Source organism: Leptospira perolatii, from assembly GCF_002811875.1.
GTDB classification, from domain to species: domain Bacteria; phylum Spirochaetota; class Leptospiria; order Leptospirales; family Leptospiraceae; genus Leptospira_B; species Leptospira_B perolatii.
Map to the genome: position 1 here is coordinate 57672 of NZ_NPDZ01000007.1, position 115343 is coordinate 173014.

At 41.6% G+C, this 115343-nt stretch carries 105 protein-coding genes and 1 tRNA gene (2 of these 106 cut by a window edge); 91 read left to right on the forward strand and 15 right to left on the reverse strand.

The genetic code is table 11. From position 1 onward, the window contains the following. The 5 genes from CH373_RS11965 to CH373_RS11985 all read right to left on the reverse strand — a co-directional run. Positions 1 to 1282 carry the 5' portion of a NarK family nitrate/nitrite MFS transporter gene (locus tag CH373_RS11965; protein WP_207761454.1) on the reverse strand. 47 nt of this gene lie to the left of the window's left edge, so the window shows 1282 of its 1329 coding nt (coding positions 1–1282); the start codon lies at positions 1280 to 1282; its stop codon lies beyond the left edge, outside the window. 315 nt (positions 1283 to 1597) lie between these two features. Beyond that, positions 1598 to 2767: an iron-containing alcohol dehydrogenase gene (locus CH373_RS11970; RefSeq protein WP_100713295.1), complete on the reverse strand. Its 1170-nt coding sequence runs from the start codon at positions 2765 to 2767 to the stop codon at positions 1598 to 1600. A gap of 83 nt (positions 2768 to 2850) precedes the next feature. Further along, entirely contained in the window at positions 2851 to 3174 is a 324-nt protein-coding gene (locus CH373_RS11975; protein ID WP_100713294.1) for a flagellar biosynthesis anti-sigma factor FlgM, read from the reverse strand. Then, positions 3164 to 3931, reverse strand: coding sequence for a 16S rRNA (cytidine(1402)-2'-O)-methyltransferase (gene rsmI, locus CH373_RS11980; RefSeq protein WP_100713293.1), 768 nt, complete (start codon positions 3929 to 3931; stop codon positions 3164 to 3166). The genes CH373_RS11975 and rsmI overlap by 11 nt, the downstream gene beginning before the upstream one ends. Further along, a complete protein-coding gene (locus tag CH373_RS11985) occupies positions 3928 to 4656 on the reverse strand; it encodes an LIC11073 family putative lipoprotein (RefSeq protein WP_100713292.1) in 729 nt (242 codons plus the stop codon). The genes rsmI and CH373_RS11985 overlap by 4 nt, the downstream gene beginning before the upstream one ends. Before the next feature lie 115 nt (positions 4657 to 4771). On the opposite strand from CH373_RS11985, the gene CH373_RS11990 reads away from it, so the two are divergent. Continuing rightward, positions 4772 to 5473, forward strand: a complete 702-nt coding sequence (locus CH373_RS11990) for an LIC_20245 family lipoprotein (protein ID WP_100713352.1) — start codon at positions 4772 to 4774, stop codon at positions 5471 to 5473. Here CH373_RS11990 and nadE read toward each other — a convergent pair. Continuing rightward, entirely contained in the window at positions 5470 to 7362 is a 1893-nt protein-coding gene (gene nadE / locus CH373_RS11995) for an NAD(+) synthase (protein WP_100713291.1), read from the reverse strand. The genes CH373_RS11990 and nadE overlap by 4 nt on opposite strands. Before the next feature lie 44 nt (positions 7363 to 7406). Continuing rightward, the gene (locus CH373_RS12000) at positions 7407 to 8642 is read right to left on the reverse strand and encodes a 3-deoxy-D-manno-octulosonic acid transferase (RefSeq protein WP_100713290.1); all 1236 of its coding nucleotides are present in this window, start codon (positions 8640 to 8642) and stop codon (positions 7407 to 7409) included. A 6-nt stretch (positions 8643 to 8648) separates the two neighbouring features. Here CH373_RS12000 and CH373_RS12005 point away from each other — a divergent pair, with 6 nt between their 5' ends. Further along, the gene (locus tag CH373_RS12005) at positions 8649 to 9266 is read left to right on the forward strand and encodes an HAD family hydrolase (protein ID WP_100713289.1); all 618 of its coding nucleotides are present in this window, start codon (positions 8649 to 8651) and stop codon (positions 9264 to 9266) included. On the opposite strand, the gene CH373_RS12010 is transcribed toward CH373_RS12005, so the two are convergent. After that, positions 9238 to 9957 carry a flagellar filament outer layer protein FlaA gene (locus CH373_RS12010; RefSeq protein WP_100713351.1) on the reverse strand — a complete coding sequence of 240 codons (720 nt, stop codon included), beginning with the start codon at positions 9955 to 9957 and terminating at the stop codon, positions 9238 to 9240. The genes CH373_RS12005 and CH373_RS12010 overlap by 29 nt on opposite strands. A 138-nt stretch (positions 9958 to 10095) precedes the next feature. Between CH373_RS12010 and CH373_RS12015 the strand changes: the two genes are divergently transcribed. The 3 genes from CH373_RS12015 to proC are packed head-to-tail and all read left to right on the forward strand — an operon-like array spanning position 10096 to position 12350. Then, a complete protein-coding gene (locus CH373_RS12015) occupies positions 10096 to 10872 on the forward strand; it encodes a hypothetical protein (protein ID WP_100713288.1) in 777 nt (258 codons plus the stop codon). A gap of 39 nt (positions 10873 to 10911) precedes the next feature. After that, positions 10912 to 11577, forward strand: coding sequence for a YggS family pyridoxal phosphate-dependent enzyme (locus CH373_RS12020; RefSeq protein WP_100713287.1), 666 nt, complete (start codon positions 10912 to 10914; stop codon positions 11575 to 11577). Further along, the gene (gene proC, locus CH373_RS12025; protein WP_100713286.1) at positions 11574 to 12350 is read left to right on the forward strand and encodes a pyrroline-5-carboxylate reductase; all 777 of its coding nucleotides are present in this window, start codon (positions 11574 to 11576) and stop codon (positions 12348 to 12350) included. The genes CH373_RS12020 and proC overlap by 4 nt, the downstream gene beginning before the upstream one ends. Positions 12351 to 12631: 281 nt before the next feature. Here the strand turns inward: proC and CH373_RS12035 are convergent. Further along, positions 12632 to 12704, reverse strand: a tRNA-Met gene (locus CH373_RS12035). 199 nt (positions 12705 to 12903) lie between these two features. Here CH373_RS12035 and CH373_RS12040 point away from each other — a divergent pair. From CH373_RS12040 to nhaC, 8 genes are all read left to right on the forward strand, one after another. Continuing rightward, positions 12904 to 13968, forward strand: a complete 1065-nt coding sequence (locus CH373_RS12040) for a sensor domain-containing diguanylate cyclase (RefSeq protein ID WP_100713350.1) — start codon at positions 12904 to 12906, stop codon at positions 13966 to 13968. Between the two features lie 32 nt (positions 13969 to 14000). Then, positions 14001 to 14231 carry a hypothetical protein gene (locus tag CH373_RS12045; protein WP_100713284.1) on the forward strand — a complete coding sequence of 77 codons (231 nt, stop codon included), beginning with the start codon at positions 14001 to 14003 and terminating at the stop codon, positions 14229 to 14231. A gap of 173 nt (positions 14232 to 14404) precedes the next feature. Beyond that, positions 14405 to 15253: a pepsin/retropepsin-like aspartic protease family protein gene (locus CH373_RS12050; protein WP_243393374.1), complete on the forward strand. Its 849-nt coding sequence runs from the start codon at positions 14405 to 14407 to the stop codon at positions 15251 to 15253. Next, positions 15250 to 16392 carry a tRNA 2-thiouridine(34) synthase MnmA gene (mnmA, locus tag CH373_RS12055; RefSeq protein ID WP_100713283.1) on the forward strand — a complete coding sequence of 381 codons (1143 nt, stop codon included), beginning with the start codon at positions 15250 to 15252 and terminating at the stop codon, positions 16390 to 16392. Before CH373_RS12050 ends, mnmA begins: the two co-directional genes overlap by 4 nt. A 15-nt stretch (positions 16393 to 16407) precedes the next feature. Next, positions 16408 to 18702 carry an alpha-hydroxy-acid oxidizing protein gene (locus tag CH373_RS12060; protein WP_100713282.1) on the forward strand — a complete coding sequence of 765 codons (2295 nt, stop codon included), beginning with the start codon at positions 16408 to 16410 and terminating at the stop codon, positions 18700 to 18702. A 271-nt stretch (positions 18703 to 18973) separates the two neighbouring features. Further along, positions 18974 to 20230 carry a PilZ domain-containing protein gene (locus CH373_RS12070; RefSeq protein ID WP_100713280.1) on the forward strand — a complete coding sequence of 419 codons (1257 nt, stop codon included), beginning with the start codon at positions 18974 to 18976 and terminating at the stop codon, positions 20228 to 20230. Between the two features lie 11 nt (positions 20231 to 20241). Then, positions 20242 to 21210: a pseudouridine synthase gene (locus tag CH373_RS12075; protein ID WP_165778822.1), complete on the forward strand. Its 969-nt coding sequence runs from the start codon at positions 20242 to 20244 to the stop codon at positions 21208 to 21210. After that, positions 21207 to 22637: a Na+/H+ antiporter NhaC gene (gene nhaC / locus CH373_RS12080; RefSeq protein ID WP_100713279.1), complete on the forward strand. Its 1431-nt coding sequence runs from the start codon at positions 21207 to 21209 to the stop codon at positions 22635 to 22637. The genes CH373_RS12075 and nhaC overlap by 4 nt, the downstream gene beginning before the upstream one ends. A 62-nt stretch (positions 22638 to 22699) precedes the next feature. Here nhaC and CH373_RS12085 read toward each other — a convergent pair whose 3' ends face one another. Next, positions 22700 to 23920, reverse strand: coding sequence for an acyltransferase family protein (locus CH373_RS12085; RefSeq protein WP_100713278.1), 1221 nt, complete (start codon positions 23918 to 23920; stop codon positions 22700 to 22702). A gap of 285 nt (positions 23921 to 24205) precedes the next feature. Between CH373_RS12085 and CH373_RS12090 the strand changes: the two genes are divergently transcribed. From CH373_RS12090 to CH373_RS12105, 4 genes are all read left to right on the forward strand, one after another. Then, positions 24206 to 26227 (forward strand): right-handed parallel beta-helix repeat-containing protein, encoded by a 2022-nt coding sequence (locus CH373_RS12090; protein WP_100713277.1) that lies wholly within the window; start codon positions 24206 to 24208, stop codon positions 26225 to 26227. 87 nt (positions 26228 to 26314) lie between these two features. Further along, positions 26315 to 26623: a phospholipase gene (locus CH373_RS12095; protein ID WP_100713276.1), complete on the forward strand. Its 309-nt coding sequence runs from the start codon at positions 26315 to 26317 to the stop codon at positions 26621 to 26623. A 68-nt stretch (positions 26624 to 26691) separates the two neighbouring features. Continuing rightward, complete coding sequence (locus CH373_RS12100) at positions 26692 to 27687, forward strand: multicopper oxidase domain-containing protein (protein WP_100713275.1); 996 nt, start codon at positions 26692 to 26694, stop codon at positions 27685 to 27687. Beyond that, positions 27684 to 28292 (forward strand): SCO family protein, encoded by a 609-nt coding sequence (locus tag CH373_RS12105; RefSeq protein ID WP_243393375.1) that lies wholly within the window; start codon positions 27684 to 27686, stop codon positions 28290 to 28292. Before CH373_RS12100 ends, CH373_RS12105 begins: the two co-directional genes overlap by 4 nt. A gap of 61 nt (positions 28293 to 28353) precedes the next feature. Here the strand turns inward: CH373_RS12105 and CH373_RS12110 are convergent, their stop codons facing one another. From CH373_RS12110 to CH373_RS12120, 3 genes are all read right to left on the reverse strand, one after another. Further along, positions 28354 to 28695, reverse strand: a complete 342-nt coding sequence (locus CH373_RS12110) for a DMT family protein (protein WP_100713274.1) — start codon at positions 28693 to 28695, stop codon at positions 28354 to 28356. Between the two features lie 134 nt (positions 28696 to 28829). Further along, on the reverse strand, positions 28830 to 29249 hold the full coding sequence (locus CH373_RS12115; RefSeq protein WP_100713273.1) for an Hsp20/alpha crystallin family protein: 420 nt from the start codon (positions 29247 to 29249) through the stop codon (positions 28830 to 28832). Between the two features lie 10 nt (positions 29250 to 29259). Then, complete coding sequence (locus CH373_RS12120; protein WP_100713272.1) at positions 29260 to 29679, reverse strand: Hsp20/alpha crystallin family protein; 420 nt, start codon at positions 29677 to 29679, stop codon at positions 29260 to 29262. Between the two features lie 386 nt (positions 29680 to 30065). Here CH373_RS12120 and CH373_RS12125 point away from each other — a divergent pair, with 386 nt between their 5' ends. From CH373_RS12125 to CH373_RS12505, 73 genes are all read left to right on the forward strand, one after another. Beyond that, on the forward strand, positions 30066 to 31058 hold the full coding sequence (locus tag CH373_RS12125) for a phosphoglycerate dehydrogenase (protein WP_100713347.1): 993 nt from the start codon (positions 30066 to 30068) through the stop codon (positions 31056 to 31058). A gap of 76 nt (positions 31059 to 31134) precedes the next feature. After that, entirely contained in the window at positions 31135 to 31827 is a 693-nt protein-coding gene (locus CH373_RS12130) for a cyclase family protein (protein WP_100713271.1), read from the forward strand. 11 nt (positions 31828 to 31838) lie between these two features. Next, positions 31839 to 32867, forward strand: a complete 1029-nt coding sequence (locus CH373_RS12135) for a Gfo/Idh/MocA family protein (protein WP_100713270.1) — start codon at positions 31839 to 31841, stop codon at positions 32865 to 32867. Beyond that, on the forward strand, positions 32864 to 33613 hold the full coding sequence (locus tag CH373_RS12140; protein ID WP_100713269.1) for an SDR family NAD(P)-dependent oxidoreductase: 750 nt from the start codon (positions 32864 to 32866) through the stop codon (positions 33611 to 33613). The genes CH373_RS12135 and CH373_RS12140 overlap by 4 nt, the downstream gene beginning before the upstream one ends. Then, complete coding sequence (locus tag CH373_RS12145; RefSeq protein WP_100713268.1) at positions 33606 to 34682, forward strand: 3-dehydroquinate synthase family protein; 1077 nt, start codon at positions 33606 to 33608, stop codon at positions 34680 to 34682. Before CH373_RS12140 ends, CH373_RS12145 begins: the two co-directional genes overlap by 8 nt. A 29-nt stretch (positions 34683 to 34711) precedes the next feature. Then, on the forward strand, positions 34712 to 35311 hold the full coding sequence (locus CH373_RS12150; RefSeq protein ID WP_100713267.1) for a D-sedoheptulose-7-phosphate isomerase: 600 nt from the start codon (positions 34712 to 34714) through the stop codon (positions 35309 to 35311). A gap of 7 nt (positions 35312 to 35318) precedes the next feature. Next, the gene (locus CH373_RS12155; RefSeq protein ID WP_100713266.1) at positions 35319 to 36086 is read left to right on the forward strand and encodes an HpcH/HpaI aldolase family protein; all 768 of its coding nucleotides are present in this window, start codon (positions 35319 to 35321) and stop codon (positions 36084 to 36086) included. Then, a complete protein-coding gene (locus tag CH373_RS12160; RefSeq protein ID WP_100713265.1) occupies positions 36083 to 36853 on the forward strand; it encodes a 3-deoxy-manno-octulosonate cytidylyltransferase in 771 nt (256 codons plus the stop codon). Before CH373_RS12155 ends, CH373_RS12160 begins: the two co-directional genes overlap by 4 nt. A 544-nt stretch (positions 36854 to 37397) precedes the next feature. Further along, on the forward strand, positions 37398 to 37730 hold the full coding sequence (locus tag CH373_RS12165) for a MarR family EPS-associated transcriptional regulator (protein ID WP_100713264.1): 333 nt from the start codon (positions 37398 to 37400) through the stop codon (positions 37728 to 37730). Positions 37731 to 37972: 242 nt separating this feature from the next. After that, a complete protein-coding gene (locus CH373_RS12170) occupies positions 37973 to 38929 on the forward strand; it encodes a GDP-L-fucose synthase family protein (protein WP_100713263.1) in 957 nt (318 codons plus the stop codon). Positions 38930 to 38935: 6 nt separating this feature from the next. Further along, on the forward strand, positions 38936 to 39796 hold the full coding sequence (locus CH373_RS12175) for an ABC transporter permease (protein ID WP_100713262.1): 861 nt from the start codon (positions 38936 to 38938) through the stop codon (positions 39794 to 39796). A 5-nt stretch (positions 39797 to 39801) separates the two neighbouring features. Next, on the forward strand, positions 39802 to 41097 hold the full coding sequence (locus CH373_RS12180; protein WP_100713261.1) for an ABC transporter ATP-binding protein: 1296 nt from the start codon (positions 39802 to 39804) through the stop codon (positions 41095 to 41097). Between the two features lie 44 nt (positions 41098 to 41141). Continuing rightward, positions 41142 to 42014: a hypothetical protein gene (locus CH373_RS12185; protein WP_100713260.1), complete on the forward strand. Its 873-nt coding sequence runs from the start codon at positions 41142 to 41144 to the stop codon at positions 42012 to 42014. A 30-nt stretch (positions 42015 to 42044) separates the two neighbouring features. Next, positions 42045 to 43049 (forward strand): NAD-dependent 4,6-dehydratase LegB, encoded by a 1005-nt coding sequence (locus CH373_RS12190; protein ID WP_100713259.1) that lies wholly within the window; start codon positions 42045 to 42047, stop codon positions 43047 to 43049. Next, positions 43049 to 44230, forward strand: coding sequence for a LegC family aminotransferase (locus CH373_RS12195; RefSeq protein WP_100713258.1), 1182 nt, complete (start codon positions 43049 to 43051; stop codon positions 44228 to 44230). Before CH373_RS12190 ends, CH373_RS12195 begins: the two co-directional genes overlap by 1 nt. 159 nt (positions 44231 to 44389) lie before the next feature. Further along, positions 44390 to 45391, forward strand: coding sequence for an N-acetylneuraminate synthase (gene neuB / locus CH373_RS12200; RefSeq protein ID WP_100713257.1), 1002 nt, complete (start codon positions 44390 to 44392; stop codon positions 45389 to 45391). A gap of 30 nt (positions 45392 to 45421) precedes the next feature. Further along, on the forward strand, positions 45422 to 46228 hold the full coding sequence (locus CH373_RS12205; RefSeq protein WP_165778824.1) for a GNAT family N-acetyltransferase: 807 nt from the start codon (positions 45422 to 45424) through the stop codon (positions 46226 to 46228). After that, positions 46228 to 47379, forward strand: a complete 1152-nt coding sequence (gene neuC / locus CH373_RS12210; RefSeq protein WP_100713255.1) for a UDP-N-acetylglucosamine 2-epimerase — start codon at positions 46228 to 46230, stop codon at positions 47377 to 47379. Before CH373_RS12205 ends, neuC begins: the two co-directional genes overlap by 1 nt. Before the next feature lie 35 nt (positions 47380 to 47414). Further along, on the forward strand, positions 47415 to 48104 hold the full coding sequence (locus CH373_RS12215; protein ID WP_207761452.1) for a PIG-L deacetylase family protein: 690 nt from the start codon (positions 47415 to 47417) through the stop codon (positions 48102 to 48104). Between the two features lie 30 nt (positions 48105 to 48134). Continuing rightward, entirely contained in the window at positions 48135 to 49181 is a 1047-nt protein-coding gene (locus CH373_RS12220; protein ID WP_100713254.1) for a nucleotidyltransferase family protein, read from the forward strand. 62 nt (positions 49182 to 49243) lie between these two features. Beyond that, positions 49244 to 50191, forward strand: coding sequence for a Gfo/Idh/MocA family protein (locus CH373_RS12225; RefSeq protein WP_100713253.1), 948 nt, complete (start codon positions 49244 to 49246; stop codon positions 50189 to 50191). Then, on the forward strand, positions 50173 to 50880 hold the full coding sequence (locus tag CH373_RS12230) for an acylneuraminate cytidylyltransferase family protein (RefSeq protein ID WP_100713252.1): 708 nt from the start codon (positions 50173 to 50175) through the stop codon (positions 50878 to 50880). The genes CH373_RS12225 and CH373_RS12230 overlap by 19 nt, the downstream gene beginning before the upstream one ends. Further along, on the forward strand, positions 50881 to 51708 hold the full coding sequence (locus CH373_RS12235; RefSeq protein ID WP_100713251.1) for an SDR family oxidoreductase: 828 nt from the start codon (positions 50881 to 50883) through the stop codon (positions 51706 to 51708). A 118-nt stretch (positions 51709 to 51826) separates the two neighbouring features. Continuing rightward, the gene (locus CH373_RS12240) at positions 51827 to 52684 is read left to right on the forward strand and encodes a class I SAM-dependent methyltransferase (RefSeq protein WP_100713250.1); all 858 of its coding nucleotides are present in this window, start codon (positions 51827 to 51829) and stop codon (positions 52682 to 52684) included. Positions 52685 to 52810: 126 nt separating this feature from the next. Beyond that, the gene (locus CH373_RS12245; RefSeq protein WP_100713249.1) at positions 52811 to 53359 is read left to right on the forward strand and encodes a D-glycero-alpha-D-manno-heptose-1,7-bisphosphate 7-phosphatase; all 549 of its coding nucleotides are present in this window, start codon (positions 52811 to 52813) and stop codon (positions 53357 to 53359) included. A gap of 20 nt (positions 53360 to 53379) precedes the next feature. Beyond that, a complete protein-coding gene (locus CH373_RS12250) occupies positions 53380 to 54099 on the forward strand; it encodes a sugar phosphate nucleotidyltransferase (protein WP_100713248.1) in 720 nt (239 codons plus the stop codon). Then, complete coding sequence (locus tag CH373_RS12255) at positions 54096 to 55484, forward strand: GHMP family kinase ATP-binding protein (protein ID WP_100713247.1); 1389 nt, start codon at positions 54096 to 54098, stop codon at positions 55482 to 55484. Before CH373_RS12250 ends, CH373_RS12255 begins: the two co-directional genes overlap by 4 nt. After that, positions 55481 to 57373: an N-acetylneuraminate synthase family protein gene (locus CH373_RS12260; protein WP_100713246.1), complete on the forward strand. Its 1893-nt coding sequence runs from the start codon at positions 55481 to 55483 to the stop codon at positions 57371 to 57373. Before CH373_RS12255 ends, CH373_RS12260 begins: the two co-directional genes overlap by 4 nt. After that, on the forward strand, positions 57370 to 57951 hold the full coding sequence (locus CH373_RS12265; protein WP_100713245.1) for a D-sedoheptulose-7-phosphate isomerase: 582 nt from the start codon (positions 57370 to 57372) through the stop codon (positions 57949 to 57951). Before CH373_RS12260 ends, CH373_RS12265 begins: the two co-directional genes overlap by 4 nt. A gap of 3 nt (positions 57952 to 57954) precedes the next feature. Then, complete coding sequence (locus CH373_RS12270; RefSeq protein ID WP_207761451.1) at positions 57955 to 58806, forward strand: sugar phosphate isomerase/epimerase family protein; 852 nt, start codon at positions 57955 to 57957, stop codon at positions 58804 to 58806. Next, positions 58803 to 59492 carry an acylneuraminate cytidylyltransferase family protein gene (locus CH373_RS12275; RefSeq protein WP_100713244.1) on the forward strand — a complete coding sequence of 230 codons (690 nt, stop codon included), beginning with the start codon at positions 58803 to 58805 and terminating at the stop codon, positions 59490 to 59492. Before CH373_RS12270 ends, CH373_RS12275 begins: the two co-directional genes overlap by 4 nt. Before the next feature lie 19 nt (positions 59493 to 59511). After that, the gene (locus CH373_RS12280; RefSeq protein ID WP_100713243.1) at positions 59512 to 60495 is read left to right on the forward strand and encodes an aminotransferase class IV; all 984 of its coding nucleotides are present in this window, start codon (positions 59512 to 59514) and stop codon (positions 60493 to 60495) included. Between the two features lie 16 nt (positions 60496 to 60511). Then, positions 60512 to 61285, forward strand: coding sequence for an SDR family NAD(P)-dependent oxidoreductase (locus CH373_RS12285; RefSeq protein WP_100713344.1), 774 nt, complete (start codon positions 60512 to 60514; stop codon positions 61283 to 61285). Next, a complete protein-coding gene (locus CH373_RS12290) occupies positions 61286 to 62113 on the forward strand; it encodes an SDR family oxidoreductase (protein ID WP_100713242.1) in 828 nt (275 codons plus the stop codon). 140 nt (positions 62114 to 62253) lie between these two features. After that, positions 62254 to 63093: an FkbM family methyltransferase gene (locus CH373_RS12295; RefSeq protein WP_423789764.1), complete on the forward strand. Its 840-nt coding sequence runs from the start codon at positions 62254 to 62256 to the stop codon at positions 63091 to 63093. Between the two features lie 279 nt (positions 63094 to 63372). Continuing rightward, a complete protein-coding gene (locus CH373_RS12300) occupies positions 63373 to 64356 on the forward strand; it encodes a Gfo/Idh/MocA family oxidoreductase (protein ID WP_100713240.1) in 984 nt (327 codons plus the stop codon). Then, on the forward strand, positions 64341 to 65306 hold the full coding sequence (locus tag CH373_RS12305; RefSeq protein ID WP_207761450.1) for a Gfo/Idh/MocA family protein: 966 nt from the start codon (positions 64341 to 64343) through the stop codon (positions 65304 to 65306). The genes CH373_RS12300 and CH373_RS12305 overlap by 16 nt, the downstream gene beginning before the upstream one ends. Then, complete coding sequence (locus CH373_RS12310; RefSeq protein ID WP_100713239.1) at positions 65303 to 66001, forward strand: hypothetical protein; 699 nt, start codon at positions 65303 to 65305, stop codon at positions 65999 to 66001. The genes CH373_RS12305 and CH373_RS12310 overlap by 4 nt, the downstream gene beginning before the upstream one ends. Continuing rightward, complete coding sequence (locus CH373_RS12315; RefSeq protein WP_100713238.1) at positions 65998 to 66879, forward strand: 6-hydroxymethylpterin diphosphokinase MptE-like protein; 882 nt, start codon at positions 65998 to 66000, stop codon at positions 66877 to 66879. The genes CH373_RS12310 and CH373_RS12315 overlap by 4 nt, the downstream gene beginning before the upstream one ends. Position 66880: 1 nt before the next feature. Continuing rightward, positions 66881 to 68068 (forward strand): glycosyltransferase family 9 protein, encoded by a 1188-nt coding sequence (locus CH373_RS12320; RefSeq protein ID WP_100713237.1) that lies wholly within the window; start codon positions 66881 to 66883, stop codon positions 68066 to 68068. A gap of 176 nt (positions 68069 to 68244) precedes the next feature. Continuing rightward, positions 68245 to 70017, forward strand: coding sequence for a hypothetical protein (locus CH373_RS12325; RefSeq protein ID WP_125169940.1), 1773 nt, complete (start codon positions 68245 to 68247; stop codon positions 70015 to 70017). 118 nt (positions 70018 to 70135) lie between these two features. Continuing rightward, complete coding sequence (locus tag CH373_RS12330; protein ID WP_100713235.1) at positions 70136 to 70981, forward strand: SDR family oxidoreductase; 846 nt, start codon at positions 70136 to 70138, stop codon at positions 70979 to 70981. Positions 70982 to 70996: 15 nt separating this feature from the next. Then, positions 70997 to 72016 carry a glycosyltransferase family 2 protein gene (locus CH373_RS12335; RefSeq protein ID WP_100713234.1) on the forward strand — a complete coding sequence of 340 codons (1020 nt, stop codon included), beginning with the start codon at positions 70997 to 70999 and terminating at the stop codon, positions 72014 to 72016. Between the two features lie 39 nt (positions 72017 to 72055). Further along, on the forward strand, positions 72056 to 72484 hold the full coding sequence (locus CH373_RS12340; protein ID WP_100713233.1) for a cupin domain-containing protein: 429 nt from the start codon (positions 72056 to 72058) through the stop codon (positions 72482 to 72484). Continuing rightward, positions 72481 to 73638 carry a DegT/DnrJ/EryC1/StrS family aminotransferase gene (locus CH373_RS12345; RefSeq protein WP_100713232.1) on the forward strand — a complete coding sequence of 386 codons (1158 nt, stop codon included), beginning with the start codon at positions 72481 to 72483 and terminating at the stop codon, positions 73636 to 73638. The genes CH373_RS12340 and CH373_RS12345 overlap by 4 nt, the downstream gene beginning before the upstream one ends. Positions 73639 to 73644: 6 nt before the next feature. Beyond that, the gene (locus CH373_RS12350) at positions 73645 to 74448 is read left to right on the forward strand and encodes a class I SAM-dependent DNA methyltransferase (protein WP_100713231.1); all 804 of its coding nucleotides are present in this window, start codon (positions 73645 to 73647) and stop codon (positions 74446 to 74448) included. 107 nt (positions 74449 to 74555) lie between these two features. Further along, the gene (locus tag CH373_RS12355; protein ID WP_125169938.1) at positions 74556 to 75677 is read left to right on the forward strand and encodes a glycosyltransferase family protein; all 1122 of its coding nucleotides are present in this window, start codon (positions 74556 to 74558) and stop codon (positions 75675 to 75677) included. Between the two features lie 40 nt (positions 75678 to 75717). Further along, positions 75718 to 76515, forward strand: a complete 798-nt coding sequence (locus CH373_RS12360; protein ID WP_100713229.1) for a class I SAM-dependent methyltransferase — start codon at positions 75718 to 75720, stop codon at positions 76513 to 76515. A 16-nt stretch (positions 76516 to 76531) separates the two neighbouring features. Beyond that, positions 76532 to 77776, forward strand: a complete 1245-nt coding sequence (locus CH373_RS12365) for a glycosyltransferase family 4 protein (RefSeq protein WP_100713228.1) — start codon at positions 76532 to 76534, stop codon at positions 77774 to 77776. Between the two features lie 41 nt (positions 77777 to 77817). Then, positions 77818 to 78741, forward strand: a complete 924-nt coding sequence (locus tag CH373_RS12370; RefSeq protein WP_100713227.1) for a glycosyltransferase — start codon at positions 77818 to 77820, stop codon at positions 78739 to 78741. 86 nt (positions 78742 to 78827) lie between these two features. Continuing rightward, positions 78828 to 80924, forward strand: coding sequence for a hypothetical protein (locus tag CH373_RS12375; protein ID WP_100713226.1), 2097 nt, complete (start codon positions 78828 to 78830; stop codon positions 80922 to 80924). Next, positions 80917 to 82053 carry a UDP-galactopyranose mutase gene (gene glf, locus CH373_RS12380; RefSeq protein ID WP_243393376.1) on the forward strand — a complete coding sequence of 379 codons (1137 nt, stop codon included), beginning with the start codon at positions 80917 to 80919 and terminating at the stop codon, positions 82051 to 82053. Before CH373_RS12375 ends, glf begins: the two co-directional genes overlap by 8 nt. Next, a complete protein-coding gene (locus CH373_RS12385; protein WP_165778826.1) occupies positions 82050 to 83258 on the forward strand; it encodes an acyltransferase family protein in 1209 nt (402 codons plus the stop codon). The genes glf and CH373_RS12385 overlap by 4 nt, the downstream gene beginning before the upstream one ends. A gap of 29 nt (positions 83259 to 83287) precedes the next feature. Continuing rightward, positions 83288 to 84160 carry a glycosyltransferase gene (locus CH373_RS12390; protein ID WP_165778827.1) on the forward strand — a complete coding sequence of 291 codons (873 nt, stop codon included), beginning with the start codon at positions 83288 to 83290 and terminating at the stop codon, positions 84158 to 84160. After that, positions 84160 to 84876: a class I SAM-dependent methyltransferase gene (locus tag CH373_RS12395; protein WP_165778828.1), complete on the forward strand. Its 717-nt coding sequence runs from the start codon at positions 84160 to 84162 to the stop codon at positions 84874 to 84876. The genes CH373_RS12390 and CH373_RS12395 overlap by 1 nt, the downstream gene beginning before the upstream one ends. 3 nt (positions 84877 to 84879) lie before the next feature. Continuing rightward, a complete protein-coding gene (locus CH373_RS12400; RefSeq protein WP_100713221.1) occupies positions 84880 to 86007 on the forward strand; it encodes a glycosyltransferase family 4 protein in 1128 nt (375 codons plus the stop codon). 128 nt (positions 86008 to 86135) lie between these two features. Beyond that, positions 86136 to 87524, forward strand: a complete 1389-nt coding sequence (locus CH373_RS12405; protein ID WP_423789763.1) for an SLC13 family permease — start codon at positions 86136 to 86138, stop codon at positions 87522 to 87524. Positions 87525 to 87530: 6 nt separating this feature from the next. Then, positions 87531 to 88439, forward strand: coding sequence for an NAD-dependent epimerase/dehydratase family protein (locus CH373_RS12410; protein ID WP_100713219.1), 909 nt, complete (start codon positions 87531 to 87533; stop codon positions 88437 to 88439). Positions 88440 to 88823: 384 nt separating this feature from the next. After that, positions 88824 to 90203: a CapA family protein gene (locus tag CH373_RS12420; protein WP_100713217.1), complete on the forward strand. Its 1380-nt coding sequence runs from the start codon at positions 88824 to 88826 to the stop codon at positions 90201 to 90203. A 496-nt stretch (positions 90204 to 90699) separates the two neighbouring features. Further along, complete coding sequence (locus CH373_RS12425; protein ID WP_243393378.1) at positions 90700 to 94971, forward strand: LIC12048 family lipoprotein; 4272 nt, start codon at positions 90700 to 90702, stop codon at positions 94969 to 94971. A gap of 23 nt (positions 94972 to 94994) precedes the next feature. Further along, positions 94995 to 102428 carry a SpvB/TcaC N-terminal domain-containing protein gene (locus CH373_RS12430; protein WP_100713216.1) on the forward strand — a complete coding sequence of 2478 codons (7434 nt, stop codon included), beginning with the start codon at positions 94995 to 94997 and terminating at the stop codon, positions 102426 to 102428. 1204 nt (positions 102429 to 103632) lie between these two features. Next, positions 103633 to 104472: an RHS repeat-associated core domain-containing protein gene (locus tag CH373_RS18825; RefSeq protein WP_243393379.1), complete on the forward strand. Its 840-nt coding sequence runs from the start codon at positions 103633 to 103635 to the stop codon at positions 104470 to 104472. Further along, positions 104432 to 104893 (forward strand): hypothetical protein, encoded by a 462-nt coding sequence (locus CH373_RS12445; protein WP_100713214.1) that lies wholly within the window; start codon positions 104432 to 104434, stop codon positions 104891 to 104893. Before CH373_RS18825 ends, CH373_RS12445 begins: the two co-directional genes overlap by 41 nt. Before the next feature lie 770 nt (positions 104894 to 105663). Beyond that, positions 105664 to 105924, forward strand: coding sequence for a type II toxin-antitoxin system RelB/DinJ family antitoxin (locus CH373_RS12455; protein ID WP_100713212.1), 261 nt, complete (start codon positions 105664 to 105666; stop codon positions 105922 to 105924). Further along, the gene (locus CH373_RS12460) at positions 105921 to 106193 is read left to right on the forward strand and encodes a type II toxin-antitoxin system YafQ family toxin (RefSeq protein ID WP_100713211.1); all 273 of its coding nucleotides are present in this window, start codon (positions 105921 to 105923) and stop codon (positions 106191 to 106193) included. Before CH373_RS12455 ends, CH373_RS12460 begins: the two co-directional genes overlap by 4 nt. 244 nt (positions 106194 to 106437) lie before the next feature. After that, positions 106438 to 107142 carry an Lcl C-terminal domain-containing protein gene (locus CH373_RS12465; RefSeq protein ID WP_100713210.1) on the forward strand — a complete coding sequence of 235 codons (705 nt, stop codon included), beginning with the start codon at positions 106438 to 106440 and terminating at the stop codon, positions 107140 to 107142. Positions 107143 to 107433: 291 nt separating this feature from the next. Further along, positions 107434 to 107790: a hypothetical protein gene (locus CH373_RS12475; RefSeq protein WP_100713208.1), complete on the forward strand. Its 357-nt coding sequence runs from the start codon at positions 107434 to 107436 to the stop codon at positions 107788 to 107790. Positions 107791 to 107868: 78 nt separating this feature from the next. Next, complete coding sequence (locus CH373_RS12480) at positions 107869 to 109875, forward strand: chitobiase/beta-hexosaminidase C-terminal domain-containing protein (RefSeq protein WP_100713207.1); 2007 nt, start codon at positions 107869 to 107871, stop codon at positions 109873 to 109875. Positions 109876 to 110028: 153 nt separating this feature from the next. Continuing rightward, positions 110029 to 110403, forward strand: coding sequence for a hypothetical protein (locus tag CH373_RS12485; protein WP_100713206.1), 375 nt, complete (start codon positions 110029 to 110031; stop codon positions 110401 to 110403). A gap of 6 nt (positions 110404 to 110409) precedes the next feature. Next, entirely contained in the window at positions 110410 to 111063 is a 654-nt protein-coding gene (locus CH373_RS12490; protein ID WP_100713205.1) for a formyltransferase family protein, read from the forward strand. 74 nt (positions 111064 to 111137) lie between these two features. Then, on the forward strand, positions 111138 to 111440 hold the full coding sequence (locus tag CH373_RS12495) for a hypothetical protein (protein WP_100713204.1): 303 nt from the start codon (positions 111138 to 111140) through the stop codon (positions 111438 to 111440). A 120-nt stretch (positions 111441 to 111560) separates the two neighbouring features. Continuing rightward, positions 111561 to 112436, forward strand: coding sequence for a sterol desaturase family protein (locus CH373_RS12500; protein ID WP_100713203.1), 876 nt, complete (start codon positions 111561 to 111563; stop codon positions 112434 to 112436). A 369-nt stretch (positions 112437 to 112805) separates the two neighbouring features. Beyond that, positions 112806 to 113369 (forward strand): acyl-CoA thioesterase, encoded by a 564-nt coding sequence (locus CH373_RS12505; protein WP_100713202.1) that lies wholly within the window; start codon positions 112806 to 112808, stop codon positions 113367 to 113369. Between the two features lie 106 nt (positions 113370 to 113475). Here the strand turns inward: CH373_RS12505 and CH373_RS12510 are convergent, their stop codons facing one another. After that, the gene (locus tag CH373_RS12510; RefSeq protein ID WP_100713201.1) at positions 113476 to 113907 is read right to left on the reverse strand and encodes a universal stress protein; all 432 of its coding nucleotides are present in this window, start codon (positions 113905 to 113907) and stop codon (positions 113476 to 113478) included. Between the two features lie 204 nt (positions 113908 to 114111). Beyond that, a complete protein-coding gene (locus CH373_RS12515; RefSeq protein WP_207761449.1) occupies positions 114112 to 114969 on the reverse strand; it encodes an amidohydrolase family protein in 858 nt (285 codons plus the stop codon). Positions 114970 to 115090: 121 nt separating this feature from the next. Between CH373_RS12515 and CH373_RS12520 the strand changes: the two genes are divergently transcribed. Continuing rightward, on the forward strand, positions 115091 to 115343 hold the 5' portion of the coding sequence (locus tag CH373_RS12520; protein WP_125169936.1) for a hypothetical protein. It continues 155 nt past the right edge of the window; 253 of the gene's 408 nt are visible here — the first part of the coding sequence; it begins with the start codon at positions 115091 to 115093; the stop codon falls past the right edge of the window.

A 115343-nucleotide genomic window follows, 5' to 3' on the forward strand; every position in this document is an offset into this window, starting at 1 on the left:
CTTCTTCTTCCGCAGAGAATCGCACTAACAGAGTAGTTGCCGCAGAAAGAAGGACAGCGATTCCGATAATGAAGAAGACCTCGTGGTAGGTGAGGGAGCCCCTAAATAAGAATCCTGCCGATACTGCTCCAGCGTTTCCGCCAGCTCCTACAATCCCGGAAACCGCTCCGACTGCTCTACGGTTCACAAAAGGAACCACCGAAAAAGTAGCTCCTTCCGACATCTGAACGAATAGGCTAAACAGTACCAAGGTCCCGATGGAAAGTGCAAGTACGCTCATTTGCGAAAACAGGAGTAGAAAGACTCCTTCTCCAGCTAAAGCCATTCCTAACCACATGACTCTACCTTTTAGTCCTCGCTTGATACCAAACTTATCCCCGAAGACTCCTCCTAAGGTTCTCGCAAATATATTCATTAAACCGAATAGACCTGCAATGAATCCTGCGGTAGCTGCATCCAATTTAAATTCATCAACGTAATAGAGGGCAGCAATATTATTAATAGTTAATTCGATTCCGAAGCAAGCTCCATACATTAAGAACAATGCCCAGACTCTTGGATCCTTCAGTGCTTCCAAGAAATGTTCCCAAGTGTTCTTTTTGGCGCCTTGGAACTTTGGATGTGATTCCACGATGTCTTTAAAGTTACCGCCGGGAGTGTCTTGAGTAAAAAAGAAATAGATTGCCGACATGAGCAAGAGGGCGATCCCTGGAGCGATCATAGCGTATCTCCAAGAAACAGAATTGCTGTATCCGAGCGCGACAAAGAAGCCGAAAACAGCCGGCATCACCATCTGGGTAACCCCTCCACCGAGGTTTCCCCATCCTGCAGTAGTCGCGTTTGCGGTTCCTACTATGTTTGAAGCAAACATTAAGGAAGTGTGATATTGAGTAATCACGAAAGACGCACCGATGATTCCGATTGCAAGACGGAAAATGATAAAACTAACGTAATTTTGTGCTAAACCAATTCCGATAACCGGGAGAGATCCGATCAGCAAAAGTACAGTATAGGTCAACCTTGGTCCGAACTTATCGCAAAGCCATCCTACGAATAATCTCGCAAAGATCGTAATTGCAACGGATGCAATGATGATATTTCCAATTTGTTCTTTTGTAAGCTTAAACTCTTCTCTGACGAATGGCATTAATGGTGCGATCCCGAACCAGCCGAAAAAACATAAAAAGAAAGCGATCCAAGTAATATGAAATGCTCTCATTTGAGGGCTAGAGATCGAAAATAGCTTTATTTGTGTCGCCTTGGAGCCCGGCGTGATGGTCATGATGTATCCTCTCTTTAGTTCTAATGAATACATTGCAATGTACGTGCCAAGATTCGTTTTTTAAGTAAATCTCTTCGAAAATAATCTAAAATTGGCCCTCAAGGATTAAAAATGCATACTTTTTTAACCTGAGAAATAGTTTGGCCCGCTTTGATTTGCAGCTATTCTAAATTTTTCAGAGTGATTTCAGGCAAAATGTACAGTCTTTATGCAATTTTAAGAGACAAAATCTATAGTGTTTGAGTTGGCACGAACCTTGCCTTGGTTGAGAAAGGATAGAAAATTCAGTGCAAAAATGCTTTTTGCAGAAGGTATTCAGAAAGCAGCTACTAAAATAGTCTCAATCTCATTCTTTGGAAGCTCTCTCGGCAGACAGTCTAAAAACGGGAAGGAAGAGGCGAGGCTAGCGATTCCGGGTAGATCAATTTTTCTAACTTCGTATTCCGAAAGCCGTTGAGGGATTTTTAGTTCGATATAAATCTTCCGAATCCCTTCCACAGCTTTAATAGCGGCTTCAATCACCGAAATATTCGTGATGTCCTCGTCCAAGGCCTTGGCGATCAATACGTATTTTCCTGCGGATGAAGTGAGATTATATTCCATTACGTGAGGTAAAAGAATCGCCATCGCCTGGAAAATATCTAGACCAGTAAGGTTGGCACACGCTAAAGAAAGTGCATAACATAAACCTAATGAACTCGATGCATGAGACATTCCGACTAAGAGACTTGCTCCGAAAATTGCATTTCTGAACTGTAGGTTTTTTGGATCCCTGATAGCAGGAACTAGGTTTTTATAAATAATTTCGATCGACCTGAGTGCAGAGGAGTTAGTGATTTCGTTCGAATATCTGGAAAGGATAGAATCGACTGCAGCTGCCAGAATCCCGACTCCAATTTTAGCAACATCTGCAGAAGTCATGAAGGATCCAATTTTTGCATCTGCAATGACCAGTTGTGGAAACAAAAACTCGTGGGTAAAATATTTCACCAATCTATCTTCGTCGGTATAAATCGTAGAAACAGGAGAGCACTCGAGGCCCATGACTGGATGAGTAGGGATAAGGACCAGTGGAATCGGGGATTTTAATTTTTGAATCTTTTTATGTACGAAAACATCTTCTGCAAAATGGTCATTGGCTGCCAAAAGAGAAACTAATTTTGCAGCGTTTAGACTTTCAAAAGAGCCGTACCCAATTACACAATTTGCATTGGAAACCCTAGTGAAGTAAGCAGCGGTATCCAGTTCTTTTAGAGTTGGTTCGTTTGCGATATTATCGTAGAGAATGACTCCGTCGATGTACTTCTCTAAAGAAGTTTTTATGACGGAAAATTCGTCCATATTCTCCAGCTCGCTTTGGGTGGAGAGTATTACGGCTCTAGATCCGATGTTCTTAACGAAGTTTCCCATTTTGAAACCGCAATCGACTTCAAAATGGATTTTTGTTGGAAAGTGGAAGTTGACCCAGTCGGGGAGTATCGGCACTGTGTCGTCTCCCTTTTGTTAGTACTTAATATCTTTGAGAGGGCCCGGAACGAAATTTAGTACGGTCCAGGGTTTCTTACGAATCAGCGGCCTAAAAAGGACTCAGCAATCCGATCTGCGACGGCTTGTAGAATTTCAGGGCTTAGATTATCGTATTCCCCATTCTTCAGCTTTTCCTTGACTTCTTTCAGTTTTGCCGATCTTTCGGGCTCAACTGGACTAGAAACGATTTTTTGCGCAATCGTCTGTACTTCTGCCTGTAGCTTGGCTTCGGAAGCCTTCTGTTTAGCAGTATCCGAGATGGATATATTATCAAAACTTTCTTTGGAGTCGCTCTTTCGTACGGAGGATGGCTTACGCGGCTCGTACGAACCTCCACTGATTCCGCCGATTTTGTCAATGGTCATAGGTCTTTCCCTCTCCATCCAAAGTATCGGCTTCCCCGTCACAACCGTTAAGCATTTTTTTCCCGCCGAGACGGATTAATACAGCAAATTCACCTTTTTCTGCGAATTTTAGGGTTTCCAGAGGGGTATTTGGCAAAACTAAGAGAATTTCCTCGTGAATCTTGGTTAATTCTCTCCCAATTAAGATTTCGGCCGAAGGGAAGATTTCCCGAATCGCAGAGAGAGTATCTCTCATCCGATGGACGGATTCGAAAATTGCAATTACTCCCTGGAAGGAACTCCATTCCAGTAATTGGTTTCTTTTCTTCCCTTTTTTTTCGGAAAGGAATCCTAAGAACAGGCAAGGTTGGACCTGCCAGCCTGAAACAGATAGAAGTGCAGTCAGCGCGCTGGGGCCGGGGATCGGAATTACCGGGACACGATTTTCCCTTAATGTCCGTACTAACTGGGAACCCGGGTCAGATACGCCAGGAGTTCCTGCATCCGAAACCAAGGCTAAGGTTCCACCGGATTGCAACTCCTCTATAATTTTTTCAAAAGGCCTTTCGGAGAAATCTTTGTAAAGGGTCCTCGATTTTGTTTGGATCTCGTACGTTTGAAAGAGTCTTCTACTGTGAGAAGAATTTTCGCAGTACACGACATCTACATTTTTTAAAATTTCCAAGGCACGAATCGTGATATCACCTAGATTTCCGATAGGGGTCGAAACGATATAAGCACTGCCTTGTTGTACTGCGGATTTCGAGACCTGACTCATAGATTACAGCCCGGAGGAGTCGAGCCCACAGCGCAAGGGCAACCGAAATCTCTGGTGGAAGGGTTCGAGCAAGGATTGCAAACAGTTCCGAGCGGACAGGAAGTCAGAGCATCCGTAGGACAGGTGGATGCACTGGAACAAGCAACAGGGTTGCAGCTACTTCCGACGGTGCACAGATCCGGACGAATAGAAGCACATTGGCTGATTGCAGTAGAAGGAATCGAAGTAATTCCGGTGTTTAACACTGCACGTAAAGTGAATGTATAAATTTCGCACTTATTGAACGGAGTGATTCCGGGAGGTGGAATCAGGTTCCGAATTCTGTGTGTCACAAGTCTAGAAGTGGATGCGTCTATCGCGAGATGCGCGAAGGAAGGTTGCACTCCGTTTTCCAGATATATATTTCCCCCCGCGAAGGTTTCTGCTGGGGAAGGGAAAGCGGTTGTGATGTACAAATTGTATCCTACAAACTGAGGTTCCAAATTCGTAATATAGTATCGCAGGAAAAATTCAGGCTTCAGATTGTTCGGTTCTTGATAATATAATCCGTCAGCCGTACTAGCTTGAGTAAATGTACCAGTAATTCCATCATTCGTAGGAATCATGCTGTAAACTTGAGGAACTCCTACAGGGGTCAAAAAAACGAATGGAGATTGAGCGACCTCAGTATTGACGCCACAGGATACGATCAGAAAAATGAATGGCAGAGCGAATCTAGAGAACATAAAACGGTTTTTTCGATTCTTAGGCGGATTCGGGCTAGGAATCGAAAAAGTTTGGCTCACAGGGATAAGATTCCCCTTTCAAGCGGTCTTACAACTAAAAAAAGGAGAGGGACATTTGGGCAGTATTCGTAATCTTCTATTTATCGGCGGTTTTGTCGCAATTTTCTCAGTGTTACTAGTGGTCCTATTTTGGACGGATGATCCAGCTGATTCCAAAGCGGACAAAAGAGGGGAGGCAGATGCTGTCGCCACACTCTTAGGCGGCGGATCTTCCAGATCTTCCGGTGGGAACGGTTCCGTCGGTCCAGCTGGATCCGTTTTTGACTCCGATTTCTATAAGGCCGGAAAAGGTGAATACATAGAACAGGAAGCTAAGGACGGGCAAAACCAAGATAAGGGAGACCAAACCGATGCAGATAATCCGGTCAATCCTCAGACTGGAAAGCCGTACACCAACGAGGAAATGGATCGTTTTCATCAGTTAAAAGAAAGATTTCCGACGAACTCATTGATTCCGGTAAAAATGAATTCTGCGGAAAAGGAAAAGAAAAAACAGCTAGAGCTAAAAGTATCAGAAGCTACTAGAGCCGTACTTTCTAGAACTGCATCCAAAGAACAGGTTTCTACATATTACGATTACATGGAAAAGCAATCTATGGATCGTTTGGAAATTGTTGCTTACTTAGTGGACCTGCAAAAGGGCTCCGGAGATGAAGAGCAAGAAAAGAAACTGGATGCAATCAAATCTAGTCTCGAAAAACAACTAGAGCAAGTCCAGAAAGACAAACAGAAAGCGATGGAACAGGGCGGAAATTAGAAAGTAATTTCGGATAGAATCGGAAATCTAAAACTAGATTTAGGATCTAGCCCGTAAGAATCTAAATGAAAAGAAGGAGGGAGCCTTTCTCTTTTCCATTGGCTCAGTGGAAACAGTTTGAGGAATTTTTTCTCTCCTTCGGAAGCCTGGTCTCCGTTTGTCCAATGAATCCCAGTATTTAGAGCTCCGGGCTTTCTTCCTAGAACGACAAAGGAATGTTCAAGTTTTTGTAATAGAGGATATGGCATGAGATCCTTTTCGTCTTCTTGCTTTTCGGAGAGAGGCTTTAGTTCCGCGGTTGGCTTGGATTCCAAAATTCCTTTGAGCGCCTTGTAGGAGGGTAGAATCGAATCCTTGCCCTCGTACACATTACGCAACCATTTCAGGAGGAATTCCTTACTGACCCCGGTAAGAGGTGCGACGGATCCCGAGGAATCTCCATCCATCGTGGTATAACCTACGCTTGCCTCGCTTCTATTTCCCGTAGATAATAACAGGTGCCCATTTAGATTCGCCAATAGCCAAATGAAAGGTGAGCGGGCCCTAGCCTGGATATTTTGGAGTGCCAGGTTGTGTTCTTTCCAGTTCGGAGTGAAGCCTAACACTTTTCCGATTTTTTCTACCATGGCGCCCACTTCTGAATCTATTTCGATAGAAGCAAACGGAACCTGAAGCTCCTCTGATAGTTCTTTTGCAACCTGTTGCGTATGCTCTGAATTGTTCTTGGTGCCTTGGTATAAAGTGAAAAGATAATTCTTCGGATCCAAGGAGGTGCTTTGCCAGAAAGATTCCCCGAGCTCTTTTTCTGCACAAATCATTCCGGCTTTTACTAACAACGCGCAGGCTGCGCTATCCGCTCCACCGGAAAGTGAAAGGGTAAATCCTTTTGTCTTGGATTTTAAAAGATAATCGAAAAGTCCAAGTGCAACCGCTCTCGTAAAATCAGAATAATTGTCTGAGTGTTTTTCTGGTTCTGTGAGTGTCTCTTCCTGTTTTATTGGGATTAAATTCGGAATCCGAATTCGGAATAAATCCTTTCCTCTTTTTCTGAATTCCTTTGTGCCAGAGGATCTAAAGCTTCTCGCTCTGAGTGCGCGCAAGTCTTTAGAGTTTAGATCCCAATGAGCAAATTCAAATTCCGTAAAGTGCAATCTGGAAGATTCTGACACAAGATTTCCGTCCAAAAAGCACATGGATCCGCCTTCGAAAATCAACCTTCCGGATTCGTTTCCATTCAGATTCGCGTATAAGATCCCAGCTGCACCGTTCCTAGAAGATTCTCCGAACATTCTCTTTCGAATTTCTTGTTTTCCTAACGCAAAGTGAGAAGCTCCCGGAGATAAAAGCAGATCCGCTCCTGCTTCTACCAAGTACTGTCCCGGCCTTGTCAAAACCCAAGAGTCTTCGCAAATCTCGATTCCAAAATTCAGATCTTCCGTTTCAAATAACAGTGATCCAAAGGGAATTTCTTCCCCGTCCGGAGTGACAGCGATTCCTCTGGCTTCTTCTCCTTTGGCAAACCAGCGATTTTCATAATGTACTCCAGTCTGCGCCAAATTTTGCTTTGGTACGAGACCTACGATTTTTCCAGCTCTGAGTACGGCAGAAACATTAAATAGATAAGGGCTTTGGTAATAAGGAAGTCCTACGATGACAGTCCGGTCTCCGGTTTCTGCCGCGATCAACTTCAGACTTTTCCAGGAGGATTCCCATACCCAAGGAAAATAAAATGCGTCTTCGCAACCATAGCCGGAGATGCAGAGTTCCGGAAAAACCACCAAAGAAGAAGATTCGCATTTTTTTAATGCTCTTAGGATTCTTTCTCGGTTCCCCTTAAAATCAAGAGCGGTTGTTTTCAAGCTGACGGTACTGCAACGATAGATCGCCATTTGCTTACTAGTATCTACTTCTCAATTCGGAGGGAAAACGTTTTTTATTTTCTGAGTTCCAAATAGGTTCTCTCTCCGGCCCCTCTCCCAGATTCCAAAAAGGCTCGATTGGTCCGGGAAATCCTTTTGAGTTCCACTTCATTTAACAGTAAAACCTTCTTTGCGTCTTCCAGGGATCGAATCGTAAACAGCCCACCAGTTCTTTTTAGCTCTTTTGCCTCGGAAGAATGGTCGATTTTTGGTCCGGTCAAAATCGGTAATCCGAAATAGGCAGGCTCGAGCACATTGTGTACTCGATTGTGCAGGCCACCTCCCACATAGGCGAAGTCCGCGGACTTGTACGCGAATGCCAAAAGCCCCAGAACATCAAAAACTATGATCCTCGAATTTTGTTTTTCAAAAGGAAGCGAAGTATAACGACTGGAAACTTTTCCGAGCGAAGTTACTTTCGATTCTATGAATTGGATCCTGTCCGGAGAAGTTTTGTGAGGGAAAATCCAGAATGCGAAGTCTTTGAAATTATCATCCTGTATTAAAGGAAGAAGTAGAGATTCGCAAGGCTCGTAGGTAGAAGCCAAAACCAAAATCTTGGAAAAAGGATAGGAATTCGGCCGAGAAAATTCTTTTGTATTCGACTCCACTTTTTGGACGACAGTATCTATTCTGCAATCCCCCAAAGTTTTGAGCCTTGCCTTGGCTCCTAAAAGATTTTTGAATTCCTGTTCAGAAGAAGCATGAGCCGGAAAGATTTGAGTAAACAAAGCAAAAACCGAACGATCCATTTTTCTGCCCAGCCAACCTTTTTGAGAAGGAGGCACTGCGGAAGATAGATAGGACCTAGTTCCGAATTTTCTTGCTGCCAAAAGTAAGTTGGGCCAGCGATCCCAAGACATGAGTACCAAAATCTCCGGGCGGAACTTTATAAAAATTGCATTATACGACCAGGGAAAATCCATCGGGAGTCGAAACTTGATATCGGCATCGAAGGCTTCCAACTGGGAATCTCGTACCGAAGAAGAAGTCACGCTTTGCAGAAGGAGAGTTTTCGGTTCCTTTTGCCGGAAAACTTTCGCTAAAGCTCGACACTGATCCAGCTCTCCGACAGAGGCCGCGTGTAACCAAACCACCTTTGTATCCTGACTTGGGTTGGGAGCTGATAAAATTCTTTTTAAATCATTCTTTCGAATCCGTAGGAACTCCCGCAGCGCAGAAACAAAAAGGGAGAAAACATTTACGAACGGCCAAAGAAGGATCGTCAAAATCCGGTAAATCAAAACCATGGAGGAGTGAGACCTGTTCTCTTTGTGTTTGATCTGATGGATACTCTGATCGGGGATCCTTTCCACGGAGCCCTGACCAAGATATTATCTTCTGATCAAAGGGAAGCATTCCTGAAAGGCCGAGAAAGGCAAGCTTTCTTAGAATTCGAAAAAGGGGAAATCACCGAAGAGGAATTTTTTACGAGATTCTACCTCCCGGAATTCAGGGATAAGAATCTTCCCGATCCCAGAAAAATCAAAGAAGAAATGTTTTCGAATGTGGTTCCAATCTCTGAATCGATCCAGATCGCGTCGGCTCTCAAGAAGAAAGGGTTCCAAGTCATACTAGCGAGTAATTACTCCGTTTGGTACAGAGAAGTTCTCAAAGCTCCTGTGATCGGGGAGCTATTACATTCAATGGACAGGCTCTATTTTTCCTGCGAGATGGGAGTCAGAAAGCCTGCCCAAGAATATTTCCAGTGGATAGAAGTAGATTTTCCGGAAAGGGAATACGTATTTATAGATGATAATGCAACCAATGTAGAAGTCGCGGGTTACATGCATTGGAATACTTTTCAGTTCAATCCTAAAAAGCCGGGGGAATTGAAGGAGTTCCTTATAGATCAGTACCCCAATTGTCTTTGATCTCTGCGCCAGGGTAAGATTCTTCTCTTTTATCAATCAGAATTCCCATTCGATCCAAGTAGACGATGAATTCACCCTTCGGTTGGAACGGATTCGGTTTGATTCGGATTGCCATTACTTCGATCGGAAAACTTAGGGACTGATTGAGTTTAATATTCTTAGCTGGAATATCCAATCGTTTCTCGATTCTTTTCCAACCGTCAAACTTAAGGTCTGCGACTTCTAGAATGATCTCTTTGGATTTTCTCTGTTTGAGTACCAATTCGATCACCGCGTTATGATTGAAGGAATACGCCCAGAAAAATAAACGAGTTGGAATTCCGAGAGGGAGTCGGATCGGTTCCTTGGGCCTGAGCTCAATATGTTCGTGCTTAGGATTTTCAAAAAAGGTATGGATCAATAAGGATCTGTATTCTTCCTGGGGAGCATCCTTGTACAATTCCTTTTCTTTTTGAAAATGTGCTGACTTCGGAACCTGAGACGTTAGTTCCACATGATTCAGAAAGGAATATCCCCGATATACTTCCCAGAGGTTGTTCCCTTCGAAGGAATCTACTAGAAACAGATTGTAATGTTTCCAATCTTGTAATACTTTTTCCAATTGCAAAACCTTGCTTGCTTCATCCTGTTCTCTTAACACGGGAGCAGGGAAAGTGCTATTACTCACGAAAAGGACTATTGTAAGTAGGATTGCACGATAAAAACCGTTTGGAAAGGCACACAAAGTCACAGTACTTGTTTCGGAAGAAAAGAAAGATCTCCTTATAGTACTGCTTTTTTTCCAGAATTCGAGGGTTTTCTTGGCCGATACTTTACAATGGACGTTCACATGAGCCGGGACCATCTTAAGATCCTTTTAACTGCCTTACTTTTTTTGATTCTAACCTGCATGATCGTATTTGTCGTGAGGGATCCGGATTCGGTGATGAGCTGGATCAAAGGAAAGCAAACCGCGGCCGAGGAACAGAACCCCGGAGAGAGGGTGATCCTGGACATGGACCAGGTGACTCCCGGAAAGGAAATGAACCCGCCCGCAAGTTTTGATTCGGAACCTACGAGCAGCGGATCCGAGAAAACAGCTACATCCGAAAAAGAGGCAGACTCAGGACGAAAAACAAATCCAAAGCTGGATTACGAGGTCCCCGGACTTGGCCCGGAGAAAGAGAGGGAGAGCTCTGTTTCCAAAAAGACCGAGTCGAAATCGGAAGGTGTTCCTTCCAAAAAATCCTCCGAGAGAGAAGTCGAATCTTCTGAACTAGATTCCGCGACTTCTCGCACATCGGAAGAGAGAAAGAAATCCGATTCTAAGTCGATCGTATCAGAAGAAAAAAAAACCAAGTACAGGGAGAGAACCCAAGACGATTTGGAAGAGAAAGATTCAGGTTCGGATCGCTATTCCGAAATCCAATCTGAGCCAACTTCCAAAAAATGGAACCGAAGACTGAATTCGTTGGAGAATCGAGTAAATCGTTTGGAAAAAAGACTCGGAATCAAGACAAAGAAAGTGCGGCATCATAAAAAACAAAAAAGAATGAGCTTGGAAAGGAGAGTGGAAAGATTGGAAAATCAAATTCGTACTCTCAAAAGAAGATCGAAAAGGAATTAGCTACCTTGGTCGTACTTCCAGCGGATTTTCGGTAAAAAATTGGCAATCAAGGAAAATTACGAAAAAATCAAAAGCGAAGTGGAAGCACTTCGGCCCGATCATCCTCCTAGAATCATCTCTGTTTCAAAATACCAACCTCTAGAAAAAGTAGAAGAAGCCTTGGCGGCCGGGATTGTACATTTCGGAGAAAATCGGATCGTAGAGGGCTTCGAAAAATTCCACGGAATCGGAAGAGCAAGTATAGACTTTGTACTCCACCATATCGGCCCAGTCCAAACAGGAACGATCCGGAAATACAACGGATTGTATTCTTATGCGCATGGAGTCGGTTCTGCGAGTGTGTTAGACGAGTTAAAGAAGCGCTTAGATAAAGATCGCTGGAAAATGAAGGTGTTCCTACAAGTCAATCTCACGGACGAAGATAGCAAGTCTGGTTTTTCTAGAGAGGAAATCAAATCGCTTCTGCGAAGAGCATCTTCAATATCTACTGAATATTGTACCTTGGAAGGATTGATGACCATGGGACCGAGTTCCGGAGATCCGGTCTTGACTAGAAAAGTATTTAAAGAATTGCACTCTCTTAGAATGGAATACGCCCCGAATGCAAAGCTATCCATGGGAATGTCGGGAGATTATAGAATTGCAGTGGAAGAGGGAAGTGATTATCTAAGAATCGGGACCTCTATTTTTGGAGAAAGAAAATGAGTGAATCGATCGGAATTATCGGCTGTGGAAATATGGGTGGTGCGATTTATAACTCCTTGCAGGAGAGAAAAGAAAAAGTATTCGGATATGATCCGTATCTTTCCCAGTCCAAACAAGCCAAAATAGATTTGGAATCAGATTGGAATGAGTTCCTGAAAAAATCAGAAATTCTAATACTCGCGGTCAAACCGAACGAAGTCTCCAAAATCTTGAAAAGCTTGAATTCATCTAAAAAGATACTTTCCGTCGCAGCTGGAATCGATACCCACACTCTGAGAAATGCTTCCCCTCCTGGTTCTCAGGTAGTTCGGATCATGCCGAATCTGCCTCTTCTAGTCGGAGCAGGGGCACTCGGATATTTTGGCGAGAAAGAGCTCTACGAACTAGTACAAAAAATCTTCTCTCCGATCTCTTATTGTTTAGAAGTCTCTAAGGAAGAATTACTAGATGCGGTCACTGGGCTTTCAGGATCCGGCCCTGCTTATGTGCTAAAATTTATCCAATCTCTAGCGGAAGGCGGAGTTTCAGTCGGACTAACGTATGCACAATCCTTGGAGCTGTCTCTTCAAACTGTATTAGGCACAACAAAACTGTTCCTTCGGGAAAGAGAAGCTAATCCGGATTCTCATCCAGAAGCTCTAAAAAATAGAGTTACCTCTCCTGGAGGCACTACAATCGCAGGATTAGAAGCTTTGGAACAAGGAGCCTTCTCTCATTCTGTAATTTCCGCGGTAAAGAGAGCAACGGAAAGATCCAAAGAACTAGGTCGCTAAATCTACCGAAAAGTTCTGTTACCTACCGAAGTCATGCTTGGATTCGAAACTTGAGATCCAAGCGCTGAGTGATCCAAAGGGTCATCTTGTCTAACACCTTGGATCTAATCTTTCTATTCTTTATATTTAGTAGATTGCGTAAATTGAGATTGATTCTGAAAAATCCGAATTTGGAATTTCCGTTGCAAAAACTTTGATTCAGTGAGAAAAGAAAAACGGAAAAATCAAATTTTTCACGTCGCATCTCTTGTTTTGTAGGATAAGAGGAATGAAAGACACTCTAGCGCGGACAGGATTCGAACCTGTGACCTTTGGGTTATGAGCCCAACGAGCTACCGGCTGCTCCACCGCGCGGCGTCTAAAACCATCTTTCCTACACATAGGCTAAAAGTCAATCTAAAAAGTAAAAAGAGTTTGATTTCCCATAGGAAGAGGATTTTATTCAACTCTGCCGGAAGCAGATGACTTCCTTTTTGGGATCTTGAATGCCCGTTATGTAACGGGTAGAGCGAAACAGAGCAAAAGATTCAAATTGAGATTCGGAGATTCTATTTTGATCGGAAAAGATAACGATCCTCTAATGATAGAGTATTACGAGAAGAAGATTTACGATCAGAAACAACTTCTCGAAATCAGCAAAGCGCTCAATTCCACACTTGATTATAAATATCTTATTGACGCAATTTTAAATATTTGTCTAGCCCAATTACAAACTTTGAGCGCGGCAATCTTTCTCGCGCCCGAAGCGGATTCGGATCACTTTGAACTAGAGCCTAGTTTCAAGGGGTTTGATGTCGCGGACGAAGATTATCAGTTTTGCATTAAGACGGATGCACCATTGGTTGCATTCTTGGAAACGAAACTAAAAGCAGTAACAGTGGATCAGGTCGAAGAATCGATCGGAATTTCTCCGGATTCATCCTTCTTACGGAGAATCGGCGGTGATTTGATCATTCCTCTAAATGCTAAGGGAAAAGTGAACGGTCTTTTATTGCTCGGTGAAAAAATCACCCTGGGCGAATGGATGGAGGAAGACCGAGACTTTTTGACCACCTTGGCTACGTTAGCCGGAATTGCTGTCGAGAATTCTAGATTGTATGAACTGGCTACGGTGGATATGATGACCGGCTTGAAAGTTCACCATTACTTTCAGACAAAACTGAAAGAAGAAATGGAAAGATGCCGTAAAAAAAGATCTCACCTTGCACTTCTGTTTACGGACGTGGATAACTTTAAGAAATTCAACGATACTCATGGCCACCAAGCCGGAGACTTGGTATTGATCGAGGTGGCAAAAAAACTTTTGGAAGCAGCTGGAAAACACGATCTCGCGGCAAGATACGGCGGAGAGGAATTCTGTTTGGTAATGCCTGGTGCCGATCTCCAAAAAGGATTCGAGATGGGAGAAAAGGTAAGAAAGGCTGTAGAGGCTGCTTCTATCCAGAATCCTAACGGTGGACCAGACTTTCACGTCACTCTGTCGATCGGAGTTTCGGAATTTTGGACATCTGATCGAAATAACAAAGATCTAATCGAGCGGGCGGACAAAGCCCTCTATGAGGCGAAACATTCCGGCAAAAATCAGACGGTTACCTTCAAACAAGCTGTAAAAACCTAATCGAAAGAGTCTGATTTGCCGATGCGTCTAGCATGGAAAGACAGCTCGCTCTGGACCATTTTTACCTCACCCAAATCGAAGAGGCGGAACTAGGAAGAAGAATTCGAAACCGCGCTCTAGGAAGGGAAGAATTCGATTTTTCACCGTATTCATGTTTTATCGAGTACAAGTCCAAAGACCCGAAGACCGGAATCGAATACCGCGATTGTGTGATAGATTACACTCGTTGTCCAAATACTCGTTGCGTTAAGAAATTAATGTGAAATTCTTTTGAAGTAGATTTTACCGCAAGCAGGGACCGATTCTGATTCGACACATTCTGCGAATTCAAGTTTTCTTTTTCGCAATTACTTTATGTGCTGGTTCCCTTCTTGGGTGTTTGCCCGAATACGCCCGTTTAGAATTTGTCGACGGCGGGAGCTGGTTGAGAATCCCAGTGAAAAAGGTTCAGGATTTGCCAGTCTTAGAATTGTCCCTGGATCCGCAAAAACCTCCGATTCGATTTTTAATCGATACCGGCGCCTATGTTTCCTTTATAGATTCCGAATATGTTCCAGAGAATTCTTCCGAAAGAGCCTTGAGTTTAAGCTTTCCCGGAGGAGGGCAAAGAATCAGACGCAAGGTCTGCGTGTTGGAACTATTTCATAGAGGATTCAAGGTAATCAAAGAAACGGAGTTTTATTCTCATACTTTCCCATCCGAACTACTGCCTGTCCAAGGAATTCTAGGAATGAATGCTTTTTTGGGGGAAGTGTTTTTACTCGAATTACCGGATCGGATCTCTATTTGGAACTCGCCGACTTCTTCTATTCCGCCAGGGTTTGATGAAAATAATTTATTTCCAATCGCGTACCGTCATGGTCAGCCCATATTCTTATTTCGGCGAGCAGAAGGAACCGGCCAAGAAGCTTGGATCGCAGATACCGGCGCCGAGTTTACCGCAATGGACTGGGAAGGATTTGATGAAGAGGAGCTGCCTAAGTATCAACCGGGTCGCTCCGCGAGAGTCTTTAATTTTGGCGGAGGGATTTTGAGTGCCGTCACGAAAATCCTAAATCCCTTTTGCACAGAATTCCAAAATACTGCCGGAATTTCTAGTATGTTTTGCCTGCCAAAACTAGAGGTATTTCCGGGTGGAATTCCTACACAAATCGTATCTAAAGATCCTAACAAGGGAATTCGGGGAATTCTAGGTAGGAATTGGCTGGAAAACTTTCGAATTCTTTTGGACACCAAACGGAACCTTCTTGGTATAGTAGGAAAGGGAACAAAGGAACAGCAATGAGCCTAGGAAAGATCATCGTTGCCATGAGCGGGGGGGTGGACAGTGCTGTGACCGCCGGCCTTTTGATGGAAGAAGGCTACGAGGTCATAGGCGTCAATCTTCGTACTTGGGAATACGAGGCACCTTCCTGCGATACCACAAAAAAATCCTGTTGTTCTCCGGAAGATATTCGAGACGCGAGGGATGTAGGTCTTTCTTTAAATATACCGTTCTATGTGATCAAGATGGAGAAATTGTTCCAAGAGAAAGTGATCGATCGATTTGTGAACGATTACAAAGACGGAAAAACTCCAAATCCTTGTGTAGAGTGCAATACTTTCGTAAAGTTCGGTTCTTTGTTCGAAAAAGCAAAAGCTTTGGGAATAGACAAGATCGCTACCGGCCATTATTCGCGGGTCATCGAACATAACGGTCGTTATGCGATTGCAGACGCTGTGGATAAAAAGAAAAACCAGGCGTACTATTTGTATGGTCTGTCCCAAGAAAATCTAAAGAATGTAGTTTTTCCCCTCGGTGGAATGACCAAACCTCAAGTCAGAGAAATCGCAAAAAAGATGGGACTTCCTGTCGCAGAAAAGCCCGAATCCCAAGAGATCTGTTTTATCCCAGAAAACGATTATCGCAAATTTCTAAATAAGAAAAATGTGGAGTTTACTCCTGGCTTTTTCCGTTTGAGAGACGGACGAATCATAGGCAAGCACTCCGGCAAGGAAAACTTCACCATAGGCCAGAGAAAAGGTTTGGGAATCGCCTGGAAAAAGCCTCTATACGTAGTTTCGATTCAGGATGATGGTACTGTAGTCTTGGGAGAAGACGGAGAAACCTTGGTACGTTCTTTTGTAGTAGAGGACGTGAATCTACAAGCATGGGAACCTTTGAAAGATGGAAAGGAGATAGAATGTAGAGTCCAAGTCAGATATCGTTCCACTCCAATACGTGCAAAAGTTCTAATACAAGAAAATTCTCTTTTAGTGCGTCCTTTGGAAGATGTCAAGGGCGTCGCTCCGGGCCAATCCGCGGTCTTTTATCCATCGGACGGAGACTATCTTTTGGCCGGAGGAATCATCCAAAAAGGAAGTGTTCAACTTTTCCAAAAAGAAGCAAGCGAGGAAGAAGCGCTTCAGCTTTCTCGTAGCTGAATCATTCGGGGTTTTGTGAGTAAAAAAGTCTCTGGAAAAACCATTCTGATTGTGGGTGGTGGACTGCTTCAAGTTCCCATTATCCAAACCGCAAAGACGATGCAGTTGCGAACCGTGGTAGCAGATATGAATCCGGAAGCTCCCGGTTTAAAAATCTGTGATATTCCACTTGTGATGTCTACCAAGGATATAGAAGGAATGGTCAGGGAGACTAAGAAGCTTTCTTCGACGATCAAGATCCACGGAGTCATTACCGCAGGCACCGACGCAAGCATGACAGTCGCTGCTGTTTCGAATGCACTCGATCTTCCTGGAATTCGTTTTGTGGATGCGGAAGCTGCATCTAACAAAGTGAAGATGAGGGAAAGATTGAAAAAGGCTGGGGTTCCGATTCCGGGATTTGCCGCGGTTTGGAGCATACAAGATACTCGAGATGCGCTGGAGTTCCTAAAATTTCCGCTGGTTATGAAGCCAGCAGACAATATGGGAGCACGCGGAGTTGTAAAGGTCGGAAATAGAGAAGAGCTACAGGCAGCGTTCAAGCACGCAAAAAAATATTCTCCGACCGGAGAGATGATTCTGGAAGAATACATGCCAGGACCCGAAGTGTCAGTGGATGCTTTGACCTGGGACGGCAACTATGCGATTACCGGAATCGCAGATAGAATCATAGAAAGAGAACCGTATTTTATCGAAATGGGTCACAATATGCCTTCTGCCTTGCCGCTTTCGGTCTTGAAAGAGGTCGAAGAGGTGATGTTTCGAGGAATGAAAGCCCTTGGAATTACGAGAGGTGCAGGAAAAGGAGACATCAAGGTAACTCCTGACGGAGTCAAGGTGGGCGAAATCGCAGCCAGACTTTCTGGCGGATTCATGTCTGCTTGCACTTTTCCTTTATCCAGTGGGATCAACCTAAACCGAGCTGCCATATTGATTGCGTTAGGCGAGGATCCGGACAATCTTACGCCGCTTCATACCAGAGTTTCTATCGAAAGGGCGTTACTCGCGCCAAAGGGTAAATTGCTCGAGATCAGGGGGGTGGAGGAAGCCAAAAAAATCGAGGGCGTGAACGATATATTCATTTTAAATAAAGTAGGAGATGTCATCCCCGAACCTACCAATAATATCGAAAAGACCGGCCATGTGATCATTACCGCTGAGAATCTTTCCCACGCGGAATCTATTTTTGAAAAAGTAAAATCGAAAGTAGTGTTTCAATCCGACGAATTGTATTCCATTTCGGACAAAGAAATTGCGCAGAATGCAAGACAGAGATTCGGAAAAGAAATTTGTTGGGTCTGTAAAGTTTGCGACGGTACTGATTGCGCTTCCGGTGTTCCTGGAATGGGAGGAGTGGGCAGAATGCTCACCTTCCAAGACAATATCAAAGCTCTGGAAGAATATGCAATTCTACCTAGATACATTCGGGAATACGTCGCTTCCAGTACCGAATCTGAGTTTTTGGGAAACCGGATCCAATCCTCTATTATGGGAGCTCCTATGACCGGAGCAATCACCAATATGAACGGTGCGATGGACGAGTTCACTCTCGCTGTCACTTTGTTGGAAGGATGTATCGCCTCAGGAACCATTGCGTGGTTAGGCGATGGAGCCAGTCCCGAAAAATATCTAGTCATGCTCGATGCTTTGAAAAAAGTCGATGGCCAAGGGATTCTCATTTGTAAGCCCAGAGCGGACGAAGGTATGCTGAGAGAAAGATTCCAGGAAGCGGAATCACAAGGAATCTTGGCACTTGGAATGGATGTAGATGCTGTAAATTTCAAGACTATGATCCAAAAGAAAATTCCATCCGTCACTAGAACCGTCGACGAACTTGCGAGGATTCGTTCCTTCACCAAACTTCCGTTTATCGTAAAAGGAGTAATGACTCCGGAAGATGCACTTCTCGCGGTTCAAGCAGGCGCGGATGCTATCGTAGTTTCGAATCACGGAGGACGGGTCTTAGACGATATGCCCGGGACAGCTAGGGTTTTGTCCGCAATCAAAGAATCCGTTCAGGGAAAGGTGCATGTATGCGTGGACGGAGGTATCCGTAGCGGCGCTGATGTGTTTAAGATGCATGCGCTTGGTGCAGATACTGTGCTTGTGGGACGTCCGATGGCAATCGCTGCCGTTGGAGGTGGCGTTGCCGGCGTAAGGTACTTGATCGGTCAGTATACGGAAGGACTCAAGCAAACGATGAATACTGTGGGTCTGGAAAATCTAAAATCCATTCGAAAAGAACATATTATTCGAAAAAAGGAAATGGAAGAGCAACAACCGGAGCCTCAACCCTTCTTGTCAAATTGATATAGATACTTTCTATTAATGCGTCTTCATTACTGAAAAATAATGCACTTCTCGTGCTTCCAAGCGAAGAATTTCCGAAACAAAACCAACTAAAATCTGAAAGGAATTCATTTGTGATTTGGAATTTTCTTTCCAACTCGAAAAGTTGGTGTAAACTCGGGTTTTTAGAATTAATAAAAATAGAAATAGATTCGCAGGGATTCGAAAGAAGAACAGGATTTCTGCCTCGGTCGGTGCTATAACCTTAGGATTTGTGTGAGGTTTCTGAAATTTGGATCAAATTGTAAAAGAGACAGAAGCGCTAGGTAAAATACTTCAGACACTATTTACTCGCCTTCCTGTTTACGTAGAAATAAAAGGCAGATCCTATCCTGTAAAAATTGTAGGTGCAAAGGAGAATGTCTATTTATTGGCCCATATTCCGGGAGCAGCTAACCCAGAGAAAATCAGAACTTTATTTCTGACTCACAACCAACATTTTTTTCATGCTGTGTTTACGGTCGCAGGCAGGAATGAATCCACAAATCTTGAATTGCTTCGGATCCAAGCTATAAAGATCACTGCGGCAAAGCGTGCGCAAGGGCGTTTGGAGTTGGAGAGTGGCGGAGAAAAAATCACCCTTACCAACATTATCAATCAGCTACATTTGCGCAGGTCCTTGGGATTCGTGCCTAAGGCGATCGACGAGATCGTGCAAAAGCACGCGAAAAAACTTCAGGAAGTGTATCCGGATTCATTGGTGTATTTTTCAGACCGCATGGACAATCGACTCAGAGTCATGTACAACTTTGAACAGTCGATTTTTGTAACGGATCGAAGAGAAAAAGAATCCGGGGGAGCGGGACCGAAATTTGTTCCGATAGAAGAATACACCAAGCTGGTTTCTTTGAACAAGTTAGAATCTAGATTTGTCTCCGAGATCGCAGTACTCATTAGATATAAAAACTATACTCCTTTAGGATATGTTCAGGTACTTTCCGAAAAACCTATGAATACCGAAGACTACAACAAGATCAGCCTGGTGTCGGCGGGGATTTCTAAGGAAATAATCGGATCCGGATTCTTTCAAGAATCAAAGGAAAAGTGTATGGTCGAGGACATCAGCAGGAGCGGTCTCGGTTTCTTTCATCCTCAATCTATCTTTTTTTCTAGAAGCTTTGCCAGCGGGGAGACATTGCTCTTCGACTTATATTTTAATAAAGAACTGAAGGGAACATTCAGAGCCGTAATTCGAAATATCACGAATACGGATAAATTGTTCCGAGTCGGATGCCAGTTTTTCAACCTAAACCAGAGAGAGTCCGATGTCCTGAAACAATACATAGATACGAATCTAGGACCGGGTGAAGGCGAGCAGGCACCTGAAGCCGAAATGAAAGAAGGTGCAACGGAAATGTCTTCTAACGATGGATCGAACATGGACCTGTCAATGTCGAGCCAAATGGATTCTATGGATCTGATGGGAGAGAGCGGCACGAACAGCCAAATCGATGAAAGTTTAGACTCGATTCCGGAGGAACCGATCTGATCTCTGAAAATTTGCAAAGTGCGCCTCGGGAAGTACTTCGATCCATAGTAAAAAAAGAAGAGGCCGGAGTTCGGCTTGATCAGTTTCTCGCGAGTCGTTTTACCTATTATTCTAGATCCGGATGGAAAAAAATTATAGATCAAAACAAGATCTCGGTGGATCAAAAAATCGAAAAGGCTTCTTGCCTAGTAAAGGAAGGAGATATCGTAGAATACTATTCAGAAATCTCCGAAGAACCTCCTGTCAGATCAGATTTTATTTTGATCTATGAAAATCCCGAATTCTTTGCAATAGATAAGCCCGGAGATCTTCCTGTGCACGCTTCAGGACGATACCGAAAGAATAATTTAGTAGATTTGTTAGCTACAATTTCTGATAGACCTTACTTAGTAAACCGACTGGATCGAGAAACTTCGGGGATCGTGCTCTTTGGAAAAAATCCCAAGATTTCCTCGGAGCTTTCTGACTACTTCGCAAATAGAAAAGTGAAGAAAATCTATTTAGCATTGGTCTGGGGAGAATTTCCGATTTCTTTCAGATCCTACGGATTCATTGGTCCGGATCCTTCTTCCTCGGTAAGAAAGAAAAGGAAATTCTATTCTGCCTCGGATCCAAATTTGGAGATGGAAAAGGTCGGTCGTTCCAATGGAGAATGGGAGACTTGCGAAACTAAATTTCGTAGGATCAAAACCGGAATTCACCAGGGAAAAATATATTCGAAAGTATTATGTTTGCCGAAAACAGGTAGACTGCACCAGATCCGCGCAACTCTGTATTCGAGCGGCTACCCGTTGTTAGGTGACAAACTTTATGGAGTCGATGATAGAATTTTCTTAGAGTTCATAGAAGGCAAGAATCCGGATTTGTTTGAATCTTTGGGAATGGAAAGGCAGGCCTTGCATTCTTTGGGTCTTTCGTTTTCGCATAAAGGAAATAGAATTCGGATCAGGTCAAATCCACCTTCGGATTTTCCGATATGAAGAATTCCACCCCCAGCTTATTCGTATCAGTGCTTCCTTTACTTTTTCTGGTAATTTCTCTTTCGTTTGCAGGATTCGTATTCGGAAAAGGAATCACTGACGGACCGGCACAAATTCTTCTTTTTACTGCGGGTACAATTTCCGCTGGGATATCCAAAATCCGGGGAATTCCTTGGGAAGAAATAGAAAATTCCATTGTGGAATCGATGAGAAATATTATCTCTCCGATTCTGATCCTTTTACTGATCGGTGCTTTGATCGGGATCTGGATTCGTTCCGGAATCGTTCCCGCGCTCATCGTGTGGGGGCTTGAATTAATGAGACCTGAAGTATTTTTGCCCTCTGTGTTGATTCTGACTTCAGTGGTCTCACTAGCGACCGGAAGCTCTTGGTCTACCGCCGGAACTGTGGGAGTTGCTTTAGTGGGAGTAGGTGCCGGGATGGGAATCCCTTTGGGAATTGTCGCCGGAGCGATCGTGTCCGGTTCTTATTTTGGAGATAAACTATCTCCCTTTTCGGAGACTACGAACCTAGCTTCTTCCATTACGGAAGTGCCTTTGCTTTCTCATATTAGAAATATGGCAATTACAACCTTGCCCGCGTTTTTGATAAGCTTGGTGCTATTTATTATACTTGGATTCGGCCAGAGAACGGTGGATGGCTCCGGTACGATTCAACCTGTGATTTCTTCTTTAAGGACTTCCTTTCAGATCGGATGGTATTTGTTAATACCTCCGTTTCTTACTTTTTTCTTAATATACTTAAGGGTCCCAGCGATTCCGGCGCTAATTTTCGGAATCGTCTCCGGGTCTGCTCTTGCAGTAATTACGCAGGATGGAATTTATAAAAGTGATTTGAGTTTTTGGGAAAACTCCCAAGAGGCGTTTCGATCGGTTTTGATTTCTGCATCAATGGGAACCAAGGTCAAGACCGGCCAGGAAATTCTGGATAATCTTTTGTCCAGAGGCGGGATGTCTTCCATGCTTCCCACTGTATGGTTGATCATTTCTGCGATGTTCTATGCCGGAACCATGGAAGGAGGGGGAATGACCCGAAAGTTCGCGGATTCTATTTTGAGAATTGCAAAGTCTCGAAGAAGCATTCTGACTAGCACTGTCATGACTGGTCTTGGTGTAAACCTGCTCTGCGCCGACCAATACCTTGCGATCGTGGTTCCAGCGAAGATGTACAAAGAAGCTTATTCTAGAAAGGAAATAGACCCTAGAAATCTTTCTCGGGCTCTGGAAGATTCCGGAACCATGACATCTGCTTTAGTTCCTTGGAATTCTTGTGGCTCCTTTATGGCGTTGGCTTTAGGAGTTCCTACAGTTGCGTATTTGCCATACGCATTTTTGAATCTGCTTTCTCCAGTCTTATCTTTGTTTACCGCTTGGACAGGAATCGGGATTGCGGGTAAGAAAAAATAATCTCACCCACATTCTTGAGCATTTCTTCGTATCTCGTTTTTCCTAGTTTCGCAACATCTCTTTTAGGTAGCGGCTTCCTTCGGAATGGAAGATAGTTTCTTTTTTTCTAATATATAATCTTTCAGCATCAAAAAAGGCCTTTCAGTCAATAGGTGGAAGAAATATGCGAAAAAGAAAACTACCAAGCCTGTCGGGATAAACCAAGCCATTATTTCCCACATCTGAATCGGTCTTGTAGTCCCGAAGATTTTTGTGCAAAAAGGCATCATGATTACCAAGTGAATGATATACGCGCAGTAAGAAAGTTTTGCGAACGGTCGGAAGACTTTCCACGAAAGCACTTTATGAAGCACAGTGTTTTCTTTTAAACTCAAGATTAAAAGAATTCCCCAAGCCCATGAAAATGCCGCAAATCTCAGGATCATTCCTCCTACTCGATCAAAATACTCGTTGAATAGGAAAGTCCAACTGATGATCAATCCGAGAGAAAGAGTCAGAAATCCTCTGTACCATTTCGGATCGGTCAGCACTTTTTGAACCCATTGCGGCTTGTTGAAATAAATATGCGCGATCGTTACCCCGATCAAAATCGAATCCAAATGTCCTTCTAAAGGATAATAAATTCTGGTCGTGTAGAGAAGAGTTCCTTCATTCGGGGTCACCGCAGAAATTACTGTGGCCACATAAATAAGCCGATAGAGCAAAGGCCCGAGTACCAAGGAAAGTAGCAGTGCTAACCTGTATTTTTCGGACACCTTCCGATACACCAATAATAGAAAGGCAGGTAACATTAGATAAAACTGTTCTTCGAAAGAAAGAGACCAGCCGTGAACGATCAATTTCGGAAAATAATTACTCACATAAAAGAAATCGGCCCATACGAAGTTTTTTACGGTTTCAATGTTTGCAGCAACAACAGGCGAAGACTTAGCGATTGCTGGCAGAACCAGAAAATATTGAATCGCCAAAAAAGCATAATAGGGCGGAAAAATCCTAAGCGTCCTTTTTAGGTAAAATGATTTCAGGTCGATCGTATCTTTTCTAGAGAGTTCTCTTAACAACGGACCCGCGATCAAAAAGCCGCTCAAAACAAAGAACATATCTATGGATGAGGAACCGTTTTCCAGAAAATTTGCAAACAGCCAATTGTCGTGAGAGACTCTGTGACGCAGTGACACGAACATATGGACATACATCAGCATAAAAATCGCAATGCCACGGATCCCGTTTAAGGAGGGCATTTCCTTGGGATCGGCTTGGAAAACAGCAGTGAAATAATTCATTGAAAACCGTTCTTTTTTAAGTTCGTGGGACAGTGCAGCACGAGCCTGGTTCCAAGCAAGGGATTTTCCTAGGTTAGAAAAAGGATTGCTTCCAAGTGGAGAAAAAGGAATAAGATTGACCGGTCTGTATTTTGTCCGCGCGTTTCATAACGATAATTCGAAATTCCGAATTGGAAAATGGATTGCCGGCGATTCGCATTTCCTTAAAATTTGAAAAGTGAGCAAAAGCTCATAAAAGAGTAGTTCGGAAGTTTTCTTCCAATTTTCGTACAATGAGGAGAATTAATGAAGATTAGCTGGTGGAACCTTCGCCTTGTATCCTGGTCTTTGTTCTTTGTTTTCGGAATCCTAGCTGGCGGAATCGTAGCCGCCTGCGGTGGAAAAGAAGGGGAAAAGAGTCCGGACGGATTTGCACATATCCTGATGACCGACAATACATTTGCTCCTCCGGTACTCAGAGTGCCTATCGGTGGGACGATCGAATTTGTGAACGCGGGGGGAAATCCGCATAACGCGATTGCAGTCGATAAATCCTGGTCCACTGAAAAGGAATTCGGCCAATTAGCGATGGCTCGAGGAACCAAGGTAAAAGTAACTTATCCAAAAGAAGGAATTTTTCCCTACTATTGTTCCTTCCACGCATCTCCAGATGGCAAAAGCGGAATGGTGGGAGATATTATCGTCGGAGATGTTGCCTATAATTCTGCTGCACGATTCGGAAAAACTTGGAAGTCCGTGGAGAAATACTCAGGCACTACTCGAAGAGTTCCGGGACAGTATCCGACGATTCAAAATGCTGTAGATGCTTCTCAACCAGGGGATATGGTTCTGGTGGAACCGGGCGTTTACTACGAGGAAGTCGTAGTTACTACTCCTTCGATTACGATCCGAGGAACAGACAGAAATAAAGTGATCATAGACGGACAGTTTCAAAGAGGAAACGGTGTCATGGTTGTGGGAGCTGACGGAGTTGCCGTAGAGAACATGACTGCGCGTAACGCTACTCTCAACGGATTTTTTTGGACCGGGGTCACTGGCTATCGAGCTTCTTATTTGACCGCTTACAATAACGGCGACTACGGAATTTATGCATTCGATTCTCATAATGGAGTCTTTGAACATTCTTATGCATCTGGTTCTCCGGATTCCGGGATTTACGTCGGACAATGTTATCCTTGCCACGCGATTTTGTATGATGTTGTTTCGGAGAATAACGCTCTAGGTTATTCCGGAACGAATTCCGGCGGGGAACTTTATATTATAGGTTCAGTTTGGAAGAATAATATCGTAGGAATTGCTCCGAATACTTTGGATAGGGAACTCCTTCCTCCGGAGAGAGAAACGACTGTTATAGGTAACTTGGTATATAGCAACAATAACCCGAAGGCGCCTATCTCCGCGCTGGAATATCCTTCGTTCGGAAATGGAATCTTGCTCGCGGGCGGACTCAGAAATATCGTTAAGAACAATGTGGTAGTAGATCACGTAAATAATGGTATTGTAATATTACCGAATTTGGATGAAAACATTTGGTTATCTCACGAAAATAAGATTGAGAATAACGTAGTCTACAATTCAGGAAAAGCTGACATTTTGCTCGCGGGACCGATTAGCATAGGCAATTGCTTTCAGGGAAATAAATACCAAACGATCCTTCCTGCTTTACTCGAGCAGTTGAACGGATGTAATTCGGCGCTTCGAATTCCGCTAGGCGGTGATCTTTCGTTTATGATCGGTGCATTCTCTATGATGGTGGATGCCGCAGATGGAACCTATCCGAGTGGAAATTACAAGGAGCAGCCGATTCCAGGTCCGATGGAAAATATGCCTGGAGGAGCCGGTGCACCTGTAAAAGTCGCGGTGCATCCATTCCAAGATTTTAAATTAGATTTAGAGAATATAAAACTTCCTGCAGAAACGGATAAGGTGCTCGCTTCAGTTCGGAGGACTTCTTCTGCATCGACTGGCCCGATCGGTTTGATCAAGCCGCTTACTTTTATCGGACTTGTCTTTCATATCGTAGCGTATCTGTTGCCTTTCATGATGTATGTTTGTTGGACTTCCATATCCCTGTTCGATTTGTTAGGTCGAAAGGATTTGGTTTCCCAGAAATATTTTGGTTGGATAGCCGGAATCGCCTTTGTTCCGTACATAGGAGCAGGTGCTTACCTACTCGCAGGAAAATCCCAGCTTCCGAAATGGTTCCGTCTGACTTTGGTTTGGTCTGGAATCGGGGCGATTTTCTTACTCGGAATTTACTCCGGAATTTCACTTATGAATGGGGTTGGACCGAAGACAATCGGATAGAGTTACGGATAGGAAAATATTCAATATTCAAACATTACGAATTTTAGGTACAGTAGAAGTACCAAAGGAATTAAGAGGAGAAATTCAATGGCAGAAGTAAGCACACCCGGTTTTTTTGCGCTACTGTTTAACTTTTACGGATACTATGTTCCGTTTATATTATTCACTTTATGGGCACCACTTGCGTTGTTAGATCTTTCCAAGAGAGAAGATATTACTCCGAAACAAGGGAGCTTATGGACTGTCGCAATCCTGCTTCTGCCATTACTCGGCGCAGGAGCTTATCATGCTGCGGGCGGTTCCAAGATTCCGAGCTGGGCGAAGAATGTTTTGGTATACGGCGGATTTGGACTATTAGTATTGATCATTCTCATTACTTCTATCGCAAAATTTTAATATACTGAGGCGTTCGGAGTCGGGCAAACCAGGTAACTAAAGTGAATCGAAAGCAATTTCTACGGTGGATGGGAATCGGTGGAGCCGGAATTGTTGCCGGTGCGGGCATTTCCCGCGCCACAGGGGACGGAAAGGAAGGTGCACTTTGTGAACTGCGACCGACTGGAACCGTAGGAATCAGCGCAAGTACTCGCGCCCCCGGACAGCCCGGAGGGAATTCCTACGGTAGTATGGTGCATCCTCCCATGCAACTGGATCCGAGTTTCTTATCCAGAATGGAATTGCATTCTTCTCTCCCGAAACCGGTATCCGGTTCTTTAGTCAAATCTGATATCAGTATTCTAGAAATGCCGCTTACAGTGGCGCATAACACTGTAGTAGACGCTTGGACTTTTAATGGGTTGGTCCCGGGGCCTGTGCTTCGAGCTAGAGAAGGCCAAATGATGGAAGTGACTTTTCGGAATCTCTCTGTCCATCCGCACTCCATCCATTTCCATGGAAGTCACGATCCTGGGGAAGACGGTTGGGAGCCGGTTGTACCGGGGGACCAAAAAGTATATAAAATCCAAGCCGGTCCTGCTGGTTTTCATCCTTACCATTGTCATGTTCCCCCGCTTAGCAGTCATATGGCGAAAGGATTGTATGGAGGCTTCATCGTGGACCCTCCAGGAGGGCGATCTCCTGCTTATGAGTTTATGCTGATCCTTTCCGGCTGGGATCTGAAAGAAAAAGGTAAAAACGATATCTATTGTTGGAACGGAATCGCAGGATTCTACGATCGATATCCGATCAAGGTACCGGTTGGAAAGAAAATAAGATTATATATTGCTAATATGACTGAATATGACCCGGTCGCTTCTTTTCATTTGCATTCTCAGACATTTGATGTTTTTAGGACCGGCACTAGAAAAGTTCCCGACGATCATACTGACGTAGTCACCTTGGGCCAAACCGAGAGAGTCGTAGTGGAATTCACTTTAAAGAAGCGGGGTCGATATATGTTCCATCCGCATCAAACTCATATGGCCGATAGTGGAGCAATGGGTTGGATCGTAGGAATTTGAGGCAAATATTTCAACCGAAGCTATTGGCGACAGCTAGCTTGCTGCTCTTCGGCTTTGCAATCGGTTGGTTCGGAGTCAATTACTTCAAGAAGAGCAGTGATTCGTCCGAGGTTTTCGTTCCGGAATGGAGCAGTGTAAAACTTACGGATCAAGAAGGCAAGGACCTGGTTCCGAGCAGCTTGAACGGCGAGTTGTTCGTAGTGTATTTTGGATTTTCGCACTGTCCTGATATGTGCCCGTTGGCTTTAAGCGACATCACGATCGCTTACCAAAATTTGAATCCACAAGAACAAAGTAAAGTACGTCCGGTGTTTATCAGTGTCGATCCGGAAAGAGACACTCCGGAAGTCATGAAAAAGTACGTGGAGAGGTTTCCTGGAAAAGCACTTGTAGCAATGACTGGAAAGAAGCAGCTCCTGGAAACAATGCAGATTGGTTTTGGGGCTCGCTCCAAGAAAGTTTCTGCGCCAAGTTTAGAGGGAGGTTATAGCGTGGATCATACTGTTCTTATCTATCTGGTTTCAAAGCAGGGGAAGATTCTTGCTGCATACCCGAGTGGTACGAGCCCGGAAGAGTTAAGAAAAGGGATTATTAGTCTATTGTAATATTCTTGGACCGAGGTGAGTCAGTTCGCCTTTAACCTTAGCCCTTCGGTTCGAAGAAGAATTACTTCTTATCATAAAAAGCGAATACAACTGCAAGTAGAATGAGTATAAAGCTAACTGCGTGATTCCATTTTAGTTTCTCTCTTAATACCAATATCGCAAATCCTATGAAAATCGTTATCGTAATCACTTCTTGTAGGATCTTTAACTGAAACCCGGAGAAACCGTCTTCCGTGTATCCGATCCGATTGGCAGGAACCATGAGGCAGTATTCAAAGAATGCAATTCCCCAAGCTAGAATTACCGTTTTCCAAAGTGGGAGTTCCTGGAAAAACCTCAAATGTCCGTACCAGGCGAAGGTCATGAATAAGTTTGAGAGAAACAATAGTCCGGTGGTTTTCATGATTCAAAGGAAAGGGGAGTAAACTTAAGGTAAAGACAAAAAAAAACCGGAGACCCTTAAGATCTCCGGTATCTGCATAGTGAAAGCTTTACCAATTTCTTACAGAAACAAACTTTTATCCGGACCGGCTTTTTTTAGTCCGTAGTTTTAATCTCTACTTTTCGAGGCTGTGACTTCTTCCTTTGCAAAGAGATGTTCAAGACTCCATTCTTCAAAACTGCGGAGATGTTTTCTTCCTCTACTGGTTCAGAAAGAATGAAAGATCTTCGGAAATTTCCCGGTCTGTATTCGGAGTATCTTAACTCTCCAGTTGTTTCCGGAAGAGTCGTTTTCCCGTAAATGAGTAGTTCGTCTTTGTCCAAGGTAATTTCCAGATCACCTTCCTTTACTCCCGGCAGATCCAAGACTAAGAGATGTCTGTCATCATTAGAATAGATATCTACTGAAGGTGTATAAGTCGGTTTGTTTCCGGTCGTTTCCCTGGTAACCTCCGACTTTGTTTCGGAAATGTTCTGGGCTTTGGTTTCTTGTTTCTTTAAATCTGATGTGCTCATTTCTTCCTCCTTAAGCCTTTGCTTCGATGCGAATTTTTCTAGGTTTTTCGCTTTCGAGCACTGGAAGCACCAGGGTTAGAATTCCCTTTTTTACGTTTGCCTGCACTTTTTCGGAATCCACAGCAAGTGGAAGTTCGAGAGTCCGTTTAAACTTTCCTCTCGATCTCTCTAGTTTGCGGGCTTTTAGTCCATCGTCTTCGTCCCTTTCTTTGATTTCTCCTGCGATGGTAAGTACATTGTGGGCGACCGTGATATCCAGATCCTCTGGAGCCAGACCAGGAAGTTCTGCGGTAACAGTGATTTTATCTTGGTCCGAATATACATTGAGAGCTGGGTAGGCTCGACCTACTTCCCAGGTCGGATCGAATAGATTATGAAACTGGTTTTGTATTCTGCGAAATTCGTTGAATAAATCTAATTGTGGTTTCATTATGAGTTTCTCCTTTTGGCACTCAGATAATTAGAGTGCCAAATTTGAAAAAAGTTTCAACCTTTTTCGGAAAAATTTGGCAGTTGGTGGGTGCAAGTGCTTGGTGTGAACGTGGAATTGGCCCCACCCTGTAGTGGGCGGGGGGCTGGAGGCGGGTACCGCCGCGCCGGTTTTTGGCCTTTATCTGAAAAATCTAAGTTTTACAAGCAGAAATTCGGGTTTGGCCCCGTAGGAGCTCCTACCAGATTCATTCTTGCGGGGTGATTTTTTATCCCGCATGGGATATTTTTCATTCGTTCAACTCTTGAACGAAATTCTTGACACATCTTCGGACTAGAATTTTCATGAACTCGTTTCAAACGATATGGGACTCAGGGGGCGAAGCTATGCCCAGAGTATTGGAATTTACGCCCCGAACTAAGGAATTGGAAAAGTATAGAAAAATCTCAGTTACCTCTGCTACTTTTTCTCGGCATGCTCAATTAGTGTCCGAGTTGAGAGCGACATTCCCTTCTGCAATTATACAGCTAAATTCGGAAGGAAGGCAGCTTTCAGGAGTGGATCTTTATGAATTCCTAAGTGATTCTGATGCAGCGATCGTTGGCCTAGAGCGGATTTCAAGAGAGTTATTGGATTCTTTGGATAAATTGAAATCTATCTCCAAATTCGGCGTTGGTTTAGATAATATTGATACCGGTCGCTGCAGCGAATTGGGCATTCATTTAGGTTGGACTGGCGGAGTAAATCGTCGCTCGGTTTCCGAACTTTCCTTGGCTTTTCTTTTGGGCTTATCTCGAAACGTTTTTTTTTCGGGATATTCTCTGAAATCGGGCACTTGGAATAAGAATGGCGGGAGAACTCTTTCGGGTAGAACTGTCGGGATTGTAGGATTTGGCTTTATCGGGGAAGATTTGGCCAGATTATTACAGCCATTTCATTGTAAGTTGCTCGTTGCTGACATAGTGGATAAATCTTTTGTTGCCCCTCTATATGGAGGAAAGCAAGTTTCTCTGGAGGAGCTCCTACGAGGATCTGATTTTGTAACTCTTCACGTGCCGTTAACGGAACTTACTCGTACAATAATAAATTCGCATACGCTTTCTTTAATGAGGTCAGATGCATTTCTAATCAATACGGCTCGGGGACCGCTTGTGAACGAAGAGGATCTTAAGAATGCATTAAAAATCGGTGCAGGTCTCGCAGAAGGTAAGGGGATTGCAGGAGCTGCATTGGATGTTTTTAATATGGAGCCGCCCGAGGATGCTGAGTTGTTGGCATTACCAAACCTAATGGTCACTCCACATATCGGCGGAAATGCTGCGGAGGCAGTTTTGGCAATGGGACAGTCTGCGATTTTTGGATTAAGTAAAATTGCATGATACTTTATTCTGAATTTCTTCTATTTGGTTTAGCTCCAATAAATAGATAATTTCTGCTTTTATCGAAATTCATTCTATGGAACTTCTATCTTATTCTTTATCTTCTTTTACGCCTGCATATGGCGAAGGTATTCCGCCTTCGATTTCCCTGGATCGCTCCATAGCGAGAGGTGACTCATCGAATTCGCTGTTCTTGAAGCTATCGAATCACTCCGGGACTCATATTGACGCTCCTTTCCATTTCGATGAATTTGGTAAGAAATTGACTGATTACAATCCAGATTTTTGGACTTGCTCTAATGGTTTATTAATAAAATTTAATAAACTGCCCCAGCCTGGTCAATGGATTGATAAACAAACAGTCCTTGAATATCTGCAAGGATTGCCTGAGGACTTAGCATTTTCAGCCGAAGAGATTGAAATTTTGCTTCTAAGTACCGGCTGGTCCTCCCGTAGGGGGTCCGTAGAATACTCCAAGAATTCTCCCGGGATTTCGGAAGATGTTGCCGATTTCCTAAGAGAACGGTTTCCTATGGTGCGCTTTTTGGGTTTTGATTTGATTTCAATCTCCAGTTTTTCTGATCGGCCGAGAGGCAGAATCGCTCATAAAGCTTTCTTAATGAACGAAAAACCTATCCTGCCGATTGAAGATATGGATTTATCAAGATTCGATAGTTCAACTTTATTTGATCGAGTTTTAATTTCACCTTGGTTTATAGAAGGTGCCGACGGCGCACCTGTAACTGTATGGGCTGACAGGCGCATTTAGGTAGGAAGCAAATGAATAGTAAATTGAAAGTTGGTATAGCCGGGTATGGGATTGTAGGCAAAAGGCGTAGAGAATGGATCGATCGAAATCAGAATTTTCTGACTGTAGCTGTCTGCGACAGAAATAAAGAGCAGTTGGCAAATCTTTCCGGTAATACTGCAGTCTATTCTGATTATGTGGATATGATCAATAAAGAAGATCTCGACGTCTTGTTTGTGGCCTTAACTAACGATGCAGCAGCTCATGCAACGGAGTTGGGTTTAGGCAAAGGAATGCATGTATTCTGTGAAAAACCTCCAGCCAGAAGCCCGGAAGAGCTTTGTAATATTGAAAAAATTTTAGATGCGTCACCTAATTTAAAATTAAAATACGGATTCAATCATAGGTATCATGACTCTGTAAAGGAAGCGTTGCAAATAGTTCAAAGTGGCCGACTTGGAAAAGTGCTGAGTATGCGCGGTGTTTATGGTAAGTCTGTTTTGGTGCGATTTGCGAACGAATGGCGAAGCGATAGGTCAGTTGCCGGCGGTGGAATACTTCTTGATCAAGGGATCCATATGGCCGATTTGATGCGTTTATTTGGAGGAAACATTCAGGAAGTTAAAAGTTTTGTTTCGAATTCTTATTGGAATTTCGATGTTGAGGACAATGCATTTGCACTTATTCTTTTTCAAAGCGGTGTGATTGGGCAACTTCATTCAAGTGCTACCGAATGGCGTCATCAATTTAATCTTCAGATCAATTTGACTGGAGGAGCTCTGGTTTTAGAGGGTATCCTCTCAGGTACTAAATCCTACGGACAGGAAATATTAAGAATATTTGATAGTAAAACTGAAGCTTTTGGGAACCCACGAGAAGAAAGAGTGAATTATCTGGAAGATAATTCGTGGCGAGACGAAATTAATGAGTTTGCAGATTGCATCGTTAATGACAGGGTAATCACAACTGGGTCTATCGCAGATGGTCGCAAGACTTTGGAGCTTGTATATTCAATATACAAGGCAGATTCCTCTTGGGCGAGCCGCTACGGAATAGTATGAAGATTGAATTTGGTGGAAAGGTCTGTTTGGTTACTGGGGGAACTCGTGGAATTGGTTTGAAGATTGCTCAGGATTTACTCAATTCGGGGGCAACGGTGTTTGTAACTGGAACCTCAGGTCAAAAACCGAATTTTAGCAATTTGGGAATCTCTGCTTCTTTGCATAATTGTCTTACGTATTTACCACTTGATTTAAGCTCTGAATTATCTACTAATGAGTTTTTAGAAACCATTTCAGATATGACTATCGATATTTTGGTTAATAACGCTGGTATTAATCGAATTAATAAAGTTGAAGACGTAATTTTTAAAGACTGGCAAGACATGCTAAAGGTGAACCTGGAAGGTCCATTTAGATTGCTTCAATTAGTCTTACCTGGAATGAGGAGAAGAAATTTTGGTCGTGTGGTCAACATTTCTTCCATATTTGGGAAAATCAGTCGCGAGAAAAGATCTGCGTACACGATCACAAAATACGGAATCCACGGTCTGACAGTTACTTCTTCTATCGAGTTTGCAAAATACAATGTTCTTATTAACACCGTTTCACCTGGGTTCATTCTGACTGACCTAACTAAGAAAAATCTTTCTAAAGAGGAAATAGAAGAATTGGCATCCAGGATTCCTGCTGGTCGCTTAGGCGAGGTCGGTGATATTTCCAGCGCTGTTCTTTATTTATGTAGTGAAGCAAATACTTACATATCAGGGCAAAATTTGATTGTAGATGGTGGCTTTGTAAATGTCTGAGGAAATCTCGGTCTCATCTAGCAAAGGAATTTACCATGTTCAGTTTGGAAACTCCCCTACGCAATTTCTTCATACAAAGTTGGAAAATCGTGCTATAGTTGTAGTTGATCGGAAAATTTTAGAACTTTATCCAAATATTTTATCGCATAGCTTGTTCGAGAAACGCCTGGTTTTAATTGAAGCAATTGAGGAGAATAAAACTTTTAAGGCTGCTGGTGATCTATTGGAGCACCTGCTTTTCCTAGGATTGAAGCGCAACGATTTGTTAGTTGCCTTAGGAGGAGGCATTATTCAAGACTTGGTCTCCTTCACTGCTTCTGTATATATGAGAGGAATTGAGTGGCATTATGTTCCAACTACTTTGCTCTCTATTGCAGATAGTTGTATTGGCGGCAAAACATCTATTAACCTTTCGTTTTCTAAAAATACAGTTGGCACTTTTCATCCACCCTCTTCAGTGTATGTAGACTTAAATTTCTTAAAAACTCTTGGAAGAGATGAAATCCAATCTGGAATCGGTGAAATGCTTCACTATTTTGTTTACTCTGGTTCACCCTATTTGAAAAAAATTCTCGAAGAGTATGACTCATTATTTACCAATTTTGAACTCCTAAAGAGCTATGTAAAAGAAAGCTTAGCGATTAAAAAAACTGTAATAGAGAAGGATGAATTTGATCAGGGTGAACGGAGAAAATTTAATTATGGGCACACCTTTGGACATGCTCTAGAAGTTGCCTCAGGGTTTACCATTCAACATGGGCAAGCCGTCACTATTGGGATGGCAATTGCAAATAGAATCTCTGAGCATTTGGATTTGTTAAGTAAGCCTAAAGCGGAACGGCTGAATGGTATTCTTAGAAAGAATTTCCCTGCTATTGACGGCAACAAATTGAGCATTACGGAATTTATTGATAATTTACGAAAGGATAAGAAGAATACTGGAAGCAAGGTTACTTGCATTCTTTGTCGCGATTTTGGCAAACTAGAAATAAAAGAAATCGAAATAGATCAAAACATAAAATCATGCATTGAAGAAACGCTTCAATCGGCAGGGTTTAGTCTTTTTTAGTCAACGAATCTTATTGGAAATACTAAGTTATGAACCAGCTCGATAAAATTTTTGAGAATTCTGCCGGACCAAAGGAGTTCGCGGAAGGCTACCTACAACATCTTTCTGATTTACTCGGAAAGCTTAATACTTTGGAGATAAGTAACACAATCAATGAATTTCTAAAGGTTAGGGAAAATGGAAAAAAAATTCTCTTTTTAGGAAATGGAGGTAGTGCAGCAACAGCTTCGCATTTCGTAAACGATATCGCCGTGGGGACTCGTAAAAAGGAGAAGCCGTTTAAGGCGATTGGTTTGACAGATAATATCGCTGCCGTCACGGCTATTGCAAACGATGATGGTTATGAGAATATCTTTGTTAAGCAATTGGAATACCTGCTAGAACCTGGTGATTTGGTAGTGGCGATTTCAGCCTCAGGCAATTCTCCTAACGTGATCAAGGCGGTTGAATATGCCAAGGGAAAAGGAAATCGAATTGTAGGCTTGACTGGCTTTGATGGCGGGAAACTAGGTCAGTTGTCTGATATACTAGTGCATGTTGAAACAGCGAAGGGTGAATATGGCCCGGTCGAAGATATTCATATGGTCATGGATCACTTGATCGGATCCTATTTAAATAGAGTGCCTTGATAATCGAATGAAATCTAAAGAAATTCGCCAAAAATTGGCGGAAGGTGAGGTTACTTACGGAACTTGGATGCAGATTCCTCATCCAGCCGTAGCAGAAATTTTGTCGGCTTCCGGTTTTGAGTGGGTGGCAATCGACTTAGAGCATGGGCAAGTTTCTCCAGGTTTATTGCCGGATTTGTTTCGCGCGATTGAATTGAGCGGGGCTTGCCCGTTTGCTCGAGTGGCAAGGAATCATCCCAAGGATATTAAGCAAGCCCTCGATGCAGGAGCTAAGGGGATCATAGTCCCTATGGTAGAGACTAAGGAGGATGCCAACAATATGATCATATGGTCTCAATATCCTCCTGATGGGAAAAGAGGGGTTGGATTTTCGAGGGCAAATGTATTTGGATTAAATTTTCCAGAATATTCTAACTTGATAAATAAGGAAATCGTAATGGTCGCTCAGATCGAGCATATTAACGCGGTGAAGAATTTAAAGGATATCTTATCTACCGGTCGCCTGGACGCGATAATGATAGGACCGTACGACTTGTCAGGTTCTATGGGTTTGACAGGCAAGTTTGAACATCCAGATTTCTTAAAGGTTATAAGCACTATTCTCGCGGAGACAAAGCGTCAAAATGTAGCATGCGGGTTTCATATAATACATCCAAATGAAGATTCAATCGGTAAAGTAGTTTCGGACGGTTATCGATTTATAGCACTTGGAACTGACGCCGTATATCTCTGGAGTTCAGCTACTGATACTATGCAGAAAGCAAAGAAAAAATGAATACAGTCGCAATTATTCCAGCAAGGATGGCTAGCACTCGATTTCCGGGAAAACCGTTAGCCGACATTCATGGTGTTCCGATGATCGGGCATCTATTTCATCGTTGTAAAAAATCAACTTTGATAAATGAGGTGTATGTCGCCACCTGTGATTTGGAAATCAAATCCTATATCGAATCGCAGGGTGGCATAGCCATTATGACTTCCGACAAACATGAGCGCGCGAGTGACCGAACTGCTGAAGCCATGTTTGCTATAGAAAAGCTTACTGGCAGAACAATCGATGTTGTTGCTATGGTGCAAGGTGATGAACCTATGATTACGCCGGAAATCTTAAATCGAATGGTGCAACCATTCATTGACGATTCAAATGTAAGCGTGGTGAATCTGATGGCCGATCTCTTGAATAAAAAAGAGCAAGAAGATGCGAACGAGGTAAAAGTTGTAACTGATTTGGCGGACAACGCACTCTATTTTTCTAGGGAGCCCATTCCCTCCTGGAAGAAAGGGGGTGAGAACTTACGAATGCTAAAGCAGCTCGGCTTGATTAGTTTCAAAAAGGAATATTTACTGAAATTCAATTCCTTGCCCCAGACTCCTCTAGAAATAGCCGAATCGGTTGACATGCTTCGTTTTTTAGAGCATGGAGTTCCAATCCGAATGATTCATTCGAATGCAGTCACTTATTCCGTAGATACTCCTGCTGATCTCGAGGTGGTGAGGGAAAAAATGAAGTCAGATACACTGCGCTTGCTTTATTCTTCATGAAAGATTGGAGATTTGGCCGAGGGACTTTCTGGAGGCGGAATACCTACTACTAAGTGCCCAGGACGCTTCTCTTTTGAATCGGAATAATTTTGTATCGATCTCTTTACGAGTATGCTCTTCCAATCGCGATTCTCAAAAAATAACGAAGTATGGATGCGATTATAAATTTTGCATAAATTGAGGTTCGTCGGAGGGCTCCGATATCCTTATGATGCAGGGTCATTCAAACAGCATTTTCCCATCGCTCCATATTAATTTCCTAAATGTGCCTGGGTTTACGGCTCTCCGTACAAATGCGGTTTGAAGAACGTTCAGGTAAATACTCGAAGGATGCTTGATTTTGACATTGTTAAGAATAGTGAGATAGATAACGAGTTCGCTCGTGTGCCAAATGCAAGGTGCGAAACTGCTGTTTTAGAATTTCTAAAATTGTTAAATAGCTATAAGCTTAGTGCCCACGTTTGGGCGTGAGAAGAAAAGGAAATTTATTGACTTGCGCTTGGAATTTGCGTAGATCATTTAGATTTTTTTAAAGTTTGTTGCAATGACAGAAGAGCTCAGACATAGAATCCTTAAATTAATTGAGGAAAATCCAGGGTTTAACCAGAGAGACTTGGCAAATGCTCTCGGGATAAGCTTGGGAAAGACTAATTATTGTTTAAAGGCTCTATTGGAAAAAGGATGGATCAAAGTTAAGAACTTTAAGAATAGCAACAAAAAACTTGCATATGCATATCTTCTTACACCTCACGGCATAGAGGAAAAGCTCAGGCTAACAGTAATATATTATAAAATTAAAAAACAAGAATACGAAGAGCTAAAATCGGAACTTGAGAAGCTTGGAATTAAGGACGAGGGGATTGCGGACGGAGCTTGACCTTTTTGAGCCAGGTCGATCGTTGTTCAAAACACTTTAATTTAACTCAAGGACGAACCTAATTTAGTTCATCGTATCTCCAGTCACATTCCAAGAATCGGCACAAACATTATCGAGAGCTAAGAATTTATTGAGGCCAAAAAACCATGGCGCTAGGGAATTTCGCGCGATCGATCTTGTTAATTGAACTTATCGTTTTTGAGTAGGAAATCAACTTCAGGAATTTAGGAAGTTATAATAGAATGGAAAAGGATTCTAAAATCTATATTGCAGGTCATAACGGTTTGGTGGGCTCTGCGCTGGTTAGAGTTCTGAAGGAAGAAGGTTATTCTCGGATTCTCGGAAAATCTCACCAAGAACTAGATCTACAGGATCAGGGAGCTGTTTTTAGCTTATTCGAGAAGGAGCGCCCTGAGTATGTTTTCTTGGCTGCAGCAAAAGTAGGAGGAATTCACGCGAATAATACCTATCCTGCTGAATTTATCTATTCCAACCTTCAAATACAGAACAATATCATCGATGCCTGTCATCGCACTGGAGTAAAAAAGCTACTCTTCTTGGGTTCCTCCTGTATTTATCCGAAGTTTGCAGAGCAGCCGATGCGAGAGGACCAACTGCTGGCAGGTAAACTTGAGCCAACAAATGAACCTTACTCCATAGCAAAAATTGCCGGCATTATCATGTGCCAAAGTTATAATAGACAATACGGAACGAATTATATTTCTGTAATGCCCACGAACCTTTACGGCCCGGGCGATAACTATCATCCTGAAAATTCTCACGTTCTACCAGGATTGTTGAGAAGGCTCCACGAGGCAAAAGTCCGAAATTTACCCTCTGTAGAAGTTTGGGGATCGGGAAATCCTAAGCGCGAATTTCTGTTTTGCGATGATTTGGCAAAGGCATGTATTTTTCTAATGCGAAGCTATGACGTATTCGGAGATCCTACTGGAGGTGATATCGTCAATATAGGATCTGGTGAAGAAGTTTCAATTCGGGAACTGGCGCTCTTAATTAAGCAAACAGTTGGTTATTCGGGCGACCTTACTTTTGACACAACTAAACCGGAGGGAACTCCGCGGAAGCTTCTGGATGTAACCAAACTCCATTCGCTGGGATGGAAGCATTCTATATCTCTGGAAGACGGATTAAAGATTACGTACGATGCTTTCTTGAAAATTAACGGTAAATCATTTTAATAATCCATGGGCGAATCAAAAAGTTTAGATCATTACGAAATTCTAATTACTCCGGAAAACAAATGGTATGATATCAATCTTTCGGAGATTTTCGGATATCGATACCTAATCTGGCTCTTTGTTAAAAGGGATTTTGTAACCTTCTACAAGCAGACAATCCTTGGTCCGGTTTGGTATTTGTTGCAGCCGGTTTTTACGACCGGAGTTTTTACAATCGTGTTCGGAGCGATCGCCAGGGTTCCAACGGACGGAATCAATCCCATCCTATTCTATTTTTCCGGATCCGTAATCTGGGGTTACTTTTCTGAGACTCTATTAAAGAATTCGAATACGTTCACGCAAAATGCTGCGCTATTTGGAAAAGTTTATTTTCCTAGGCTTGTAGTCGCAATTTCCACCACCTTGATTTTTTATGTAAGGCTTTTCCTCCAGTTTGGACTGCTTGCTATCATTTTCCTTGTATTTTTTTTACGAGGAGAAGCAGTTCAACCAAAGTTAATCAATTTTCTTCTGCTCCCTTTGATCTTGCTGCAATTAGGACTATTTTCCCTCGGAGCAGGCATTTTGATTTCCTCCTTTACGACCAAATACAAGGATCTTGCTTTCGTTTTGGGATTTGGAATTCAGCTATTCATGTACGCTTCTCCAATTGTATATCCGGCCTCTATCGTTCCGAAGAATTATCTGGACCTATATCTTCTTAATCCAATTGCAAGTATTGTGGAGCAATTTCGCTTCGTCCTCTTCAACACAAGTATATTAGAAGCCTATCATTTCGCTTATAGCTGGCTTGCCACATTGCTGATACTGCTGCTCGGCTTGATTGCATTTCACAAAGTTGAAAAGAATTTCATGGATACAATTTAGGAATTATGAGCAATATTAAGATCGATGGCCTTGGTAAGGTATATAGACTAGGAACCATCAATTACGGTTCTTTAGCTCACGACCTGCAATCCTATTGGGCGAAAATTCGAGGTAAAGAAGATCCTAATGCGAAAGTCTTTGATCATAAAAGACTTTCTGGTTCTCTATTCAAGGCTCTAGACGATGTTTCTTTCGAGATCAAGCGGGGAGAAAGAATAGGAATTATTGGAAGCAATGGAGCGGGAAAGTCAACCTTACTAAAAATTCTTAGTCGCGTAACAGGTCCGACTTCGGGCAAGATTCGGATCAAGGGTAAAGTCGCAAGCTTGCTGGAAGTTGGAACAGGATTTCATCCGGAGCTAACAGGTCGGGAGAATATTTTTCTAAATGGTGCCATTCTCGGCATGGGGAAATCCGAAATTACTAGAAAATTTGACGAGATTGTGGATTTTTCAGGTGTATCCGATTTCATCGATACTCCGGTAAAGCGTTATTCGAGCGGGATGTATGTAAGGCTTGCCTTTGCGGTAGCAGCACACTTGGAACCGGACATTATGATCGTGGACGAAGTCCTTGCCGTCGGTGATGCAGCGTTTCAGAAAAAGTGTTTAGGGAAGATGCAAGAAGTAGGTTCGGGTGGTGAGCGCATCGTTATATTCGTAAGTCATAATATGGATGCGATTCGACAATTGTGCACCAGAGGAATCGTACTAAGCGAAGGTAGACTAGTCTATGATGGAGAAACAAGGGGTGCTGTAGATGTCTATCTGGATAAGCTAAAGGAGCAATTGAATGTCTCTTCTTCTTTGGCGAAAGAGGTCCATTTTGAATCTGATCTTCGTTATCCTAATCAGATTACTAAGTTTTCAATCTTAGGCGGCTCAGAGGGAAATCGATTTGATATTAACGACTTCATTGAATTTGAAATCGAATACCGGGTGAATGGAAGAATCTCGAATCTTATTGCGGATCTAAGGATTTTTCGTGATGCGGATTGTATTCTCTTGAGTTGCGTTGGGGACGAAGATTCATCCCTGCGAGAAGAGCATAAGCCAGGAAAATATATCGCGAAAGTCCGAATTCCTAAGAAGTTTTTGCCTGCCGGAAATTATATAGCGAAATCTAGGTTGCATGTTCCACCTATTCATCCGGAGGGAATCTATGAACCCCCAACAGGATTGATGTTTTCTGTTCATGTTGACGGACTTATTTTGAAGAATCAATCTTATCTTCCGGCGTGGTCCGGAAAGGTTCTAACGCATGAGCCTTGGCAGGTTTCTTATGAGCCTAGTGCAAAGTAAGGTTATTCTCTGTTTTTATAAAAGAAAAATTAGGAAAATATAATATGATATCTTTGTTAAAGAGGGGATTTAGAAGACTTTTCCCCGTCCCGTCACCTTACCAGGAAAAAACTTCTCCTGCTACCAAAATTTCTTTAGTAAATTTCTATAACGATATCCGGGCGAAGGCAAAAAACGGGCAACTTCCTCCACTGAATAATTCTGGTTTTCGTATCTTCTCTCAATTTGAGGAAGACGGGCTGTTGTTATTCTTAATAGCTGCTCTCGAAGTAGAGAATAAGACTTTCATCGATATAGGAAGCGCTGATGGTATAAGTAGTAATTGTGCTAATCTAGCTTTCAACTTTGGTTGGCATGGCCTTTTTGTGGACGGCAGTGAAAAAGCTATCGAAGCCGGTAGAAGGTTTTACGAGAAGCACCCTGATACTACTCATTACCCGCCCGTTTTTGTATGTGATTTCGTTAAAAGAGAGAACATTAACAAAATTATTTCTGGCGCGGGATTTCATGGTCCTATCGGAGTAATGAGTATCGACATCGACGGAAACGACTACTGGGTATGGGATGCGATTGAGACTGTCGAGCCGGCAATCGTAATCATAGAAACGCATATAGAATTTGGTATGAAAGACCGAGTCGTTTCATATGATCCGAATTACTATTATCCAAATCCTAAGCACCCGGAGTATTTTGGGGCTTCCGCTGTCTCGATGAATAAATTGGCAAAGAAAAAAGGATACAGACTAGTGGGAGCAAATCACTACGGCTTCAATTTACTTTTTGTAAAATCGAATCTATTTCCTGATCGATTACCTGAGATTGATGTCGCTCAGATCCTGAATCATCCTCGAAATAGAGAAAGATTAAAATTAATTGATCCAATTGATACTTGGGAATTTGAATCCCCTATTAAATAATAACACAATTGCTAAAGAATTGCTCTCCAAATGAAAAATAAAAAAATTCTTGTGACCGGAGCCGACGGCTTCATCGGCTCGCATTTAACCGAAGCGCTTGTCAGGCGAGGCTATTCTGTTCGCGCATTCGTATATTATAATTCGTTTAATTCTTGGGGATGGCTGGATCGATGCGCCGAGGATGTCAAGGGGCAATTCGAAGTTTTTGCGGGCGATATTCGAGATCCGAATGGAGTTCGAACAGCCTTGAAGGGATGCGATTCGGTTATGCATCTCGCTGCTCTAATCGCAATTCCTTACTCTTACCATTCCCCTGATGCATATGTAGATACGAATATAAAAGGTACTTTGAATGTTGTGCAAGCATCTCGCGATTTGGAAATTTCAAAGGTAATTCAAACCTCGACTAGTGAGGTTTATGGAACAGCAAGATTTGTTCCAATTACTGAAGATCATCCACTTCAGGGGCAGTCACCTTATTCAGCGACCAAGATTGGTGCGGATCAAATCGCGATGTCCTTTTATACTTCATTTTCAACACCGGTTTCTATTGTGCGACCTTTCAATACATACGGGCCGCGACAATCTGCAAGAGCGGTCATTCCAACAATTATTACGCAGATAGCGAAAGGGAATCGCAAGATAAAACTCGGCGCTGTTCATCCTACGCGAGATTTTAACTTTGTATCCGACACTGTTTCAGGATTCATTGCAGCCTTGGAATCGGATAAATCAATCGGTGAAGTTATCAATATAGGAAGCAATTTTGAAATCTCTGTTGGAGATACAGTGCAGGCTATAGCTGAGTTGATGTCTGCCGAAGTAGTGATACTTTCGGATGACCAAAGGTTCCGACCAGATAAAAGTGAGGTCGAACGATTGTGGGCTTCGAATGAGAAAGCGCTTAAGCTTTTGAATTGGATTCCCGCTTTTGGTGGAAGGGAAGGATTCCGCAAGGGACTTTCGGAGACGATTGCTTGGTTTTCCGATGAGGAAAATCTTAAGCATTATAAATCAGATATTTATAATATATAATGTCAAAAAACGATTCTGTAACTGACCGGAGCCTAGATCTAATCATATCTGCGATTCGATCTGTCGTGGGTGATGGAAATATACCGCTTCATGAGCCCGTATTTCAGGGAAACGAATGGAAATATTTAAAGGAATGTTTGGATTCTACATTTGTATCATCTGTAGGTAAGTTCGTCGATCGATTCGAGAACGAGATAGCATCTTATACCGGAGCAAAGCATGCAGTCGCCGTAGTAAATGGTACAGCCGCACTTCATATTGCTCTAAAGTTAGCAGGCGTGCAAGCTGGGGATGAAGTGATCCTTCCGGCTTTGACTTTTGTCGCAACTGCCAATGCAGTTTCTTACTGCGACGCTACTCCGCATTTTGTGGATTCTGAACAAAAACATCTCGGAATTGATCCGGTAAAATTAAGAGAGCATTTGAAATTTAATACGGAGATCAAAGGAGGATTCTGCATTCATAAAAAAACTGAGAGAAGAATCCGGGCATTAGTGGCAATGCATACTTTTGGCCATCCGGTTCAGATCGAGGAACTACAATCTCTCTGTAGGGACTTTCATCTGGAATTCATTGAAGATGCGGCGGAGTCTTTAGGCAGTTTTTATTTCGGACAACATACTGGGACATTTGGGCTCTTTGGCACACTAAGTTTTAATGGCAATAAGACGATTACTACGGGAGGCGGTGGAGTAATATTAACCAATGATGCGGAACTTGCGAAGCGAGCGAAACATATTACGACCACAGCGAAGATTCCCCATCCATGGAGCTATGAGCACGACGAGATCGGTTACAATTATCGAATGCCAAACTTGAATGCAGCCCTTGGTTGCGCTCAACTGGAGTCATTGCCGGATCTACTTTTAGCAAAAAGAACTCTTTTTGAAAAATATTCTAATGCCTTTAGCGAAGTGAAAGATATTCTTATTTTTCCCGAGCCAGAGGGATGTAAAAGTAACTACTGGCTTCAAGCATTGTTGCTTTCAAAGGGAAATGTAGAGTTCCGGGATTCCTTATTAGAAAAAACAAATAAATCTGGAATTATGACAAGACCCGTATGGACCCTTCTTCATAAATCGAAGCCATTTATTCATTGTCCTAAGGCGGATTTAGAATTCGCCGAGTGGTTAGAGGACCGACTGATTAATATTCCGAGTAGCTCCAATCTGTGCAAGTGATGTCTTATTTATCCATAAGAAAATCATGATAACTGCATATATTAACAGAATGTTGAACGTTTCGCAAAAAAATTTACCTAAACGTTCTTGGGGAAAAAATTGCAGTTTTAGAATTATTATTATCAGACATTTTTCTTCAGCCACCGTGAGTATCAGTAAATGAAAACTTTGATTATTGCAGAAGCAGGGGTGAACCACAATGGGAATATCGCCATGGCGCATCAATTAATTGATGTAGCGGCAGATGCAGGTGCGGACGTGGTTAAATTTCAAACTTTCGAGGCAAAAAGCCTCGTTACGAAATTTGCCGCAAAGGCGGAATACCAGAGTAGAACTACGGACGCGAATGAAAGTCAGTATGAAATGCTAAAGCGTTTGGAGTTATCCAAGGAGAACCACCGGGAGCTTATAGATCATTGTGTTAAACGAGGTATTATTTTTTTGTCTACCGCCTTCGATTTGGAAAGTTTAAGATTTTTGAATCAACTGAATTTAGGAATGTTTAAAATTCCATCGGGTGAAATTACGAACTTGCCTTATTTGGAGGAAGTCGGAAGCTATAGGAAGCCGATTATTTTGTCCACCGGGATGTCCTGGCTTAAGGAAATTGAAGAAGCAATTTTTATACTAGAACAGTCAGGTACACCCAGAAATCGTATTACAGTTTTGCATTGTAATTCGGAATATCCGACGCAAATGGAAGACGTTAATTTAAGAGCTATGTTAACGATTCGTAATGCTTTTGACGTTGCAGTTGGTTATTCCGATCATACTCCCGGAATTGAAGTGTCCATAGCGGCGGTAGCGCTGGGGGCTTCTGTGATCGAAAAGCATTTTACATTGGATTCTAATCTTCCGGGCCCGGATCACAAAGCTAGTCTAGAGCCGGAAGAACTTTTTAGAATGGTTTCGGCGATCAGAAATATAGAAGTTTCTCTCGGAGATGGTATAAAAAGACCGACGAGAAGTGAGAGCAAGAATATTGCTATAGCCAGAAAATCCGTGGTAGCGGCGAAATCGATACGTTCTGGAGAAATTTTTACCAAAGATAATCTAACTACGAAGAGGCCAGGATATGGAATTTCTCCGATGCATATAAAAGATGTTTTGGGGAAAAAGGCCAGTCGTGATTTTTCCGAAGACGAGATGATTGAAATCTAAATAGTCCGGATTCGCAAAGTTTAAATTTCAGTGGAATATCTTGATATTACATCCAAGAAAGATCTGGTCGTTTACCAAAACGAAATATTGCAATTATTTGAAGTGTCATATGGTAAACCTCTGGATCTTTCGATTTGGCAATGGGCCTATAGCGAGAATTTTTTTGGAGACCCGATTGTCTGCTTGGCGATAGAAAAATCACTGATTGTTGGACATTACGCTGTGATTCCTTTCCGTCTTCGGAACAATTCAGGAAAGTTATTAAATAGTTATCTTTCGATGACTACAATGGTAGCTCCTTCCCACCAGGGCAAAGGGTTGTTCACTATCTTGGCCAAAAGGGTATATGAGAACGGTGCTAAACTATATCCCGACTTCATGGTATTCGGATTTCCTAATGATAATTCTGTTCACGGATTCAAGAAGCATTTGGGGTGGCGCTTACAAGAAAGCAAGATTGCAGTTGCAAACAAACAAACTTTGCTGCAATCAGTTCCTTTTTTAAAAATTTATAATGATAGTTCAAGATTTTATCCTGATCTCTCAAATCCAGAAGGATTGAGCTGGAGAATGTCGAAGCCCGGGAGTGAATGGGTTGCATTTGGTGGAGCGTACCTTAAGAAATTCGAAAGCCATTACGATCTAATGTATTACGGGTCACCTAAGGACCTGGAGAATATTCCTGACGAAATATCTTTCAATGCACTGATTGATTCTCAGGTCTTGGCGGAAGCAGAATTTTCCGAGACCAAGCCTTATCGATTCGGTTATTATTGCAGCGATAATCATAGTTTTCCTGAGTTTAAACTTTGTATGTCCATGTCGGACGTTTTTTGATGAGAATACTCGCCTTTACCTCAATTCGCTCTGAATACGATTTAATGAGCCCGCTGTATTCATTATTGAAAAATGATCCGGAGATTGATTTTCGATTGGTAGTAGCAGGTGCTCACCTTTCTCCAAAGTTTGATTACAGTGTAAATTTGATTCGGCAGGATGGGTTTCCCATTCTCATCGAAATTGAAAGTCTTATTGATAGCGATACTGAATCTGCTCGATTAAAAAGTGCAGCAAATTTGCTGTTAGGTGCGATCGACCCAATTCGTATGTTTTCTCCTGATTTACTGCTTTTTGCTGGCGATAGAGAGGAGGTTTTAGTTGGTGCGATGGTAGGGGCATACTTATCAATTCCTTCCATCCATTTTTACGGTGGGGATCACGCAGAAGACGGTCATGTCGATAATCCAGTCAGACATGCGACTACAAAATTAGCAACTTATCATTTCGTAAGTCATCAAACGCATGCGGATAGGATTTTGCGGATGGGCGAACCTGAATGGAGGGTAAAGCTGATCGGAAGCATAGCTTTAGATAAATTTAAAGTGGATCCACCCAAATCTGAAGATAATAAGATCAATCGTTTTAAGAATCTCGAAGGTAAGAAGGCAATCGTAATATATCATCCGATCAAGGAAGAGATTGCGAATTCTGGTCAAATCGTTCGAGACATGATTGAGGCTCTGCTTGAAAGAGATTACATATGCTTGGTCGGAGCTCCAAATACTGATCCGGGAAATGCCCAGATTAAGAAGGAAATCGATAAATTAGAAAGAGAGAACGAGCGGGTGATTTCGTATAAAAACCTTTCGAGATCTGAATTTGTTTCGTTGTTTAAGTCCGCGTCTCTCATCATAGGCAATTCTTCTGCAGGTTTACTAGAAGCTGCGAGCGTACCCATCCCGGCAGTGAATGTCGGACATCGCCAGAAGGGTAGACTTTGTCCTGAAAACGTGATTTTTGTCGATGCCAGCACTGAATCGATTCGTACTGGAATTAAGCAGACAGAAGCACCAGAATTTGCTTCTAAGATTGCTTCGATGAAAAACCCGTTCGGAGACGGTGGTTCTGCAAAAAGAGCATACGACCTGATTAAGTCACTGGATTTTAGATTTGCTTTACCAAAGCCTGAAGATCCACTGAAAATATAACAGAGTATTATATTTTTATATTTTAAAAAATTAAAATGCAACACCAAGCAGTTTCCAAAATACGCAGATCTTTAGTAATAGCCCCACATCCCGATGACGAGTTATTGGGGGCTGGAGGGACGTTGCTTCGAAGAAAGGAAGAGGGTGTGGAAATCGGGTGGCTAATTGTCACAGGGATTTCCGAGGAGTTAGGTTGGAATTCTGAGAGGGTGCAAGCAAGAAGTGAAGAGATAAAATTAGTAGAGAAGGAGTTGGGGTTTGATCGAGTATTCAATTTACGCTATCCAACAACTCGGCTTGATCAAATTTCGATGAGTGAGCTCATCGGGGAATTCTCGAAAGTTTTTAAGGAGTTCGAGCCCAATGAGATATTCTTGCCGCATCGCGGAGACGTCCACTCAGATCATAGAGTTGTTTTTGAAGTTGGTTCCGCGTGTGCAAAATGGTTTCGGTATCCTTCAATTCAAAGGGTTTTAGCTTATGAAACTCTTTCTGAAACAGAGTTTGGACTGAATCACGAATCAAGATTTCTCCCAAACTATTTTATAAATATTGAAAGCTATTTAGAAAAAAAAATAGAGCTCCTTTCCGTCTACAAGTCGGAAATGGGTCAGTTTCCTTTTCCTCGAAGTATAGAGAATGTTCGAGCGTTAGCGACCTTCCGCGGTGGGAGTGCAGGCTTTGCCGCAGCTGAAGCTTTTGAGCTTCTTATGGAAAGAAGCTAGTTTTTAAGAATTTTCCGGAATATATTATATATGATTTCTAATGAACGCTGGAGTAAGTGCCTCCTCAGAGAGAGCGCAACTATTCAAGATGCGATAGGAAATTTGGATAAGTCCACTTTACAAATCGTACTCGTAGTTTCCGAGGATTTCAAATTGGTGGGAACGATAACCGACGGCGATATTCGTCGCGGATTGCTTCGTGGACTAGAGCTTAGGAGTTCAATCGATTCAATTATTCATAAGAACTCCATTGTAGCACCAACCAGTATGGAAAGGGAAATCGTAAAAGAGTTAATGAGGGCGAATCGTATCCATCAATTGCCAATTGTGGATGATATGAGGAGAGTAGTGGGGCTCTATTTATGGGACGAGATCACTGCACCCGTACAGCGAAACAGTAATTTCATAATAATGGCCGGAGGCAAGGGAACTCGCTTATTACCTCATACAGAAAATTGTCCGAAGCCCCTTTTACCTGTTGCGGGAAAGCCAATGTTAGAACATGTTATTACGCGAGCCAAGCTAGAAGGCTTTCATCATTTTCTAATCGCGGTTCACTATTTGGGTCATATGATTGAAGAATATTTTGGAGATGGTGAAAAATGGGGAGTCAAGATAGAATATATTCGTGAGCAAAGCCCTCTTGGAACTGCTGGTGCCCTTGGTATAATTCGAGAATCTCCGACTGAGTCATTCATCGTAACGAATGGAGATGTAATGACGGATATTCATTATGGAGAGTTAATAGACTTTCATAACAGACATTTGGCGCAGGCGACTATGGCAGTGCGCTTGCATGAGTGGCAAAATCCTTTTGGAGTAGTTCACAGTAAGGGTGTTGACATCGTCGGATTTGAAGAGAAGCCGATTTATAAGAGTCACGTCAACGCGGGAATCTATGTTTTGGAGCCGAGCTGCTTGGAACATCTCGAGCCTGGAAATTATTGCGATATGCCAACGTTGTTCTCTAAGCTGCAGAAAGCCGGAGGCAGAACGATAGTTTACCCGATGCATGAACCTTGGTTGGATGTCGGAAGACCGGATGATTACGAGAAGGCGAATCGCCTTTTAACTTAATTTTTTAAGCATAACGAAGATTTACTCAAAACATTTCTTTTTCTTTTATTAGTTTTTGTTAAATGTTTAATATATTAGGGCAGGAAAAAAATATCAAGGCTTTAGTCATCGGTGCGGGATCGATTGGTCTTAGGCACGCTAGACTGCTTTCGGAAATGAATGCAGAGGTAAGATTTGTTTCGAACCGATCGGATCTAGCTCAGGAAAAATATCAAGATCTTGAGACCGCTCTCCAAGAATGGGATCCCGGATTGGTCGTAATTTCTAACGAAACTTCCAAACATCTTACCACACTTGTTCAGCTTTTTTCTTTAGGATACCGTAAGCTTACTTTGGTCGAAAAACCATTGTTTTCCTCAATTCCAAACTTGCAATCACTGGATACCGGGAAGGTCTTTGTTGGTTACAATTTGAGATTCCATCCGCTGATTCAGAAACTGAAGGAGATCCTTACTTCGGATGTTAATATTTTTAATGTCACGATATATGCTGGTCAGTATCTGCCTGAGTGGAGGCCGGGAACTGATTACACAAAGTCTTATTCGGCTCAAAAAAAGGAAGGCGGTGGAGTTTTAAGAGATTTAAGTCACGAACTCGATTTCATCCAATTTTTATTTGGGAAATGGCAAAAGTTAGTTTCTTTAGGCGGGCAGATTAGTGCCTTGAATATCGAAACAGAAGACTTATTCACAATCATAATAGCGAGTCAAAGAAGTCCTATTATATCAACTACGCTGAGTTATCTAGATAAAATATATAGAAGAGAGATCCTCGTAAATACCGATCAAGGTACAATCTATGTAGACTTGATCAACGGAGTAATAAACATAAATAATAATGTTTCTCGCATGAACATCGATAGGGATTTTACTTATAAAAAACAATATGAAAGTTTGTTTGAATTGAATCACTCTAATCTCTGTACTTTTGAAGAAGGTTTGGATGTGGTTGCTATGATAGAAAGTATTGAGGAGTCTTCTCGGGATCAAAGATGGGTAATTCGAAATTAAGACTTTGTTCCATTTGTGCGCGTGGTGGATCAAAGGGAATCAAAAACAAGAATATTCGAGTTATTAATAATTTACCTTTAATAGCTTATTCAATTTTGCAGGCTCAGGAAGCTGGAATATTTGATTACATTGCAGTTAGCAGTGATTCTCAAGAAATACTAAATGTAGCAAGTCAATACGGTGTAAAATTTCTTATAGAAAGGCCATTGGAATTTGCGTTAGACACTTCCGCGAAAATTCCTGCAATTAGGCACTGTGTTGAGTCAGTTGAGAATATGACGAAAAAGAAGTTTGATACTTTGGTTGATCTGGATGCAACTTCGCCTTTAAGATTGAGTTCAGATATAGTCGCAGCTGTTTCTATGATGGAAGATAAAAATTGTTCAAATGTGATCACCGGTTGCGTCGCGAGGCGATCGCCGTATTTTAATCTAGTCGAAATGAATGAAAATGGTTTTGTAAAATTGTCTAAGCCTTTGGAAAAACCGATCGTTCGCAGACAAGATTCTCCGAGATGTTTCGATATGAATGCATCTATTTACGCCTGGAAGAGGGACGTTTTTCTGAAAGAGCCCAAAGTTTTTTATGATGATACCATAATTTACGAGATGCCTGACGAAAGATCAATAGACATTGATAGCGAGCTTGATTTTCAAATAGTTGAATTCTTGCTGAAAAAGAGGGCGTAAGTGACTGGTCAGGATTATTCTAACGTTTTTAGTTTAAAAGGAAAAGTTGCAATAATAACTGGAGGAGCCGGATTGCTTGGACAAGAATTCTGCAATGGTTTGGCTTCTTTCGGCGCTTCGGTTGCAATTGTGGATCTGAATCTAGAGAAGGCGACTGAGATTTCTCGCAATATAAAAGAAAAATTTAAAATAGAGTCATTGCCAGTAGAGTGTGACGTCACTTCCAAATCTTCGGTTGCTTCAATGGTTCGAAGAGTCGTGGACCATTTCGGAAAAGTAGACATCTTACATAATAATGCTGCTGGTAAAACTGATAACTTAGATGAGTTTTTCGCTTCGTTTGAAGATTATTCTCTCGACCAGTGGAGAAAAATTATGGCTGTGAATGTAGACGGAATGTTCTTGGTCGCGCAGGAAGTAGGAAAGCAGATGATTTCACAAGGTTCGGGTGGAAGTGTGATACAGACTGCATCCATCTACGGGGTCAGTGCTCCAGATAATCGAATTTATGAAGGATCGTATTACTTAGGAAGAAAGATCAATACTCCTGCAGTCTATTCAGCTTCGAAAGCAGCCGTGATTGGATTGACAAAGTATTTGTCTACCTATTGGGCAGATCATAAGATTCGCGTAAATACTTTGACTCCAGGTGGCACCGAAAGTGGGCAGAATGAAGAGTTTGTTCGTAGATATTCCAATAGAGTACCACTAAATCGGATGGCTGTTCCGAGTGATATGGTCGGTGCTCTCATATATTTGGCATCTGACGCATCATCTTATTTAACTGGTCAGAATATAATTGTGGATGGGGGTCTTACTGTTTGGTAGTCGGATGTCCTTCCTCATTACGTTTGACCACACGGTAAATATTTAGTTCCTAAACTTATCGTAGAAAGATAAGTTCATCGAAGAAAGAGCGCTCAAATAAAATCATTAAGTTAGAAAAATGGAATGTTACCTTTGTAAGACTAGCGACTTCGTAAAAAGACCCGGATCAGTTCGCGGCAACAAAGATCTTGAAGTCCTAGAGTGTAAAAATTGCGGTCTTGTTGCCCTGAGTTCAGTTTACCACATCTCCGAATCACATTACGAAGATTCAGGGATGCACGAGAATGCGGAACTGCAGAGTATCGAGTCCTGGCTAAGGATTACCGAAGCAGACGATGTGCGAAGATACAACTCGCTGAAAGAAAACATTATAGAAAAATCCGTTTTGGATTTTGGCGCAGGGGCTTGCGGCTTTTTGGCAAGAGCTTCCGAGTTGGCTAAGAAGGTATCCGGAGTAGAGCCAGAGAAAAGAGTAAGAGAATATTGGAATGGGAAGATTGAGTTATTTGCAAGTATTTCAGAATTGGAAGATCGGAAATTTGACTTAATCACTGCTTTTCACGTTGTAGAACATTTAATAGATCCAGCGGATATCTTAAGTAAATTATCGAACTGTTTAAACGATGGTGGAAGGATCGTAATTGAAGTTCCTAACTCAGAAGATGCGCTTCTGACATTGTTTGAAAATGTTCCTTTTCAAAATTTTACATATTGGAGTCAGCATTTATATTTATTTAATGCTACAACATTGAACCTTCTGGCGAAAAAGGCAAAATTGAAAGTAACTGCGATTCAACAATACCAGCGATATCCTTTATCGAATCATTTGCATTGGTTGAGTAAAGGCAAACCGGGAGGTCATGTAAAGTGGTCTTTCCTGGATACACCGTCGCTTGAACAGGCCTATTCATCTGTTTTGGCATCTCTTGGTAAGTGTGACACAATTATTGCTTACTTGGAAAAATCAGAAGGGTAAATTTTGAACCCTTTAGAATTGAATAATATTTAGAAATTTGAATATTCCCGAAATACATTTCAAGCTGTTCAAAGGGGCAGATAATCCTTCCTTTTCATACTTTGGTCTTTATCGATCACGACCTAAATGACTTCAGTTCATAAAAAAGCTCTCTTTCTGGATCGAGATGGCGTAATAAACATAGATAAGAATTATGTTTATAAGCAGGAAGAGATTGAGTTTGTGGATGGGATATTCGATCTATGCAGAGCTGCCGCACAAAAGGGATATTTTATATTTGTTATTACGAATCAAGCAGGCATCGGAAGAGGCTATTATACTGAAAGAGATTTCCTGATTTTAAGTAAATGGATGAAAGGAATATTTCAAAATCAAGGGTGCTCGATTGAAAAATTTCTATACTGCCCGTATCATCCCATCGATGGAATAGGAAAATACAAAGTAGATTCTTATTATCGTAAACCAAATCCTGGCATGCTGCTCAGGGTTAGAGATAGGTATGGCGTAGATTTGGAAAAGTCGATTCTAGTAGGGGACAAAATGACTGACATTGAAGCTGGGGCCAGTTGCGGAGTGAATTTAAATCTGTTATTAAGCGATCATAATATAAATATAATATATCCTAATGCAAAATCGATTCGCAGCCTAAGCGAAGTAATAGGATATCTTGATTAGGAGAACCGCTGTCGTTAACAATGGAATCCGAAACGAAACATATTCTTATTTTGGCAGGAGGCTTTGGAACTCGATTAAGATCTGTAGTCTCCGATGTTCCAAAGCCTTTAGCTCCTGTCGGTGGTCGTCCTTTTTTGGAATATTGTTTAGAAAGTTGGAAGCGCCAAGGCTTTACGGATTTTACCTTCCTTTTGCACCACCAGTCTGCGAAGATAATTAAATTTTTATGTGAACGTCAAGAAGACCTATTAAAAGGATGTAATGTGAATTGGACTGTTGAGGAGGAACCTTTAGGTACGGGAGGCGCGGTAGCGTTTGCAATCAGGCAGCATAATATAGAAAATAGTTTTATTGTGGCAAACGCGGACACTTGGCTTGGCGGCGGAGCTAGTGAGTTGAGTCAGCAGCTTGAACCTTGTATGTCAGTGGTTGAAGTTGATAATACCGATAGATACGGAGAAGTCATACTTCAAAATGGGAAAGTAGTTCGGATTACTGAAAAGCAACAGAAAGGGCAACCCGGATGGATCAATGCTGGAATGTATAAACTTTCTCCTGAACATTTTGCAAATTGGAACGGAGAGCCTTTTTCAATGGAGACAAATCTATTTCCTGAATTGATAAAATCAGGAAAATTGAATGGTTTTCCATTGAATGTGGATTTCATCGACATAGGAATCCCTCAAGATTATGAAAGATTTATCCTCTGGACCAGATCCGAGAGAAAGTTTAAGTTATGAATTTAGATCCATTTATAATTTCTGAAAATTCCTCGCTGAGAGATGCACTTTTAAAAATCGAATCGAATCATCACGGAATTATACTCCTTGCTAATGAATCTAATTCGATCGTTGGTTTAGCTACTGATGGAGATATACGCAGGGAGCTACTAAAAGGTTCAAATCTTGACTCTCCAATTCTGCATTGCGCAAATCGTAATTTTGTGTGGGCTAATGCTGAAACGCCGAGGGAGAATTTATTAAAACAACTGGATAGCAAGATAAGGGTAATACCTTTATTGGATGCGGATCGAAAATTGATCTCCGTTGTTAGTAGGGACGAGATTCCTATTCAGCAAGAAGTAAGAGTTTATGCTAGAGCTAGAGCGCCGGTTCGAATTAGTTTTGGCGGCGGCGGATCTGATTTGACGCATTATTTTACGGATTACCGTGGCGCTGTAATTAATACCACAATATCATTATATAGTCATGCAACTTTGAAAATTCGTGATGATTGGCGAATTATTATTAAGTCTGCTGATCTGAAGGAAACGATTGAATTTCAAGATTTCGATTCATTTAAATCCTACCAGGGAAAGTTTCGCTTAATTCAAGCATTGATTAAAATAATAAAACCTGATTTCGGTTTTGAGCTTTATTTACATTCGGATTTTCCGATGAACTCCGGCCTAGGAGGATCAGCCGTTATTTCTGCAGCTGTTATAGGTTGTTTTAATCAATTTCGACAAGATAAATGGGACCAGCATGAGATTGCTGAGCTTGCATTCCAAGCAGAACGATTGCAACTAAGTATATCCGGAGGATGGCAAGATCAATATGCTACAGTATTCGGTGGTTTCAATTTTATGGAATTTGAGATGGAGCAAAATATTGTTCATCCATTAAGAATCGCGCATGATACCTTGATCGAATTAGAAGAAAGCCTAATCCTATGTGATACAGCGACAACGCACGATTCTGGCGATGTTCACGATGATCAAAAGAAGCAGATGGCAACCGATGAAATCAAGAAGCAAGTGCAAGCGAATGTTGAGCTTACTTATCAGATGCGCAATGACTTACTGCGCGGTCGATTGCTTCAGTTTGGACAGTCTTTACATAAAGCTTGGGAGATTAAGAGAAAGCTTGGAAGTAAGATAAGTAATAGCGCTTTAGATTCCATTTATGATGGCGCTCGGAAAAATGGTGCCATCGGAGGAAAACTTTTAGGAGCAGGAGGAGGTGGCTTTTTTCTATTCTACGTAACTCCAGATTCTCGCTATGAGTTACTCGATTGGCTTCAAGCAAACTCACTAAATTATAAGCCTTTTCTTTTCGATCAACATGGACTTCAGGCATGGACAGTTCGGGAAACTAGGAATTTTAAGGATTCATCGCTTTTATGATTAAAATTAGAGATTTCGAGATAGGGAATTCGAAAACTTTCGTCATTGCTGAAATTGGGAATAATCATAACGGTGATCCCAAAAAAGCATATCAGTTAGTTGATCGAGCAATTGAAATCGGTGCGGATTGCGTCAAGTTTCAGATGCGGCACCTAACCAAGATTTATCGAAAAAGAAGTTTGAGTAAGTCTGGCGAAGATCTAGGAACCGAATACATATTAGATTTATTGAATAAGTTCGAATTGCCGGTTGAAGAGCATCGGAAAATTTCCGAATATTGCAAAAAGAAAGGAATTCTTTATTTGTGCACTCCTTGGGATGATGAAAGTATCAAAGTCCTTGAATCTTTTGATGTGCCTGGATATAAAGTAGCCTCAGCTGATCTTACCAATCTACCTTTAATAGACCAACTTGCAAAGACAAAGAAACCACTGATACTTTCCACTGGGATGAGCCGCACTGACGAAATTAAGGTAACGGTCGATTTCCTGAATAAGCGTAACGTAGACTTTGTATTGTTACATTGCAATAGCACCTATCCAGCACCACTCCATGACATTAATTTAAAGTGGATAGAAAATCTTAAGAAAATTCATCCGCTTGTCGGGTATTCGGGCCACGAGAGAGGAATCGCAGTTACAATCGGAGCGGTCGCATTAGGAGCCTGTGTAGTAGAAAGACATTTGACACTCGATCGTCAGATGGAGGGCCCAGATCACGCGGCTAGCTTAGAGCCCAAGGAGTTCGAAAAATTAATCGAAGGTATTAGAGAAATTGAACAAGCTTTGGGAAGTTCAAATTTTGAGAGGAATCTAAGCCAAGGCGAAATGATCAACCGAGAGAATCTTGCGAAAAGCTTAGTTGCTGCCACTGAACTCAAAAAAGGCAAAGTAGTCGAGGCAAAGGATATCAAAGTTTTAAGTCCGGGTCAGGGGCTTTCTCCGCAAAAGTATGAAATCCTGATCGGAAGAACTTTAAACAGAGATTTAGCAGAAGAAGATTTTTTTTACGAAACAGATCTTCAAGACACTCGAGTTGAGCCAAGAAAATATCATTTCAAATTACGTTGGGGCGTTCCTGTAAGATATCACGATTTCAAAGATTATAATGAAAGAATAACCCCGGACCTTTTTGAATTCCATTTATCATACTCAGATATGGATTTGGATCCGGCAAATTATCTTAGCGGGGAGTATTCCTGCGATTACGTTGTTCACGCACCTGAGCTATTTGCGGGAAGTCATCTGATGGATCTTGCTTCACCAGATGATAACTATCGCAAAATCTCGTTAAAAGAAACTCAGAGAGTAATCGATATTACGCGGAATTTGAATAAGTATTTCCCGAATACGAAAAAGCCACTCATTGTTGCAAACATCGGTGGATTTACCATGGACTCACCTTTGCCGAAAGAAGTAATACCGTCCTATTACGAAAGGATTGCAGAGAGTTTAAAAGAATTGGATATGAATGGAGTGGAAATAATTCCACAAACTATGGCTCCTTTTCCTTGGCACTTTGGTGGTCAGAGATACCAAAACTTATTTGTTCGGATCGATGAAATTGAAGAATGGTGCACTAAATTAAATTTGCGAATGTGTTACGATGTATCGCATAGCATGCTGACGTGTAATTATTTCGGATTCGATTTCTATGAATTTTCAAGCAGAATAGCTCCGTACTCTGCTCATTTGCATTTAGGAGATGCGAAAGGCCTCAATGGCGAGGGACTTCAGGTAGGGGAGGGAGAAATCAATTTTGTTAAGTTAGGAGAAATCTTGCTGAAGGGTTGCCCAAAAGCATCTTTTATTCCTGAAATTTGGCAAGGCCATAAAAATGGCGGTGAAGGATTTTGGATTTCTCTAGAAAGACTGGAAGGCTTACTATGAATACGCATCAAGAAATTGTAAATACGATTCAGGCTTCCATCGATGTTAAGAAAGCAATATTGAGCGAAACTCAAATATTGGAACAAATAGAAACGCTCGCCAACAGTTGCATCCTGTCTCTCAAGAAGGGTGGAAAAGTTATCTTCGCTGGTAATGGCGGAAGTTTTGCGGACTCTCAACATCTTTCCGCCGAATTAGTTTCTCGACTTCAATTTGATAGAGGTCCGCTTGCTTCGATTGCTTTGGGGACAAATAGTTCCTCAATGAGTGCAATCGCTAACGATTATGGCTATGATAAAGTATTCGCCAGGGAATTAGATTCGATTGCAAACGCTCAGGATGTTTTTATCCCAATTAGTACTAGTGGGAATAGCCCCAATATAATTGCCGCTATAGGAGTAGGCCTTACTAAAGGACTCAATGTGATCGGTTTTACGGGTCAATCCGGTGGGAAAATGGCCGATTTGTGCACCTGCATCAAAGTTCCTTCGAATCGAACGGAGCGGATTCAAGAATCTCACATTATGATTGGGCATATTGTTTGTGCGTTAGTCGAAACCGGATATTTTAAACAATAATTTATGAGTTATAAACAAAAAGGGCAAAATCCGTTCGGTGTAATGCAAGGAAGGCTTTTACCGAAATACCAAGGAAGATTTCAAGCCCATCCTATCGGTTATTGGCAAGAAGAGTTTTATAAAGCAGCAGGTTACGACCTCGATTGCATCGAATTTATTTTGGATTATAATGATTTCGAAATCAATCCTCTGATGAGCAGTGCAGGATTGGATACTATTCTCGAATTAATAAACGAAACAGGTGTTTCCGTATACACAGTCTGTGCGGATTATTTTATGGAAGCACCCCTTCACCATGCTGATGAAGCAGTTTCGAGGCATAGTCAGAAAATCCTAAAGGATCTGCTGAACCGTGGGAAGATTCTCGGGTTAACAGATATTGTGATCCCTTGCGTTGACCAATCTAGTATTAAAGACAAAGAAGCCCAGGATAGATTTTATGAAAATCTAATGTCTTTAGTCAATTTAGCAGAACTGTGCAACATAAACTTATCTCTGGAAACAGATTTACCTCCGGAACCATTTGCAGAATTAGTGAATCGCTTCGATTCTAATTTCGTGACAGTCAATTACGATACTGGAAATAGTGCTTCATTGGGCTATGATCCAGAAGAAGAATTTAAATGTTACGGGAATAAGATTTCGGATATTCACCTTAAGGATCGTTTGTTGGGTGGAGGTTCAGTGATGTTTGGTACTGGGGCTACTGAATTTACAAAAATTTTTAATCTATTGGGAAAAATGAATTATTCCGGACCGTTTGTAATGCAATCATATCGCGATGACGAAGGCCTACAAGTTTTTGAAAGCCAATTGAACTGGATTAGAAATTTCTTTTTACGGGATCCAAAATGAGTACAGTTGCGATAATACTCGCTAGAGGCGGTTCGAAGGGAATCCCACGAAAGAACATTATCGATTTTTGCGGTAAGCCATTGTTAGCTTGGACTATCGAGCAATGCATAAATGCGAAGGGTATCGATTCCGTTTGGGTTAGCTCGGATAGCGAGGAGATACTTTCAATCGGCGAATCCTATGGCGCGAAAAGAATAGTTCGAGACTCAATATTAGCAAATGATGTGGCTACTTCCGAATCAGGATGGCTACACGCGATCGATTATATAGAGGCTAAAATTGGCAAGATTGAACTTGTCATAGCACCCCAAGTTACCTCTCCGGTGCGCAATTCTTCTGATATAGAAAATGGAATTGAGGCCTTCAAGAAGAATCAATACGACTCCTTGTTTTCCTGTAGTGTCGCTGAAGATATATATTTTTGGGAAAGAAAAGGTGGGGGAGAATTAGAGAGTATTAATTATGATTGGCGAAACAGGAAAAGGCGTCAGGATCATTCACCTCAATACATCGAAAATGGCTCGTTTTATATCTTTCTGCCAGAAATATTAAGAAAACATAATAATCGTTTTGGTGGAAAAATCGGCATGGTTGAAATGGAGTTCTGGAAGATGTTTGAAATTGACTCCATAGAATCTTTGAAGCTTTGTGAATCAATAATGAAATCCTTTATTTTAGTACAATAATTAATTGTGAAGTGGTTAAATGCAAGATAGCGGTCGCGTAGTTTTTATGAATGGAAAGTTGGTTTCGGAATCTGATGCAAAGATTTCGATTTATGACTCAGCCCTAATGTTTGGAGATATGGTCTTCGAAATGACCAGATCATTCAAAAAGAAACAATTTAAGTTAAGGGAACACCTAGAACGACTTTTTTGGGGGATAAAAATTCTCCGAATTCCACTGAATCTGACGATCGAACAGATGGAAAAACATTGTTACGAAACGATTGAGGCCAATGATCACCTCTTCGGAGCGGATGACGAGCACCGGCTAATGATCGATGTATCTAGGGGCACTCTGGGAATCTACCAAGGTGTTCATGGTTTGCATAAAGGGCCTAACGTGGTGATCGCAGATTTTCCGCTAAGATGGACTGTGGCAGGAATGGGCACTTTATTTGATACTGGAATCAATGCTGTGATTACATCGCAAAGAGCAATTCCTGGAACATTGCTCGATCCGAAAATCAAAAATCGAAGTAGAATACACTATCTTATGGCGAACATAGAGGCCTCGATGATTCCTGGTGATAATAATTGGGCTCTATTATTAGATCCGGAAGGTTTTATAGCCGAAGGAACCGGAGATAATTTTTTTATAATAAAGGATAATTGCATAATCTCTCCAGAAGGTAGAAATATTCTGAGAGGGATTTCCAGGGATTATGTGATGAACGAACTCGCTACGCAGTTAGGAATGACAGCCATGGAGAAAAATATAGAACCTTATGATGTTTTTACCGCGGACGAAGCATTCATGACGGGCACTCCCTTTTGCATGCTACCGGTGACTCAATTGAATGGACTTCCAATTGGTAATGGCGCGGTGGGTAGCGGGTTTAAGAAGCTAATCAATCAATGGTCCGAAAATGTCGGAATTGATATCGAGAAACAAATCAAGATTTGGAATAATACTGATTCTGCTAACAAATCGGATGCCCCGACTCCGTACCGCTTCAAAAAATAATTCAGTAAAAGATAATTTGAATCTAGAGTTAGGAAACAAGAAAGTAATTATCTCAGGGAGTTCTCGTGGGATTGGACTAGCAGTTGCTAAAGCTTTCTTAAGCGAAGGTGCAAATGTCGGCCTGATTGCGCGAGGACGAGAAAAGTTAGAAAGCGTATACCTTCAATTAAAAGCAGAATTCGGAGTCCAAAGGGTCTCAATGTATTTAGCAGACACAACGAATTCTATAGAAGTAAGATCAGCGATAAAGTACTTCGAATCCAATTTAGGCGGAGTTGATATACTGGTCGCAAATGTAGGAGATGGCCGTAGTGTAAAAGATCCTCTGCCCTCGGAAGACAGGTTCTTGCAAACATGGAATATTAATTTTCGCTCAAGTGAAATCGTCGTGAGGGAATCGCTTGATCTATTGAGGGCCGCAAAAGGAGTAATTCTTTTTATAGGCTCCATCGCTGGACTTGAGTCAATCGGGGCGCCGACCGATTATTCAGTGGCAAAATCTGCTCTCTTGACTCTGTCAAAGAATCTAGCTAGAAAGTTGGCTCCTGAAATTCGTGTGAATTGCATTAACCCTGGAAATGTTTTCTTTCCAGGAGGAAGCTGGGAAGAAAAACAGAAAATGGACCCCGATCTAGTGAATAAGATCATTCAGGATTCTGTCCCGATGAAGAGGTTCGGTAGCCCGGAGGAAATTGCTGATTCTGTTCTATTTCTTTGCTCAGACCGGGCTAAGTTTATTACTGGGGCTTGCCTTACGATTGATGGCGGTCAGACGGTTAGTTATCATTAAATGTTAAGTTCATTATTTTCGCTCAAAAACAAAATCGTAGTTATTACTGGTGCAGCCGGGTTGCTTGGAAGGCAACATGCAGACGCGGTTGCAAGTGTCGGAGGAAACCCGGTCCTTCTTGACCTTCAGCTGAATCCTGTACTTGAACTTGCCAAATCTCTAAATGAAAAATATGGAGTTGCGGCTTCTGGATGGGCAGTAGATATAACGGATGAAGAAGCGATCAGGATTAATTCAGGTAAGGTATCAGAACAGTACGGTAGAATAGACTGCCTCGTAAACAATGCTGCGAATAATCCCAAAGTCGAAGTCGGCTTGGATAAGAAATTTTCTCGGTTGGAAAATTTTCCAATTGGTGATTGGAATGCAGACATTACGGTCGGGTTGACAGGCTCCTATCTTTGCGCGAAATATTACGGATATTTGATATCTCAAAACCCCGAAGGTGGCAGTATCGTAAATATTTCATCCGATTTAGGACTGATTGCTCCGGATCAGCGATTATACCGAAAAGAAGGTTTGAAAGAGAATGAACAGCCGGTGAAGCCGGTTACTTACTCAGTTGTAAAAGCCGGATTGATCGGATTAACACGCTACCTTGCGACTTACTGGGCTGAAAAAAATGTTCGATGCAATGCTATTTGTCCAGGCGGCGTGGAGAATAACCAGGATAAGCTATTTCTAGAGAGGATAATTGATAAGATTCCTCTTGGCAGAATGGCGCAGCCGGATGAATACCAGGGATTACTCGTATTTCTTCTGAGCAGTGCTTCCAGTTATATCAACGGTGCAATCATCTCCGCCGATGGAGGACGGAGCACTTGGTAATTTGTTTTCACAAAGTATACAACGATATGACCGTGCTTTCTTCTACTTGGCGCGTTGGCTCGCCTTGGATTCACATGGATTTTGGACAAGGTTTGATACAGTTGCTTGAGGAAGTCCGAAGAGAGGGGTAGTATATGGCTATTATAAGGGGAATAAAAAGATTATTCTTTAAACTGGGCAGCATTGCTTTTTCGCTGCTAAGATTAACAACTTTTGGAAGAGGCTTCTTGGAACGGATACTCGTTTCATTGATGAGGAATAAGGCAACTATCGTTCACAATGATATTACATTAACATTTGCAGTGCCTAATCAGATGAATTACTTTCGTATAGAAACCTTTTCTAGTAAGGAGCCGGAAACTCTAGAGTGGATTGATGCAATTCCGAAGAATTCAATACTTTGGGATATTGGTGCTAATGTTGGACTTTATACTTGCTATGCAATCAAATCACGAAATTGTAAAGTCTATTGCTTCGAACCATCGGTTTTCAATGTTGAACTGCTTGCTCGGAATATTTTTATGAATAATTTGGTATCAAAGGCGGTAATAGTCCCATTGCCTTTAACGAGCATTGTGACCGAGAGTTCTCTCAACATGAGTTCAACTGATTGGGGAATGTCTTTATCATCGTTTGGTCAATCTTATGGTCATGATGGTAAGGAGTTAAACAAACAGTTTGAATTTAAAACGATTGGAATTTCTATGGATCAGTGTATAACTTTACTAAATTTACCATCACCAGATTACATTAAAATGGATGTGGACGGGATCGAACATCTTATTCTCAAAGGAGGAAAGAAGGTCTTAAGGAAGGTGAAGGGCATCATCATTGAGATAAATGAAGAATTTGAAGAGCAAAAAAAACAGTCTGTTGCTTTGTTAAAAGCAGCGGGACTCAAATTTAAAGAGAAACGTCACGCCGATAAATTCGAAAATGGCGAATTTAGGAATACATACAATCAAATCTGGGTGAGATAGAAACTGCTCGAACTTCAAAAATGCAAATTAATATTTTGGAACTTTGACGGCGTAGTTAGAGAGTCTATCGAAGGGAAAACGAATACTTATGTTCAATTATTTTCCTCTTTTAATGAAGAGCGAAGGGCAAAATCAAAACGCGCCATGAAGGGAATAGGGGAAAATCTATATTCGAAAAGATGCCCTTATATCTAGATTGAGCAGGCGAGAACCTATTCCGTCCTGGAAATATAGAAATTTGGTTTATAAAGATACTTTAAAGTTATTAAAAGCGGATCAATGAGTGAATTATTATTAATAGGAGCTGGCCAGTTAGGAAGCAGACATCTTCAAGGTCTGTCAAGAGTTCCAGGAGATAATCGCATTTTTGTAATAGACCCTTCTCGCGAATCCTTGGTTAGGGCAGAGAGCAGATTGACAGAGGTAACAGATCGAAATACAAAGAATCTTTACTCTTTTCAAACTAGCTTTGATTCAGTTTCGGAAAATATTGATCTTGTAATTGTTGCTACTAATTCCGACGTAAGGAGAGAGGCGCTTGATAGTTGCATATCGCGAGGTAAATTTAAGAATTTAATTTTAGAAAAATTTCTCTTTCAGAAAAAAGAAGATTTTTTTGAAGTTCAGAAAACTCTTAAAACTAAGAATATAACTGCCTGGGTGAACTGTGCGCGCAGAGAATTTCCTGAATTTCAAACGCTTAAAGAAAAATTCCGAGGTAACCCGATTCAGGAAGTTTCAGTATCCGGATCTAATTGGGGAATGGGATGTAATTCGATTCACTTTGTCGATTTGATTAGCTATCTTTCTGATAGCATCGAATATACTCTCGAAGGTAATGATTTAATGCAGGAATTGTATGAGACGAAAAGGGTTGGCTATATAGAATTTCTGGGAAGTATTCAAGGAAAATTCGACAAGGGGCCACATTTTACAATCACATCAACTTTATCGGAAGGACAAGGAATTCAGATATTCATCAAGTCAGCCACCTTTTCAGCCCTAATATTTCAAAGTGAGCAACGAGTGTTATTTCTTCAAAAGGATGGAGAAAATCAGTTGGAAACAGTTGAGCCATTCTTGATCCATTATCAGAGTGATCTCACTTGCAAGGTTGTTACTTCCATACTTGAAACTGGAAAATGTAATTTAACGAAATATGATGAATCGGCAAAGTTACATATGCCACTCTTCGACTTATTTCTTAATCATTACAAGAAAATTTCAGGAAATCTAACGGAGCTTCGGTGTCCTATAACTTAAACCAAAAGGTGTTACTGGTCGGTGCCGGTCCAATGGCGGTAGATTATGCAAAGGTTCTTACTGCAATTCAGATTAATTTTGATGTAGTAGGATTTGGCCAATCTTCTGCAGAAACCTTTCAGAAAAAAACCGGTGTTTCGGTTGTAACCGGTGGTATTAAAAACTATTTAAAAGAGAATTCAAATGAGGTTTATTCAAAAGCAATTGTAGCCGTCGGAATTGAAAAGCTAAAGGAAACAACCGAGAATTTGATCGATCATGGAATTAAATCTATTCTGGTCGAGAAACCCGCAGGCTTGAACTTTCAAGAAATTTCAGATTTAGCAAAAATCGTTCAAAAGGAAAAAGTGAATGTGTTTGTTGCTTACAACCGGCGGCATTACGCCTCTGTACAAAAGGCTAGGGAGCTTATAGAGAAAGATGGTGGTCTGCTCTCTATTCAATTTGAATTTACCGAGTGGGCACATGTAATAAAAGATCTGAATAAAAGTGCTGAAGCAAAAGCAAATTGGTTTTTAGGTAATTCGACTCATGTCCTGGATCTGGCCTTTTACTTTGCAGGTAAGCCAATTAAAATTGCTTCATTCAAATCTGGAAGTCTTGCATGGCATGAAAACGGATCCATCTTTGTCGGTTCCGGAATAACAGAGACTGGAGTTCTTTTTAGCTATCATTCCAATTGGGAGTCTGCAGGGAGATGGGGATTGGAACTAATGAGTAAGAGTCACAGATTGATTCTTAGACCCCTAGAGAAATTACAAATTCAGAAAATCGGAAGCGTTGATGTAGAATTCGTGGACCTCTCAGATGAATTCGATCAGAAATTTAAACCTGGATTGTTCCTTCAAACAAAGTCATTCTTGGAAGATGACGGCTTACTAATTCCAACATTAGAAGACCATAATCAAAACTGCCAAGTATTTGAGAGTATTTTGATGGGAGCTAAATGAGATCACTTATGCGGATCTTAATCGTGGCAGATTCACTAGGTATGCCTAGAAAGGACTTAGAGTTGGAGAAGGTCTGGACCTATCGCATTTCGGAATTTTTCCTTAATAAGAATAATATTATACCTTTTCTTATTAGAGGGGGCACAACAAACAATTTAGTTGAATCAATGGGCGACTATCTAAATCATTTTAAACCTAATTGCGTTATCGTTCAGTTGGGTATATGCGATTGTGTTCGAAGAGGAATTCCACAAAGGTATCTGAGAGTCATTCAAGCGATTCCATTTCTATCAAAAGTTGTACGAAAGATCGCTAAGAAATATCATTATTTCTTAACAAAGATATTTGAAAATAGATACGTCGAACCTGTTAAATTTCGAGAGAATATTGTGAGTTTTATGCAGGCTGCATCGGAAAAAAAAGTAAACGTATACTTCATTCGGATTGCTAGTCCGGGAAATTATCTAGTTAGAATGACATTCAATGCAGAAAAAGATATAAATGCTTACAATCAAATTTTGCAAAATGAATGTGCCAAATACTCGAATTCTAAGTATTTAGACCCATTTGCCCATAAGGCTGTAGCTGAATATATTTTTGAAGTAGATGGTCATCATATTAATGAATTGGGCAACGATCTGGTATTTAAGATCGTTAAAAAGGAAATCCAAGGATTGCACAAAAAAAAGGCATGATAAAAAAAATTGCAGTAGGGTTCCTAAGGCGATGCATCGCTTTCGTGGCTACGGTTAAAGGAAAGTTACTCACATTTGTTCGGAGAACTTTTCCATATTTGGGCATTTTTTATAACGAGAATGATAGAAAAATATTTTCGCTCCGAAAAAGATATGAAGGCGAGTCCTGTTTTATCATAGGAAACGGTCCTAGTCTGACCGCCGATGATCTAGAGCTTGTCAAAAAGACCGGTTTTAGATCCTTCGGAGTCAATAAAATATATTTAATATATGATCAAACAGATTGGAGGCCAGATTTTTATGTGTGTGAGGATGTGCCATTCATTGAATCTGCTCTGAGTGGGATCGAGGCTGTCGAGGCTAAGATTAAGTTTTTGACTAAAGTGAAAGGATTGTCAGAGACGGAAGGCACGATTTGGATTAAAAGAATCGAAACCTACTTTGATGCAAAGCCTCAGTTTTTTTCAAATCCGATACCGCATGTTTTTTGCGGACAAACCGTGATATATATTTGTATGCAATATGCTTTATATATGGGGTTTAAAAAGATCTACCTTTTGGGAGTGGATTTTAATTGGAAATTAGACGGAATTGAGCAGGATGAAAAATATCTTAGCGTGATCACGAAAGATGAGAATCATTTTCACCCAGAATATTTTAAGCCAGGTGAAAAGCAATATTTGCCCACGAGAGATCATTATAATTTTATGATTAAATGTCTCGAATTGGCGCGTAAAGTGAGCGGAATACAAGACACGACTATATACAATGCTACGCGAGGAGGCAAGCTGGAAGTTTTTGAGAGGATTTCACTTGAAGATTTGCTGCTTTCTATTCCTGCATCAAAAGAGAAATTGCATTCTTTAGGTCAGTCATAAATTGCAAAAGAAGATACTTTTGATTACGGATAGGCCAGTTGACAAGAGATTTTGGGACTATTGGCTATTTACTAAGTTTGAAGAATGTTTTTCCGCCGAATGGAAAATAGAAATTGTAGCTTTAGCGTATTTGCATGATTTCACGGCTCCGTCAAATTTTGTTCCGCACCCAAAGTTTGTGTTAAGAATTTTTGAAAGCGAAGCAGATTTTCTGAAATTTCTTGGTAATTTCAATTCAAGGGAGGTCTTGCTACTTTTGTATACTTGGGCCAAAGTGAATTTTTTTAATAAAATTATCGATTTGATAGAAATTAAGAGATTCGAATATATTTATCTAATGCATGGAGAAGGGGATAATATTATAAAGCCATTAAGTTCCTCTCGATCTGATCTACTTTCTGAGCTTTTGGATGGCTTGATTTGGGCGCTTCGAATTCTAAAAAGAGTATTTCAGAGGCGTGGTCCGGCCTATTGGTTGAATGGAACTCGAGCTAGGTATAGAGCGCAATTACCGGATGCTGCACCGATCGGATTTCGAACTAAATTCCCCGTAATAGGGTTGCATACAATCGATCAACTACGCGAGGCAAAGACAGTTTTGCATGTTAAGGGACAAAAGATAGCGGTATGGTTGGATCAAAATGTGCCATTTGTAAATCAATTTGGAATTTCTTTCGATGTTGATATGGTTAGCTATTATCAAACACTTTCAGGATTATTCGAATCGCTTAGGGAGCAGGGTTATCAAATATATTTTTCCTTTCATCCTGAATCAGATAGTGAAAAAAACTCTAATGTGGTTCTGCCATCCTTGCCGCCTTATATTATTCCCTATCAAGGATCGTCAGCAGACGTTATATCTTTCGCAGACTTAATTGTGACTCACAATAGTACGGCTTGCTACATGGCTGTTGCCTTAAACAAGCCGATCCTCTTTGTGCTTTTTTCCCACGTAGATAAGCAGTATTGGATCGACGGTACTAAGAATTTGGGAAGAGCTTTGGGAATGCCGGTGCTTATGTTTACAGAAGGGAAATCTTGCAAAATAGAATTCGAAAAAATAGAAGTAAATCCAAGGCTGTATAAGAAATTTCAGAAATTCTTTATTAATGGTCAAAATAAATTTTCCCCCTCTTATAAAATAATGTCCGCTTATATTCAGAAAGCCGGAATGAAAGTTTTTTCTTAATGTCGAGACAATTCATTGTTATTAGTAGTTTGCCTGAAGCAATGCCGAAGGGTGTTAATCCGAGTGAAGTTTTATACTTTGGTCCTTGGTGTTTTTTGGATAGGCCTGATATAAATGTATTAGAATATAAGAAATATGAAATGTTGCAAAGTCCTTGGTCAAAAGAGGATCAAGAAATGCATAAGGCCTTTGATTATGTATCGGAATTGACACTAAGGCTGGTCGATGCATTGGGCGAAGCATTCAATTCCTATTATGGCGTAGCAAAATCCAAGACTTTTTGGAAATCCGTCTTGATCATACATTGTAGGCTAATTATTGAAGCGATTTATGATAGGTACTGCAGATTGAGTCTGATTTCGGGCCTTCCTGAATGCCTAGTTTTAGAAACTCCCGAAAAGCGACTTCGTCTGGATAGAGGTAAGGACTTTTGCTTAGAGCTGGTTTATTGGTCCTCTTTTGATTGGGCGCTTTCCTCTCATATATTAATATATTCCGATCTAAAAGAAAAAGTAAGGCTTAATTACATAAAAAGCTACAATGAATTGTCTCCATTGCTGGAAAGTGATCGTGCACACTATGAACTTTCTTTAAAAGTTTTTTATAGTGAGTTTCAAAGGGAGAGAAAGTTTAGAGTTTCAAATTTTTTTCCAAGAGTTGAACACAGATCGTTGTCTTCTGTTGTTCTTTTCCATCACAATGGAAGGGAATATAAAAATGATGAACCCCTTATTACTGGTAATCTGAATCGGTCGAATAAACAGTTTAGTATATATTATGCAGGGATTCCTACAAAATCAAAGGGAAGAATCCTAAAGTTTCAAAAAGTGCTTCTGAAATATCGGGAGAATTTTTCACGAAGCGAGTTTGAGAGCTACGTCTTCGACAGAATATTGGATTTCTTGCCTGAAAGATTTTTTCATCAAAGAATCCCTATCGAAAGTAATTTGCGAACACTGAACATATCCATTCCAAGTGGCAATATTCTCGATGCCGAAAACCGAGAGAATCATGGGTTACATTATTCGATTCAGCACGGCGGAGGTTACGGTAATCACGCTCGTTTAGCGATTGAATGGAACGAGCTAATTACTTCCGATGGCTTGTTAACATGGGGGTGGGACCAAAGTACGAGCTACTCTGCCGGCATATGCATTCCGCTTCCAAATTTAAAGTATAAATCGACACCATGCCGTCAGGGTGTTACAAGTAAAAACGTACATAAAATAGGAATTGCTACTACATCGTACTGGATGAGGCCATTTCGATTAAGCAAGGCCTGGCTTCCAGAATATAGGTTGAAATCATTGCAAATGTTTCACGGTTTTATGGAGGCAATTTTGGCTCAGATCCCGAAGGGATCTTTAACAGTGTCGTTATATAACAATGAACTTGGCATCAAGTTTGAAGATGTGAAAGGTAGATTAAAAAATGATTCTAGAGTTGAATGGAAAAAAATGTGCGCTTCTGAACTCCGAGACCATTCAGATCTGATTATTATTGATCATTTTGGAACATTCATATTGGAAGCTCTAAGGGCGAATGTCCCAACGAATCTGATTCTATTGAAAGAAACGATGGATCTAAATTCGGAGACTATGATGTTTCTGAGTCGAATGGAAGAAGTTGGAATAGTTCATTACACTGTGGAAAGTCTTGCCGATCATCTGTCAGAAATAAAAAACAATCTGGATTTATGGTGGAATAATCCTGAACTTCAAAGGGTTCGTCAGGATTTTATCCATCGTTTTGCATGGACAGATGATAACTGGATCGGGATTTGGAAAGAATTTATAGAAGCACATACTTGGCTTTCAGAACCGGTATTGCCCCTGAAAAGTGTTCCTATCTACGTTGAAGTTTTTTCTTTCTGTTTCACCGTTTTAGTAAAAGTGAAAATTCTTATTAAAGGTTTACTTCGCTTTGCGCAGGGCGCAATTTCTCGGTGAAAGAGCAGAATGGCCTCCCTTACTTAGATAAATAATAATCTTGCGAACGAGAGTTTATAGTTCTAATGATTTTTATTTGCAGTCAGTTTTGTTTGAAGAATCTTTTAGGAATTAGAAATTGAAAAAGATTTTAATCACCGGTTCTTCCGGGTTTATTGGAGGAAATTTAATCGATCAGCTTTCGATCGGAGAAATTATCCCAGTATTTGGTCCAAATACGAAGCAAGATGGCGGTATATCGATTGATTTGACTGTCGAGCAGAACGTACAAGACCTTTTTGATGTAACAAAACCCGATATCATCATCCATCTTGCGGGGAATAAAGATCTTGTAAGTTGTGAGAATCAGTTCGAAGAAGCTTCGAAAATAAATGTGGATGCAGTTAAGTTTATTTCTGAAAAAGCAAGAGGGACGGGTTGTAAGATTATCTATTTTTCTACCGATTACGTTTTTGATGGCCAAAGCGGAAACTACACGGAAAACTCGAAGCCTAATCCAAAATCGAAGTACGGCCAGATGAAATTGGCAGGAGAGAATATTGTTTCAACTTCAGGCTGCCGTTATGCGATCATTCGCTCCGGTGCTGTTTATGGAAAAGGCGCCAAGTTTTTAAATTGGGCTCGCCAAAGTTTGGAAAAAGGAGAGCGAATCCAGGCAATCAATGATAGTTACTTTACACCTACCTTTATTGAAGATATCGCAAAGGCGTTGCAGGTAATCATTCTGAAGAATTTTGAAAAAATAATTCATGTCGCAGGTCCGGATCGAGTTTCTAGATTCGATATGATTCGTATGATTAGTAGCAAATTGGGGATTCGAGATCCTAAAATAGAGCCAATCTCTTTGAGAGACGCGAATATGTCTTTTTTTCCAGATCTTTCATTAGATTCTTCGAATATGTTGTCTATCTTAGGTTTTGAGCCAACTTCTTTAGAAGAAGGCCTATCAAAGGTTTTACATTAAGTTTAGAAAAGTGATATGACGGTGTCTTCAGAATTTTCCGTTTCCTATGTCGTAACTACCTTCAATCGTGGAAATTTAATCCAGCGGACGATTGATTCTATCCTCGCTCAACATGCGGAAAACGTTAAGTTCGAGGTGGTAGTAGTCGATGGGGGATCGACAGACGACACTACGAGAGTTTTGGAAAGATTGTATAAGGCAGATCTTAGAGTCAAAGTCGTGCAGGATCCATCACCAGGAGTAATGCCGTCCCGGCACACAGGGGCAAAGAATGCTTCCGGTTCGATCATCGTATTTATTGAAGACGACGTTAAGCTCGAACAGGGGCACTTGGGTGGGGTTGTATCAGCTTTCTCTAATGAAGAGATTCACCTTGCGGGAGGACCCTGCTTGCCAGAGTTCAGAGATTGCGAGGCTCCAGATTGGTTTGAAGGGCTTTGGTCCCGGGTGGATGGAATTGAAGGCGGAAAGATGTGCGGGTGGTTGAGTTTGATTGATCTCGGAAGCAAACCGATTCAAATCGATCCCACTCTAATCTGGGCTTTGAATCTGGCGATTCGAAGGAGCACTTTATTTGAGTTAGGCGGCTTTCATCCGGATCTGTCTCCTCCGAAATTCAAGGCATACCAAGGAGATGGTGAGGTTGGTCTAGCACTGAAAGCTTGCGAAAAGGGGTTAAAGGCGGTGTACTCCCCGAATATGAAAGTATGGCACGAGATTACAGCGGAAAGGTTTACTCTCCAATATCTTGAAAAGCGTTTCTATTTTCAGGGGATCTCGGAATCGTACACCAAAATTCGCAAAGAAAGAAGTGTAAAATTCCCTATAAAAGAGATAATCAAGTTTCTATATTTTACATTACTAAAAGTTAAACATGTATTTTCAAAGGAACCCTTGAAAAAGGTCTTTATAGGAACTCAAATCGCTTATGCAAAGGGCTATATTTTTCACAATCGTGCAACAAAACATAGTGATCATCTAAGGCGATGGATCTTTCAGAATAATTATCTCGAGCAAAACGTTCCGAGTATTTAGAAAAGCATATCGAATATTTATAATAAAAGGAAATTTGCCATGATCGAAGAAATTTTACACGGCGACCGAATGCTTGCGCTCATTCTAAGGTCAAATTTCAAAAAAGAGGGTATCGAATTTTTTACTCCGCCGGAGTTTTCCCAACAGCTCGCATATATGAATCGTCCGAAGGACTATATTATTCAACCCCATGTACACAACTCAGTTTCTCGAAGTGTAGAATATACGAAAGAGGTGCTATTTATAAAATCAGGAAAGGTTCGGGTAGATTTCTTCACTGATTCAAAGGAATATTTGGAAAGCAGAGTTCTAGAGACGGGCGATGTGATTCTTTTAGCATACGGTGGGCACGGTTTTTATATGTTGGAAGCGACGGAAATGATAGAGGTCAAACAAGGACCTTATGCCGGTGAGCACGACAAATCCAGATTTATCGCAGACTCATTTGAACCGAGGATTGTTGAGTGAATTCTCGAAAATTTATTCCGGTTTGTGAACCAGCGCTTTTGGGTAACGAATTGGAATACGTAACATCCGCGGTGAGGGATGGTTGGATTTCTTCGAACGGAGAATTCGTGGGTAAATTCGAAAAATCCTTCTCTGAATATTCACAGACAAAATTTGGCGTAGGAGTCTGCAACGGAACGGTCGCATTACATGTTGCGTTAAGCGCATTAGGAATCGGTCCTGGGGACGAGGTGATCATTCCGGATTTTACGATGATCGCAACTGCGTTTGCTGTGACATACACTGGTGCCATGCCTGTGATCGTTGATGCGGATCCGGAAACCTGGAATATCGATCCGACTTTAATCAGAAAAGCTATCACAAAAAAGACGAAGGCAATCATTCCTGTTCATATCATGGGGTTAGTTTGCGATATGGAAGAAATTCTAAAGATCGCTAAAGAATATAACCTGTCTGTCCTTGAGGACGCCGCGGAGGCTCACGGTGCTACTTACCAAGGGAGGAGAGCAGGATCCTTCGGAGATATTTCTGCCTTTAGCTTTTATTCGAACAAGAACCTGACCACCGGAGAAGGTGGCATGGTATTGACGAACAGAGAGGATTACTATAAGCGAGTCCTCTATTTTAAGAATTTATGTTTTCCTTTAGAAGGAGAGCGAAACTACTTTCATGAAGATATCGGTTTTAATTATCGGATTTCTAATCTTCACGCCGCGATCGGACTCGCTCAGATAGAGAAAGCTGATGAATATAAATCTCTAAGAAGAAAGAACAATCAAGAATATCGAAAGTATTTTGCAGGAAATCCTAAAATTCGACTGCAGTGGCAACCGGGAGATTCAAAGAAGACTGGGTATGATCCTAAAGACGAACACGTGCATTGGATGAACTCTATCGTCATCGACCCCGATAAATCAAAAGTGACTCGGGATGAATTGATGCGAGAATTAAAAGCAAGGGGAATCGACTCTCGGAAATTATTTATGGGAATGAGCGTGCAACCTTCTTTAATCAGATATGGATGCAATATGAAGGAACTGAAACCAGTTTCACAATTATTAGGTGAAAACGGTTTGTATCTCCCTTCCTCCTCAACTCTAAATTCGGAAGATATAAAGTATATTTCCGAGACAGTTCTTCAGATACTTGGATAATTGAGAATGAATAACTTTATAGAATATGCCAAATACTACGATCTATTGTATAAGGATAAGGATTACGAAGCGGAAGCAGAGTATATACATTCGGTAATACAAAGATACACTGGAAAAAGCGGAGAAGGTTCTATTTTAGAATTCGGTTGTGGGACCGGAAAGCATTCCGTTCTACTTGCAAAGAAGGGTTACAGTGTTTGCGGGGTCGATCAATCCTCCGAAATGATTTCCCTTGCGCAAAATCGACTGAAAGAAGAATCGATTCAGATACAGAAAAGAATTCAGTATTTTGCTTCCAATGCGAGTGAGTTGGAACGTCCAGAAAAGTATGATGTGGTAATTGCTCTTTTTCATGTAATAAGCTATCAAACTTCCAATCACGATTTGAACCTTTTTCTACAGAGCGCAAGAAAGCATTTAAAACCTGGAGGATTATTTTTATTCGATTTTTGGTATGGGCCTGCGGTATTGGGCGAGCGTCCTGAAAATAGAATCAAAAGGGTCACGGATTCGAATCTGGAAATTATGAGAATAGCTGAGCCTGTTCTCCGATTTCGTGAAAATATTGTCGATGTCCATTACATGACAATCGTAGAGAAGGGTGAAAGCCAAGCTCCAGTTAAGATCACTGAGCTTCATAGAATGCGCTACTTTTTCGAGCCGGAACTTCAACTTTTCCTAGATCACAACGACTTTGAACCTACTTCGCTTAGCAACGGAAGGTCCTATTTTTTTGAGGAATGGATGACATCTTCTCTTCCCACACAAAAAACATGGGGAGTTCTTTGCGCTGCGAAGGCAAAAGTCTGAATCTTTTCAGCTTTGTAACGGAAACTTTCTTTGAATTTCTTTCTACACCTAAGTATGAATTTCTCAGATGGCCTATTAAGTTTTTCTTATAGGAGAAAAATACTGTGGTGAGTATTTTTACAGCCTACAAATGGCTAAACATTTCAACTCCATTGATCGAAACAATACAATATTTCTTGGATAAAGGCGAGAAAGTATGCTTATACGCCTTAATCGCGGAAGGAATTGATAAGAATGGTCATGGGTTGCCTACAATAAATCATCCGAATTTTAGTGTAGTGACAGTTCGCCCATTTAGAGGTTCTAGATTTCCCATTTTAAAAGTACTGCTCGGTATATATATATATATCCATAATATTACGAATTTTAGATTTACCAAACTTTGCTTGGCTTTCGACCCGGGTGGTCTCTATCTCAGTATTGCAAGTGTTGCATTAGGGAGAAAAAAACTTATTTATCATTCACTTGAGATTTCGTCTTATCAATCCGTAGAATTTCTTTTTGAAAAAATTGCCGTAAAATTCGCAGATATAGTTCTAACTCAAGATCTGAGCAGAGCCCGAATCCTTTCTGTATTATACTCTCGTACACTAAGCACGATAGATTTTGTTCCAAATAGCACTTCAGGGAAAATTATCAAGAAAAGAGCCGATGTGTTTCGGGAACTATTTTCAATACCCAAGAGAAAGAAAATAGCATTGATGACTGGTAGTATCATTCCTCAAGCAGGAGCGTATGAAATCGTCGGCAGTGTTGGTCAGTGGCCTAAGGATTGGGTGCTCGTCATCAATGGGTGGATACCATATACCGATCTAGAAGCGTGGGTAAGTACAATCAAAAAAAAATTCCCTGACAAAGTTTTCTTAAATACTAATTTGTTCGATCAAACTCGCAAGTTCGAAGTGTTTTCCTCGGTGGATGCATGTTTCGTATGGTTCGAACCATTGGATCTGAATCTGAAATATGCGCTATGTTCCGCCGGAAAAATGTATGATTCAACAAGGGTCGGAACTCCATTAATCTTCAACAAAATTCCGGGAGCGACCAGAACATTCAGTCATTTTAATATAGGTGTAATGTCGGAAAATGGAACACGTATACCGCATGCTCTAAAAGAAATCGGCAAGAAGAATAGTAAATACCAAGAAAACAGTTTCAATTTTTTCAAATCACAAGAGTTTACAAAGAGTTATGATTCCTTACTCAAAAAATATTCGATAGCTATATGAAAGATAAATATAGGTTCTTTAAAGGATCGGACAGAAACAAATGAAACTCTTGAATCTAGGTTGCGGAGTAAACTTTCATCCAGCATGGACAAATGTGGATTTTGTAAAAACTGGAGAAGGTGTAATAAAAGCGGATTTGAGAAGAGGGATTCCTTTCGCATCAGCTAGTATTGATGTCGTTTATCATTCGCATGTATTGGAACATTTTGAGAAGTCCGACGCGATTTTATTTCTGAAAGAATGCTACAGAGTATTAAAACCGGGCGGCATACTGCGGATAGTTGTTCCGGATTTAGAAAGAACTGTTAGAGAATATTTACGTATTTTAGATTCGGCTGTTAAAGAGGAAAGTAGCGCAGGCCAAAAGTATAGTTGGATTGTCGTTGAATTAATCGATCAGTTGGCTCGAAATCAAAGCGGTGGATTGATGGCTTCCTATTGGAAAAGCATGAATAAAGAGGAAGAGAATTACGTAAAGGAAAGAGTAGGCGAAGAGCCGTTTCGAAATCCACCGAACTTGACAAAGAATCGATCCATTTCGAACTATCTTTTTTCACTCCTAAGGAAATGCAAAAACTTAGCCTTAAAGCTACTCCTCGGCCGAGAATATCATTCTTTGCGTGTTGGTAGATTTCGTTTGAACGGTGAACCTCACCTGTGGATGTATGATCGCTTTTCTCTACCAATTGCTGTAGCTTCAGCAGGCTTTGCTAAACCGCGTATAGCTGATGCCTTTCGATCTTCGATTCCGAATTTTCATGAGTACGGCTTAGATGTTGATCCTGAAGGAAATATTCGTAAACCAGACTCTCTTTTCCTAGAAGCTATAAAGTCATAGATCAGAAAATTCTTTCGTGAGATCCCTTCAAATCAACCAAAGCGATACATTTGGTGGCGCAGCAATTGCTTCCTATCGGCTGCATCAGGTACTTTTACAAAAGAAAATAGATTCTAAGCTACTTGTGGGAACGGTGCGTGAAAGAGATCCAAATATCGCTCGAGTCCCGAGATACCTACTTGCAGAAAAGGTAATACGCCAGTTTACCCGGCGCATCGGTTTGAATTATTTGGAGTATTTTCGCTCGCTTCGAATCGATCGGCATCCATTTGTTGAGAATGCAGATGTTGTGAATCTGCATAATCTGCATACTGGGTATTTCAATTATTTAGCTATTCCCCGTTTGTCGAAAAAGAAGCCACTGGTGCTTACGATGCACGATATGTGGACGATCACTGGGCACTGCGCTTACAGTTTAGATTGCGGAAAATGGGAGTCAGGTTGTGGAGCTTGTCCTTATCCGAATGTTTATCCTGAGATTCGAATGGATTTAACGAAACTGGAGTGGCGCCTGAAATCCTGGGCATTCGGAAAACCTAGAATTACCGTAATAACTCCGAGCCTTTGGCTGAAGCAAATTGCGGAAAAAAGCTTATTGAAAAACCAAGAAATATTACATATTCCGAATGGTCTTAATTTAAAAATTTATAAACCATTGCCTAAAGCAGTAAGTAGGAAACGCTTAGGAATTGGCGCAAGAGACTTTGTTATCATGTTTGCGGCACACGATCTAAGTGACCCGAGAAAGGGGCTTTCCGATATTGTTTCTGCCGCGATTACTCTCTCCGAAGAGAGCGTCGTTCGCAGGAAAATTACTTTATTGCTACTCGGCCAAAATAGCAATATACCTAAGAATTTGTTCCCTGATAGTATAAATGTAGTGATGCCGGGGTACTTAAACGACGACCAAGATAAGGTACATTGTTTTTCTGCCGCGGATGTTTTCTTTTTTCCGACCCAAGCCGACAACCTACCGATCGTCTTACAGGAAAGTATGGCTTGCGGGACGCCGATGATTTCTTATCCGGTCGGGGGTGTGCCGGAACTAGTTCGTGATGGAAAAACCGGGATGATCATTCAAAAGGGAGATCGCAGGTCATTGGTGCATTCTTTTCGTACTTTGTTGCAAGATTTGGAGTTTGCCAAAAGACTATCTAACAACTGTCGACGGTTAGCCGAATCGGAATATTCGGACGAGTTGCAAGCAGAGAGATATATTAAAGTTTATAAAAATGCGATCGAGAAATTTAGAAAATCTTAAAATGCCTTCTGGATTCGTGAAAGTCTTTTATTAAGAGAAATATGCGTTTTTTAATCGTTACTCCAGTTTTTAATCGCGCCACTTATTTGCGCGAAACTATCGAAAGTGTACTCAGTCAAAAAGGAAATTTCGAAATCGAGTATATTATCCAGGACGGAGGAAATTCAAAGGAAGTAGATAAAATCCTGGCTGAGTATGAAAAGAAAGTCCGCACAAAGAAGTTCGGAGTTGGATGCAAAAGAATAATTTTTAGGATTATTAAAGAGAAAGACTTCGGAATGTACGATGCGATTAATAAAGGGTTCTCCAAGGGAAAAGGAGATCTCTTAGCATGGATCAATTCGGACGATGTGTATCTTCCGAACGCTTTTCAGACAGTCGCGGAAATTGCTTCAAAAAATTCTGATATTCTTTGGTTTATCGGGATCCCCTCCTGTTCAAATCAGTCCGGAGTAATTACCGGAGTATTTGATTTGGTAAAAGCGTTCAAGGCCGATTGGATTCGAGATGGAGTATATGACGGGAAAAATACGCGCTATGGTTTAACTTGGATTCAGCAAGACTGTGCTTTTTGGCGCGAAAGTTTATGGAAAAAAAGCCAAGGTCTTGAGCCAAAATATCGGGCCGCCGGAGATTTTCATTTATGGAGAAAGTTTGCGGAATACGCAGAACCGACCAAGGTGAACGCGATATTTTCTTGTTTTCGTTTTCACAACGATCAGATCACGAATGATCCGAATAAGTACCGAAGAGAGTTGGGAAATATTCAGGAATTGTCTATTGTTGATCGAGTGACTTTGATGTTTTTTCGTCTGTTTCCTTTATTCACCCGAATTTATAGGAGCTCCTTTTCTCGATCTAAAATTGGCAAATTTTTGCTTCGGACCGATCGTTTTACTGGGCGCGCTTTTGTTTACTCCGTAGATGCAGAGAATTGGAAACTCGAAATTGTTCCGATTCTTTAATTTCTCTTTAAGTAACTAGGATGGCTGCGCATCGTGCGTTCTTCGTTGCCTAAGTTGTACTGAATAATTTTCGAATATTCTAAAAAATGAATAAAACATTTTCCTTTGATGTATTTGATACCTGCATTACGAGAAACTTGCCCTCTCCAGAGGACGTTTTCGGTGAGGCATATATTCAAGCTAGAATTCAATCTGCACCGTCTGCTTCCGAAACGCTTTCTTATATTCAGCTTCGCAAACGAATAGAGACGGAAGCGAGGCGGACCGCTAAAGAAGAGGGCAGAGAAGAAATAGAGTTCAAGGAAATCTTTCGCAGAACGAAAAAGTTTCCTGATTCTTTATTAGAAAAATTAATATTTTCAGAGTTGCAGACCGAACGTTCGGTGAGCGTGCCTGTTCCCTTTACTAAATCTAAAATCGCAAGGCTACTAGAGAAAGGCGAAGAGATTTTTTTCATCAGTGATATGTATTTGGACGAGAAAGAGATTTTACATCTTCTCCTGCGGGCTGGTTATCCAAAAACTTTATTAGAGAAATTGGATGTTTTATCTAACCAGATTCCGAAAAGGCTAATCGTCTCATCCTCAGTTCAGAAGACCAAGCACTTTGGTAGTGTTTATAAATTTTTACGCGAATCCGGTAAGATAAAAAGCAAATGGGTCCATATCGGGGACAACCTTTTTGCGGATATCCACAATGCTAGAAAGTCCTCAGTCCTTCCTGAATACTTTCCATTCGTAAGAGATAGTAGAATCACCGAAGGCCCGGCCCCACCAGAAAGCATTTCCCAAAAGGATTGGCAAGAATGGACTGGGTTTATCGGTAAATTTCGATCTTTAAAATTTCAAGCCTTGTCAGGAAACCCGGACGAAGACGCTGTCCAACTGTTGATTGCAAATAAAATTTATCCTTTGTTAGGTGCTTTTTCTGCTTGGCTTTCTGAGCGATCTGCATTCGATAAATTGAATAAGCTATTTTTCCTATCTAGGGATGGTTTTGTGCTTAGGACTTGCTATGATGCAGCAAGATTACGCCACGATATAGATTCGAAATATCTTCTATCCTCTCGTCAGGTCTGGTTTTTCGCTTCGATTACTCAACTGGACGATTTTTTCCAAGAGTGGATGATTGTTCCAGGACAATCCAAATCAATCTACGATATTTTAAAGAAAGTTTATTTAGAAGGAGAAGCGGATTCTATAGCGAGCCAATTAGGTTTAAAAAAGCATTCTATTATTCCGTCTAAACAAGTTTTCGAATTCTTCGAATTAATTAAATCAAGGTATGGGGCTCGGATTATTGAAGAGTCCTTCAGAAAAAGAAAATTGCTCCTTCAATATTTGAAGCAGGAAGGATTTTTTCCTTCTGGAAAACAAAAAGTTGGAATCGTAGACATCGGTTGGACGCTCAAGATGCAAGAGGCATTAGATCGAATTTTTAATGCCGAAGGTTTGCCGATTCACTACAAAGGATATTATTTATTTTTAACAAAGGATAGGAGATTTCCCATACAATCAAGCGCAGAGGCTATGTTTTTACAAGATTGGCTGTCGCGGTATTTCGGAAACAAGAATGAAATTTTGTTTCGAAATATTCCGGTGGCCGAGCAGCTACTTGCTTATAACAAGGAAAGATCTTTATTTGATTTGAAAGCAGTTCGAAAAAAAGTTGAACCTTTGTTTTTGGAAACAGGTGTATTGAAGGATGCTAAATTAGCGGAGCAGTACGAAAGATTCACAAAACTCTATGGTCCTCTTGGAAATATGCATCGGAGTGTTTTAAATTCGGATCGTTTTCGTTCTTTTGCTCTAAACCAATTTACAACTTTCCTAAAATCGCCTGATTTATTTTACTTAAGGTATTTGGGCAAAATACGGATTGCTGACGATCAGAATGAATCCAAACAAGCCCCGCTTTTTGCTCCCATCGGAATTCGTACCTTTTTTCGTATGCTCCTTATCGCCTTTAGATTTAGAGCAAAATCTAGGATAGCACTAGGTTTTTTATGGACCGAAGCCTCTATTCGAAGAGGCATTTTTCCTTTTCGGTGGATCGCGCTCTTTTGCACAAATCTTTTTGAATCGGTACAGAAGAGTAAGTCTAAAATTCGTAATATTTTAAAGTTCTTATATTTAAAATTGTATCGTATCAAAACTTACCAAGTCGGAGATGAGCTTGAATAAGCCCGAAACTATACTAGTTGTTGGCGCGGGTTTTTCCGGAGCAATAATTGCTCATGAACTATCCGTAGGACTTCCTCATCCGCCTAAAATCATCGTCATGGATCAGAGAAATCATATAGGCGGAAATTGTCACACTGCACGTGACCAATCCACTGGAGTAATGGTTCATGAATACGGTCCTCATATTTTTCATACGAGCGACAAGGAAACCTGGGACTATGTGAACTCCTTTGTTCCGTTCCGCCCATTCGTGAACAGGGTAAAAGGAGTTCATCACGGAGAAGTATATTCGCTTCCCGTAAATTTACATACGATTAATCAACTTTTTGGAAAGCAGTTCGGGCCAGAAGAAGCAAAGAAGTTTATAGAATCTTTATCTAGCAGAGATTTCAAGGAGCCTCGCAATTTTGAAGAGCAAGCTCTCAAATTTTTGGGCGAAAAAATCTATAAAGCGTTCTTTTATGGGTACACCAAAAAACAGTGGGGTTGCGAGCCGACTGAGCTTCCGGCTTCAATCCTCAAAAGGTTACCGGTGCGTTTCAATTACGACGATAACTATTACAATGATGCGTATCAAGGTATTCCCGTGGACGGATATACATCAATTATTTCTAAAATGCTGGATCACCCTAATGTCGAACTAAGGCTAAACCAAAAGTACGATCCGCAGACTTTCAGGGAGAAAGTGGATCATACTTTTATTTCTGGACCGATTGACGAGTATTTTGGGTTCAAGTACGGTCGGCTCGGGTATCGAACAGTTTTCTTTGAGAGATTCGAGGGAGAAGGGGATCACCAAGGCAACGCAGTCATTAATTACTGTGACGAAGAGATCCCATGGACCAGAATTCACGAGCACAAGCACTTTGCTCCTTGGGAAGAAAATAAAAAAACCGTTTGGTTCAAAGAATACAGTAAAGAAACTGGTTCGGAAGATATTCCCTATTATCCGAAAAGGACAGAAGATGATATGGCCAAATTTTCCTCTTACCAATCTGATACAGCCAAATTGAAAGATGTAACGTTCTTAGGTCGGTTGGCCACTTATCGCTATATGGATATGCATCATGTGATTCAGGAAGCTAGGGCGGTCGCGGATAGATTTTTACAGGATGTTCTCGACAAGTGATCTTGTATTCAGGAACTAAAAATCAGAATAGAGAAGTCAATCGATACTACCCATCTCTTGATTTCCTAAGAGCAATTGCAGTTCTTTCTGTATTATTTTTTCATCAATCTCTTACGTTTCCGAAAGTTGCGGATTCGGCAATTGCTCCATTGCTGAGGATATTCAAAATGGGTTGGGTAGGAGTAGATCTATTCTTTGTTCTTTCCGGCTTCCTGATTACAGAACGCTTGCTGGACCAACTTAGTAAGCCGAATTTTTTCCTAAATTTTTACAGAAATCGAACCCTAAGAATTTTTCCTTTGTATTATGCTTTTTTAATAGTGGTTCTGATTGCCTCTGCATACGGTGCGGGCCCTTTTGAGGCCTTTGGAAACCCGCGGGAATACGTACCATATTTATTTTATCTTCAGAATTGGGAAACCTATGTTCACGGTGCAAAAAAGACGTATTTCGTGAACCATTTGTGGTCTCTTGCCGTAGAGGAGCATTTTTATCTATTATATCCTTTTTTTGTAAAATGGATTAATAGCGAAAAGGTATTATTGATTTTCTCTTTGTTCGGAATCTTTGCGGTAATCGTATTCAGAATGTATGTAGTAGCTGAAAACGGTCCTTTGCCTGGGGTATATGTATTTTCCCCTTTTCGATTTGACTCCTTGCTTTTTGGAGCTTCATTGTCCACTTTGAGTCGCATCTTCGATACGAAACGACTCGAATTGCTCGCAAATAAATTTCGCCTCTATCTATGGGTTCCGGTTTTGATTGCCATATTTTGCTTCGGAGTTTTAGGATTGAGCTCATTCTCTCCGATAAGTAGCGAAATGCAAAAATACGGGTTCACGTTGATCGCGAGCTATTTCGTATTAGTAGTAGCCGCATTTTCCTTCGGATCACCTTTGTTCTCCAATACCTCTAAACTATTCCGAATTTTTAGTTATGTAGGAAAAATCAGCTACGGAATCTATGTATTTCATATTCCTGTGCAAATGGTTCTACTTTCGGCTCGCAGAAAGTTAGAAATTTCCGAAGGGCCATTCTTATTTTTTCTTGAGCTATTGATTTCGTGCCTCGGCTCAATTTTGTTGGCTTATTTAAGCTTCCGATTTTTTGAATCTTACTTTCTCAAGCGTAAGGTTTCTAATGTAGTCAGTGAGGCCGAGGTGCAGGAACTTCGTCTGGCCAAAAATCAAAACGCTGTTATTTAGAATATTGTATTTTTTGCATACATTTAATGATGAGTATTAAAATAACCGCAGTCATTGTTACGCGAAATAGAATCGAACTCCTGAAGCAATGCTTACATTCCGTATTGAATCAAACGATCCAACCGAATCAGGTTATCGTAATCGACAACGATTCTACGGACGGAACAAGAGAATACCTTTCTTCCGTTTCCGGAATCGACTTTATAAAAAACGAAAATACTGGCGGAGCAGGAGGGTTTAGGCTCGGAATAGACCTGGCCTTGGAAGCGGGAGCCGACTGGATTTGGTGCATGGATGACGACGGAAGGCCTGCATTGGATGCACTAGAAAAAATCCGACCTTATCTGAGTCCCGAGTTTTCTGCAGTGAATAGTCTTGTGCTTCCGTCTGAGGAATCACAAACCTCGTCCTTTTTTCTGGTGAAAATTAACCCAGGAGAGAAGCCCTCCTTTTTTAAGAAAACGAACAGAATTTCGGAGATTCGAAAAGTAGCAGAAGAAAAAGGGTTCGTATATTATGGAAGTCTACTAAACGGAACCTTTATTAATAGAGAAGTCCTTTCCAAGTCCGGAAATGTAGACCCAAGGTTTTTCATTTGGGGAGACGAAGTGGACTTTTTATGGAGACTTTGGAAAATAGCTCCAATTATTACCGTTCCGGATTCTTTGCACTTTCACCCGGCTCCTTCTACGAATTCAGCTCCTGCTTGGAAGCTATATTACGGTTTGCGAAACCATATTCATATCAATAAAAAATACTTTAACTTTTCCTTTTTAAGGAATATCTTGTTAATACTCCGGTACTTGTCTGCTTTTTTAAAAAGTAAAGCACCTCTAAAAATGTACTTTAAAGCAATAGCAGACGGAATATCTGGAAATATTCATGCCGGGGTGCGCCCTTAGTGGATCAACCTACCTTTATTCACAGATTAAAGTACGCGGTATCGTGGTGGTCTATTTTTTTGAACCCTTCTTTTCCGATCCGAAGGGGATTGTTTGTAGCTTTTGAGGAGATTTTTCCTAGTCTTCAGGGGAAAATTTTGGATTTCGGATGTGGAGAAAGACCCTACGAGTTTCTGCTCAATGTAAAATCAATCGGACTCGATGTAGAAATCTCGGGTAGAGAAGAAGTAAGAAAGCTTCCTGATATTGTATATGATGGCAAAACAATCCCGGCAAAAGACGGCGAATTCGATGCAGTGATCTGCCTTGAAGTCCTGGAGCATTTGCCCGAGCCGAGTGAATCGTTACGAGAAATTTACAGAGTCCTTAAACCCGGTGGAAAATTTGTTTGTAGTGTGCCGTTCTTTATGCCGGAACATGAAGCTCCTTATGATTTTCAAAGATACACTTACTTTGGTTTGGAGAAGTTGTTAAAATTAGTCGGCTTTCAATTGACCGAAATCAAACGAGTCGGAACCTTTTGGAAAACGATTTTTCAGGCAAGTGTGTTGTACTTTTATTATATATTAAGAGACCACTTTAAAATTTTGTTACCCGCCTATTTGCTGTTTGTTGCCTTTCCTCTCCATATTTTTGGATATATCTTTTCCTTCCTTCTTCCGAAAAATTCTTCTTTGTACCTAAACCTGGTGGCAGTCGCTCAAAAGGAAAAATAGCACTTGCCCAAGATTCTGTTCAACGTTACCGAAGATTGGTATTTTTGGCTCCATCGTTCTAACCTAGCACTCCACTTGAAGGAGAAAGGATGGACTGTCCAAGTTTTAACATCCGATGGAGAATACCGGCAAAAGATTGAGAATGCCGGCTTTACTTGGATCAAAACTCCGATCAAAAGGGCGAGTCGAAATCCTTTTCACATTCCGTTTTGCTCCTTTAAGATTCGAAAAATTCTGCAAATGCAGAATCCGGATATTTTGCATAATGTGTCGATCTTGCCGATTTTGGTCGGTTCTTTTGCCTGTCTTTTTCGAAAAAAACAGGCGATCGTCAATGCAGTCACAGGATTAGGATTTGTCTTTATTAACTCTAGAAATTTTTTTCGAATCGCTTTGAGAAGAGCAGTCGAGCTCGCTTACAAGTCTGCGTTTGCTATCGGCCCCTCTAGAATACTTTTCGAAAACCCTGATGACTTGGAGCTTTTTATTTCCCAAAGAATCATAACGGCAAAGCAAGCTCGTTTGATCCTAGGTTCGGGTGTGGATGTTCTTCGCTTTTCACCGGGCAATAAACGAAATGATTCGTTCAGGGTGCTACTCGCCGCAAGACTGATCGAGGAGAAAGGAATCCGAACTTATGTAGAAGCAGCAAAAGTGATGAAGGAGAAAGGAGAGAAGATCGAATTTCTATTAGCTGGAATCTCTGACCCTTCGAATCCATCTTCAATCCCGATAGAAGAAGTGGAAGCCTGGAATGAAAAAGGCTGGATTCGCTGGATGGGTCGGGTCCAAGATATGCCCGGTTTGTTAAAGGAAGTGGATGCCTTTGTGCTTCCGAGCAGATACAGAGAAGGAATTCCCATGGGGCTATTAGAAGCTGCCTCCTGCGAATTACCATTGGTTACGACGGATTCACCTGGCTGTAGGGAAGCGGTCAGAAACGAATGGAATGGGTTCTTAATCGAAAAAGACAATCCAAAAGAGTTAGCGAACTCGATTCATAAACTATATCTCGATCCTGAACTAAGGAAGAAAATGGGAAAGAACTCGAGGGAATTGGCTACCTCGAAATTTGCTTCCTCTATAGTGAACGCAGCAACAGAGTCTGTTTATTCCGATTTATTGAAATAACGAGCCTGTGAGTTCATTTCTATCGAGGAAATGAAGCATAAAGTGAAAAAAGCCGGATTCGATTGTAAAAGATGTAATCGGATTCGAATAAAGGTAGAGTGCAGTTGAAAACATTAAAATATTCGAAAATAGTGATATCCTTATTAATTGGAGCAATTCCGGTTTTCTTTTATGAAATTGGAAAATTGCCTGCTCCGGTAGCAGGAATGTTTTCTATTTTTCTGCTCGCTGCTTGCTTTTGGATTTTCGAAGTAATTCCGGGCCACTCTACTTCTATCTTTGTTATCATTGCGGAAATCATACTGTTTGCAAATCCCGGAAAATGGGAGATCCTTCGTCCCTTTCAAGCAGATTCGGGCAAAAATCCGCCGGTATCTGCTTTTCTTGCTTCTATCGCAGATTCTGCAGTCGTCCTTTTTTTAGGAAGTTTTGCTCTAGCGAAAGCCTGCGTGAAAGTAGGTGTGGACAGATGGCTTGCAAACAGAGTTTTACCTTACTTTGGAAATTCTCCGAAGTTTTTGCTCTTAGGGCTCATGTTAGTAACTGCAGGAATCTCATTATGGATGAGTAATACCGCGACGACGTCTCTCATGGTTGCACTCGTATTTCCTTTGTTGGAGCTCCTTCCAGAAGAGGAGAAATTTAGAAAAGCGATCTTGATTGGAATTCCATTTGCGGCAAATCTAGGCGGAATTGGAACGCCGATCGGATCCCCTCCGAATATTATCGCTTTTGCAAGTTTGAAAAATCACGGACTAGCAGATTCGATTTCCTTTGGAATGTGGATGCTTGTTGCAATTCCATTAGTGCTAATACTCCTTTTCGCTGCGTGGTATTGGATTCTAAGTTATTTTCCGGCGAGCCAAGGCCTGGAACTTTCTATTTCTTTTGGAGAATCTGAAAGTGTATCAACGAAAAATAAATTACGATTCGTTTTAATTGGTTTTTTCATTACAGTTTGTCTCTGGTTGACCGAATCCTTCCATGGAATTCCTGCGGGGGTGATTGCCTTACTTCCGATCTTGATGTTTACTTCTATAAAGATTCTAGACGCAAAAGATATTCGATCTTTGGAATGGGATGTTTTACTTCTGGTGGCAGGAGGGATTGCGTTAGGAATCGGAATCGAAAAGAGCGGGGCAGGGCAGTGGTTTGGCGGGCTAATCGGGAATAACTCCAGCTCGGCGGAAAGTCTTTGGATTCTCGGGATTTTTTTCTCGATCGGACTCTTTTTATCTACATTCCTATCGAATACTGCGACTGCTAATTTACTAGTTCCGCTTGCTTTGCCGGTTGCTCAGCTCTTGATGCCGAATAGCGCTGGTTATGCGATCGAACTAGTTTTGGGGAGCGCGCTCGGTGCTTCTCTTGCCATGTCGTTGCCTGTTTCTACTCCACCAAATGCGATCGCATATGCGATTGGCGGGATCGAAATTTCAGAGATGGCGAAAGTAGGAATCAGGATCGGTCTTCTCGGACTTGTTTTAGTATTAAGCGGCTATTTTCTATTTCAGTAAATTAGAATGAAAGTTTTGGTGACCGGAGCGAGCGGATTTGTGGGTAGCAACTTGTTGCCCCTTTTGCAATCAGAAAATTATGAAATTTCGATATTAAAGGGAAGGGAACTACGAAGGGGAGAAGTCGATACCGAGTTTTTACTTCATAAACTTAAAGGAATCGAAGTAATCATTCACCTCGCCGGTAGGGCACACGTGACAAAAGAAGAAGTCTCGGATCCGATGCGAGAGTATCTGCGGGCTAATTTGGAATCTACCAAGATTTTAGCGGAGAACGCGATAGAGGCTGGCGTAAAAAAAATCATTTATATCAGCTCGATAAAAGCAGTAGGCGAGAGTACTGAAGATAAACCTTTATCTCCAAACGACGATCCGAATCCTGAGGACGAATACGGCAGATCAAAATTGCTTGCCGAGGAGGCTTTGAAAGCAATCTGTTCAGATACAAAAACCTCCTACACCATACTCAGGCCGCCCCTTATAGTCGGTGCGAGTGCGAAAGGTAATTTGCTCCGCTTAGTCTCCTTGCTTCGAAGAAAGATTCCATTGCCTTTTTATAATATAATAAATCGCAGAAGTCTGGTTGGAGTGCGAAACTTTTGCGAATCGATTTTATTTTGTACCAAGAATACTTCAACGGACAATCGTATTTTTCATGTCAGTGATTCTTCACTGTCCACTCCGGACTTAATACGAATTCTTGCAAAGGGCTTAGGGCTCAAGGTCCGACTTTTTCCCTTTCCGATTTCTCTACTTGTATGGATCGGAAAGATTACGGGTACCTCTTCAGCCGTCGAAAGATTGGTGGGTTCACTCGAAGTAAATTCCGAAGAACTGAAATCTTTGGGTTGGAATCCGGTCATTCCAATAGAAGACGAATTGATCGAAATGGCGAAATCGTTTTCGGATTATTAGTTCGCTTATTCATTTGAGACTTAACGAATCTGCGTTTAACCCCAGCAAAAGCGAAATCATTCGCAGGCCTTCCAAAACATTTAATTTCTAATTCCTTTCCTCTCCCTCCTTTTCCCTTTAACTTCCCTTCCTCTTTTTGCTCCCACACTCCAATTTCCTCCCAATACATTTCGAGCCCTTCTTTTTACTTCCTACCTTTTATCCTCCCCAAACTTTCCCTACCTATTCGCGCCGACTCTTGCATCTAGAACTCCAACGAGGTTCTGTCTAAATTCTGCGTCATGAATGCTTCTGTTTATTTATCCTACTAGTCCTAAGCTTCAAATCCGGAATTGAAGTTTTTCTTCCCAGAATCCTGCGAAATCTCATACTGGTATTTCGGCTATGAGAAAGGAAAATTTCTTAAAATTCGCGAAGGGACTCTTTCGTTCCTGTTCCCGAATTTCTTCTAAGAAGATTCTACTTGTCATAAATTTATTTATAGTAAGCTCTTTTTTAGGTTGCTCCTTCTTGGAGAAACGCAACCAAACTTCCCCGACATCGACAAGCGAACATGGATCTCCCGGTTCTAAGCTGGGTGATCGGATTCTTTCCGAGATTGAAAAGATCTTCGGAAAAGAACGCGACCCGGAGTTGATCAAGATTCTGATCGGCGGAGACGTAATGTTTAATTGGGGAATCCGGGACACGATCAAACACAAGGGAACTTTGGCACCGGTAGAGGAGTTGAAAGATTTATTCGAGGAGGCCGACTTTAGGATGCTGAATCTGGAAACTCCTGTTGTTTCGGAAAAATCTTGGGATCTGAATAAGTCGTACGTGTTTCAGGCAAAAGAGCAAGACTTGGAATCATTATCTTTTTTGAATGTAGATCTTGTGTTCCTCGGAAACAACCACGCCATGGATCACGGTGTGGAAGGTTTGGAAGAGACCAGAAAGTATTTAAAGAAAAAATCCATTTACGGCATCGGAGCAGGGATGAATCTTTCAGAAGCGATGCTGCCCTGGTCCACAGAGAAGAGCGGAACCAAGCTTCGTGTTTACTCGGCCACAAACGTAGCAGAAAATCGGGATCACTATGCAGGATTGAAACCAGGAGTCTTTCAGTTCAACTTGGAAACAGTTTTCTCTCTGTTCGATAGAGAAGAAGGCATCGTTCGTCAGGCGAAAAGTCTGAGTCCGGTAAAAGTATCCACGAATATCAGTGACCGAAAGTCCAAGAAGAAATCCCAGGTTACAAATCGCAAACAAGGTAAAAAGAAAGGTAAATTACAAAAACAGAAACTTGCCTTTGAATTTCAGAAACTTCAATCCAGGAAAAATACGGCCACTTGGATGAGAATTTTTTCAGTCCATTGGGGAACCGAATATTCTCCGGTTCCGACTCAGGAACAGAGAGAGCAAGCTAAAGTTCTTTTGGAAAGCGGTGTGCAAGTAATTGTAGGTCACCATCCTCATATTCCGCAGGGAATCGAAAAGATCGGACAAGGAATCGTATTTTATTCTTTAGGAAACTTGATTTTTGGAAGTAGGAACTCCTACTTGAACCACAATTTAATCGCGATCCTTTATGTAAAAAAAGGAAAACTGCAGAAAGTAGAGCTCATTCCGATCTTTGGAAAATTCCAAAATGATGAGCATATCGTAAGACCATTAGAAGGTGAAGAAGCTCGTTCTTTTTTGCACGAGATAGCTGTTTTGTCCCAGGATCTAGGGACTACGATCAAAATCGAAGGGGAGCGCGGCTGGATCGAATTCGATTGATTCGATGCCTTTTTTTACAAGCTGCAACAGTTCGGTAACGATATTTAAGTTATAGTATTCAATTCTATAATATACGAAATTAATAATATACTTCCTCTTGCGATTTGAAAATCTGTAGAGTTGCTTGAGGTTCTTTCTCAAAGAAAGACTTCGGTCGTAAAAATAATTCTTTTAGATTAGCCGCAGAACAGCGTTGCAATACCAAGGAATGAAACCCAGACTCGACTCAAAAATGCAACTATCCCTTAAGTGCTCATTAAATCGTGTCTGCAAAATATTTTTTGTACTTCTTGCTGTCTTCATTTGACAAAAACCCGCCCTTTAAAGTTGTGTCTATTTAGCAGGCTCCTAACAAAAGAAATTACACATCAAACTAAATTTTTGCTCAAGAATGAGCAAGTGGCGGTCACATCAAAACTTTTCGTGTTAAAAATGTGTCGATATGGAATTTCTGATTCAGATATAGCAGCCTGTTTTTGTTTCGGAGGATCGTCTCGTGAGAATTGGAAAGAAAGGTTTAAGCTTGTGGCTAGTTACTTTGCTGGTCTTTCAACTTGTTGCATGTTCATTTTTTGGTGGTAAGAAAGGCCGCGAAGATGTGGACCTAAAATCCGCTAAATGGTTGGTCGCAGAACAAGTTGCGACGGTGCTCAATAATGAAGGAGTTCCTGTAAAACCTGGGCAAACAAATTCTCCAATCGTTCAAATTCATAACTTATTCGCACTTCCTCCAGGCACGAGCGTATCTACTGCTTCTCTTTCTGGCACAATAGACCCGACCGGGACTACAATCGTAAATGACTTTGACGGTGATGGTATCCTAAATACGGACGAAACCACTACCAATGTTTGGGTAGCAGATTATCCCCAAGTAGAAACAATTGTGGCTCCTCCCGTAACATTAAAGATTAAAATATTACAAAGTACTCAAACTCAAAACGATGAAATCGTAAGCGAAATTAATTCGGACGATTTCGAGAGCACTAAAAATCAGGGTTCCGAAAAGATTCACCAAAAGGAAATGAACGAAAGGACGGTTCAGTTCCAAGATTCATTTAGTCAGAATACTTCTGTTTCTAATTCAGTCAGCACAAGTGCCAATTACGGAGCGAACTATTTAGGGTCTGGTGCTAGCTATGGGATGAGCGCTTCTGCAAGCTGGAATGCCTCAAATGGGGTTTCTGCGACTACGACAAAATGGGATACAAAGCCTTTCAAAAACAATATCGATTCGGATGCTTGGAATTTAAAGTCGGGTTCCTCCGCTAACAAGGCTAGAAAATACAGATCTGATAAATCGATCAAGATAGACGGTACATCTAAAGTAGATGCGAATGCGGGCTATGTAAGAGCAGCCCTTTATATCCGTAACAATTCTGTAAATATGCCCGTAAAGCTTTCCAATATCATGTGTACCTTGATGTTTGAGAATGGAAGCGGAGAATTAATTCCAATGCAAAGCTTCCGTTTACGCAACGACGACTACAGCCTATTTACTGTAGAAGTTTACGGTGGTTCTGAATTTGGACCGTACGTAGTAGAACTGAATGGCCTGAATACCGCGGAGATTGAAAGAGCGATCGCAGCAGGCTATAATCCAAAGATCTTTATCGTGGATTATGAAATGACGCACGTCGCAAATTCCAATTATCGTTCTGCTTTACTGAACTATAGCGGAGACAATCTAAAGATCGTCGAAGAAAATGCAAAAGGTAGAACTGCATTATTAAAAGTATATGGTCCAAATATTCGAGAATTGTACAGGGTTGCTGCATTTAACGCACCTGGGACAGGGGACCCTTGCACAACTAGGACTGCTTCTACTTTGGCACCTGGGGTTTCTCTCAAGGAGGCACTCAATCGAATCGCTTGTTCTGGGGTAGAAATACAATATGAAGATTATGTAATTGATCTAGCGGAACAGGCTCCTTCCTTGGGGCAATCTAGATTTCACGTGAAAGGAATTAAGTCCTTTGGTGGTGTTCAAACTACTCTTCCTTGTAATTATCAAACGTTTACAGGATCTGACGGAGTTTCCCGCACTGCTTGTGTACAGAAACCAGTAAGTCAATGGACAGAATCCGAAAGCCAAAATTTCGGATTATGGGCTATCTATTATAAGGGCAAATACTACTCGCACACTGAATTTTGGAAAGATGGATCAACTGTAAGGTTGTTTGATCCACCTAGCATTTCGAAAGCCCCTATGGTAAAAGGAGTAGATTCTACAATCTGGGCGGGAGATCGCTTCGATATCGTCTATCTATCTGCAAAGGACTTTATTCAACAAGCACAAGCTTTCGGAACCAATCCTTTGGAAACGGACGAAGGGACTAAAGTAAATACGGTTTGGGATAACACGTCTTTAGGGGAACACCCATACTACCCGAATACCAATTCAGTATTTTTGGGAGAAGGCGGCTTTGGTGAAAAGATCAATCTCAATATCAAATTGAACAAGACCCAATATCTAACTCCGAATTTCGGAACTCCGGTCGATGGAGGAACCTATCTTTCTTATTCTGATTTTCAGTATAATTTACGAACTAGAACTGATTTCTATACCATTGATCAAGCTGCAGACTTTGAGATTAGTATGGGAATCGGCGGAGCACGTACTGATTGGTTCCACGTGGTAAAAGATATCAACGATGCGGATCCATATAAACCGCAGAATTGTGGAAGAACCTTGGATTTCGTGAACCAAGAATTCAATCTTTGTGTCAAGCTACCTACACAGAGTGCTGTAGTGGATCCTTCGATTACATTAGTAAAATTGTATATTCGACCTTCTTTAAATACTGCGTATCGGAAAACGATTTGGCCTCTCCATTATTCTCAAGTTAGGAAAATGAGAGGAGAACTCGGAAATCCTACGATCGTAGGTGACTTGAGTATTCGTGTGGCAAAAAGCTCTGGTTTGGCGGAAGTAGGGGATACAATTCAACTGTTGGGAGATTATCGCCAGTACACTATTTCCAGTATAGGTGCCCCGGATGTCGACGGATCCTATCTGGTTACACTTGCGAGTCCGATCCAACAAGCGAGCAAGAAGACTACAGAAGTCTATATTACAGGAAGTTTAAGTGCTCCTGATGTAAGACTTTCCGTGGACAATGGATTTTATACGGACTGGAATTCGCAGGTTTCTTCTGCTTTCCAACCTACGAATTTTAGCCAGGCTCAGTATCTTCCATTTTTAACCAGCAGTTCTGTAAGCTGCTCTACTACGAATGCCTTCCATCCTCAAAGTTGCTTAGGAGTATATCCGGATGTAAATGCAACCAACTGGATGGGGGTTTACAACCAAGGAGTTGCACTATGGAACTCTTGGGCAGACGGAGGAAGCTTCCAGAGTTTCTTGTCTGCAGGATTGTTTAAACTCGCAGCCGGTACAGGAAAGTCATACAGATTAGAAGCTGCTGCCTCCGACTTTGTAGTCAGTGAAGTGAACGGTGTGACTACAATGAGCAATCCAAAAGTTGCATCGGACGGTGACACTGCCTTTGTGGTTTGGAAACAAAACTCTAGTTTAATTGGTAAATTCTACCAAATCTCAACTGGAAACCAACTAACTGCTGCTACTGTGCTAAATACCGCGACTGCCACAGGGAAATTTGTGGTTAAAGCGAAAAATGGAAGAGTAGTCTTTATTTGGGAAAGTAATTCTGATATCTATATTGCATTGAAGGACATGACAACTTATGCGAATATCGGATCGGAATCAAAAGTTGTAACAAGAGGCACATTTGCATCGGGTACGGCTCCTTATATTGATTTAGGTGTGGGGAATGATCGAGCAATTGTAGCTTGGAACACCTCTATCGCGAGTGGCTCAGGAGTCCAGCATACTGGCTCGGCTAGAGTATATCGTACGGATACAGGTGCTTCATTAAATGCTGCATTCAACTTCTATGTACCGTCAGCGGAAGGTTTGCCATCTGCTTTGGAAGTGTCTGCGGATGCGACTGGTGATTATGGAATTTTAAGTGTACTCTTAAGGAACCTACCTGCCGGTACCACCTATATGCGGACGTTCCGTTATGACTTGCCAAATTTAACTTTGGGAACCCTTCGCAGCGTGGGTAGTAACACAAACGCGCTTTACTATGACTTGCGTAGTATTGCTTCTAATAATTACGGAGCTCTAACCGCAAGGAGAGACGATGGTTATTCGTTTATATCCATTATGAATTTGACAGATAATACATCTCCACTTGCAATTCCATCTGGTTTTGCATCAGGAAGCACCTCTATTAGCGCAGCGCATTTAAGTGCCTCGGGTGATACTGTGCTAATTACTTGGATAAATAATAATCGTACTTACATAAAGGTGGTTTCTTTATCCTTGGGTAATTACCTTTACGCGAATACTTTATCTCCAGATTCGGGAGCTACTGTTACAAACCGCCAGTATGCAATGTCGTTTATTTCAGGTAACAACATCTTAACCAAATGGATGCATTTCGAGAATGGACTGCGAACGATTCGTGGGCGCACTTCTACTCTGTCGCCATTTGCTTTGAAAGGTGCCTCTGAGTTTTTTATAAGCACTACAAACCAGGGTGAACAGCAGTATGGTGGAGTAGCGGTCAGCGGACAAAAGGCATTTATCGCTTGGTGGTCCAATGATATCGCTCAGCAGAGAATTCGCGGATTTAGCTTGGATATCCAAAACCCGGGCGCGTTGCAGTACGGATTGAATAACTTCTTCGTGGCACCTCTCATCGAGAGAGACTACACGATTAAGGCTAAGATTAGCTACTAACAACGATTCGTCGGTAATATCCAATGAAGCTCCTTCGAATAAGAGCGGTCGTATTTGCGGTCGCGCTTTCTCTTGCCGTATCTTGCACAAACCACGGGCACGGAATACCCGGGTGGATCTTCGGAACGGGGATTACACCTGGGACAGCTTTTCCGTCTCCCGGATCTGCGCCTGCACCGGAAGGAAGCGACTTATTCTCCTCAACGACTAACCACAGTTCGGCGATTAGCGATCCGGAAACAAAAGCGGATCCGTTGAACGGGGCTGTGTTCATTGCACCACCAGAACCGAACCACTACGGAGGAGTTTCCCTATCCTATCCGATTGTGATTCCTACGGGAAGGGCAGGAGTAGAGCCGAAGCTCGCGATTTCGTATTCTGCTACAGGAGGAGACGGATGGATCGGAGTAGGTTGGAATTTAGGATTAGGTGCGATCACAAGAACTCCCGAATACGGTGCATTATTTTATAATAATAAAGATACGTTTACTTGGAATGGGGCACGTTTAGTAAAAATATCCGGACCTGCAAATAGCGAGAACGGAACCTACAGACCGGAGATCTTAGGGGAAGACTCCGTAGTTTTAAAGCTGAGCTTTGCAGAAGTGGGAGGAATCTGGGAAGTTTTGGATTCTTCCGGAACCAAGACTGTCTACGGAGAATCGTCTTCGACCAGGATCTACAATCCGGATAAGATCAACCAGACATACAGCTGGTATGTATCTAAAATAGAGGATAGAAACGGAAACACTCAGGAAGTGGAATATGATACTTCCAACTATTCTTCGAACAGAACCCTCTATCTAAAAGAAATTCGTTATACAGGAAATTCTAAAGCATCTCTAACACCGAGACAATACGTCCGCTTTTATACAAAATCAAGGGATGATTTCTATGTAAGTAAGGCTCCAGGCTTCCTCATGAAGATGGATCGACTTTTGGATAAAATCGAAGTAGGTTGGAGTGGCGGAAAACTCTGGGATTACACTTTGGTTTATACGGAATCTTCGGATTCAGGAAGGCCAATCTTAAAGACGGTAGAATCCAGCAGACATACAACCCAGCCGGAGTTTAGCTACCAAGAATCTTCAAGACAACTTCTTTGGCAGAATATCGTAAATAGGGAAGCAAGCGAGCCTGAAGACAATCCGGACTCTACACAGTACTTTGAAGGGGATTTTAACGGAGACGGGATCTCCGATATGCTCTTTTTCAATCCGGAAAGCGGGTACTGGAAAGCCGCAGAAGGCAGGAAGGAGGGAGGTTACAATTTTAAAATATACGGAAATCGTTATATTGGTTACGAGGGACCCGAAAAGATCCGCTTCTTTAAAGGAAATGTAAGCGGCGATTTTAACGGAGACGGAAGATCCGATATCGCCTTCTACTTGCCTGAAACAAGAGAGTTTATCGTAGCCGAGCACGATGGAAGAGTGTTCCAATTCCGTTCGTATGGAAGGATGATGAATTCACTCCCGGATATTTTCCGGATGGATTGGTTCCCCGGAGACTACGACGGAAACGGCCTTTCGGATGCGATCCTGTTCGATGAGCCGACAGGAAACTGGACTTTAATGTTAAACAAAGGAGGAAGATTCGACTTCCTTTTATTCTCTAAGAAATTCCAAAACATATACAGAGAAGATTATACTCCGAACGGAAACTTGGACAGCGTATCTACGTTTGATACTACGGAAGAGGGGAGAGATCGCGCCAAAGTACAGACATTAGTCGGAGATTATAACGGAGACGGAAGGACAGATATTTCCTTTTACGATGCTCGGAACGGAAAATGGATCGTGGGAGAAAATTATCGTCCAGAAGATCCTCTGGATCCACTTCCATTTAGAATGCAATGGAAATTGTATAAAGTATTCACAGCACCCGAGCAGTCATTATTTACATATGATAGATTCTCCGGAGATTTTAACGGAGACGGATTTTCCGACTTTTTACTTTTCGATCGTTCTTCCGGAGATTGGACCATCGGGGAAACCGGAGATGGGACGATCAACTTCAGGACCTGGTCTAGAGTTCCACAATTCAGAGAGATCACTCGTTGGTTGCAAGGGGACTTTAACGGAGACGGTAGGACAGATATCGGATTCTATTCTGCAAATGACGGAAAGTTTTGGATCGGAGAAGCAACTCAAAATGGATTTCGCTACAAGATCTATAGCGATATGAGTTATGGCCCGAGTGCAACTCGGGTGATGCAAACTCCTTTACCGCTAGATGAAGTAAAACTTGTGAAGGGGACTGCATCCTTTCCAATTTCTTCCGGACTCGGGACGCTACTTTTAGAGTACCAGTACGACGGAAATAATAACCGAGGAAGGGGAGAACTTGCGTTTGCTGGGTGTTTCACAGTTAACGACTGTTCTAATTCTCCGGAATTACTTTTATTCGATCGTAAAACAGGAGTCTTTGATTTCAAGAAGGGCTCGTCTTTCACCGAATCGGTGTTAACCGGCTTTTCTCCCGAAGCAAGCGATGTGATTCTTCCGTTTGCAGGAGACCCGGATCGATATACCAGATCCACTTTAGACGAGGTCCTCTATTACCAAAAACAGGGAAGTGTAAATAAGTTTAGGACGGTTCGATTCGCTTCGGGGAATTCCTTCGAGCTGAAAGACCTCGCGAGCTTTACGGATACAGAAGTTACTCTTTTTCATAGTAAAGAAAGCGGATACGTATTCGACAATTTCGAATCCACTTCTTTTAAATCAGCACTCATCTTAGATGACAAATCTTCTACCGGAAGCGCTCGCTTTTTACTTTCGGGTCTATCCGGAAACCGGGTCTTAACAATCACTGGAGATCTGACTCCTTCCAATCTTTATAAGATTTTCCAAAGCGGAAGTTCTGATAATAGACTAAACCGAAATGCATTTAGCTTATTTTCGGGAGATTTTACCGGTTCTGGAAAAGCGGAGTTTGCACTCGTAGACAGAAGGACCGGAACCCACAAATGGTATTTAGGAAGTATCAACTTAAGTTCGAACCAGATCCAATTCAAAAAACTATCTGGGGACGTTCCACTTCCGTTTGTTACTTCAGAGTATGACGCAGTCAGTCCTGCGGGCATCAAATATGCGTTATACGGAGAAGTCACAGGACATTCGATCCTCCTAGGAAAAGCTTCCGATGTAGGAACTTCTTTTTATAAATATAGAATCACTTCCACATCTGTCACTCGCACTGTGAGCACTGCAAACGGTGTATCTTTTAGCGGAAAGTTCGACCACAACGGAGATCCTATTGTGGTGCAGAATGGAGAATTTAGGACCTACGATTATTCTCAAGGAAGGGCGATTGCACTTTCTTCCGGTATCATTCAGAAAAGTCTTTCTAGGCCTGACTTAATTTCGAAGGTGTATGTGTTCCAGTGGATCCAAGGGGATTACAACGGGGATGGACTCACTGATATCGGGATCATCCACCTTAAAGAACCCACTTGGTATTTCGCGCTCTCCAACGGAATCGTTCCGGATATAATAAACAAACTCAAGAACGGGATCGGTGGATTTTACGAATTCGAGTACGAAAATTCGACTAAGTTTGATAATACAGGAGGAGATGGAATTCCGGATCTACCTGGAACTTACAGAGTTTGTACTAAGATAACTGCAGACGACGGATTGGGGAATCGAATCACAAAATCCTACGACTACAAAAACGGATTTGCATTCTCTTCGTTTATCAACGGGAAAAAAGAATCTGACTTTTTCGGATTTTCTGAGTTCACGATGACGGATGCGTATGGGGCCAGAACTTTCCATACGTATAATACAACACCATATTCTGATTTCATGATGAACCGCGCCCTAAGCGGTGCGGAAAAACAGACAAAGATCATCGGGTCAGACAATCAAGAATACGGAATCATCAACTACACTCACTCGGTGCAAAAAATCGAGGTAACCTCGGGGGCACCGAGTTACTTATCTTTCGCTTCTAAGATAGAAAAGTATCTAAACGGATCTAGAACGACTACCCAAGATAGTTCGCTTACCCTCAGTGGTTATGCGATTACGAAGAAGGTCGAAAGTCTCACGGATCATTTTGCGGACGGAGCTCACTCTGTAGAAACCCAGACTGCGATTACTGACTTTACAACAGACTCTAGTACAAACCAGCGCAGACCTACCAAGACAGTTTCACTCGCTGCGAGTGCAAACGAAACTACTTCCGTTCTTACCTATGATAGCAAAGGAAATCTTACTAAAAACGTAACCTCCTATACTGGTTCAGGGCTTCCATCTACTTCCCCTAGAATTTTAGAATATTCTTATGATTCCTACGGGAATACGACTCAGGAGAAGGATAGCAGTGGAAGTCCTTCTCGAGGAACTAACCTGGTCTATGATTCCCAGCTCCACCAGTTTGTGACCGAGAGGAGCTCCTTCGGAGGATCGATTTCCTTTACCACAAGAAGTACAATCGATTATGGTTCTGCTTTCGGTCTGCCTTTGCAGATAACCGACCCGAACGGAAACAAAACATATAATACGTACGATAACTACGGAAGACTCACTCAAGTTAGAGCAGATACAGACTCCGGAACGAGTGTGATCGGAAGCTATTCGTATCACAGTTCCTTTCCGTTAGGCGCAAAGACAATACTGCCGTCCGGTACCAGTGCTCCTGACTTTGCTTACAAAAAATACTCGGATGGTTTAGGTAGAACTATTTATACAGTCAAATCCGGCTCGAATGGACAGTACGTACGTTCTGGAAGAGTTGTCTATGATTCAGACGGTAGAGTGGTCAGGTCGAGTCGCGCAGACTGGGCTTCTGGAAGCGAGATCGATTCCTTTGCGCTTCATCTAGAAGAAAGGGAACCGACACTATTCCAATACGATGCGATCGGAAGAGTAAAATCCACAACACTTCCTTTGGCGGCGGGAGAAAATTCTGCGACTGTAATCTCAGTCGATTACAATGATCCATTTGAAACTGTAGAAAAGAATAGCAGCGGAACGAATAAGAGAACGATTAAGGACGCGAGAGGAAGAGTTCTCTATGTAGAAGACTTTGCGACAGATGGAACCCAAGCAAGGATCGGATTTTGTTTTGATATCGCAGGGAATCGAGTCAAGAAATCCGATCTGAACGACGGATCGAATTTGAGTTGTTCGAATCTTTCTACGGGCATTGTTAGCAAAGATACTTCCGGAAAAAACCAAGCGTATTGGAAATACGATGCTTTCGGAAGATTAAAAGCACAGAGCGATCCAGACTTGGGCGTAGAGACATTCGCCTATAATGCATTTGGCGAACAAACTTCTCATACAGATGCAAGATCCATTACGACTACATTTGCCTACGATGCAATCGGGCGGGTTGTTACAAAACATATTCCGGAAGGGGATACTGTATTTACTTACGATTCGGCATCCGGAAGCGAGAATTCTTTAGGAAAACTAGTACGAGTAGAAGACTCCGTCCAAAGCAAGGAATTCAGTTATGATAAACTAGGACGGATCAAAAAAGAAACCAGAAGGATCCTGAATATTCCCCTCCAAAATACAGAGGGTCCATACATTACAGAAACAGAATACGATCTTTTGGGAAGAATCACGAAGATCGATTATCCTGCCCATCCGATCAACCACAAACGACTCAGGGCTTGCTACTCGTATGGAAGTGCGGGGTATGTCACGGGAATTTCAGTCGATGTGGATACGAGTGGTGTCATGCCGGGTTTCTGTGGCACGGATATCGTAGAGAATATCGGATATAACGAGTTCGGGCAAACTGCTGCGCTCACTCTCGGAAACAATGTTTCTACAGATTATACTTATGATGCAAAGGGAAGATTGATCCGTGTTCATTCCAGCGGGGATGTAAGCGGTACAAACAAAATTCTCCAAGACGCTGTTTATACATTTAACAGCAATAATGCGATCACAAAAATAGAGAACACTTCGACCGATTATAATACCGAGTACAACTATCTGTATGACGGACTGAATCGAATTTTAGATTCCAACGGGACTTACCGAGAGACTGCGGACAATTTTACAAAGCAATTCAAGCAGAGCTTTTCGTATTCAAAAAATGGAAACCTTACTGCAAAGCGTAACCACGATTTTGCCACTGGAAATATCACAGACGAGTGGAGTTATCAATACACCAACCACCAAGTATTACGGATAGATTCTAGCAAGACCGGTTCCGACAGCCTAACGATGAGTTATGATGCTTCCGGGAATATGGTCTCTCAAAATGACCAAGCGAAGCATTTGCGGAAGCAGATCGAAGTAGATTCCCAAAATAGAATCGTATCCGTGAAAGATGCTACCGGTGCGGTCATGGGCAAGTACTGGTATGACGAGGGCGGATTTAGAATCAGAAGGCAGGCTTTAGTACCGAAGCCTGGTCAGTTTGCCTCCACGGAAGTCATCTATCCGAGCATGTATTTCGGATTGGAATACGAGGAAACGGATAATACCCTTCGATCGATCAACAACGTCTACCTAAACGGAGTCCGGGTCGCAGCGTTAAACGAAGTGGGGGCAGTCGCCTACTTCCTGACCGATCAAGTAGATTCCGTCTCACAAGTGTTAGACGGCTCTGCACAAACACTCACTCGAACTCAATACCAACCCTATGGAGAATCCTTTGTCCAAAGAGGAAACCTTGACTTTGCTCCGAAGTATAACTCTCAAGAATTAGATCCGGAAACGAACTTCTACTACTACAACGCTCGCTACTACGATCCACAGATCGCGAGGTTTACGAGCGCAGACAGTATCATTGATGGCGAATACGATACTCAGGGTTGGAACCGATTTGCATATGTGAAGGGGAATCCTGTTGGTGCGAAGGATCCGACTGGGCATGATATATTCTTGTATTTCTATTCTTCAGAGTCGACTGAATCCGGCGCAGGTCACGTTGCGATGGGAGTCGGCTCCAAAAAAAATCAAACACTTTATGAAGCGAATCCGGTAAATTCAGGTCCTGACCGGCCGATGGAAAAGTCATACAAGCATTCCGGTTCAATGAAGGAAGTACTGAACAAAAATCATATTGGAAGAACGACGAAAAAACAACCGGATTTAATTTTGCAATTGAAAACTAATTCAAAGGAGGAAGATCCTAAAGTAAGACAAGCGGTAGAAGGATTCTTCAAAGAAAATGAAAATTGGGTTTATAATAAATCAAATTGCACAGATATGAGTCGCGTCGGCCTCTCGAAGACAAAGTATAAAGGAGGCAAAGAGATAGTTTCTACACCGACGGAATTCGCTGATAAACTACTCACTAATAACCCAACGGATTTTGTACAAGGAAATATTGTAGAATTGAAAGGTAGTATAGGAAACTACAAAGATGGAACTGGTTCCGCGGCAGGCGTAATTAAGAATGCAACTCGCCGTAAACAAGACAATCAATCCGATTCAAATGAAGTAAAAAGAAATAGGCCGAATAAGATTCATTTAAACTAAGCTATGATTAATAATTCGTTCTTTAGGATTGCACTGACGAAAATTATATTCTAGTCGAAAAGCTTGAGAATGTTATGAAACTTTCCTTCTTTATAGTTCAGTTTTTTGTTATAGCCTTAGCGTTTATCATGCTAATAGCAGGAATGCTCCCCTTGCTTCAGGCGGCTAATATTTTTTTTGATTTATCCATTGCATATTGGGAAGCCATCGATCGGACGAACGAGGATCTCACTTATTGGATAATCAAGTTTGATATGGTGTGCACTATATTTTATATTCCGGCACTTATTTGGTTTATTTACAAACCGAATTTCCCTACCTTATTTTTTTTGATATTTTATTATACTTTCCTTCTGTGGGTAAGTGTGTTAATGGAAGGTTCAAGAATAGAATGGGCAAATATATTGAATACTCATGAGATGATCGTTTTTATTTTCCCGTCTGTGGCTCTAATAGTTTCACTTTTTTATTATTTGATTTTACGAATAACAAGGGGTGATGATAACCAACAATGAATACATTCGGAATTTTTCAAATTGTAAATCTACGTGTACGAATAATTTCGGTAATGTTCAGAAAGTTTCGCGCAAGTAGAATCTCAAGAAAGTCTCGCATATTGTCCCCAGCGAAATGCAATGTACAGGTCTATATTTAGATAAATACTTAGAAAACCTAAACCGAATTATGGAATCAGGGTTCCATCCGAATGAGGAATTAACAACTTTTAGTATTTGAAAAAGAAATTACCAAAACAGATTTGATTGAAGGTAAGAATGAATCCAGACTATACGAATCAAATCTGTAATATACGGATTTGAGATTTTTAGCCAAAACTGTTTTCAGCTGGACCAGCGGTGCAGCGGAATGCAGAAAAATGTTAAATAGTGCTCATTGACAACGATTCCTTAGGAAAGCGAGAGCGGACCTTAGGAAGAAATAAAACCGCCAGGGAAACGGAGGGCTTTAGTCCAACACAGAATTACAATGAATGCGTAAGGCTGGATACGTGGAACGTGTTGGATGAGCGATTAGCGAACCCGTAGTAGCCCGGTCCCGCAGAGCGGGAGGCGGCCAGCAACACTCGCCGAGAGATAGACAGGAAACGGGAAACGCATTCACGAAGAGTGAGCCAGGAAGGCTCACGTCCCGGAGCTCGATACAGGATGTATCGGCGAAGGGTGAGGGAAGCGGTTCACGTTTCCGATTGAGCTCAAGAACCTGCTACTACGATCCACAGATCGCGAGGTTCACAAGTGCAGATTCGATCATTGATGGCGAATACGATACTCAGGGTTGGAACCGATTTGCATATGTGAAAGGGAATCCGGTTGGTGCGAAGGATCCGAGTGGGCATCAGTCCGTTCCATGTATGACGGGTGAATGCTTAATGTCTGAAATAGGTCGGCCCATCACTTCTAATGAATACGTTGGAGGTATTAGGAAGGCAGCAGAAAATCCCAATTATCAGATGCTTAAGATGATGCCAGGAGGTGGGCTGGCTGACTACCTGATGCAGGCGTCTGCAGATATTGTTGAGAAAGATTATGAAAAGTTAGCGATCCGATCCACAAAAGTAATTGCTATAGAAGCGTTAGGAGCGTCAGCAGCGCATTTTCCTGCTATCGCAAAATCCTTCGGCGGAGTAGTAGGTAGATGGGCAACTGGAAAAACGGTTCGATACGGAGTTGAACTATCAAAAGCGGACATAAAACTAGCTCTTAAGAACGTTAACTACAATGGGACCGAAGCGAGCTTAGGGAAATATTATGGAAACGGAAGCTATAAGAATTATACAAGCATGAGAAATACGAAAAATGGATTAAGGAGCTATTATGATATCGGGAACCGGTACAGTCAATTAAACGATTACGGTCGAGGTGCTCTAAACAGAATATTTATCGATGAGATAGCTCGTTTAAAGCAGACTGCGAAATTCAACATTCCATTGAATGAAGCGGGAAGATGGGGAAAAGAAGAAATCAGATGGTTAAAGGAAGCCGGCTATGTGGAAAAAGGGAAGAAAGCACTTTCGTCCCCTAGATAATAATTTGTTCACTCTCATTGATTTACTAAGGAATCATTTATGGCCTTTAGTAATGTTTTATCCGATGGATGTGGGGTCAATTTCTTATGATCGTGGGCGAGGTTCGAGCGCAACCCTTAGCATAACTGGTATGGGGCTTACAGTTTGGTTTTTTTCAGAATTGAATGAAATCGACGCGCTACTTGAGCCAATGAATCAACTACGCGATTGGGAAATGTATCGCTTAAGTAAGCTTTCAAGTTTATACGGAATAGGCAAAAAATTTGTAAACGAAGAACAAGGTATAGTGAATGAAATAGACTTCTTAATAAGTAATGTAGAAGAGATTTCGAAATTTTTTACCTCGAAGGAGATTAATAAGAAGAGGTTAAACTACATTTTAAAAGAAGAAGAAATGTATCCCGACCTGTTAGAAGATTGATTGTCCCCTGCGAAATACAATGTACAGCTCCATATATGGATAAATACTTAGAAAACCTAAACCAAATTATGGAATCATGGTTCCATCCGAATGAGGAGTTAACAGCCACTGGTATTTGAAAAAGAAATAACCAAAACAGATTTGACCGAAAGTAAGTATGAATCCAAACTAAACAACTCCAATCTGAAATATATGGATTTTGAATATTTATCTATGAATGTATCTGGCTGCACCGGCGGTGCAGCTGGAAACAGAAACCGGTCAGAGATCGCTCATTGACAACGATTCCTTAGGAAAGCGAGAGCGGACCTTAGGAAGAAATAAAGCCGCCAGGGAAACGGAGGGCTTTAGTCCAACACAGAATTACAATGAATGCGTAAGGCTGGATACGTGGAACGTGTTGGATGAGCGATTAGCGAACCCGTAGTAGCCCGGTCCCGCGTAGCGGGAGGCGGCCAGCAACACTCGCCGAGAGATAGACAGGAAACGGGAAACGCATTCGCGAAGAGTGAGCTAGGAAGGCGCACGTCCGAGAGCTCGATACAGGATGTGTCGGCGAAGGGCGAGGGAAGCGGTTCACGTTTCCGAATGCACTCAAGAGCCCTCAGAGTTTTATAAAACCTACAAAACGATCTTTCTTCGATTGCTATGTTGACTCTGTTTCTTTGAGTTCCCTTTGCCCGGATAAGTTTTTAGCAAAGACTAAACTACAGTTAAAGACTTGACGATGTATCTCAAATGGGGAACAAATGAGTTAAAGGATGTTTGCCATGGCGAAAACAGCAATGATTCGAGCGAGAGTCGAAGGTAACTTAAAAAAAGATGTAGAAAGCATACTGGATCACTTAGGCATCTCCGCTTCGGAAGCTATCAATATTTTCTATCATCAAATTAAACTGACTAAAGGTTTGCCTTTTCCAGTTAAAATACCGAATAAAGTAACGCAGAAAACTTTTAAGGCTACAGATAAAAAGAAAGGTCTAAAATCTTTTAAATCTAAAGAGGAACTATTTAAAAAGCTGGAGATATGAAATTCATCCCTAGCTTTACGACTCAATTTAATAAAGATATTAAGTTGCAGAAAAAGCGCAAGAAGGACTTAAATAAACTCAAAGGAATCCTGTCGCAGTTGATTGAAGGCATTCCATTGAATGTAAAATACAAAGATCATAAGTTAAGTGGGAATTACAAAAACCGGCGTGAATGCCATATTGAACCTGATTGGCTTCTAATCTATAAGTTAGATGGTAACTCTATCATATTCGAAAGAACTGGTACACATTCGGATTTATTTGATTAATTTCATTTTGGCCATTCGACACACCAGGATGTATCGGCGGAGGATGAGGGAAGCGGTTCTTATTTCCGAGTGTTCTCAAGTTACTTAAAATTAACCAAGGATAATCAGCAAAACTTCGCATTACAGCGATTATTTTACGAAGTGCTTCCAAGGTTAGAGTTGATTTTCCCTTCGGACAAATAAGGATTGTTCCAAGCTCTCATTCGAATGGGACCAACTAATAACGAATTGGGACGAAACATAAATGCAGCGTATTCTAATTCAGCTTCCAATTTCCTTTCTTAGTCTTCTATTGCTAGTCTCGTGTAACAAGGCTTCTGCGATCAATCTGGATGCTTCCAAATCTCCGATTGGGCTTGCATTGGATTGGGTGCAATCCGGTGTGAATGCAGGAAACGCAGAATTGGCTGGTGTTGTAGAAACTCCTATCTTAGGCGAATATTACGAATATACAAACTTCAAGGTAATGAAGTGTGCTATTGGACAAAATTTGACCGATCCAAATTGCTCAGGAGAACCTCAGAGAATTTCTTTTTGTTCTTCCAATGATAACAAGTGCGAAAAAATCTCATACAATGCGGACGGAAGTCCGGTCAACGAGACTGAGCTGAAGTCAGGTCCGTTATTTGACTCCTGCAATCAGTTAAACCAAATGAACGACGGAGCTGGGTTTGCCGGAATAAAGACTTGGAGAGTACCTAGTTGCGAATATTTCTCTTCCTTCGGATATATGTGTGAAGTTTGGCATATTTATCAACACTACTTAAAGAATTCGCAATATTTTCCGAATTTTCCGGAAGCGAATTATTGGTCTTCTACCGGAAGCACGCTCAATCAGATGGCAATCGCGATCGCTTCCTACCAAATGAATGGCTACACTTCGGATCATGAACTTTATATTCCGAAGACGAATCAAGAAGTAGTCCGCTGTATTGCAGGACAGAATTAGTGGAGAAAATTCCACTGCATTAGGTCGGAACACATTCGATTTTCTGCATCTCCCAAAAATGAAATCGATTTAGCATCTGCAACTGTACTCGTTTTGCAGGTTGCAATATTTCTGATGCGTATCTGCAGAATGTTTCGATGAACACCTTTCTTTCTACAGCATTCTAGTTCCTCTATCGTGCTTTTTCGAGCGGAATTGAAATTTCGAAAGCATGTAACTCTGGAAAAAGTTTGCCCGCAGTGTCTTGATTCGAACAGTGGCAATTAGCACAACAATTTGAAGGTATTCACCATGTCAAAAATGGTAGTAATTAAGTTTTTTATTCTCGGATCACTCTTCGTACTTGCCTCCTGTGTAAGCGGTTCATTTACGAGAACAGGCAGAGTGTATCCAGCTCTTCCAGAGAATGCTCAAGTCGATGTAGTAATGCGTTCTACTCCGGATTATAAGTTTGAAGTTATCGGTATGGCAGAAATGAAAGGTGGAACTTTGGATATGCAGCTCGAGAAAGCCAGGGCTATCGCAAGGGAGAACGGCGGGGATGTGCTCATCTTGGCCGAAACTTCCACACAATATTATATGGGTGCAAACGGACAGGTTAGCTCTGCCGACATTAGAACATTCGAAATCGCCAAGAGAATCAAGTAAATCGTTAGGTCGATCAGGGACCGTGGCAGAACATATTTTAGTAATATGCTATTCTTTGATCGGAGGGGAGATCAGTAAGTGAAAGCTTTTGGAAAGCTTTTTGTAAGCGCTAGTATTTTAGTTTTTTGTTATGGTTGTTTCGATAACGGAAAGGAAACTGGTGGAGCTTTTCAGTATCTATTTGCTGTGCTCGGTCTTTCATCCGGGAATCCAAATCCAGAATATTTGATTCTCGGAAGACCTGTGGATCTGGATGGGAACGGCTCCTTGGACGGCACTCCGGTTGATGTTAATGCAGATGGCGAGTTGGATGGAATCGATATAAATGGAAATCAGCTTCCGGAAATGTTGCTCGCAGATTCTAATTCCGACGGAAAATCAGATGCACTGGACATTGATGGAAACGGATCTTCTGATTTTTCGTTTTGCTTTCAATCTGGAAAGCTGTCTTTAACAAGCGAGCAGAACTGCAACGGCAGCAAAATTTCGATTTTAGATGGCAATGGAGATTCTCTTCCGGATGGCTTTGATACAAATGAAGATGGATCGATTGATAATTCTATTCTTTCGCAATTACGCACTGATTTAACTCCTCCTACAATTTATAGAACGGCTGGAAATCCGCCGGGGACCTATACAAGTCCTCAAAGCATTACGATCACCTGTTCCGATTCAATCGGGCCCGCTGGGGTTCTCTATAGTTTGGATGGCAGCGAACCTAGTTTCCAAACTAGGAATAGCATTTATGTAAGGAAACCTAGCCTTTCGATTCGACTCGGAACGTTTGCAGACGGGCAAAGTTTGATTAAGTATAAATGCATCGATCTAGCCGGAAATCAGAGTGGGACGCATTCAGATTTATACCAAGTCAGAACTTCCGGTATTAGCGTAAGTCTATCAGTTTCCTCTAAATATATAAGTGCCAATGGCGGTGCCATCAATTCATCCAACATAAAGTGGTCTTCGAATAATAATGGTTATTACACGATCAGGGACGGAGGAGCGAATTGTGCAGAAGGTACTGAGATGTTTAGCGGGTCCAACCAGTTCAATCAAGAAGTCAATAATTCAGTTAATGCTGTGAATCATTTTTCTAGAGAAGGTCAGAAGACATTTACTGTTTATTCCTATTTTGATAATAATTCCAATGGACTTTGCGATCCTTTGGTAGATCTTATCGGCTCGAATCATGTGACGGTCCATAGGGATGATACGCCGCCTAACGTTACGACTACTCCTGCACCAGGCAATTACACGACAGATAAGTCAGTTGCGCTGGTTTGTGCAGATCAGATCGGGGGCGTTGGTTGTGATAAGGTCGTTTATACATTGCGTGCCGGCAGCTCTCCTGCCGATCCTGTGATCAATGCTTCAACCGGTACAATTTCTTCGGGGATAAAATACTTTGCACCTTATACTCTTTCGGATAATACCGTACATTATTTCCGTTATCTTGCGAGGGATCTTGCAGGAAATGTATCGCAGGTGGTAGAGTCCGTCTTTGCCTTGGATAAATCTGTGGCTCAAATCAAACTCTATTTACCTCCGGAATATCTGAACCAATCCACGAATCCAACTTTAGAGTGGAGAAGTGATCGAGTAGGAAATTATGAAATTCGAATCGATGGAAACGATTGTTCAGAAGGGACGGTGGTCCTTTCAGGTTCTGTCGGAGCATTTATTCAAATGTATTCTGTAATACCGAATTCGAATATAGGACCAAATTTCAGTACGGTTCGTGTTTGCGTAAAGAGTGCCGTCCAAACTGGTTCGGCTAGTTTTCTAGTTACCCGTGACGACACAGTTCCAAGCGTATCGATGAGTCCGAACGGAGGGAACTTTCCCTCAGCAACAAATATTCAGCTTAGCTGCAACGATACTATTTCCGGAGGATCGAGAATTCTGATAACCAGTGACGGTTCTGATCCGAACTTTGGAAGTATAGGAACTCCGCTGCATGGAACAGAACCACTGAATGGCATCGTCGTTATGGGCCACGGTTCCTTTACTCTGAAGGCAATCTGTCAGGATAAGGCTGGAAATGTTTCTTCCATAGAAAGTGCGGCTTTTACTTCGAGTGATTGAGGCGCCTAAAAAAGTTTACTTATAAACTGTCGAAGTTATTTTTGTAAATGCAACGATTGGGGCAAGAGGAAATGTTCAGAGTTTCTTCCGATTCCAATCGGTAGCATTGAATCCTTTTTTACTTTAAGGCGTTCAAGATTTTTGAATATTTTCATGAAGACTGAAGAAATCTTTCATTTTCTAGGCGTGGTTTTTATCAATTTAAAGCGATCTGAATTGGCCTATAATGAATACAAGAAGAATGGAAAAACATTTCTTTATGCTAGTATTCTGAAGGATTGCAATCAAAGAATTCGGGAAGCGCTTTTAGAAAAATCTTATTTACTTTCGCCAAATTTGCAGTCGGATGCGATTGCTCTTCTATTTCATCTCGATGTCTGGTTGCTAAAATGGGAGCAGCTTCGAGAGAAATTGAAGCCCGATCTGGAAGACGAATTTGTTTTTCAAAATAATATTACATGTCCAAGAAACTCAGTTGAGAATTTAGAGAAGGAGTTTGAAAGGTTAAGGGAGAATATTCCTAGATAGAAAATTATGAAAATATTATTTGTTGGTAAAGCGAACGATAAATACGCGGAACAGGCTGCCAGATATTTAAAGCAGATATTTCCGGATTCCTTGGTTGTGTTCGGTTTACGGGGAGAGAAAATGCCGGAATTTTTCGAAACCTGGCAAGGCGATTACGTTTTCTCTTATTTATCGCCCTGGATTATTCCTGCTCGGTTGTTGCAAAGTGCGGCAAAAGGTGCTATCAATTGGCATCCGGGTTCTCCTGAGTATCCGGGAATCGGATGTACCAACTTTGCAATTTATAACGGCGAAACTGAATTCGGAATAACTTGCCATTATATGAATCCTGCGGTGGATACAGGAAAAATAGTCGAAGTGAAACGCTTTCCCATTTTAGAAAATGATACAGTTTTTTCCATTACGGAAAAATGTTATGCTTTGATTATTAATTCATTTTTCCGAATCGTCGAAAGGATTGCCAATCACCTGATTCTGCCTGAGTCAGACGAAAAATGGCAAAGGAAGCCTTTTACCAGAAAAGAATTGGATGCCCTTTGTGAGATCAAGCCAGATATGTCTGCAGAAGAAGTGGAAAAAAGAATCAAGGCGACTACATATGATAAACCTTGGGCTTACACGATCATTCAGGGAAAGAAATTTTACTGGATAGGTAAGTAGAGTTTTCCTTCTGGATTACATTTCTCCTCAATAAATTCTTGCCTTTCACAAATTCGGAGCTTTAGATAGAAAGCATGTCCGACAGTTCATTCTTAGAAAAGTTTTATAAAATAGCCGCAGTGTTGCTCGCGATTTCGGTGTGTGCGTATTTAATTCTTTGTGGAAAGTCCTCTCGAGAAACAGTGGTCGCACCTGTAGAACCGCTGGATCCGAATGCTCAGTACAGATCTATTGAATGCCAAGATATGGCCGCGAGATTGCGCCAAATGCACATTTTTCTCAGTACATCCAAGGCAGGGCCTTCCGCAAACGAAATTAACAAGAAGGATTCCTTGCAAAGTGAATTCAACATAAAATGCGCCGGAGATCGGATATAGAAGAGTGTTCACTTAGCATTTATGGATAAATGTATGTTTCACGATAGCCATAGTGCTGTCGGTTCGAATCGGTGGATGAAGACGGAGTCACGAAGCTGGTGCAGCTAGTCGAGTAAAAATATGTGGGATTTTTTGCAACAGTGTGTTGATATCGGAATCTATTTTTCTCTACTTGGAATTGGACTGGCTCCTTTAGAGCAGAGATTTGCCGCCCACAACCAGCCATTTTTTCGAAAGGAGTGGGTGACTGACTTTTTCTTTTTTTTGGGAGGAAATCTGCTTTGGACCAAGGCTACTTTAGTAGTTCTGTCGTTCATTCACGAATTTGTTTATTATAATATTCCGAAGTATATATCTGAATTTGCTAGATCATTTCCGCTAGTAGTACAGATATTTGTAGTAATATTCCTTTCGGATCTATTCATTTATTGGGCGCATAGACTTTCCCATAAATACGATATACTTTGGAGATTTCACAAAATCCATCATACCGCGGAGCATTTGGACTGGCTGGCTGCATTTCGGGAGCATCCATTAGATAATATTTATACTCGTGTGATCGTAAACATTCCGGCTTTAGTGCTCGGATTTCCTTTGGAGGCAATCGGTTCTTTTGTAATTTTTCGTGGCGTTTGGGGAAATTTTATCCACTCGAACACAGATTTCGGTTTGGGGCCTCTGAAATACATTCTAGGCACTCCTCGTCTCCATCACTGGCACCATGATTTGGATAAGAACTCCTCCTGCAATTTTGCAAATCTAATGCCTATGATGGATGTATTATTCGGAACCTTTTACGACCCCGGAAAGATGCCGGAGAAATACGGGATCGATGATCCGATTCCTAGAAATTACTTTTCTCAGATTTTCTTTCCACTGTTACCGAACTCATTACAGCAATCTTTGCGAGAGAGCAATGCTGCATCTTTTCTGCACGGACTTTTGAGAACTCGATCGGATCCGCAATCCGCGGAAACATCAAATGCAAATTCATAAAGTTGAGATTCGCGCTGAATCTGTTTATTCAATCATTGGGGAAGTACGGAATAGATGGCCGGATCGCTTGACGAGTGAACAGATTTATTTTAGCGAACTTTATTATTAACAAAAGTTAATATTTAGACCCTGGTCTTCAGATTATTTTTTCTGAATGATTTGACTCAACCATTCAGATCAGATCAGCTATACATACGGTGTAGATTCGATTTAGCAACCTCGATCACTATTCTCGCTAAACTGTAGTTAGTTGGTAGTAGGATTTTGCGAGGTGCATAAGAATATACTTTATACGCTATTCCTAATGGTGAATTGCGGTATATACATGTAAGCCTCGATCGAAGTCGATCAGAATTTGGAAGTTTTTTTATGAAATTAAGATTCAGAGTTCTTTACTTACTTTTGTCCGGTTTTTGGAAGAAGCCGATCGGTTTCCTGGAACAAGCTACTCTCAGACTTTCCGTTCTTCCGAACGACATTGATATTCAAAGAATGACCAACGATCGGTACTTTGCGTTCATGGATTTAGGGCGTTTTGATTTTATGAGAAGGCTCGGCTTACTTCGGAAAGCTTTCTTAGTGAAAAAGTGGGTGCCTCTGATTTTGTTTCAGACAATTCACTATCGATATCCGATCGGTTTATTTCAGAAGATCGAACTCAAAACAAGAGTACTTTGGTGGGATGAATACGACTTTTGGATCGAACAAGTTTTTATGAGGAAAAATCGAATCTTAGCAACCGGATATGTCCAAGGCGCCTGGTTCGGAAAAAAAGGAAGGATTTCCTCAACTGAATTTTTTGACTTAATAAAAATGGAATATTCTACTCCCCATCCACCTGCAAACCTCGGACCTTTCCTGGACGCAAGTCGGCAAATAGTTTCCGGGGCAAAAAGAAAAAGTCAGGAGCCTAGCTCGGTTCTGCAACTTTGAACTGTATAGTCAGACTAGTGATATGGCTAGACCGGCATAGTTTCGCTAAGTGCAGCTCGACTAAGCCAAGCCGGAGTCATATTGAGCCTGACTCCTGATTTTTGCATCACCTAACTACGGTTACTGCACAAGGCGCATGGTGGACAACTCTGTCCGAAACACTTCCCACAATAAATCTTCCGATTGCGCTTCTTCCTCTGCTGCCGATCACGATCAGGTCGCTTTTTTCTTTTTCGGCCATCTTGCAGATTTCCTCCGCAGGATATCCTTCTACGACTTTTCTGGTCCATTTGACTTCGCTGTGATCCAGAAGTTTGTGTGCGTGCTCGAATCTTTTTTCGGAAAGCCACTGCACCCTATCTTTTCCTTCCGGAGGAGCTTCGTATCTACCTGGAAGCGGTCCGAAATCCTCGACAACTTCTAAAATCAATACCTCTGCTTTACTCACCAATGCAAGGTGAAGAGCCCAGTCAAGAGCTCTATCGGACGGATCGGATCCGTCTACAGGAACTAAGATCTTTTTTAGTATATGCTCCATTTCGGGCAGAATACCAGGTCAGAATAAAATATCCAGTCGAAAACCGGGTGCACAGTATTTGAGAAAAGTCTCCCTTAGAAAATTGTACTGTTCGCGCCTGCGGAGTGAGCCATGATTCGCGCAGAAATGATTCTAGGCTCGGCAAAGCGAAACTTTCCACTCAAAGAGTCAATTTCGTAGGATCGGAATTTGATGGATTGCAGATCACTTACTCTCGAGTCTGAAAATTCGCTCTGCATTTTTGTGTCCGAAATATCGCAATACAGGATCGGGTAAATTTAACTTGGAAAGTTGTCTTGCACATTCCACGTGATTCAGCTGAGGGTAATTCGTTCCAAACAGTACCTTCTTTCGCCCGAAGCCTTTCATATAATCTAGCAAGGCGGAAGGATACGCATTCGGTTTGTAAGCGGAAGTGTCTATAAATACGTTCTCATGTTTCCACGCGACAGCGATCATTTCTTCTGTCCAAGGATATCCGATGTGTCCGCACACGATTTTTAGATCTGGGAAGAGTAGGGCCACTTCATCTACGTATGGAATCGGACGTCCTGTTTCCGAAGGTTTCAAGGGACCAGTATGACCCACTTGCGTACAGAAAGGGATTCCGAGTTCTATACATTTGGTGTATAAAGGAAAATAAAATCGATCATTGGGGGCAAGGTTCCAAAGCCACGGAACAATTCGCAGTCCGACAAATCCAAGTTTGGTGACTGCTCTCTCTAATTCTCGAACTGCTTTGGTAGGATCGGTTAAATGAACTGTCGCTAACCCTTTGAATCTCTTAGGAAATTTATTACAAATTTCTGCGATTTCATCGTTATCGATTACCCACCCCTCAGGCCTGCACCACGCAGAAAGAAGAACGATATCTGTTCCGGACTGATCCATTTGTTGGATCAATTCTTCTATGCTCACATCTCTCGAAAGAATTTCACTGGAGCCAGAAAGGCTTAAGAGTCGATGCACCTCCGGCATTCGATCCATAAATTGGCGCAAAGGTGGTTGTGCCCATACATCGATCAATTTTAGTGGAGAAGACTGCTTGATCGGAGCGTTCATATGTGCTCTCCTCACTTAGCTTGAGTAAGAAAATATTATTGAATATGTATATATTGCGGGTTAAAAAATCTCGTCTACAAAAGAATAGCGGCTAACAAACTTTAAATGGTTTATATACAAAATGAAACTTAGACTTTCACCTTTCCGCGCCAGGTTGACCTTAATCATAGATAGCATTTCTGCTTTAGTAGCAGGGTGTTTCGTTCTCAGCATGCACCCACAACTATCCGATTTGTACATGCTCCCGCACACTGAGTTGATTTTTATCGGGATCGCAAACTTGCTCTATGGCTCCTATTCAGGATCCCTAGTCCTTCGAACTTTGCTTGGTAAAAAGGTTCGGCGTCGATGGATCACTCTGTTGGTTACTGCGA

Bases quoted from the DNA above. Each gene is read 5' to 3' on its own strand.
- CH373_RS12275 (WP_100713244.1), top strand. From the start codon at position 58,803: ATGAGTACAGTTGCGATAATACTCGCTAGAGGCGGTTCGAAGGGAATC.
- CH373_RS12270 (WP_207761451.1), top strand. From the start codon at position 57,955: ATGAGTTATAAACAAAAAGGGCAAAATCCGTTCGGTGTAATGCAAGGA.
- CH373_RS12085 (WP_100713278.1), bottom strand. From the start codon at position 23,920: ATGAATTATTTCACTGCTGTTTTCCAAGCCGATCCCAAGGAAATGCCC.
- CH373_RS12090 (WP_100713277.1), top strand. From the start codon at position 24,206: ATGAAGATTAGCTGGTGGAACCTTCGCCTTGTATCCTGGTCTTTGTTC.
- CH373_RS12175 (WP_100713262.1), top strand. From the start codon at position 38,936: ATGGGCGAATCAAAAAGTTTAGATCATTACGAAATTCTAATTACTCCG.
- CH373_RS12445 (WP_100713214.1), top strand. From the start codon at position 104,432: ATGTGGAAAAAGGGAAGAAAGCACTTTCGTCCCCTAGATAATAATTTG.
- neuC (WP_100713255.1), top strand. From the start codon at position 46,228: ATGAGAATACTCGCCTTTACCTCAATTCGCTCTGAATACGATTTAATG.
- CH373_RS12280 (WP_100713243.1), top strand. From the start codon at position 59,512: ATGCAAGATAGCGGTCGCGTAGTTTTTATGAATGGAAAGTTGGTTTCG.
- CH373_RS12315 (WP_100713238.1), top strand. From the start codon at position 65,998: ATGATAAAAAAAATTGCAGTAGGGTTCCTAAGGCGATGCATCGCTTTC.
- CH373_RS12120 (WP_100713272.1), bottom strand. From the start codon at position 29,679: ATGAAACCACAATTAGATTTATTCAACGAATTTCGCAGAATACAAAAC.
- CH373_RS12465 (WP_100713210.1), top strand. From the start codon at position 106,438: ATGCAGCGTATTCTAATTCAGCTTCCAATTTCCTTTCTTAGTCTTCTA.
- CH373_RS12095 (WP_100713276.1), top strand. From the start codon at position 26,315: ATGGCAGAAGTAAGCACACCCGGTTTTTTTGCGCTACTGTTTAACTTT.
- CH373_RS12225 (WP_100713253.1), top strand. From the start codon at position 49,244: ATGTTTAATATATTAGGGCAGGAAAAAAATATCAAGGCTTTAGTCATC.
- CH373_RS12150 (WP_100713267.1), top strand. From the start codon at position 34,712: ATGAACCAGCTCGATAAAATTTTTGAGAATTCTGCCGGACCAAAGGAG.
- nadE (WP_100713291.1), bottom strand. From the start codon at position 7,362: ATGGCGATCTATCGTTGCAGTACCGTCAGCTTGAAAACAACCGCTCTT.
- CH373_RS12245 (WP_100713249.1), top strand. From the start codon at position 52,811: ATGACTTCAGTTCATAAAAAAGCTCTCTTTCTGGATCGAGATGGCGTA.
- CH373_RS12360 (WP_100713229.1), top strand. From the start codon at position 75,718: ATGAAACTCTTGAATCTAGGTTGCGGAGTAAACTTTCATCCAGCATGG.
- CH373_RS12195 (WP_100713258.1), top strand. From the start codon at position 43,049: ATGTCAAAAAACGATTCTGTAACTGACCGGAGCCTAGATCTAATCATA.
- CH373_RS12230 (WP_100713252.1), top strand. From the start codon at position 50,173: ATGGGTAATTCGAAATTAAGACTTTGTTCCATTTGTGCGCGTGGTGGA.
- CH373_RS12145 (WP_100713268.1), top strand. From the start codon at position 33,606: ATGTCTGAGGAAATCTCGGTCTCATCTAGCAAAGGAATTTACCATGTT.
- CH373_RS12505 (WP_100713202.1), top strand. From the start codon at position 112,806: ATGAAATTAAGATTCAGAGTTCTTTACTTACTTTTGTCCGGTTTTTGG.
- CH373_RS12125 (WP_100713347.1), top strand. From the start codon at position 30,066: ATGCCCAGAGTATTGGAATTTACGCCCCGAACTAAGGAATTGGAAAAG.
- CH373_RS12045 (WP_100713284.1), top strand. From the start codon at position 14,001: ATGGAAAGACAGCTCGCTCTGGACCATTTTTACCTCACCCAAATCGAA.
- CH373_RS12515 (WP_207761449.1), bottom strand. From the start codon at position 114,969: ATGAACGCTCCGATCAAGCAGTCTTCTCCACTAAAATTGATCGATGTA.
- CH373_RS12115 (WP_100713273.1), bottom strand. From the start codon at position 29,249: ATGAGCACATCAGATTTAAAGAAACAAGAAACCAAAGCCCAGAACATT.
- CH373_RS12370 (WP_100713227.1), top strand. From the start codon at position 77,818: ATGCGTTTTTTAATCGTTACTCCAGTTTTTAATCGCGCCACTTATTTG.
- CH373_RS12220 (WP_100713254.1), top strand. From the start codon at position 48,135: ATGATTTCTAATGAACGCTGGAGTAAGTGCCTCCTCAGAGAGAGCGCA.
- CH373_RS12165 (WP_100713264.1), top strand. From the start codon at position 37,398: ATGACAGAAGAGCTCAGACATAGAATCCTTAAATTAATTGAGGAAAAT.
- CH373_RS12260 (WP_100713246.1), top strand. From the start codon at position 55,481: ATGATTAAAATTAGAGATTTCGAGATAGGGAATTCGAAAACTTTCGTC.
- CH373_RS12310 (WP_100713239.1), top strand. From the start codon at position 65,303: ATGAGATCACTTATGCGGATCTTAATCGTGGCAGATTCACTAGGTATG.
- CH373_RS12015 (WP_100713288.1), top strand. From the start codon at position 10,096: ATGAGCCGGGACCATCTTAAGATCCTTTTAACTGCCTTACTTTTTTTG.
- CH373_RS12300 (WP_100713240.1), top strand. From the start codon at position 63,373: ATGAGTGAATTATTATTAATAGGAGCTGGCCAGTTAGGAAGCAGACAT.
- CH373_RS12455 (WP_100713212.1), top strand. From the start codon at position 105,664: ATGGCGAAAACAGCAATGATTCGAGCGAGAGTCGAAGGTAACTTAAAA.
- rsmI (WP_100713293.1), bottom strand. From the start codon at position 3,931: ATGAGTCAGGTCTCGAAATCCGCAGTACAACAAGGCAGTGCTTATATC.
- CH373_RS12190 (WP_100713259.1), top strand. From the start codon at position 42,045: ATGAAAAATAAAAAAATTCTTGTGACCGGAGCCGACGGCTTCATCGGC.
- CH373_RS12390 (WP_165778827.1), top strand. From the start codon at position 83,288: ATGAGTATTAAAATAACCGCAGTCATTGTTACGCGAAATAGAATCGAA.
- CH373_RS12290 (WP_100713242.1), top strand. From the start codon at position 61,286: ATGTTAAGTTCATTATTTTCGCTCAAAAACAAAATCGTAGTTATTACT.
- CH373_RS12140 (WP_100713269.1), top strand. From the start codon at position 32,864: ATGAAGATTGAATTTGGTGGAAAGGTCTGTTTGGTTACTGGGGGAACT.
- neuB (WP_100713257.1), top strand. From the start codon at position 44,390: ATGAAAACTTTGATTATTGCAGAAGCAGGGGTGAACCACAATGGGAAT.
- nhaC (WP_100713279.1), top strand. From the start codon at position 21,207: ATGAAGAATTCCACCCCCAGCTTATTCGTATCAGTGCTTCCTTTACTT.
- CH373_RS12180 (WP_100713261.1), top strand. From the start codon at position 39,802: ATGAGCAATATTAAGATCGATGGCCTTGGTAAGGTATATAGACTAGGA.
- CH373_RS12475 (WP_100713208.1), top strand. From the start codon at position 107,434: ATGTCAAAAATGGTAGTAATTAAGTTTTTTATTCTCGGATCACTCTTC.
- CH373_RS12250 (WP_100713248.1), top strand. From the start codon at position 53,380: ATGGAATCCGAAACGAAACATATTCTTATTTTGGCAGGAGGCTTTGGA.
- CH373_RS12000 (WP_100713290.1), bottom strand. From the start codon at position 8,642: ATGGTTTTGATTTACCGGATTTTGACGATCCTTCTTTGGCCGTTCGTA.
- CH373_RS12325 (WP_125169940.1), top strand. From the start codon at position 68,245: ATGCATAAGGCCTTTGATTATGTATCGGAATTGACACTAAGGCTGGTC.
- CH373_RS11975 (WP_100713294.1), bottom strand. From the start codon at position 3,174: ATGACCATTGACAAAATCGGCGGAATCAGTGGAGGTTCGTACGAGCCG.
- mnmA (WP_100713283.1), top strand. From the start codon at position 15,250: ATGAGCCTAGGAAAGATCATCGTTGCCATGAGCGGGGGGGTGGACAGT.
- CH373_RS12485 (WP_100713206.1), top strand. From the start codon at position 110,029: ATGAAGACTGAAGAAATCTTTCATTTTCTAGGCGTGGTTTTTATCAAT.
- CH373_RS12135 (WP_100713270.1), top strand. From the start codon at position 31,839: ATGAATAGTAAATTGAAAGTTGGTATAGCCGGGTATGGGATTGTAGGC.
- CH373_RS12100 (WP_100713275.1), top strand. From the start codon at position 26,692: ATGGGAATCGGTGGAGCCGGAATTGTTGCCGGTGCGGGCATTTCCCGC.
- CH373_RS12410 (WP_100713219.1), top strand. From the start codon at position 87,531: ATGAAAGTTTTGGTGACCGGAGCGAGCGGATTTGTGGGTAGCAACTTG.
- CH373_RS12265 (WP_100713245.1), top strand. From the start codon at position 57,370: ATGAATACGCATCAAGAAATTGTAAATACGATTCAGGCTTCCATCGAT.
- CH373_RS12335 (WP_100713234.1), top strand. From the start codon at position 70,997: ATGACGGTGTCTTCAGAATTTTCCGTTTCCTATGTCGTAACTACCTTC.
- CH373_RS12130 (WP_100713271.1), top strand. From the start codon at position 31,135: ATGGAACTTCTATCTTATTCTTTATCTTCTTTTACGCCTGCATATGGC.
- CH373_RS12420 (WP_100713217.1), top strand. From the start codon at position 88,824: ATGAGAAAGGAAAATTTCTTAAAATTCGCGAAGGGACTCTTTCGTTCC.
- CH373_RS12510 (WP_100713201.1), bottom strand. From the start codon at position 113,907: ATGGAGCATATACTAAAAAAGATCTTAGTTCCTGTAGACGGATCCGAT.
- CH373_RS11985 (WP_100713292.1), bottom strand. From the start codon at position 4,656: ATGTTCTCTAGATTCGCTCTGCCATTCATTTTTCTGATCGTATCCTGT.
- CH373_RS12495 (WP_100713204.1), top strand. From the start codon at position 111,138: ATGTCCGACAGTTCATTCTTAGAAAAGTTTTATAAAATAGCCGCAGTG.
- CH373_RS12460 (WP_100713211.1), top strand. From the start codon at position 105,921: ATGAAATTCATCCCTAGCTTTACGACTCAATTTAATAAAGATATTAAG.
- CH373_RS12155 (WP_100713266.1), top strand. From the start codon at position 35,319: ATGAAATCTAAAGAAATTCGCCAAAAATTGGCGGAAGGTGAGGTTACT.
- proC (WP_100713286.1), top strand. From the start codon at position 11,574: ATGAGTGAATCGATCGGAATTATCGGCTGTGGAAATATGGGTGGTGCG.
- CH373_RS12215 (WP_207761452.1), top strand. From the start codon at position 47,415: ATGCAACACCAAGCAGTTTCCAAAATACGCAGATCTTTAGTAATAGCC.
- CH373_RS12430 (WP_100713216.1), top strand. From the start codon at position 94,995: ATGAAGCTCCTTCGAATAAGAGCGGTCGTATTTGCGGTCGCGCTTTCT.
- CH373_RS12185 (WP_100713260.1), top strand. From the start codon at position 41,142: ATGATATCTTTGTTAAAGAGGGGATTTAGAAGACTTTTCCCCGTCCCG.
- CH373_RS12490 (WP_100713205.1), top strand. From the start codon at position 110,410: ATGAAAATATTATTTGTTGGTAAAGCGAACGATAAATACGCGGAACAG.
- CH373_RS12170 (WP_100713263.1), top strand. From the start codon at position 37,973: ATGGAAAAGGATTCTAAAATCTATATTGCAGGTCATAACGGTTTGGTG.
- CH373_RS12110 (WP_100713274.1), bottom strand. From the start codon at position 28,695: ATGAAAACCACCGGACTATTGTTTCTCTCAAACTTATTCATGACCTTC.
- CH373_RS12500 (WP_100713203.1), top strand. From the start codon at position 111,561: ATGTGGGATTTTTTGCAACAGTGTGTTGATATCGGAATCTATTTTTCT.
- CH373_RS12340 (WP_100713233.1), top strand. From the start codon at position 72,056: ATGATCGAAGAAATTTTACACGGCGACCGAATGCTTGCGCTCATTCTA.
- CH373_RS12255 (WP_100713247.1), top strand. From the start codon at position 54,096: ATGAATTTAGATCCATTTATAATTTCTGAAAATTCCTCGCTGAGAGAT.
- CH373_RS12350 (WP_100713231.1), top strand. From the start codon at position 73,645: ATGAATAACTTTATAGAATATGCCAAATACTACGATCTATTGTATAAG.
- CH373_RS12375 (WP_100713226.1), top strand. From the start codon at position 78,828: ATGAATAAAACATTTTCCTTTGATGTATTTGATACCTGCATTACGAGA.
- CH373_RS12160 (WP_100713265.1), top strand. From the start codon at position 36,083: ATGAATACAGTCGCAATTATTCCAGCAAGGATGGCTAGCACTCGATTT.
- CH373_RS12240 (WP_100713250.1), top strand. From the start codon at position 51,827: ATGGAATGTTACCTTTGTAAGACTAGCGACTTCGTAAAAAGACCCGGA.